The following is a 110454-nucleotide window of genomic DNA, read 5'->3' as shown; positions in this document are numbered from 1 at the left end:
CGGCAGTGGTTGAAGCCTTGGCGACCGATCGCCTCGACATGGCCTGGCTCGGCGGCTTCACGTTTGTGCAGGCGCGTTTGAAGACTGATGCAACGACACCGGTGATTCCGCTGGTACAACGCGAACAGGATGCGCAGTTCACCAGCAAATTCATCACCGCCGACCCGAACGTGAAGAGCCTCGCCGACCTGAAGGGCAAGACCTTCGCTTTCGGCTCGGTGTCGTCGACCTCCGGCAGCCTGATGCCGCGTTACTTCATGCTGAAAAACGACAACATCAAGCCTGAAGCGTATTTCAGCCGTGTCGCCTACTCCGGCGCCCACGATGCCACCGTAGCCTGGGTGCAGGCCGGCAAGGTCGACGCCGGTGTACTGAATGCCAGCGTCTGGCAGAAACTGGTGGATGCCGGCAAGGTCGACACCAACAAGGTCAAGGTCTTCGCCACCACCCCGACCTACTTCGATTACAACTGGACCGTGCGCGGCACCCTCGACCCGGCGCTGGCAGCGAAGATCAAGAAAGCCTTCCTTGATCTGGACCCGGCCAACCCTGAACAGAAGAAGATCCTTGATCTGCAGGCCGCCAGTCGCTTCATCAACACCAAGCCTGAAAATTACAAGGGCATCGAGGAAGCCGCCCGCGCTGCCGAACTGCTGAAATGACCCTGAGCCTCAACCAGGGCAGCCTGCGCCACGCCAATGGAGTCGACGCCCTGCGCGCTGTCGATTTGCAGATTGGCGTCGGCGAACAGGTCGCCATCATTGGCCCGTCCGGGGCCGGCAAATCGAGTTTGCTCAACCTGCTGGCGACCGCGTTGCGGCCCAGCAGCGGTGAGATCGAAGTGCTCGGCGAACGCGCCTGGCACTTGTCGGCCCGCCAGCGTCAGCGCCTGCGCGCACGGATTGGTCTGGTGCATCAGGCACCGCCGTTGCCGCCACGTCAGCGCGTGATCACAGCTGTGCTGGCGGGTAAGCTCGGCCAATGGAGTCTGGGCAAAAGTCTTCTGAACCTGTTGCATCCACTGGATGTGGCGGGTGCGCGTGCGGCGTTGGCGCGGCTGGATCTGGGTGACAAGTTGTTCGCGCATTGCCAGCAACTGTCTGGCGGCCAGTTGCAACGCGTCGGGATTGCCCGGGTTTTGTATCAGGCGCCGGAGATTCTGCTGGCTGATGAACCGGTGTCAGCAATGGACCCTGTGATGGCCGGGCACACGCTATCGATCCTTTCGCGCCACGCTCGCGAACACAACGTCACCCTGGTGGCCAGCCTGCATGCGGTGGATCTGGCGTTGTCGCACTTCCCTAGAATCATCGGTCTGCGCGACGGGCAGATTCTGTTCGACAGCCCTTCCGCTCAAGTCAGCCCCGAGATGCTCGACGCGCTGTACGCCAACGAAAAACTGCAATCGCCGACCGCTGCGGTGGCGCCTTTGACTGTGCAGATTCCACGATGCTGAAAGCCGATTCACGCGATCCCGCGGCGTGGCCACGGCTGCTGCTGACGTTGCTGGCGATTGCCTTGCTGTGGCCGGGCGTCCAGCTCAGCGAACTGAATCTGGGTGTACTGCTGCCCGACAGCCAGAATGAGATGGGCCGTTTTGTTGCGCAGTTCTGGCCGCCTGCGCACGACGCAGCGTTTCTTCAGTTACTGCTCAAAGCCACCCTGCAAACACTGGCCATTGCCACCGCCGGCATGGCCTTGGCGCTGTTGTTGGCGATACCGGCCGGCCTGATTGCCAGTCGTGCGCTGTCGCTGTCTGCCGCCTCGCGCGGTGGCGTGCCCAGCCGACTGGGGCGTCTGCTGCGCTGGCCGGTGCGCGGCCTGCTGATCTTCTTGCGCAGCGTGCCCGAGATCGTCTGGGCGCTATTGTTCGTGCGCGCCGTCGGGCTGGGTCCGGCGGCAGGGGTGCTGGCCATCGCCATTACTTACAGCGGCATGCTCGGCAAGGTCTACGCGGAGATTTTCGAATCGACCGACCAGCGCCCGGCGCATGCACTGATCCAGGCTGGCAGCGGCCGTCTTGCGGCGTTTGCTTACGGCACATTGCCCAATGTCGCGGCGGAGTTATTGTCGTACACGGTTTATCGCTGGGAATGTGCGATTCGCGCATCGGTGGTGATGGGTTTCGTTGGCGCCGGCGGCCTGGGTCAGCAGATCGATCTGTCGATCCGCATGTTCGCCGGCGGTGAAGTCGCCAGTATTCTGCTGTGCTTCCTGATGCTGGTCCTGGCCGCCGATCAACTCAGCCGCTTGCTGCGCTGGAGGCTGACATGAGTCGCCTGCTCAACCTGCTGCTGATTGCCGGCATCGCGCTGGCAGTGGTTGCCTCGTTCGCTTATCTGGGGCTGGATCTCGGTGAACTGGGCAGCGCCACCAGTCTCAAGCAGATGGGCGCGTATGTGCAGCGCTTTCTGAGCCCGGATCTGAGCGCGGATTACCTCAAGGCCATCTTCCACGGTTCGTTGGAAACATTGGCGATGTCGGCCCTCGGCACGCTACTCGCGGCGGTGTTCGGCATCGTCCTTGCGTTGCCGGCCGCCGGGCGTTTCGGCTGGCCGCTGCAAAGTGCCTCGCGCCTGCTGCTCAATGCCTTGAGGGCGATTCCGGAACTGGTCTGGGCCGCGCTGATGGTACTTGCCGCCGGCCTCGGCCCGAACGCCGGCACCCTCGCCCTCGCCCTGCACACCACCGGAGTGCTTGGCCGGTTATTTGCCGAAGCTCTGGAAAATACGCCGCCGCAACCGGCCGAAGCCATTCGTTTGCAGGGCGGTAATCCGATTCTTGCGTTCTGCTACGGCACACTGCCGAACCTGGCGCCGCAGTTGCTCGCCTACATTCTGTATCGCTGGGAAAACAACATCCGCATGGCCAGCGTACTGGGTTTTGTCGGCGCCGGCGGGCTTGGGCAGATGCTCTATGTCAGCCTCAGCCTGTTTCAGGAAGCGCAAGCGAGCACGGTGATTCTGGCGATGCTGGTGCTGGTGTTTGTGGTCGACTGGCTGAGTGCGTGGAGTCGTCAGCGTTGGGTCAAGGCGTGAGTATGAATGATAACCGGCGCCTTATTCGGCGCCGGCCTGACAAGACTTCAGTCAGATCTCGATGGTTTTCACCTCGGGGTTATACATTGCCCCGATAATTTCCCGTGCGCCTGCCAGTGGAGACTCTTTGGTAATACTGACGATCGCGCCAATCGACGAACTGATCAACTCACTATTGCCGCTGGCAATACCTTTATCCAACGCCTCAAAGAATCCGCTTATGGTCGTGGCTCTCTCCTTGAACATCCCCGAGAGATACTGCTCCAGCACTTTGCGTTGACCCTCGATTCTGGCCAACTGCGTTTCTTTATAGGCATTGATTTCCGTTCGTTTGGTTTCTTCGACCTCGGAAATTTTCTTGTACTCGGACCAGGCCGACACGAGCATTTTAAAAGACTCGCCGGCGGTATCAGCCGGATTGACGGGGAGCTTTCCTACCAGGCCTGCAATTTCATTTTTCATGGTCTTAGTCCAGGGTCAGAATGCCGGAGAGTGTGCGCTTGATGTCTTTAGTGGCGCCGCCGTCATCGGCAATGATCGCTACATCCAGGACCTTCTTGAGCCCTACTCCCAAGGCCAGCATTTGTTCGAATGCGATGGGGTCATTATCGTTATCGACTTTGACCTGCTCGAAACGTACGACTAACTCATTGATGGTGTTGGTGATTTCCTTGGCATTGGAGCGAACGCCTTTGAGTGTGGTCTTGACCACCTCCATATTGGCAATCGCCGTGGCAACCTCCGCGTCATACTGGTGTGCCTTGGTCAGTGCTTCTTCCGCCTTGCTGGCCATCATGAAACCGCCAATGGCCAGCGCCGGACCCAGCACAATCCCCCCCAACGCCAACATACCGCCTGCCATGCCAAAACCGCCTGCACTGAGAGCCCCACCGCCAAGCCAGGCCAGCGTGGCATTGGTGGCCGCAACGCCTGAAAGTCCGGAAATCGCGGCCCCGGTGGAGGCGCTCGCCAGAGCACCCACCGAACCGTAGGCACCGATCGCGGCCAATGCGCCACCGCCGATACCGGAAGCAAGACCCTTTTCAATTTCCAAAGAGTTGAGTACGAGCTTTTCGTAATCCTTGAGTTCTTCGATCGTCAGGTCTTCGTTAAACCCTTTCAGCGTGCTTTTGGCGTTCTTTTGTTTCTTGATCGCTTCGACCAGGTATTTGATCTGGTGGGTAAACGTGTGAACCTTCAACTCACCCAGCGCTTCCAACTCGCCTTGAGTCTCTTTGCGAGACTTGTCGAGGCTTTTGGAAGCCTTGTTGTATTGGGCCTCGGCCTCTTCGCCAATCTCCTTGGCTTTATCGAAGTTGCCCGATGCCTGAACCCCCTTCACGACGCCTGTAGCCGCCAGTGCAGCCGCTGCACCCCACAAAATAAACGGTAATGGCATTTCAGATCCCTCTCGATTAATTAGCGACAACAATCAAATTCTGCTGCTGCATTTCCTTACAGGCGTGAGCGTTTGCAGCATGGTAGTCCTCAAGGCGCATCGTCCCCGCCAGATGCTGATCGTAGAAATCATCAATCCGGCAGATCAGCGGCCTCGTATCGTAAATACGGCACAGGTGGGTGCTTTCTTCGAAATTGACGCACACACCATCTCCCCTGTCCAAAGAGGCATAGAGGGGTGATTTATCAAGGTTTCTGCAGCACAGACCGCACTTAGTGCAAGGAAACATGATGACTTTTGAGTAGCGATCCTTTGCTCATCCTTCACTTCCTGTGTTCGTCATTGGCACATGGCCGGGGAGAAGTGAGGTGAAAGATAGCTCAGTGCCATCATTGCGTCTATCTTCACCGCAAACTTCTCAGCCGCCTCAGACGTAAAGGTCTGCGGGTGGATATCTGGCAAAAGCTGATTATGCTTCAGGAAACCTTGCAGCCATGCGAGGCGGTCAGACTGTGCAAGTTTCACGCGAAAGCAATGGCGGTATTTGCCACAAGGCCAGAGTGCGATAAGCAGTAACGGGGGACTCCGGCCTTCAACAATAAGCACGACGGAGAACACCCATGGCCACAATCGACACAGCATCGACCGGCAGTCCACCGCGCAGCGGCGGCATCACCAAAGAGGAGCGCAAGGTCATCTTCGCTTCATCCTTGGGCACGGTTTTCGAGTGGTACGACTTTTATCTCTACGGCTCACTGGCGGCGATCATCGCCAAGCACTTCTTCGCCGGCGTCAACGAAACCACCGCGTTCATCTTTGCCTTGCTGGCGTTTGCCGCGGGGTTTGCGGTGCGGCCGTTCGGGGCGATTGTGTTCGGCCGGCTCGGCGACATGATCGGGCGCAAACACACCTTCCTCATCACCATTGTCATCATGGGTGTGTCGACAGCGATCGTCGGTATTTTGCCCGGCTACGCGACCATCGGTGTCGCTGCCCCAGTCATCCTGATTACCCTGCGCCTGCTGCAGGGTCTGGCGCTGGGTGGCGAGTATGGCGGCGCCGCGACTTACGTGGCCGAGCACGCGCCGCGCAACAAACGCGGGTTCTTCACCTCGTGGATTCAAACCACTGCAACGCTTGGCCTGTTTCTGTCGTTGCTGGTGATCCTCGCCTGCCGCACCGCACTGGGCACTGAAGCCTTCGAGGCGTGGGGCTGGCGGATTCCGTTCCTGCTGTCGATCCTGCTGTTGATCGTCTCGGTGTACATCCGCCTGCAACTGAGCGAGTCGCCGGTGTTCCAGAAAATGAAGGCTGAAGGCAAGGCGTCGAAGGCGCCGCTGACCGAGTCCTTCGCGCGCTGGGACAATCTCAAAGTAGTGATCATGTCGCTGCTCGGCGGTACTGCCGGGCAAGCGGTGGTCTGGTACACCGGGCAGTTCTATGCGTTGTTCTTTCTGTTGCAGACGCTGAAGATCGACCCGCAAACCGCCAACCTGTTGATCGCCGGCTCACTGCTGATTGGCACGCCGTTCTTCGTGATTTTCGGCAGCCTCTCCGACCGCATCGGGCGCAAGCCGATCATCATGGTCGGCTGCATGCTGGCGGCGCTGACCTACTTCCCGATCTTCCACGCGCTGACCCAGTACGGTAACCCGGACGTGTTCATCGCTCAGGAGAAGAACCCGGTCAAAGTGATCGCCAACCCCGATCAATGCTCGTTCCAGTTCGACCCGGTGGGCAAGGCCAAATTCACCAGTTCCTGCGACCTGGCCAAAACCCTGCTGGCAAAACGCGCGATACCGTATGAGAACGTGATCGCCGAACCCGGCACCGTCGCGCAAGTGCGCATCGGTGACAAAGTCGTCGAGAGTTTCGAAGGCAGTGCGCTACCGGCTGCCGACTTCAAGACCCGCAACGACGCGTTCACCGCGACCCTCGGCACTGCACTCAAGGAGGCCGGTTATCCGGAGAAAGCCGATCCGGCGAAAACCAATTACCCGATGGTGTTGCTCCTGCTCACCGTTCTGGTGATCTACGTGACCATGGTCTACGGCCCGATTGCGGCGTGGCTGGTCGAGCTGTTCCCGACCCGCATTCGCTACACCTCGATGTCGCTGCCCTATCACATCGGCAACGGCTGGTTCGGTGGCTTCCTGCCGACCGTGGCGTTTGCCATGGTCGCCGCGACCGGGGACATCTATTACGGCTTGTGGTACCCGATCGTGATTGCGGTGATGACGGCGATACTCGGTACGTTCTTCCTGCCGGAAACCAAGGATCGCGACATTCTCAAGGACTGAACACCGTCAGCGCGCCCTCTCCAACGCGGGAGGGCGCCATTCGGCACTACCCGGCAAAAATATCGAACGCCTGCCGCACTGCCTGCCTCCAATGTTTACACCCCTGGAGGTCAGCAACATGAACAGTGACGATAAAACCCCCAACGCCCCGCCAACCGACACGTCTGGCAAACCGGTGAATGTGGTCGAGCGCGATCTTGAAGACCGGGACGATGACACCGAAGCCGTGGATAAGGTCATCACGCCCTCGTCCACGAGAGTGAAGGAGCAGGACGCCGAGACGCTGCAGCGCAAGATCGATGAGATAGAGCGCAAAGTGGCCGATGGTAATTAGTGGTTTTGCAGGCGATCGCGACAGTCTGTTCGATCTACCCCCTCACCCCAGCCCTCTCCCCCAAGGGGCGAGGGGGAAAGGGAGCCGATTTGTGCGCTTTTCAAATCTTGCGTTCAACTCGGTATTTCAAGTCGGCGTCATTTGCATGAACACCTCGGTAAGTCCCCTCTCCCCCAAGGGCGAGGGGGAAAGGGAGTCGATTTGTGCGCTTTTCAAATCTTGCGTTCAACTCGGTATTTCAAGTCGGCGTTACTTGCACAAACACCTCGGTCAGTCCCCTCTCCCTCTGGGAGAGGGCTAGGGTGAGGGCTTCTTCGCCAGGTTGAGTTTCACGGCCGCACATTCCTGCTCCCAATCGGCCGTCAGTGTGGCCAGCGTCAAGGCGTTGCCCAGCGCTGCGCCGCTGGCGGTGTTGTCGAATATGCACCAGGTCGCAGCACCTGCTGCGGCCGCTGATTGCAGAGCTTGTGCGAGGTCTAGCAGATAAGTTGAATCGTAGGCGCTGTGGTAAATGCGCGGTGAGCCGTGCAGGCGCCAATACCGGGCTCCGGCCCAGCCACTGGGCGCAGCATCATTGCTGATGCGCGAGGGATCGACGGTTGTTTGGGCGATCTGCCAAGTCATCAACATCGGCTCAGCGATGACCCACGATTCATGCCGTGGCTCGAGCACCACAGGGCCGCAGAAGCGCTGACGCAGTATCTTAAAAAAGGCTTCGGCGATGGTGGCGTCGAACGCCAGTGATGGCGGCAATTGCACAAGCAAGCAACCGAGACGCTCGCCTAACCCGCCGCACTCAGCCAGAAACTTGTCCAGCGCTGCCTCACATCCCGCCAGACGTAATTCATGGGTGATGTGTTTGGGCATTTTCACCGAAAAGCGAAAGTCCTCCGGTACGCCATCAGCCCATCGCTCATAGGTTTGCCGACGATGCGGGCGGTAGAACGAGCTGTTGATTTCCACGCAGTTGAGGCGCGAAGCGTAGCGCTGCAACTGCGAGCCTTCCACCGAAAACGCCGGCCAATGCTCGCGCCCCAGACTCCAACCTGCACAGCCCACGAAAATCATCAACTTACCTCTTGTCGTGCCCACTCGATCGGTGATCGTTCCCACACTCCGCGTGGGAAAGTTGCCCGTGAAGCTCCGCGTCACTGGACGCAGAGCGTCCCTAGAGGCGTTCCCACGCAGAGCGTGGGAACGATCAACAGTTGCCTGTCGATTAACCGGTTACTTTTTTCCGGGCAACACTGCGCCGAGCACCTGCTTGGCGGTTTGCAGGATCACCCCGGCCTCATCCGGATCGCCCTTGAGCAGCGTCGTGGCGAATTTCTTCGCCTGCTCAAGTTTGATGTGCGGTGGCAGCGGCGGCACATTCGGATCAGTCTTGAACTCGATCAACACCGGCACCTCCGAGGCCAGTGCCTGCTCCCAGGCAGCGGCGACATCTTCTTCGCGATCAACGAAAATGCCTTTCAGGCCAATGGAAATGGCGAACAAGTGGTAAGGCACATCGGGGATGCTTTGCGAAGCTTCGAATTTCGGATCGCCCTCCATCACCCGCTGTTCCCACGTGACCTGATTAAGGTCCTCGTTGTTGAACACCGCGCAGATCCATTTCGGGCTCGCCCACTGTCGCCAGTATTTGGCGACGGTAATCAGCTCGGCCATGTTGTTCATCTGCATCGCGCCATCGCCCACCAGCGCGATGACTGCACGTTCGGGATAGGCGAACTTGGCGGCAATCGCGTAAGGCACAGCGGCGCCCATGGACGCCAGCCCACCGGACAATGAACACTGCATGCCACGGCGAATCTTCAGATCACGGGCAAACCAGTTGGCGCACGAGCCGGAGTCGCTGGTGATGATTGCCTGATCGGGCAGGCGCGGTGACAGCTCATACACCACCCTTTGCGGGTTGACCGGGTCAGCCTTGGCCATCGCACGTCTTTCCAGGGTTTTCTCCCAGCTGCCGCGCCAGCCTTCGACTTTCTTGCGCCACTTGCCAGAGGTTTTCTGCTCAAGCAGCGGCAACAACGCCGCGAGTGTTTCCGCCGAGTCGCCAACCAGATTGACCTCCATCGGGTAGCGCAGGCTGAGCATGTCGGGCTGCAAATCGATTTGTACGCCCCGCGCCTGGCCTTCCTTGGGCAGAAACTCCGCATAGGGAAAACCCGAACCGATCATCAGCAAAGTGTCGCATTCGCTCATCAGTTTGTAGCTTGGCTCGGTGCCGAGCAGGCCGATGCTGCCGGTGACCCAAGGCAGATCGTCGGGTAACGCGGCCTTGCCTAAAAGAGCCTTGGCGACGCCCGCGCCGAGTTTTTCGGCCACCGCGATGACTTGATCGGTCGCCTGCAAAGCCCCCGCGCCAACCAGAATCGCGACCTTCTCGCCCGCGTTCAAAACGTCAGCGGCACGCTGCAGATCCACGTCATAAGGCAACACTTTGGGTTTCGTGTAACCCACCCCGGAATGCGCGGTGCCATGCGCGCGTGCCGGTGCTTCGTATTTCAGCTCTTGCAAATCGTTAGGCAGAATCAGCGCGGTTACCCGGCGTTCGCCCACGGCCGTGCGCACGGCCCGGTCGAGCAGATGCCGCACCTGTGAAGGCGCCGACGCCTGCTGCACAAATGCCCCGGCGACATCCTTGAACATCGACACCAGATCCAGCTCTTGCTGGTAGTGACTGCCCAGCGCCGTGCGTGCCTGCTGACCGACAATGGCCAGCACTGGCATGTGGTCCATGCGCGCATCGTAAAGGCCGGTGATCAGGTGCGAGGCGCCTGGGCCGGAAGTGGCAATGCACACGCCCAGCTCACCGGTGAACTTGGCGTGTGCCGAGGCCATGAACGCAGCCATCTCTTCATGGCGCGCCTGGACGAATTCGATTTTTCCCTTGGCCCGACTGAGCGCGCCGAAAACGCCGTTGATGCCGTCACCCGGGTAACCAAAAATCCGCGTAACGCCCCATTGGCTGAGCCGCTCGACCAGAAAATCTCCCACTGTCATCGTCATCTCGATCCTCGTCTTTCTCCGCTGCATGGAGCTGTCCCGGCAGCACATCCGCCGGGAGGTGTAAGGGTCTGGACACTCGGGGCGTTGGCGAAGTTTCGATGGATTTCTGCGCGCCGATCCTTGTTTGCGAACAAAACCGCCAGAGCGGCACAATGCGCACATCGATAATGACAAGGACAAAAGACATGGATTTCCCAGCAGCATGGCGCAGCCAATTTGCCGGTGCGGCCATTGAACAGCAGACCATTGGCGAATCGCGCGCTGATGTATGGCGGATCACGCCTGCCGGGGCTGCGCCGCAGTTCGTCAAAACCGAACAGGTGATGACCTGGGGCGAGTTGCCCAGTGAAGTGCAGCGGTTACGCTGGATGGCGACTCAGGATTTGCCGGCGCCGCGAGTGCTCGACACCACCACGCAAGCGCAACACAACTGGCTGTTGATGACCGCCGTGGCCGGTCGCGATCTGGCCAGCAGCGAGCACCTCTCGCCGCAGCAGATCGTCACGCTCGCAGCCCAGGCGTTGCGCGCACTGCATGCGGTCGCGATCGACAGTTGCCCGTTCGATCATTGCCTGGAGCAGAAGATCACACGGGCCCGCGAACACCTGCTCGCCGGGCTGATCGATGAAGAAGACTTCGACGACTCGCGCCTCGGACAATCCGCCGAGGAAGTGTTCGAGCAGTTGCTCGCCACACGCCCGGCGCACGAGGATCTGGTGGTGACTCATGGCGATGCGTGCCTGCCCAACCTGCTCGCAGCCAATGGTCGTTTCAGCGGGTTTGTCGACTGCGGACGCCTGGGCGTTGCCGATCGTTATCAGGATTTGGCGTTGGCTGCGCACAGCATCACGGACAACCTCGGCGAGCAGTGGCTACCGCTATTTTTCGAGGTGTATGGCGTCGAGCCGGATCAGCAGCGGATCGCCTTTTATCAGTTGCTCGATGAATTTTTCTGAGACCCCAGGCCATTCGCGAGCAGGCTCGCTCCCACCGGGAATTGAGTTCCAATGAGGGGCGAGCCTGCTCGCGAAGACGTCAGAACAATCACTGCTGACGTGGCGGTTTTCAACAATGCGGATGCACTGTCCACGCGACCAGTTTGATCACGATCGGCCGCACGATGAGGATGCACAGGAACGCCGCAGGCATCGCCAGCTTGTAGGCGTGCAAGGCATTACCCAGGTAATCATTATCAATGCCGGAGTTGGCAGCGGTGATCACCAGCGACATCAGAAACGCCATGATCGTCGCCATGTACAACGCAAACACATAAGGCGTGGCGCGCGGCGACAGCTTTCGACGGCCAAGGATCATGGCTTCGGAGTTTGTTGGTTGATTCATAAGGCGTTTCCATCCATTGACAGGGAGACCGCACGTTAGCAAAGCCCTCCGGCTGCAACTAGACGCTCAACCGCAGGTACTTTATAAAGCAGAACTTACGAATCAACCCTCAACGGGGCATGGATGAATCTGTTAGCGGCGATTGCCAGCTTTATCAAAGTGGTTGAAGCCGGCTCGATTGTCGGCGCCGCCAAGACCTTGGGCGTGAGCGCGGCGGCGGTGAGCCAGACGATCAATCGGCTGGAGGCGCATCTCGGCGTGCGCCTGTTGCAGCGCACCACGCGCAGCATGGCGCTGACCGAAAACGGCGCGGTTTACTACGAGAAAGTTCGCCGTATTGCGGCGGACCTGGAAGCCGCGCAAAGCTCGATCAGCAGCGATGAAACCGAGTTGCAAGGCCGCTTGAGTATCGCGTCGACGTCTGCGTTCGGCCGCCATGTGCTGGCCTCGCTGATCGCCGGTTTCGCAGCTCGGCATCCGCGTCTGCTCATCGAACTCTCGACCACCAATGGCAAGATCAACCACATCCAGGACGGCATCGATCTGAGCCTGCGGATCAAACCGCAACTGGAGGACGGCATCGTCGCGCGCAAGATCGTTTCACTGCCCTTCGTCATGTGCGCCGCGCCGGCCTATCTACAACGCGCCGGTCGCCCGCAATCACCAGACGACCTGCAAAACCACGCTTGCCTGGCCTTTCGTTATCCCTTGGACGGGCGTTTTCTGCGCTGGAGTTTTACTCGCGACGGCCGGCGTTTCGATGCCCCGATCAATGCCACCGCCGTCAGTGATGACATCGATGCATTGGCGCAAATGGCGGTCCACGGCGCTGGGGTCACCCGGCTGGCGGAGTTTGTCGCGGCACCTTATCTGGCGAGCGGGCAATTGGTGCCGCTGTTTGAACACAGCGACGCCACCCACTCCGTTGTCGAGCCGATGGACATCTACGCCTGCGTACAGGAACGCGCGGCGATGACGCCGAAGGTCAAAGCCTTTCTGGACTATCTGACAGCGCATCTGGCTACACGCTGGCCGATGGAAAATGCCTAAGACGCAGGGATCAAAGAGGCTCGCTGAAGCGCGCGAAATCGGGCAAAGTTCACCTCGCCCATTCGGCCCATCACGGAAGATAACAACAATGAAAAAGTCTCTCGGCGCCTTGCTACTGATCTGCTTGAGCAGCCACGTATTCGCTGATACCCGACCCGTCGGTTTCCAGTACGCCACGCTGGCCGACCCGCGCAACGAGCGCCCGCTGGAAATGGTCGTCTGGTACCCGAGTGCGACCACGGATGCGACGCCCCAATTGTTCGGTGACAACCCGGTCTTCGTCGGCGCCCCTGCCGTGCTCGACGCCCCAGCCGCCAAGGGTGAGCATCCATTGGTGGTGATTTCCCACGGCAACGGCGGCAGCTGGATCAACCAGACGTGGCTGGCCAGTGCGCTGGCCCATCAGGGTTACATCGTCGCCGCGGTCAACCATCCCGGCACTACCAGCCGCGATCGCAGCCCGCAAGCAGCAGCGCAACTGTGGCAACGCCCCGTTGACCTCAGCCGTGCCATTGATGCGGTAACGGCGCAACCGGGTAAATTCGGTACGGTGGCCAAGGATCGAATTGCCGTTATCGGTCATTCTCTCGGTGGCTGGACGGTGCTGGAAAGCGGCGGCGCGCGCTTCGACCCCAAGCGCTTTGCCGACGACTGCAAAGTCCAAACGCAATTGATCAGTTGCACGGCGTATCAACAGATGAACACTGAAAGCACGGCGCAATCGAAAGCTCAGCTCGCCGCCGATTGGCGTGACAAGCGCATCACTGCCGTGGTGTCACTGGACCTAGGCCTGTCGCGCGGGATGACCGATGCAAGCCTGGCGACCTACCCCGTACCGATCCTGGTGATCGCCGCCGGCGTACCGTCGAAAGAACTGCCCGCGCAACTGGAATCCGTCGACCTCGCCAAACGCCTGCCGAAAACCTCATCGCGCTTCGTCGAGATCAGCGACGCCAGCCATTTCACCTTTATGGCGATCTGCAAACCTGACGCCGTGGCCATACTCGACAAAGACGTACCGGGCGACAGCATCATCTGCACCGATGGCGAGGGTGGCCGTCCACGCGCGGTGATTCAGCAGCAAGTGATTTCCCTGATTACCGGGTTTCTGGCGCAGTCACCCGGCAGCCTGAAACACGCCATCACTTATAAGGACTCCCAATAATAATGCTCACGCCCTCCCCTCAAACCTTCCGGGGCAGTTGCCTGTGCGGCACGGTGAAATACCAGATTCGCTCACGGCCCAAAGCACTTTCGCACTGCCACTGCAGCCAGTGCCGCAAAAGCCATGGTGCGGCATTTGCAAGCTATGGCAGCGTGCTGCGCCAGAATCTGGAATTGCTGGCGGGGGCCGATCAAGTCAAGTCTTACCGTTCTTCTGAAGCGGTACAGCGCCAGTTCTGCTCGCACTGCGGCTCGTCACTGTTCTGGGCGCGTGATGAGGGTGAGCACAGGGAATGGATTTCGGTCGCGCTGGGCACGCTGGACACAACGTTCACCAGCGAAAAACAGCAACACGTCGAAGTGACGTCGAAGGCGCCGTGGTTTGAAATCAAGGATCAATGGCCGCAGCGCTGAGTTGGGCTGATTGTGCGCCAGGCGTTAACAGGTTCGTTGCAGCAGCTCTGTTCAGGAGGTCAGCGATGAGAACGGCACACACTCATCGCTTCAGTCAGCCACACTCGGAAGGCGGTGCTGTTGGCGCAGTTTTCGAACGGCCGTGGCGATAGCAGGCAGTAAGTCGATCCGTCCTGCGTAAAACCGAACGGTGCGATCAATTGCCCGGACTCCAGCTCACTTTGCACCATCAGAAAAGACGCCATGCCGATGCCCTGGCCGGCCAATGCCGCCTGGATGCACAGATAGAAATGTTCGTAGTCGACGCGACTGCCGTCCGGTACGCCTTGGCCGACAAGCCGCAGCCAGTTGTCCCATGCCAGCGGACGCGTTTTGCTGCGTAACAGGCAGGCGCCGCGCAAATCAGCGGACTCGGGCTTTTTCGAGGGCAGGCAAACCGGGCCTATCCACTCCTGGCAAATCGTCACGGCATGAACCGATTCGTCCCAGTGAAAATCGTCTCGGCGGATCGCCAGGTCAGCACCTGAACGGGCGAAGTCGATCGGCCCTCCGGCAGTCAGCAGTTGCACCTGAATGTGCGGGTGGCTGCGGTGAAAGTCGGGCAGACGCGGGATCAGCCATTTCATGGCGATGGTCGGCTCGCAAGACACCACCAGCACATCGTCATGGCGCTCTTGCTGCAAACGATAAACCACCCCTTCCAACTGCTCGAACATCGGTCGAGTGACCTCGAACAACAGGCGACCGGCCTGATTGAGAAAGATTGCCCGATTGCGTCGTTCGAACAACTCGACCCCGATCGCCTCCTCCAGCAAGCGCACCTGACGGCTCACCGCGCCATGAGTGACGTGCAACTGTTGCGCGGCTTTGACGAAACTCTGGGTCTGCGCGGCGGTGTTGAAAAAACGAAAGGCAGCCAATGGAGGCAAGTTCATATAGACGACGATTTCTCACAGATTTACGCGACTATAAATCGTTTTTTCTGCAGACGACAATTCTTCATCATTCGCGCCAAACGCTGTACTGATCACGATCCTGTTCGCGTCATGCAGCGCGACATCTGTGAGTTAACGTAGCGCAAATAATGACTGGAGAATGTTGATGAATGAGTTGTTTCTGATGATCGCCATCACGATGTTGGCGGTGATCAGTCCTGGGCCGGACTTTGCCATGGTCACCCGCAACAGTTACGCGTTCGGGCGACGCAGTGGCTTGATGGCGGCGCTGGGCATCGCCTGTGGCGTGCAGGTTCATGTGCTCTACACGGTGTTTGGCGTGGCCGTGATCATCACGCAGTCGCCCTTGTTGTTTATGGCGATGAAACTGCTGGGCGGCGGATACCTGGTTTATCTGGGCATCAAATCTTTTACCAATACCTCGGTGATGACGTTTGCGGACGCTGGCTGCTCGGCCCCCTCAGCCTGGGCGGTGTTTCGCAGCGGTTTTCTGACCAATGCACTGAATCCGAAAACCATGTTGTTTGTCGTCGCGGCATACAGCCAGTTTGTTCAGGCCGGTAGCTCGCTCGCCATTAACTTCGCTTACGGATTGTTTATGTCGCTGGCCCACTGGGTGTGGTTCAGTCTGGTCGCGTTGTTCTTCTCCACAGAGGGATTGCGCCGCCGCATGCTGGAAAAACAGCGAGTCATTGACCGGGTGATTGGCACCGCCCTGATTGGCCTTGCCGCGTGTTTATTGATTCCGGGGATTGGCCAGTCTTGAATGCAGGGGACATTTGGCCTGGCGACCTCTGGATTACACAGCGAGTTCTGTGGTGTCCTGTCTCTTATCAGCGAGGTATTTTTTCCACTTGCCAACGAAGAGGCCCCTTAGATGAGCAAAGCGCCGTATGTTCCGCCCCAGGTCTGGAAAAACGAAGCCCCGTCAGGAGGACAGTTCGCCAGTATCAATCGACCGATTGCCGGCCCCACCCATGACAAGACGCTGCCAGTCGGCAAACATCCGCTGCAGCTCTACTCGCTCGCCACGCCCAACGGCGTCAAAGTCACGATTCTGCTGGAAGAGCTGCTAGCGCTGGGACACACCGCTGCCGAATACGATGCCTGGCTGATTCGCATTGGCGAAGGTGATCAGTTCTCCAGCGGTTTTGTCGAGATCAACCCCAACTCGAAAATCCCGGCGCTGCTGGACCGGAGCGTTGAGCCGCCGATTCGTGTGTTCGAATCCGGTTCGATCCTGCTGTATCTGGCCGAAAAGTTCGGCGCCTTCCTGCCGAAAGACCCGGCTGGCCGCACCGAAACCTTGAATTGGCTGTTCTGGCAAATGGGCGCCGCGCCGTACCTGGGCGGTGGTTTCGGGCATTTCTATGCCTATGCGCCGGAAAAGATGGAGTATCCGATCAACCGCTTCACCATGGAAGCCAAGCGCCAACTGGATGTGCTCGATCGGCGCCTGGCCGAAAGCGCCTACCTGGCCGGCGACAGCTACACCATCGCCGACATCGCGGTCTGGCCGTGGTACGGGCAACTGGTGCGCAACAACGTTTATTCCGCCGCCGAGTTTCTCGCGGCGCACGAATACACGCATGTGCAGCGCTGGGCCGAAGACATCGCCAAACGGCCGGCAGTCATTCGTGGGCAACGCGTCAATCGCACGTGGGGCGATGAAGCGACTCAAGTGCCCGAGCGGCACGACGCCAGCGATCTGAACTGACAACCCTGTTCGTCATATTCACCCACTGAGCACGCCCCTCAGCAGCGCCGGTCACCGACCTTTGTGACCGGTCTGCTACATCTCATTTGCCCCCCAAAAAACCACGACTCTGCGCCAACCCACGCCGCAGAGCGGTCAGCCAATTGTGAAAAATTCGTTAACTAACTGAGCCGTACGCCTTTCTTCACCCGGAATGATCTGACACACTAATGCGAATAATTCCTACACGCACTCGCACTGGATTCGTTTTCGTATCATTTGGGGAAGCAGATTGATGTCGTTTCGCACCATTCACCGCCGTTCAAACCGTTCACCTAACCTGTTGGCGCTCGCCATCTGCATGGCCAGCATCGCACCGGCACTGGCCGACGAGACAACGCCCGCCACGCCTGAAAAAACCGCGCCGACCACGCTGGAACTGGATGCGACGGAAATCGGCGCCACGCAGATGAGCAGCACCACCGAGGACACCCAGTCTTACACTACTGGCCCGATGCGGACGGCGACCAAGCTGTCGCTGACCATGCGCGAAACGCCTCAGGCGGTGACGGTGATTACCCGTCAGCGCATGGACGACCAGAACATGACCAGCATCAACGATGTGGTGCAAGGCACGCCGGGACTGTTCCTCAGTCAGGCCAGCGGTCCGGGTCGACAGACCTACAGCTCGCGCGGCTTCGACATCGACACCATCATGTACGATGGTCTGCCGAGTTCGTACTCGCCCTTTTCGATGGCGGTGCAACCGAACCTGGCGATGTTCGACCGCGTCGAAATCGTCCGCGGTGCGACTGGCCTGGTCACCGGCGCCGGCAACCCTTCGGCGGCGATCAACCTGGTGCGCAAACGTCCGACCGCCGATCAACGCGTCACCCTCACTGGCGCCGCCGGCAGTTGGGATGACTACCGTGGCGAGATCGACGCCTCCAGCCCGTTGAACGAAAGCGGCACCCTGCGTGGCCGCGTGGTCAGTTCCTACCAGGGCGCCGACAGCTTCCGCGACAAGGAAGAAAACGATCATGGTTTGTTCTACGCCATCGGTGAAGCCGACCTGAGCGACAGCACCACCGCGACCCTCGGCTTCTCGCGGCAGAATGAGCAAACCAACTATTTCTGGGGCGGCCTGCCGATTGGCACCAACGGCCATCACCTCGATCTGCCCCGCTCCACCTACCCGGGTACCGACTGGGAAAACCGCAAGCTGCAAATCGACACCGTGTTCGGTGAAGTCGAGCATCGCTTCGACAATGACTGGAAACTGCACGTCGCCGGCTCGTCCTCGACCCTCGACGGCGAGTTCTCCGGGACTTACCTGTCGCGCTACGCCGGGCCGCTGGAAACCACCGCTTATCAATCCCATCACACCGACAAGCAACACTCGCTCGACGTGTTTGCCAGCGGCCCGTTCGAAGCGTTCGGCCGCAGCCACGAACTGGTGGTCGGCGCCAGCAACCGCGTATATGACGCGACCACCAAGGAATACGATCCGTACACCACGGCCTGGCCGATCGGCGCACCCAAGCCTGATTTCGTGCGTGACGGCAAAACCCGCAACGTCACCACCCAGGACGCGGTGTACCTGACCACCCGCCTGAGCCTGGCCGATCCGCTGACGCTGATCCTCGGCGGCCGTCTCGACTGGTACGACTACGATGACCGCTCCGGCGATGGCGATTACAAGGTCACTCGTAACGTCACTCGCTATGCCGGTCTGATCTACAAACTCGACGACCATCACTCGGTGTACGCCAGCTATACCGACATCTTCACCCCGCAAACCCAGAAGGACCTCGGCGGCAAGGTGCTCGAGCCGATCGTCGGCGAAAACTACGAGGTGGGCATCAAGGGCGAGTACTTCAACGGCGCCCTCAACGCCAGTCTGGCGGTGTTCCAGATGGACCAGACCGGCCGCGCCACCCTGGCCGACAATCAGTTCGGTTGCCCGGTCCTGACCTGCTACGGGTCATCGGGCAAGATCCGCAGCCAAGGCGTGGACATGGAACTGCAAGGCGCGCTGACCGACAACTGGCAGGTCGGCGCTGGTTACACCTATACCCGCGCGCACTACATCAAAGACGAGAACCCGACGAACAACAATCAGCGTTTCGATACCGACACGCCTGAGCATCTGTTCAAGGTCTCCACCGTGTACCGCTTCCAGGGCCCGCTGCAAAATCTGCGCGTGGGCGGCAACGTCTACTGGCAGAGCCGCATGTACAACGATGTCGCCCTGGCCAATAACGGCAGCTACCGCCTCGAACAGGGTGGCTACGCCGTCACTGATCTGATGGCCGGGTACGAGGTCAACAAACACCTGGATCTTCAGGTTAACGCGAACAATATCTTTGACCGCGTCTACTACTCCGCCATCGGCTCCAATGTCACGTGGGGTTCCAACGACAACTATGGCAACCCGCGCAGCTACATGCTGACCGCCAAATACAAGTTCTGAGTCACTGACGTTCTGATCAGCAGCAATAAACAAGGGCGCCGGGGACATCCACGGCGCCCTTGTACTTTCTGGCCTCTTCATTAGTCATAAGCAGTAATAACCGTTAGTCTCTGAGCGAACTCTTCACGAAGCATCGCGCTATGACCAATCCGGCCTTTACCCCCGACATCGACGCGATCCGCAGCATTGAAGCTGTTCCGGTCATCCTGAGCATGGTCAAGCACCTCACGGGCATGCGTTTCGCTGCGGTAGCGCGGGTCACCGAAAGCAACTGGGTGGCGTGCGCCGTCGATGATTCTATTGATTTCGGGCTCAAACCCGGTGGCGAGCTGGTACTTGAATCGACTATCTGCCACGAGATCCGCCAGCATCAACAACCGGTGATTTTCGGGCACGCCAGTGCGCACCCGGTCTTTTCGCTGCACCACACGCCGAAAACCTATGGCCTGGAAAGCTACATCTCCATTCCCATCGTCAAAGCCAATGGCGACTTCTTCGGCACTCTGTGCGCTATCGACTCGGTCCCGGCCAATATCGACGAACCGGCCATTACCAAAACACTGACCTTGTTCGCTCAATTGATCGCCATGAACCTGGACACGCAACGCCATCTGGAAGCGACCCAAATCGAGCTGGACAACGCCAATGAACTCGGGCGCCTGCGCGAGCAATTCATCGCCGTACTCGGCCACGACTTGCGCACACCACTGAGCGCCGTGCGCATGAGCGCCGACCTGCTGCAAAGCAAAACCGAAGACAAGCGCTCGCTCAACCTGATTGCGGCGATCCGCAATAGCTCGGTGCGCATGGGCGTGCTGATCGAAAACATCCTTGACTTTGCCCGAGGACGCCTGGGCGGCGGGATTCCGGTGCAGCGCAAGCTGGTGGACGACTTGCAGCACACCCTGCAATTGACCCTTGCCGAGGTTCAGGGGTCCCATCCGCAGGCGAAATTCGTTCATGAACTGGATGTGCCGGCAGGCGTCTATTGCGATGCGCTACGGATCAGCCAATTGCTTTCCAATCTGCTGGGCAATGCGGTTACCCACGGCTCGAACAGCACACCGATCGTCCTCACTGCTTGTGCAGAAAACGACGAGATCGTGATTTCCCTGACCAATCAGGGCACGCCGATTTCAGCGCAGCTGATGCCACTGCTGTTCGAACCGTTTTCCCGCGCCGAAGCCGGGCAACGTTGCGAAGGTCTGGGGCTGGGTCTGTACATCGCCTCGCAGATAGCGACGGCGCACAACGGCACCTTGAGCGTGACCTCAAGCGCCGAGTTGGGAACCTGCTTCGTGGCGAGATTCCCGGCCCGGTTCAAATGGGTTTAAGCCGCCTGCCGCCGCATCGCCAGAATCGCCGCGCCAAACCCGATAAAGGTCGAACCGACCACACGACTGACCCAACGGGACAACGCCGGCCGGGTCAGCACGCCCTTGGCGCGGGAAGCCAACGCGGCGTACAAGCTCAGTGAAGACACCGACAACGCCATGAAGATCGAAGTCAGGACCAGAAACTGCGGCAACAGCGCGGCGCCCTGATCAATGAACTGCGGAAACAATGCGGTAAAAAACATCGTCGCCTTGGGATTGGTCACCGCCGTCAGGAACGCCGACTTGTACAACTTGCCGCGAGTCGGCCGCACCATGCTCGCCTCCGCCTCGACACCCTCCGGCAGCATCGGGCCCTTTTTGAACAGCTGCTTGACCCCGAGGTAGAACAAATACCCGGCCCCGATGATCTTCACTGCGTTAAACAGAATTTCCGAACTGGCCAACAACGCCCCCAGCCCCAACATCGCCGCTGCCGACAGACAGAACAGACCGCTGGCATTACCCAGCGACGACCAGATCGTGCTGCGCTGCCCATGCGCGAGACTGTTATTGATCGCCATCAGCGTCGCCGGCCCGGGGCTGGCGATAGCGATGGCAGCGACCAGAGTGAAGGTCAATATCGAGTGAGAATCCATTTTCGCTGCTCGCCTAAGTGAAGTCGCCGCATGTTACAGCAACCTGCTGCATAGCCCAGATCAAAAGCCCCTCACCCTAGCCCTCTCCCAAAGGGAGAGGGGACTGACGATGGTGTTTGGGAGAGTTACGCCGACGTGCGATACCGCGTTGAACTCAGGCTGTGAAAAGCCCACAGATCGGCCCCCTCTCCCTCGGGAGAGGGCTGGGCGGGCGGCGTTCCGATGAGCGGAAGCACCACCACAAATCCAAAGCCGTCCACGCCCCCCACTCTTCACCACTCAATAGGCCGAGTGTCAGCTCGCCTGCTCTTGATCTTGATCCACAGGCGACGTCGGAAGGCTGAGCGGAGGGATTGATCCGGGCGTGGGAGCGCAGCGACCGTTTGGCGCAGCCAAACACAGCGGGAGTAGGTGCAGCGAAGCAAACCGGAGACGCTGCGCCCGGATCGATCCCGCAGCGAAGGAACCCCGAGCCCCAGCGAGCGGGCCGCACGCAGAAGCAAGCGTTTTTTGCTTACTTTTTTTGGCGTTTGAAAAAAAGTGAGTCGCCGTAAGGGCGAAACCGTAATAAGCCATCACCGCAGCAACGGATATTCACAAAGAACACCCCGAGCATGGTCGGCCCAAAGGCCGCCAAGCCCAAACAAAAAAAAGCCCCGCAGCCACATAAAGGCGCGAGGCAAAAAATTGGTTGGTTGCGGCCAACCAAAGGAGCTCAGTCAAATCCGTACAAAAGCGAAAATCAGATGCAATCCTGCGCAGCCCGCTCAAAACTCGAAGGCAAAAGATTCGAAGCCAACAAATGCCGCTCGTAAATAAACACCTTGCCGCCATTACCCGCCTTGTACGCCTCAAGCACGTTGTCAGCAGAAATCTTGCTCGGCACCACAATCCGGTAACTACGCTGAGTCTGCGAAACCGTCGGGTTCAACGCACTGCCCTGCAACTTCGGCACAACACAATCGGCGTACTGCGCAGGCGTCTTGCTGGTCTGCAAAGTAAGGCTCGGGTTATTCGGCGCCGAAGCACAACCGGCGAGCAACAAAGAAGCAAAGGCCAAAGCAGGCACAAATAAAAGACGCATCGGTGTCATCCTGAAAATAAAGGTTCGGTTCAACCGGCAACGGTTCAGCCTCACGGAGCCGCCGTCGCCATTTATGTTTTAAGTGATCAGCTCGACGCCACCAGCGCCTTGAGCGACACATCGAATTGCTTCAAGGCGTTGAGTTGCAAGTCACGCTGCTTGTCGATTTGTGCAGCAATGACCGGTGCCGCCTGGTTATGCACCCACACCGAGGGCAGCTGTTTCTCAACGGCGCCTTCAGCCTTGCCGATGTATTGCAGGTCGGTGTCGTAGAAGCGTGCGGTGAAACGCGCTTCGACCAGGCTGTTTTGCTGCGTCAGCAAACGATTGAAGGTGTCGAGTTTCACCACGATGTCCGGATGCGCCTGTACCAACGCATCAAGGTTGTCGTAAACGGTCACGGACAAGAACTGCTGTTGCAGCGAACTTACCAGCCAGTCGATGGCCAATTCCGGATCGGAACTGCTGACAAAGGCTTCACGAATCCGCGAATCCAGCGCACCTTTCGCACCGTTGACCGCCATGTCGTGGTAACGCCCAAGGTATTGCAGGTTGTCCAGCGTGTTCTCACTGAGCAACACGCCCACGGTCTGCGAATGCTGCAACGTCGCGCTGCTGCCGGTGATGGTCTGGAAGTGACACGACCCGGTGTCGGCTGCGTAAGTCGGTGCTGTGAACAGTGCGCCGCCTGCCAGCAGGGCGACCAAAGCCAGTCGGGTCATAGTCTTCATCGCGCAGATTCCTTGAGCGGCGTGTTCGATGGAGGCGATTTTCCGCCGATTGCCGCCAAAGCAGAACTTGCGTTTCTTGATGGTCACTATTACTTCTAGCAATAGTTGCGCGACGTGCAGACTGATACACACTCAATCACAACGAGAAAAACATGAAATGAGGAGTTCGCCTTGAGAACGTTTGACCTGATCCGTGACGCCGTTCTGCCCGATTTCCGCGAGCGCGTGGCCGAGTATCTGGTTCAGTACGAAAGCGTATTGCTGAACAAAGACGCGACCGACCGGCAGCTCATCAAAGACACCGCTAACCAGTTGCGCGGCTACCTGCGCGGGCTCAACACCACGCGGGTGCTGGGTATGGCGTATTGGGAAGAACTGGATCGTCGAGTCGTCGACACTTGGCTCACGCCCGAGCAATGACCGATCGGCACGGTGATCAGGGCGGCGGTCAGCAACCGCGCCCTCCCCGCTGCCAATGGTCTGCGCGGCAACACGACCGCTGCGAAAAAGCCGCCCGAACGCTTACAATCGCCGGTCTCACCGCCAATCAGACAGGCTCATCCAGAAATGCCGCTCGACCCACCTACGATGCTGACCATTTCCATCGCCCTCGCAGCCGCCGCCGCGCTGTATCTGGCGATCGAGTGGCGCAGCATTCGTGAGCCTTCGCTACTGTTCTGGAGCGCCGGTTTCGCCACCATCACCGTCGGTTCCACCCTGGCTTTGCTGCGCAGCAGCGGCTTTTTGCTGATCGGCATCTGGTTCGCCAACGGCCTGCTGGTGACCGCACATTTCCTGTTCCTGCTTGGCGTGGCACGCTTTACCCAGATACGCCTTTCGCCGGCCTGGTATCTGATCTTCGCCACTTGGCTGGTCATGCTGTTGTTGCCGGACGGGCCGCTGTGGTCGAAGGTCATGCTGGCGGCCAATTCGCTGCTGGTGGCGCTGTCGACCCTCAAGGCCAGTTCACTGCTGCGCCCCCACGGCAAGTCGCTGAGCGTCGGTGCGGTGCAGTTGCGTTACGTCCTGCTCGGTCACGGGATCTTCTACGTGGCCAAAGCCCTGACCGTGGTGATCCCCGGCACGTTGATCGATCTGGCGGCGTTTCGGGGCGAGATCATTCAGATTTCCCTGGTCGAGGGTGCGATGGCAATCATGTTGATCGCCCTGTCGATGACCGGCACCGAACGTTACCGTCGGGAAAAACAGATCGCCCGCCTCGCCGAGCGCGACCCGCTGACGGCCCTGTACAACCGCCGCGCCCTGGAAAAACGCGCACCGCGCTTGCTCGAACACGTATCGCCGGAGCATCCCGGCGCCCTGCTGCTGATCGACATCGACAATTTCAAACTGGTCAACGACCAGTACGGCCATACCGCCGGGGATCGTTTGCTGATCGCACTGAGCGAAATGATCCGCTCGGTGCTGCCGCGCAATGCGCTGACAGCGCGCCTGGGCGGTGACGAGTTTGTCATCCTGCTCAACAGCGCTTCGGGCGAGCGCGTCATGGAACTGGGCAACACACTGCGCGAGCAGTTTCTGAGCACCACTTCACAGACATTCCCCACTACTGCCGCCGTGACCCTGAGCATCGGCGCCAGCCTGTTCGACAAACCGCCAGCCAACCTCACCGCGCTGATCGAGCAAGGCGACGCCGCCCTCTACGAATCGAAACGCGGCGGGCGCAATCGCTTGCGCCTGACCGGACTCACCACGCCAGGATAATAAAAACCATGTCCAGCCTCGATACTCCTCTGCAAGACCTCGCCGCGCCCGAAGGCGTCTGCTACGGCTGCGGCGGCCGCAACCCGCACGGCCTCCACGTCAAAAGCCATTGGCATGAAGACGGCGTGCACGTCATTGCCGAACACCTGCCGGAGGCCAAATACTGCGGCTGGCCGGATCTGGTCTACGGCGGGCTGATCGCGATGCTGGTCGACTGCCATTCCAACTGGACGGCGATGGCGTATCACTACCGCGCGGAAAACCGCGAGCCTGGCAGCCTGCCGCGTATCGACTGCGTCACCGGCAACCTTGGGATCAAATTCATCAAACCGACACCGATGGGCGTGCCGCTGACTCTGCGCGCGAAAGTCGAGGGTGACGTCGGGCGCAAGACCCGGGTGATCTGTGAGGTGTTTGCCGGGGACGTGTTGACGGCGGTGGGTGACTCGGTGTTTGTGCGAGTGGATACCGAGCTGCTGGCGAATGCGGCGCATGGTCGTTAAGCGTTAGAAGACCGTTTGAGCACCGCAGTCGAGACCCGTGGCACGATCATCCTTTCGATCAGCGCCACGACCTCTTTAGCGCCATAGCAGCGGAATTTGACGCTACCAGCGTCGGTGTCCAGACGGATGATCTTGGTGAAGAATCCACCTTCGTTGGCGACAGCGCGGATCATACCGATCGGAATCTCGATGTCTAACGTACCGTCCTGAACCATGCGATTCAAGGCGTTGGCATTGAGGTGAACCGCCGTTTTGGTCAGCACCATCTTCCCACCGACCCACAGACCGCCATAGGCTTGCTTGAACGACTCCATGACCCCGGCCACCACGTCGACATTGCCGGCGCCAACAGCATCGTAAAACTCACCCACCTCCTCGTAATTCACCTCGACATCAGCTACCAGAAAGTTGACCAGTTTGGACTTTACAATCTTTTCCGACATTTACACTTCTCCCTGATTTTAAATCATCGTCCGTGACTTCAGACGCTCGTGGCAAATTCTAGCACTTGGCCACTACTCATCTATAAGACATTCACACGATTCAAGACTTGCAGGTAAAAAAAGCACCCGAGGGTGCTTTTGTTCTAGCGCAGATATCAGCGCGACAAAGCCGTCACATTCGCCCGCGCTGTGTGCAACTTCTTATAGCTTTCGATCAAGCGCAAATGCCGATCCAGCCCTTCCAGCTTCATGCTGGTCGGCGTCAGGCCATAGAAGCGCACGCTGCCATTGACCGAGCCAATCGCCGCGTCCATGCGCTCGTCACCGAACATCCGGCGGAAGTTGGCTTCGTAGTCTTCCAGCTCGAGGTCTTCGTCGAGTTCCATCTCCAGCACCACGTTGACCGCTTGATAGAACAAGCCGCGCTCAATGGTGTTGTCGTTGTACTGCAGGAACGCTTCGACCAGATCCTTGGCCTGTTCGTACTTCTGCAGGGCGAGGCAGATCAGCAGGCGCAGTTCCAGAATGGTCAGCTTGCCCCACGGCGTGTTGTCGTCGAACTCGACGCCGATCAGCGTGGTGATCTCGGTGTAATCGTCCTGCTCGCTGTTTTCCAGGCCTTGGGCGAGGTTGCGCAGGCCGACCTTGCTGAGGTTGTGCAGGTTGAGGATGTCGGCGCGAAATTGCAGGGCTTTGTTGGTGTTGTCCCAGATCAGGTCTTCGACCGGGTAGATCTCCGAGTAGTCCGGCACGAGGATGCGGCAAGCCTTGGCGCCGATGTGCTCATAGACCGCCATGTAGACTTCTTTGCCCATGTCTTCGAGGATGCCGAACAGCGTTGCGGCTTCTTCGGCGTTGGAGTTTTCACCCTGGCCTGAGAAGTCCCACTCGACGAATTCGAAATCTGGTTTGGCACTGAAGAAGCGCCACGAAACCACTCCGCTGGAATCGATAAAGTGCTCGACGAAGTTGTTCGGTTCAGTGACGGCCTGACCGGAGAACGTCGGCTGCGGCAGATCGTTGAGGCCTTCGAAACTGCGGCCCTGCAGCAGTTCGGTGAGGCTGCGTTCCAGCGCCACTTCCAGGCTCGGGTGGGCGCCGAACGAAGCAAATACGCCGCCGGTGCGCGGGTTCATCAGGGTCACGCACATCACCGGGAACTCACCGCCCAGCGACGCGTCCTTGACCAGCACCGGGAAGCCCTGCTCTTCCAGGCCTTTGATGCCGGCGAGGATGCTCGGGTATTTCTCCAGTACTTCTTGCGGCACGTCCGGCAGGGCCATTTCGCCTTCGAGGATTTCGCGCTTGACCGCGCGCTCGAAGATCTCCGACAGGCACTGTACCTGCGCTTCGGCGAGGGTGTTGCCGGCGCTCATGCCGTTGCTGAGGTAGAGGTTTTCGATCAGGTTGGACGGGAAGTACACCACTTCATTGTCCGACTGGCGCACAAACGGCAGCGAGCAGATGCCGCGCTGGGTGTTGCCGGAGTTGGTGTCGAACAGGTTCGAGCCACGCAATTCGCCGTCACGGTCGTAAATCTTCCGGGTGTATTCGTCGAGGATCTCGCTCGGCAACTCGTCTTTCGGCCCCGGCTTGAACCATTGCTCGTCCGGGTAATGGACGAATTCGGCGTTGGCGATCTCTTCGCCCCAGAACTGGTCGTTGTAGAAGAAGTTGCAGTTCAGGCGCTCGATGAACTCGCCCAGCGCCGAGGCCAGTGCGCCTTCTTTGGTCGCGCCCTTGCCGTTGGTGAAGCACATCGGCGAATGCGCATCGCGGATATGCAGCGACCAGACGTTGGGCACGATGTTGCGCCACGAAGCGATCTCGATCTTCATCCCGAGGTCGGCGAGAATGCCCGACATGTTGGCGATGGTCTGCTCCAGCGGCAGGTCCTTGCCGGCGATGAAAGTACCTGCGTCCGAACCAGCCACCGGCATCAACAGCGCTTGGGCATCGGCATCGAGGTTCTCGACTTCTTCGATGATGAATTCCGGCCCGGTCTGCACGACCTTCTTCACCGTGCAGCGGTCGATGGAACGCAGGATGCCCAAACGATCTTTCTCGGAGATATCCGCGGGCAACTCGACCTGGATCTTGAAGATCTGGTTGTAGCGGTTTTCCGGGTCGACGATGTTGTTCTGCGACAGACGAATGTTTTCCGTGGGGATGTTGCGCGTGTCGCAGTACAACTTCACAAAGTACGCCGCACACAACGCCGACGACGCCAGAAAGTAATCGAACGGCCCCGGTGCCGAACCATCGCCCTTGTAGCGAATGGGCTGATCGGCGATCACCGTGAAGTCGTCGAACTTGGCTTCAAGTCGAAGGTTGTCGAGAAAGTTGACCTTGATTTCCATGCAGGATTACCAGAATACGGCTAAACGAATGGGCGCCATTATCCGGTTTTTGCGCGGGAAGTCTTGCCCTTTCGGGAATCGCCGCTGATCGGCGCGCTGCACTCGGGGAGGCAAATCACGCGGGCTTCACTACGCTTTCAATGCAGTCGCCGAGAAGAATCTGAACATTGCGCCCGCGCCGTGGTTCTAGATTCAGAAGACAGCGGATCAAGGACGAGCACATGGACCTTTCCAGCTATGCAGCCCCGCTTCCACCGCGCCAGAGCGCCGTCACCCGCCGCCTGGCCTTCGCGGTCGGTGCGCTGTTTGTCAGCGGCGTGATTGCGGCGGCGGTCGCTTTGCTGGGTATCGCCGAGCGCCTGGACAGCGAAGAGGTCAACAAAACCCGCTTTTACTCGGCTCGCGCGCTGGAAAACCGCATCACTGCCTCGAAAAACTACATCACCAGCTACGCCTACTGGACCACCGCCTACGAGCATTTGAGCGGTCAGGTCGACACCGACTGGGCCTACACCGAGCAGAACCTCGGCAAGACCCTGTTCACCAGTGACGGCTATGACGGCGTGTTCGTCCTCAACCGCGAAGGCACCCGTTACGCGGTGGTGCGCGGGCAAATGGTCGATGCCGAGCTGTCCGCGTTCGTTCAGGTGAGCGCCACGGAATTACTGGATCAAGTGTTGGGCCAAGGTGACCTGACCAAGCCAGTCAGTCGCTATTCACTGTTCGAAGGCTGGCCGGCGCTGGTGTCGACGGCAGCGATCATTCCCAACGATGAGCGACCACTCGGCGATCCGCAGACTTCTTCGGTGCTGGTGTTCGTCGACAAACTCACGCCGACCAAATTGCGCCTGATCGGCAGCGGTTACGGCTTGAATAACCTGACCCTGGCACTGGACGATACGCTCGACCCGAACCGCCCTCGCGTGCCGCTGGACAGCACCGGTTACAGCCTGATCGCTGATCTGGAACGGCCCGGACAACATTTACTGTGGTCATTGCTGCCGCCACTCGGCGCGACGATTGTGGTGCTGATGCTGCTGACCGCGTACTTCTTCCGCCATGCCTTGCGTTCATCGCAGTACGTCGACCAAAGTTTTGCCGTCATGCAAACCTCCAATCAAGCACTGGAAAACGCCAACCGGGAGCTGGAAGCCAGTGAAGAACGCTTTCGCGCCGTGGCTGAAGCCGCGTCCGACTGGATCTGGGAAGTCGACCGCAACCTGGCGCTGACGTACCTGTCGGCGCGCTTCAGCGAAGTGACCGGCTACCCGCAAACCCTGTGGCTGGGGCAGGACATCGGCCACCTGTTGAGTTGCGACACCACGCCGCTGGAACTGTGGCTGAGAAAACTGACCGAGGAGAACAGCGCGAGTGACTTGCGTTGCACCTACCGTGACCACTCCGGCCAGACGCGCCACTGTCGGTTGTCCGCCCGGCCAATCTTCGACAAACACGCGGTCATCGGCTATCGCGGCACTGCCAGCGACATCACCGACGAGGTCGCCGCCCATGCGCAGATCCAGCATCTATCGATGCACGATGCCCTCACCGGACTGCCCAACCGCAACAAACTCGCACGTTATCTGGATGAGGCGCTGCTGCTCAAGGAGCACGCGCCGCCGCTGTCGCTGCTGATGATCGACCTCGACAACTTCAAACCGATCAACGATTCGCTTGGCCACCCGGCCGGTGATGCCGTGCTGCAGGAAGTCGCCGTGCGCCTGCGTGAATGCACCCGCGAACACGACATCGTCGCGCGACTGGGCGGCGACGAATTCATCGTCGTGCTCAATGGCATGGACAGTCAGCATGAGATCGACAAATTCTGCACCCGCCTGATCGGCAGCCTGCATCAACCGATAGTCTTCGAACATCACCCGCTGCACATCGGCGCCAGCATCGGCATTTCGCTCAGTCGCCGCCACGGCTATGTGCCCAGCGACCTGATCCGTTATGCCGACATCGCTCTCTATCAAGCCAAATCCGAGGGCAAAAACACCTGGTGCTATTTCGAAGCGCACATGAGCGATCAGATCCAGACGCGCCGGCAACTGGAGGATGACCTGCGCCACGCGCTCAAGCACAACGAATTCATCCTGCACTATCAGCCGCGCTATAAGGTCGATGGCAAACACATCGTTTCGGTCGAAGCGCTGGTGCGCTGGCAACACCCCAGCAAAGGCCTGCTTGGTCCGGACCTGTTCATCCCGCTGGCGGAACAGACCGATCTGATTGTCCCGCTCGGTCGCTGGGTGCTGCGCGAAGCTTGCGAAACCGCATTGGGTTGGCCGGAAGACATTATGCTGTCGGTCAATCTGTCACCCGCGCAGTTTGCCGTCAGCGATGTGGTCGAGGATGTTCGCGAGGTGTTGGTGCAAACCCGTTTTCCAGCGAGTCGCCTGGAACTGGAAATCACCGAGAACGTGATGCTCAACGACACCGACGGCGCCCTGACCACTATGAATGCCCTGAAGGAATTGGGTGTACGCCTGAACATGGACGACTTCGGCACCGGTTACTCATCGCTCGGTTACCTGCGTGCCTATCCGTTTGACGGGATCAAGATCGACAAGCGCTTCATCGCCTCGATCAGCAGCGGCACCAACGATCGCGCGGTGGTGCAGGCGATCATCGGGCTGGGTAAAGCCATGGGCCTGACCGTGACCGCCGAAGGCGTCGAGACTGAAGAGCAGCTGGATATTCTCGGGGTCGACCAATGCAATGAAGTGCAGGGTTACTTCATGAGTCGGCCGATCGACAAAATCGCGTTTGCGCGGCTACTGCACGATTCCAGGGGCGCACAGTTGAAGTCGAAGAAAGGTCGCGTGACCTGAAGGACTTAACCGTTTGTTCGCCCCAAATCAGCGGTAAACACATTACCTGCATCGCGAACTAACTGCCGCCACTCGGCGCTGGTGATCAACCCCTGCTCCTCCATCTCATCGGCTGCCTTGAGCAGTTCGTCGTACTGTTCTTCCGGATCCAGTCGCATCTGCGATTGCGTCGCCAATTTTCGCCATGCCGCCAGTTTTTCTTGTTTGCGCTGATTGAACATCAGGGAATGATCTCGTGAAGGGCTTCCTTGATAGAAAGAAACGGGATCAAAGGGGTTCAGCGCAGTCGACGGATGGACTGTTTGCTTCTAAAGGGCTTTGCCGATCAACAATGATGGATACACCACCGAATACTGTGGGATTGAGCCTGCTCGCGAAAGCGGTGTGTCAGGCAACACATCCGCCACAGACAATCCGCTATCGCGAGCAGGCTCACTCCTACAGGGATTTGTGCTGGTCAGTTCCCCTGTGTCTGACGCAATTCGTCAGAACTTTTCCGCTACGCGTTTATACGGATAATCCGGATCGCGGTACTTGCCCGGCTTCTGCCGCTTGGGCAACTCGACCTTCTCGCGCTTCACATCCTCATACGGAATGCGGCTGAGCACATCGGTGATGATGTTCAGCCGGGCACGGCGCTTGTCGTTGGAGTCGGCCACCAGCCATGGCGCGTGTTCGGTGTCGGAGTGCTTGAACATTTCGTCCCGCGCCCGTGAGTAGTCGTACCAGCGGCTGTAGGATTTCAGGTCCATCGGTGTCAGTTTCCAGGTCTTTCGCCCGTCGTTGATCCGCGCCTCAAGCCGGCGGGTCTGCTCTTCGGGGCTGACTTCCAGCCAATACTTGAGCAGGATCACCCCGGACTGGACGATAGCGTGCTCGACCCAGGGAATCGATTTGAGGAACTTGTCGGCCTGCTCATCGGTGCAAAAGCCCATCACCCGCTCGACGCCGGCGCGGTTGTACCAACTGCGATCGAAAATCACCACTTCGCCTGCCGCCGGTAGATACGGCAGATAACGCTGCACATGCATCTGGCTTTTCTCGCGATCGGTCGGCGCCGGCAGCGCCACCACGCGAAAGACTCGCGGGCTGACACGTTCGGTCAATGCCTTGATGGTCCCGCCCTTGCCAGCGCCATCGCGGCCTTCGAAAACGATGCAGACCTTGACGCCTTTGGCGATCACCCATTCCTGCAACTTGACCAGTTCGACGTGCAGTTTGCGCAACTGCTCAAGGTAATCCTTGTTCTTCAGCTTCGGACTTTCAGGCGCCGTGGCGGCCTTCTTTTTACCTTTTGCCATGACCTTGGCCTCTCTCCAATAAATGCAGAAACAGAGTGTTGATTGACGGGACAAACCAGACACGTGAGGTTAGTTCATGCCGTGCTGATTGCCATTGCCGGACAAAAAGCCAAATTGCCATGTGTTTCCTTCGTTCTTTATTGCGTCGCACTGTTCATTGCCCTGCCCTTGTCTGCCTGGAGTTTTCTCGATGTCCGCGTCCAAATCCCTGCCCACCGCCCTGCTCGGCCTGGCGCTCGCCTGCCCGGCGATGGCCGAGACTCAAGGTCTGGAATTGGGGCAAGTGCTGATTTCGGCCGACGAGCAAAGCGCTTCAGACGCGAGCGTCGAAGAAGCCAAAACCCGTCTGGAACAAGTGCCCGGCGGCACCAACGTGGTCGACATGCGTCAGCCATTGCAGGGCCGTGTGGCGAGCAATCAGGATGTGCTTGCGTATCAGCCCGGGGTTTATGCGCAGTCGGCGGGCAACGAAGGCGTGAAGATTTCCGTACGCGGTTCGGGCATCAATCGCGCGCCGGGCGCCCATGCGTCGGGGCTGTACACCCTGCTCGACGGCCTGCCGCTGACCGGACCGGGTGGCACGCCGTATGAATTGCTCGAGCCGCTGTGGGTCGAGCACGTTGAAGTACTGCGCGGCGCCAACGGTTTTGATCGCGGTTCGCTGGCACTGGGCGGCGCCATCGATTACGTCAGCCACACCGGTTACAACGCGCCAAAACTGCAAGTGCGCTACGCCACCGGCAGCCACGGCTATCAGCAGCGTCAGGTCAGTTCCGGGCAAGTGCTCGGCGATTTCGATTACTACGTGTCGCTGACCGATTCCAACGCCGATGGCTATCAGGATCACACCGCGAGCGAGAGCAAAGGCGTGATCGCCAACTTCGGCTATCGCTTCAACCCGAACCTGGAAACGCGCTTCTATTTCCGCTACCGCGAGACCGACAACGACCTCGCCGGCCGCGTGACCAAGCACTCCATCGAACACTCGCCTCGCGCGGCCAACCCGTCCTATGTGGCGCGCGACGACAGCCGCAAACAGCCGGGCAGCACCTTCATCGGCAACAAGACCACCTATTACATCGATGACGATTCGAGCATCCAGACCGGCCTCGTCTACCACGATTATCCGATGGACCTGCGCGAAGGCCCGAACCGCTTGAAAGTCGCTTACACCGACGTCAGCGGCACCTTCGACTACAAACGCCGTGACACTATTTTCGGCATGGAAAGCCGCAGCAACGTCGGCCTGCGCGTAACCAAGCACCTGCCCAACGACGGCGCCAGCGAGTTCGTACGCATCCCTTCCGGCAACACCGCCAGCTACCTGCCCGGCACTCGCATGCGTAACTTCACCTATCAGGGTTCGGACACCGTTCTGCATTTCGGCAACGACCTGGAAATTGCCGACGACCTCTGGCTGACTACGGGCCTCGCCGCCATCTACACCCGCCGCGAAAGCGCCGTGACCTACCCGCAAAGCGGCGGCAAAACCAGCATGAACGACTGGGACTACGCGCCGCGTCTCGGCCTGCGCTACCAGATCAGCCCGGACCTGCAAGTGTTCGGCAACCTCAGCCGCTCGGTCGAGGCGCCGCATCCGTGGTCGCTGATCTACAGCTCCAACGTACGCTTCCCGGCTGGTAATGGCGCCGCAACCGGCACGCAGAAAGACCCGATCAAACTGCAGAACCAGACCGCGACCACGCTGGAGCTGGGCGGTCGTGGCGACAGCGCCGTCGGCGAGTGGAGTCTGGCGTGGTACTACGCGCAGGTACGGCATGAACTGCTGTCGGTGCTGCCCGATGCCACCGCCGTCACCCCGTACGAACTCAACGCCAGCCCGACCGTGCACCAAGGCGTTGAAGCGAGCCTGAACAGCAAACTCTGGTCGGCGGCCGATGGCCGTCAGTTGAGTTTGCGTCAGGCGTATACCTTCAGTGATTTCCACTATCGCGATGATGATCGTTTCGGCGACAACCGCCTCCCCGGCCTGCCGATGCATTACTACCAGGGTGAGTTGCGTTACGACTGGCCGCAGGGGTTCTTTGCGGCGGTGAATACGCAATTGGTGTCGAAGGTGGCAGTGGATTACGCCAACAGCTATTACGCCGATCCTTACGCACTGTTCGGTGCGACGCTGGGTTACAACGCGCCGAAGGGAGACTGGCAGACGTGGGTGGATATGCGCAATTTGACCAACAAACACTACGCGGCAACGGTCACGCCGGGGTATGACGACAAAGGACTGGATGCTGCGCGGTCTACGCCGGGTGAAGGGATGGGGGTTTATGTCGGGGTGTCGTGGAGTTTGCTCTAAGTCTACGAAGGACGGGCCTGTTTATGATCGCGGTGTGTCAGGTGACTATGATGCAATGCATTCCGGCCTCTTCGCGGGCAAGCCACATTCTCACAGGTTATTGTGGGATGCCGTTATTGTGAACATGCCGAATAACCTTATGGGAGCGGGATCACCCGCGAAGACGGATGTTCATTCAGCATAAAACGATTATGCGAAGCATTGATTGCGAAGCTTAGAGGAATCAGCTGCTGACGAGAGCCAGGTACCGGCACAGATTTTTAGTACCTGGCTTCTGAGTTAGCGGCGCCTAACTCCCTTTTGGCAGCTCTTCGTCAGTACGAAGCTGCTCTCCTTCAAGCGGCGGTGTTTCAGTACGCTGTTCCTCCAGCGTTCCTGCCGTGTCATCTTTTGCACTATCAATCTTAGGTTCGCTGCTTGATGTGTTCATCGACGCGCTTAGTACATCCGGCGTCTTAGCAAGATTTTTTTGAACGTTCAATGAAGTAACGTTCGTGTTAATCGTAAGTGCCATGATGTATCTCCCTTTTCATGAATAAAACATTGGTGAAACACCATGCTCTAGCAGTTTATTCGCTTCGGATACTGTAAGAAGTAACAGGTTTTCAGACCTTTATGCGCTATACCGTATTTAGAAATGTTCTGTCCCGATAAGTGATAGCGATTCGCTGATTAGCGTTGATTGATGGCAGTCGCGGTCGAGATTACCCATCGAGAAAGTCAGACAGGGAAGTTTTCTCAAATCCAGGATTTCCACCCGTGTTTTTACTGGTTTCCCGCCCGTCCAAATTGGAGCCACCTATCAACCAGTGGCTCCCTGAAGAAACGGGCTCAACCCAGCCGCATCGACAGCTCAATATCATCCGCAAACGGCACAGACAAATAGCCGTTCTGCGGCGCCCGCACGTAGGCCAGGTACTCCGGGCAATAGTCAGTGTTGTCCGCCACCACCAGCGCCCCCGGTTTCAGGTGTTTTTCGACCAGACTCAACACGTCGCCATACAACGCCTTGGCTCCATCGAGCAGGAGCAGATCAACCGATTCCGGTAGATCCGTTGCCAGCGTCACCAGCGCATCACCTTGGCGAATCTCTACGAGATCACTGACGCCACCTTCAACAAAATGATGCCGAGCCAGTTCAATCTTCGAAGGTTCGAACTCACTGCCGATCAGCACACCGCCGCCGTTATCGCGCAGTGCCGCCGCCAAATGCAGGGTGGAGAGACCGAACGAGGTGCCGAACTCGACAATCGCCTTGGCCTTGATGTTGCGCGCCAGCATGTACAGCAGTTTGCCTGTGTCGCGGGAGACCGGCAGCCACAGGTCTTTGAGCATTTCATAGAGTTTCAGGTATTCGGTTTTGCTGTGCATCAGGCGTTCGCGTTCTTCGCCTGACACCGTTTCCAGCACCGGGCTGGTGGCGGCGCCGGCTTGGGCGTAGAGGCGTTCGATCAGGCTTGCGAGAGGTTCAGTGGTCAAGGTTGTCATGATTGCTTTCCGTCAGTCGGGAACTAGAATGCGAGCAATTCGTCGCATTTAAATGATGCGAGCGATTCGCTTCTTGCGCTATTCGCATTCCCCTCTGACGTCCGAGCTGCCGATGACCCACCGCCAGACTGCCCGTATTTCCTCACGCAAACAGCCGCAGCAGGCACGCTCCAGCGAACTGGTGGCGGCTATTCTGCAAGCGGCTATTCAGGTTTTGAGCGAGCACGGCGCCACTCGCTTTACCACCGCACGGGTCGCGGAAAAGGCTGGCGTGAGCATCGGTTCGCTGTATCAGTACTTCCCCAACAAAGCCGCAATCCTGTTCCGCTTGCAGAGCGATGAGTGGCTGCACACCACCCAGATGCTGCAGCGAATTCTGCAGGAGTTTGAACAGCCGCCACTCCAACGCCTGGGTACGCTGGTGCAGGCATTCATTCGTTCAGAGTGCGACGAAGCGCAGATGCGCGGCGCGCTGAACGACGCCGCTCCGCTCTACCGCAACGCCCCCGAGGCCCACGCAGTGCGCGCGGCCGGGCGGCAGATTTTCGCGACATTCATGGAAGAGTTACTGCCCGAGGTCGGTGAGCAGATCCGTACCGCAGCGTGCGATTTGATCCTGACCACGCTCAGTTCGGTCGGCAAGGATTTTTCCGGCAGCCCGCGTACCGAGGAGGAAATCTCGGTATGCGCCGACGGGCTGGCGGATATGTTCAGCGCCTATGTACTGGCGCTGAATGAGCGGCGTGCACCGCTCACGCGCGCTTCGGCAACTTCCAGTTCGGCCGAATGAAATGGCAGGTGTAGCCATTCGGAATGCGCTCAAGGTAATCCTGATGCTCCGGCTCCGCTTCCCAGAACGGCCCCGCCGGTTCGATCTCGGTCACCACGCGGCCCGGCCACAGTTTTGAGGCGTCGACATCGGCAGCCGTGTCTTCAGCGATGTCGCGCTGTTCTTCGCTGAGGTAGTAAATCGCCGAGCGATAGCTTCGACCGAGGTCGTTGCCCTGACGGTTTGGCGTGCTCGGGTCGTGGATCTGAAAGAAAAACTCGAGGATCTGTCGATAGCTGATCACCGTCGGATCGAAGGTGATTTCAATGGCTTCGGCGTGGTCGCCATGGTTGCGATAGGTGGCGTTCGGCACATCACCGCCGGTGTAACCGACGCGGGTTTGCAACACACCGGGATAGCGCCGCAGCAAATCCTGCATGCCCCAGAAGCAGCCGCCGGCGAGGATGGCGGTTTCGGTTTGAGTGGTCATGGCGTGTCGTTCCTCTTCGGGGTGTTGGGTATAGCGATGGTTATGAGGGCGGGTTGGCGGATTCCAAGGGGCTGAGCCAATAGAACTACTGACGCGCTGAAACCTGATTGGCTTCCTCGAGCAAAGAACCCGTAATCCTTCGGCCGCTGTAATCACTGACAAAGTAATTGATTCGTGGTCGCCCTCGAGGCCCACGCAGTGCGCGCATCCGGGCATCAGTGCCCGGCAACCGCAACCGCTCCAGCAACACGCGGCCCCGATCTGAACCCATGCACCCGCGCGCCGAAGGCAATGGCAAACCCTACGCTCACCAGCACCAACATGGCCCAGGGAAACGAGGCGACGCCCCAGCGGTCGAGCAACACCCCGCCGACCACCCCGCTGCCAGCAATCGCGCTGTTCCACGCCACCACATTCAACGACAGCGCGACATCGGCGCCGTCACCGGCGGCATCGGCCAGCGCCGTTTGCAACAGCGTCGCCGCGCCGCCAAAACTCAAACCCCACACCGCCACGCCGATGTAAATCACCTGCGGCACATGCCCCATAAATCCCAGCACCACGCAAACACCAGCGAAGGTAGCGAGGCTCACCAACACCGTTTTGCGCAACAGCGGCTCAACCAGTTTCGCGGTCAGCCAGATCCCCGCCAACGCCGCGAGACCAAACACCAACAACACCAGGTCCACTCGATCCGCCAGCCCCGCCGGCGCCACAAACGGCGCGATGTAGGTGTAGAGAATGTTGTGCGCCAGCATCCAGCTGATCACCACCGCCAACACCGGCCGCACACCCGGCGTGGTCAACACGCGGCGCAACGACAGGCGCTGATGCGCAGGCTGTGGTGGATAGTCCGGCACCTTCACCAACACCCAGACGATCAGCATCAAAGTCAGGGCCGACATCAACCCGAACGTCGTGCGCCACCCGACCAGGCCACCCAGCCAAGTGCCGAGTGGCACGCCCAGTGACAAGGCAATCGGCGTACCGACCATGGCCAGTGCCAACGCCTTTCCCTGCTGATCAGGCTCGACCATCCGCCGCGCATAACCGGCCAACAGACTCCACGCCAGACCCGCCGCAACCCCGGCGAAAAACCGCGCCACCAGCGTCACACCATAGTGCGACGACAGCGCCGTAATCGAGTTGAACAGCAGAAAACCCACGATGGTCAGCAACAACACATTGCGCCGACGCCAGCCGCGCGTGGCAATGGTCATCGGGATCACCGCCAGCACCGAGCCCAGCGCATACGCGGTAACCATCTGCCCGGCCATGGAAGGCGAAATTGCCAGACCATCGCTGATCAGCGGCAACAGCCCGGCGGGTAAGGTTTCGGTGACGATGCAGATGAATCCGGTCATGGCCAGCGCCAGCAAGGCGCCAATGGGCAGGCGTTTGGGCGCAGCCGTTAGAGTCAATGAAGGTGTCACGGGAAACTCCTTGAGTTTGGAAAGTCAGACTTGCATACCGATCGATATAAAATACTGGCGGCAGCCGAGGCACGTTGTCAACGACTTATGTATCGACTAGTATCCAAATCACTTTCCGAGGAGTTTCCGCTATGGCCAGAACCGGCCGCCCCCGCGCATTCGATCGCGACGACGCCGTCGACCAGGCTATGCAATTGTTCTGGCAACACGGCTACGATTCGACGTCCCTTTCACTGTTGAAGGCTGAACTGGGCGGCGGCATTTCCGCGCCGAGCTTCTACGCCGCGTTCGGCTCCAAAGAAGCCCTGTTCGACGAATGCGTGCAGCGCTACCTGACGACCTTCGCCCAAGTCACCGAATGCCTGTGGGACGAAACCCTGCCGCCACGCCAAGCCATCGAAACCGCCCTGCGCCAATCGGCACGCATGCAATGCGACGACGGCCACCCGAAAGGCTGCATGGTCACCCTCGGCGTCATGAGCGCGCCGAGTCCGGAAAACGCCCACGTCGCTCAAGCCCTCACCCACTCCCGCGCCCGAACCCGCGCGGGGATTGTGGCGTGTGTCGAGCGTGGTGTGAGTGAAGGATTGTTAGCGGAGGACACGAACGCCGCCGCCATGGCGACGGTGTTCGACAGTTTCCTGCAGGGGATTTCCATCCTTGCTCGGGATAACACGCCGATTGAGAGCATTGATGCGGCGATTACGCAGGTGATGCGGACTTGGGATGTGATGGCGGTGAGTGAGGCATTGGTGGAATTGCAGTAATTGAAGGGCTCGCGTAGCCGAAAACCATTCGGCTACGCGTCAGCTCATCCAACCGAAATCCAACAGCCGTAAATCCCGCTCAACTATTCCCCAACAACCTCAACATAATTCGACTCCCCGCCCCCACTCGCTCCCGACAGCCAGCCCCACACAAAACTCAACGTCGTCCGCCCCGCCTCATCAACCCCGACCGTCCCCCGCGACCAACCGGAAAGCCTCTCGCCCTACTGCGCAGCTCTGATCGCCGCCAACAACTGCTTTCCGGCCTTTGCCGGATCAGCATCTTTGTCATTCATGAAGTGCGTCACCACATCAAACACCGCGCCCTGCACGGCCTGCGATGTCGACATATTAAACGCCATGCTCGGCGCCAGTGAGCCGGTCTTTTCGGCGTTGGCAAAATCCTTCGCCGAGGCCTGAGCGCAGCTGTCGAATCGGCTCATGTCCAGCCCTTTAATCACTGGAATGGAGCCTTTGTTCTGGTTGAAGACATACTGAAACTCCGGCTCCAGCGCGACCTTGGCCAGATCATCACGAGCAGCAATGTTGCCGGGGTTGTCGTTCTTTGTGGCCAATTTGAACATCGCGAGCGAATCAATCGTGTAGCTGTAAACGCCCTGCGAGCCGGGAAACGGTACGCACAGGTAATCGACATCGGCTTGCTTGCCGGCCGCCGTCCATTCGCTTTTCGCCCAGTCACCCATGATCTGCATACCGGCCTTGCCGTTGATGACTTTGGCGGTTTCCAGATTCCAGTCCTGACCATTGCCGTCGGGATCCAGATAACCCTGCAATTTGTGCAATGCAGCAAACACCTCGGTCATTTTTGGCCCGGTGAGAGTGGCCTCATCGACATCAATAAAGGCTTTCTTGAACCCGTCAGCACCCATGACGCTCAGCAGCAGATTCTCAAAAACGGTGGTGTCCTGCCAGGCCTGGCCGCCATGGGCGATGGCGATAAAACCCGCTGCCTTGAGCTTGTCGCCAGCGGCATACAGCTCTTCCAGAGTAGCCGGCGCCTTGCTCACGCCGGCCTTTTTCAGCACCACCGGGTTCAGCCATAACCAGTTGATGCGATGAATGTTCACCGGCACCGCGACGTAATGCCCTTCGTATTTCATGCTGTCGGCGATGGTCCTGGGCAGCAGGTTGTCCCAATGGTTGGCCTTGGCGACGTCATCCACGCTGGTCAACAAATCGAGCCGACCCCACTCCTGAATATCCGGCGCTTTGATCTGTGCGGCCGAGGGCGGATTGCCCGACACCGCGCGAGTTTTCAGCACGGTCATTGCCGCGCCACCTCCGCCGCCGGCGACGGCGCTGTCCTGCCAAGTGAAACCATCCCTCTGGATGATCTTCTTCAACACGTCCACCGACTTGGCTTCGCCGCCGGACGTCCAGTAATGAACGACCTCGACGGTGCCTTTGCTTTCAGCGGCGTGGACGACGAAGGGGAAAAGTGACGCCAAAGAAACCATTGCAGCAAGGCGATTGATGCGGTTCATTTTCGATACCTTTATTGTTGTTATTGAACGGATTCAGCGGTGCAGTTCGATGACTTACTCGAGCCCAAGACCCGCGCGCCCCAGTGCATTCAAGCCCTCGACACTGAAGCGTTCCTGCCAGTTTTTTTCGTAATGCTCAGGCGGAAAATCGTCAGGCGACGCGCCCCGTTCAAATGCCCTGAATACATCTTTGGCGTAACGCCGGTTTTTCGGACACATCGGCGCCGCAGGCACATACATCACGTTGCCCCAACCTTGTTGGTTGTCCACGGGCGCGACGCTGTGGATCACATCGCAATGCCACCAGACCGAGTCCCCCGCCTGCACATCCGGAATCGGGCTCAGCCCGTCGACCAACAGCGGATGCCATTGCCTTGAAACCGGCAGCACTTTGCCGGGCGCCACGCCGCACAACTCATCCTCAGGCACGTCATCGAGCAACGGGCGAAGCAGCATGTACGCCATCGCTTTCGGAATCGGCAAGGTATGCAGCACGCCCTGATCCGCCTTCATGTCAGACAACGCCGTCCACCCCTGAAACGTGCGAAACGCGGAACACTTGACCGTGTCCTTGTAGGCGTATTCATCAACCTCGGTACGAAACGCCGCGTCCCAGGGGTCGTAGGCGTTGAAATCGTTGCTGTAGATTTTGTCGAAGACCTTCAGGTACGCCGGATGCAACCAGCGCTCCAACGCACCCGAATCGGTGTGCGGCCCCAGCCCTTTGGAATACGTGCCAGGTGGGCGCCGCCGCACCCGGTCGGGATACAGCGCATTGACGTCAGGGTCGAACCATTCCTGACCGTGCGACTGAGTTTTCCAAAGACGATTGAGGAACGATTGCGCGGCGCCCATCCGCTCGTCCTGACGCAACTGCATTTGCGACGCAGACCAATAGATCGGGAAAATCTCCGGACGTGAACCCTCAAGGTTGCCGAAAAACTGGTCAACCGGGCCACGGTAAACAGTGTCGAAGTGGTTTTTATCGAGGTATTCCAGCAGGCCCTTGTCCCAATTCAACACCTGCGCTCGTGGAAAGTGGTTTCTGATCACCACGCAACCCCGGCGTTTGATCAACGCCAACTGCTGCGGCTTCACTTTCGCCGCGAGAATGTCAGCGAACTCCAGCTCCGGCCAAGCCGAACCTGTGAGCGCTTCCTGCTCTTTGATTGAGGCGATTTCGCCAGCAACAAACTCACTGACCTGGGCGAACAACGCATCCACATCGCCGATCTGCTCACGCAGCGCGCGCTTCATATTGACGATGCTGGCTCGGTAATCGTCGGGAAGCGTTGCGCTTTCGAATGCCTGGTATTTGCTCATTGAATGACCTGCTGTTCTTGTTATTCAGGCAGGTATGGAAGCACTTCCGAGGGCTATCGCGGCAGCCTCGATTGAAGCGTCAGGTAATACGATTGTGGCGTTTTGCCCGGATGGGCCGGGACGATCGACCTAGTGAAAATGATGCTCGTGCTGGCGGCGAAACTCCGAGGGGGTCAGCCCTTTCTGCGCCTTGAACTGACGATTGAACAGCGCCAACGACGAATAGCCAACCGCCTCAGCGATCAGCGAAACCGTAGTGTGCCCTTGCATCAACAGCGCACAAGCATGCCCGATCCGTAAGCGCACGATGTAGTCCAGCGCCGTGCAGCGCGTGTGACGACGAAACATTCGATGGAACGCCGACACGCTCACGCACGCCATCTCGGCCAAAGCAGGAATACTGACGGGTTGGGCGTAGTGCCCATGCAGGTACTCCAGGACTCGATGGATGCGCGGGTCTTCGACGATGGGGCTCCCGGCCTGCGTGCTCGGCGCTGGGAGAATCCGCGTGGCATCAACGTCTTTCGCCAGTTTGCCGAGCACCGCCAGCAGCGCAATCAATCGCTCCGCCGGCTCCTGATCGACCATCGCCTCAATCACCGGCCGCACCTCGCGAGACGCGTCCTCACTGAAACTCAACGCATGCCCCGCCGCCGCGAGCAACCGCCGAACCGACCCAAACTCAGGGAACAACGTCACCAACGACTCCGCCCACGCCGCCGAAAACCAGATGACCAACGCAACGTGCGGCTGCCGCGGATCAATCAACTCCGCCGAAGACCAGCTATGCGGCACATTCGGCCCCACCAGAATCAGATCCCCGTCATCGTAAGGCGCAACGTCATTGCTGATATAGCGATGGCCTCGGCTGTTCAACGTCAGCGTCAGCTCATACTCGGGATGGTGATGCCACTCGAACGGAATCGCCTCGGGTAAGCGCCGGTTCAGCAGCGTCCAAGAGGCATCGGCCTCGGTGGGGATTTTCTCGAAACTGGGCTTCATGGTGACGGATTCTGCTAGCTGGCGTGGTTGGCACGCCACGATCGTATCACTCACACCCAGCCGTTCAAGGCGTGAAATCGTCCTCCGCCCGATCATGGCGCTGCCTTGCCCTATCGCGTGAACACGCTAGTTTTAAGGTCAAGTAATGACGCTGCCAATCACCGGGCCTGCGCAAAACACCCTTTTAACCCATAACGCGTACCCCGGGAGGCCTGATGAACAACTTCCCAATCGTCGCCACCGTTCTCTCAATGATCCTCGGGCTCTCCGTCACCCGCCTGCTGCTTGGCGTATTAACGGTGTTCCGCATCCGCCGAGTAGCCAAGCCAGATTGGGTGGCGCTGGTCTGGGCGGTGATGCTGTTTACCATGCAGCTGCAATTCTGGTGGGCCGTCAACGCACTGTCGACGGTGAAACAGAGCTTCTCGTTTCTTGAATTTCTACTGCTGGTGATGCTGACGCTGTCGCTGTTTGTCACCGCTGCGTTGTTGCTGCCGAGCCGTAGTGAGGATGAGCAGAACGGGTTGCGCGTGTATTTCGAACAGGATGGGCGCTATGCATTGCTGTCGCTGTCCACGTATCTGTGCCTGGGGCTGATCGTCAATGTCACGCTGTTTGAGGCATCGCCTGTAGCGCTTTGGGGTTTGCTCGATGTGGTCATGATTGCGTTGCCGATTGGCGCATTTGTGGCTCGGTCGCGTAAAGCGTATGCGGCGATTACGTTGATTTATGTGCCGATCAATGTGATCGACACGCTGATTTCGCTGGCGAATTAACTCCCCCTCTAGCCACGGGACTTGCTGCGGTGGATCGCGAAACGGCTATCGCTCCTCCAGTCCACAAAGACATCGCAAAAACAGCTCGAACTGCCCTGTTGAAGCAATTCCTGGACTTTGTTTAAAGACACCCCAAGTTACGTCATCCCAACCTACAACGCCTTGCGCCGTTGCCTACGACTACGCCAGAATCCGCCGGCTTGTGCGCCTTGGATGCGGGTTCTATTGTGGGTCGGTCACTGAATAGCAGTGATCGGGTTTGGTAGCCCGTGTATACAAGGTGCGCAATTTCACTATTGGCGAAAGTCTTCGCCTGGCTTTTATGGTGGTCATGCGCAGGGCGCTTTCGAGCGCGCCGGTTTTCCTTGTGTCCCGGTCTACCAACCTGTGCATGGCCGCCACCCATCGTTTGGTAGCGAGAGGGTGATGGCTCCTTTTAAGCGACACAAGGGAGTTACATCATGTTCAAAATCACACCGAATCCACCAGAAACCGACCCGATCGCGGGCGACGAATCCCCAGACGCCAAGAAATTCAACGAAGCCGTCGACCGCGCCCTCTCCCATTACCTCGGCCCCGCCCCGGAAATCATGCTCACCCCGTACCAAACCAACACGATGTTTATCGCCAACCCGAACACCAAGACTGAGGAATTGCTGGTGAATGCCAGCGAATCACTCGGCTCGGCCTCGGTGATGCTTGGGGATGTGATCGGGCTGGTGCAGGGACCGGCACGCAAGACGCTGCAAGGCATTGCACAGGTGGTGATGCTTGGGGAGTTGGCAGTGAATCGGGCGTTGGATAACGTAGTGCCAACGGAGTAACCGGCCCCCGACTATGGCGGCGATTAGGCCGCCATACGGGAGAAAACAGAGAGAAAAATGAGCATAACGACCAATTTTCGGCCCATTGCGGCTGTTCGGAGTCGACTGATGTAATCGAACAAATATCACCGTGATCACATCTAACTTTCGATGTAACTAGCTAAGCGCATGACGTCGCTCATACTTTTAAGCCTGACAGTAAACTCTCCGTTCGCATTCTCTTTTACGTCGGGAATTCTTCCAAAAATTTCCTCACGCGAAAACTTTTGGAGACGCAGGCACGGCTTTCTGAAGTAGAACAACATCCACTTTTGGTTCGGAATGAATGCAAAATCGCAGTCATCCTCACGCAAGAAACGAAAATCCTTGATGTATCCGTGCGAGCTTGGAAAGCAGTCATAGCCCTTAAGCGTTGATGCCCATCCAATCATGTACAAGAGCGCGTGCTTGGCCTCTGGAGTAACCAGAATCTCGTAGTATTCCCGCAACATCTCACTGTTCTCAGCTCCGCGCAGCATCTCGAGATCTCCCACTCTTTCCGATGGAGGCTGCCTTTAGCGTGAAAAAGCAGCTGCGGTGGTCGCCAGTCTTCAAGGTTCACCAAGCTGAGGCCTTGAAGCATTCTGGATCACAATCTGCTGGCGATTTCCTTCCAAATATAGGCGTAGTTGTATTTCAGCCAGCGCACCAACACCTTATCGAACTGCCGACGAAACCAATTACGTTTTCTCGCAGCCAACCTTTCCTCTATCGACTCTCTGAGTATGTCAGGATCGAAACCAGTCCATACCGGGGGTACTGCGGCCACAAGATTGGTGAAGCACACCGGTGCGACCTCTGAATAGAGAATTTCGTAAAGAATGTCAGGGTCGACGCCTCGTACTTTCCTTGCTAGGTAGTCATATTCAACCGGAAAGTCGTTGAAGGGCTCGGAGAGTGCCGCTCTGACCTTGGTCAGTTCTGGCTCAGTCAGAAGATGTCCCAATGCGTGAACTCCTCAAGCTCTTCATCCAATGAACTCGCAACAGCTTCGCCCGCAACACCGCCTGCGATTGTTCCAACCAAGACCACTGCGATTGCACAAATGGGGGCACCAGGTCCGCAAAATGCGCTGACGCCCAACCCTGCAAGTACCCCACCAAATGCCCCAGCACCGACAATGATTCCTTGGCGCGCAGCTTCCTTGGGTTTGTTTTCAGCATTCAATATCTGATATGTCGCCAGAGCCGCAGTTACGAGAACACCAAGCTTGCCCATGATCAGCATCTTTTTTGTACCGGCCGAGAACTTGGCATTATCCCGGCCCGAAGATTCCAGAATGGTGTAATGGACTTTGTTCTTCTCTATTTCCGAAAGGCTGTCGTAACCTTTTTGGAATAGGTTTTCAGAGTACATATTTAAAAGTGTTTTGAGCTCCGTCCCACCCTTTTTCTTCCTCTGGGCGATTGCCAGCCCCTGCGCAGAGGTGAACTTGCGATGCTCAACCATGATTTTGTTGCGCATCTCGTGACTGAACTTCACTCCCTCTTGCGCCGTAATCTTTCCAGCTTTCACGTCATCGCGTGTTTGCTGAGACATACGCTGGATATTCTTGATATAGCTCGCTCGAGTTTTTTCATCAGATATCGCATCCAGTGAAAACCGCAGCGCAGAGCCCTCCATTAGCTCTAAAGCCCGATCAAGAGGAGAGTCTTGCAAGGCGTGCTCTCGCTGGACCACATAGCTGCCAGTGACGATGTACGGCTCTGTCATAGGATGGTCCTTATCCCAAAATCGAATTCAATAGACTTTCGGTGAGAGATGCCGCTTCTTCGGATGCTTGCTCTTCAAATTGGAGCATCACGCACGCCTTCCCCGATAGGTTCGAAAATTTAATGGCGTTGTCTTTATCAAATACACCGGGCAACGATGAGCCGTCATCAAAATGCGCGGTGCAGGATAGGCCTTCGTAGCTCTCGTCCGCAGGTATTCTGAAGCCGATCCAACGCGCATACCCCGCTAACGGCGCAGGAGCAACAAACTCACAAGGCGAATGGGTATCACCGATTATCACCGTCCCCGACCCGCCAACTACGACGCCGCCGTGAGTGCCACCCGTGTCAATGGTTGCGGCATTCTTACCGTTGATGAGCACAGTCGAAGATAGGCCAGATGAGAGCGCACTCCCGCATGTGCACGCGTCACCTTGCCGTGCTGCGGCCAGTCCGTCGAAAAAACACGTCGGGAGAGCCGACCGCAATAGGGTTGGTGCCGTGTCCTGGCAATGGGCAACTGTATGGATCACTTTTTCGCGCCGCTGGCTTGGCCATAATGACTTCCTGTCAAATCCTTGTGAGCGTCGTAAGCTACCAGAACAGGTCACTTGTTAAAAATCTATGTGTTGGAGGGCATTGTCTATCGCCCTCCAATAGCCGCACGCATTAGCTGATCAGCGTTTGAATCGAGACGTCACAACTCGGATGGGAAAGGCTGCCTCTGATTGCATTCACGGGCAGCAATCGGCCAAAAGCGGACGGTCAAGAGAGTGTCAGATTTTTTGTGTGCGAGCGGTGATGGCCTACCGTGACCCAGGCTTTCATTCGGCAGTCGCCACGTCCCCTTTTCCGGGACTGATGAGCAAACCTCATCAAGCTTTGCCGATTTACCCGTCTAGTCCTCAGTCGTTAGCGCGCTTACTGTTCTTCCCATGCCCAACGGGAGATCAACATGCACAAACGCACACTCGGCAACAGTTCACTCGAAGTATCCGCCCTCGGCCTCGGCTGCATGGGTCTGAGCCATGGTTATGGCCCGGCCACGGACACCGAACAAGCCATCGCACTGATCCGCTCAGCCGTTGAGCGAGGCGTCACGTTCTTTGATACCGCCGAATTCTACGGCCCCTATATCAATGAGCAAGTAGTCGGCGAGGCGCTGGCGCCAGTTCGCGACCAGGTCGTGATCGCCACAAAATTCGGCTTCGCCGTCGGCGCCGACAATACAAAGCAGACTCTGGACAGCCGCCCCGAACGTATTCGAATAGCCGTCGAGGGCTCGTTGCGTCGTTTGAAGACCGACTACATCGACTTGCTCTACCAGCACCGCGTCGATCCGAACGTGCCGATCGAAGACGTCGCCGGCGTAGTGAAGGACTTGATTGGCGAAGGCAAGGTCAAGCACTTCGGCCTGTCGGAGGCCGGTGCGCAGACCATTCGCCGTGCGCATGCGGTGCAGCCGATCACGGCGCTGCAAAGCGAGTACTCACTGTGGTGGCGCGATCCCGAGCAGGAAATCCTGCCGACGCTTTGGGAGCTGGGCATTGGCTTCGTGCCCTTCAGTCCGCTGGGGAAGGGGTTTCTCACTGGCACGGTGACGGCTGAGACCACTTACGGCAGCGACGATTTCCGCAGCATCGTCCCGCGTTTCAGCCAATCGGCGCTCCAGGCCAATCAGGCGCTGGTGGTGTTGGTCCGTCAGATAGCCGCGCAGAAACAAGCGACACCGGCGCAGATCGCGCTGGCCTGGCTGCTCGCGCAGGCACCGTGGATTGTGCCGATTCCGGGCACGACCAAACTGCATCGCCTGGAAGAAAACCTCGGCGGCGCGGAGATCACGCTCGATGCGGCCGAACTCAAAGCGATTGATACCGCGCTGGCGCAAGTCCGCATCGAAGGCGAGCGCTACCCCGAATCCCTCAAGGCGCGTGTCGGCCGATGAGTAACGATCACGATCCGCTGCGGCGCACGGTGATCGCCGCATTGGCCAGCGCGCCACTGCTGTCGCTTGCCGACACGCAGAGTGCCGGTGAAACACCGCGTTCTGGCTCGCGCATTCTGGTCGCGTATTTTTCGCGCTCGGGCAATACCCGTGTGGTTGCCGGGCTGATCCAGCGTGGACTGGGTGCCGATCTGTTCGAGATTTGTCCGGCCCACGCTTACCCCGAGGACTATCTGCAAACCGTGGAGCAGGCCCGCCAGGAGCGTGACAGTGGCTTCGAGCCCGAGCTGCAGAACAAGGTTCATGCCCTCAGCGACTACGACACGATCTATCTCGGTTTTCCGATCTGGGGTGAAACCGCGCCGCCGATCGTGCGCGCATTCCTCAGCGCCCACGACCTGACCGGCAAGACCCTCATCCCCTTCAACACCCACGGCGGTTACGGCTTGGGCAACAGCCGCAGTGTGCTGGTCAAGCACGCGCCGAAGGCCAAAGTGCTGGAAGGATTTGTGATGGAGGGTGAGCAGGAGCGCAAGACCATGGAACGCGTGAACGGCTGGCTGAACGATCACCCTCTCACGCATTAATCGAATTCTGTACGGAGTGACATAATGAAAAACCGCACGTTGGGCAATGGCCTGGAAGTGTCTGCATTGGGCCTTGGCTGCATGAGCATGACGTCGGCCTACGGGCCGGCAGCCGACCAAGCCAGCATGATCAAGCTGATTCGTTCGGCCCACGAGCAAGGCGTCACCTTGTTCGACACCGCCGAAGCGTATGGCCCGTTCGCCAATGAAGAGCTGCTGGGCGAGGCCTTGCAGCCGATCCGCGAGCAGGTCGTCATCGCCACCAAGTTCGGCTTCGATATCGACCCGATCACCGGCGCACGAGGCGGCGGCACCAATAGCCGGCCGGAGCGTATCCGCGCCGTCGCCGAGGCGTCGTTGAAGCGCTTGCGTACCGATCACATCGACCTGTTTTATCAGCACCGCGTTGATCCGCAGGTGCCCATTGAAGACGTCGCCGGCACCATCAAGGAATTGATCGCCGAGGGCAAGGTCAAGCATTTCGGCCTGTCTGAGGCAGGTGTGGAAACCATCCGCCGGGCCCACGCGGTACAACCGGTCACGGCGGTACAGAGCGAATACTCGCTGTTCTGGCGCGGCCCGGAACTGGAGCTGCTGGCGGTGCTGGAAGAACTGGGGATCGGCTTCGTACCGTTCAGCCCGCTGGGCGCCGGTTTTCTCACCGGTCAGATCGATGAGCACACGCAGTTCGACGCCAGCGACTTCCGCAACTTCGTCCCGCGTTTTTCCCCCGAAGCGCGCAAGGCCAACCTGGCGCTGGTCGATGTGGTGAAAGTCGTCGCTGAGCGTAAGCACGCGACACCTGCGCAAGTCGCGCTAGCCTGGTTGCTCGCACAAAAACCGTGGATTGTGCCGATCCCTGGCACGACCAAACCCCATCGACTGCAAGAGAATCTGGGCGCGGTCGAACTGCAATTGACCGGCGACGATCTGCGCGTGATCAACGAGCAGATCGCGCAGATTCAGGTGCACGGTGAACGCCTGCCGGAATCGGCACTGAAAATGACCGGACTCTGAGTCTGCCCAACGCGGCGCCACGGGCGGCGCCGCTTTTCTTGTCTGACCGGAGAACCAATCCGATGAACCGATTGATTGCGCCACTCGTTGCTTTGTCACTGATGGCGGCAGAGTCCCAGGCCGCCGGCGAAATCCGCATCACGCCAAACGGCGCGCAGCCCTCGGTCAAGGGCGCGGCGCAAAACTTTACCGGCACGGTGCGCGTTGATGGCCTGTTCAAAGGTGAACCGCCGGCGCGCATCGGCGGCGGCACAGTGACCTTCGAGCCGGGCGCACGCACGGCGTGGCACACCCATCCGCTGGGGCAAACGCTGATCGTCACTGCCGGCGTCGGCTATGTGCAGCAAGAGGGTGGCGCGCGTCAGGAGATCCGTCCGGGCGACAGTGTCTGGATTCCACCGAACACCCGTCACTGGCATGGCGCCACGGCCAGCAACGGCATGACCCACATCGCCATCGCTGAAGCCGAGGACGGCAAGACCGTCACTTGGGGGGAACAGGTCTCGGATGCGCAATACGCCGGTAAATGAAGTTACGGAATGTGTCGAAGTTGCGCTCCCGGCACGTTGGGGGCAATCGACTAGTCGACGTCTAAGCCCCGAATCTGCGGGGTTGCGTCTGGATTTCTGCGATGACTGCTCCGTCGATTCATGAGTTCTGCTCAGGAACCCATGCGCAATATCAGGGTTAATCGCCATAACCAACCTCCGTACGATTCAGCGACACCGCAGCGCCCCGCAATGGATGGAGCCCTTCACGATGATCACTGACACCCGCAACAGCACTGCACTCCCCACACTCATGGCGCTCTGCCTTGGCGTCGGGGCGATGTTCAGCGTCACCACTCAAGCAGCCGAGGCTTCGCCCACCATGACCAGCACACCCGCCAGCGCAGCCAGCTTGTCGAGCCAGCAACAAGCCATTCCACTGATCGCGGCGTTCATGGCGACCAGCGACATGCCCAACCTCAACACGGCGCTCAACCAAGGGCTTGATGCCGGCCTGACCATTAGCGAAACCCGTGAAGTTCTCGTGCAGCTCTACGCCTACGTCGGCTTCCCCCGCAGCCTCAACGCCTTGAATGAATTGATGACCGTGGTGCAGGCGCGCAAACAACGCGGCCTTGACGATGCGCCGGGACGTGAGCCGAGCCGGGCGACTCCGGTCGGGGATGAGCTATTGGCAGCGGGTACGGCGAATCAAACGAAAATCTCCGGCGCCCCGGTCAAAGGCCCGGTGTTCGAGTTCGCTCCGGTGATCAACCGGTTCCTGCAAACCCATCTGTTCGGCGACATTTTCGAGCGCGACAACCTCGACTGGCAAAGCCGCGAACTGGCGACAGTCGGGGCGCTGGCAGCGTCCCCGGGCGTGGAATCGCAACTGCGTTCGCACATGGCGGCGAGCCTGCGCGTCGGGCTAAGTGCGGCACAGTTGCGCCAGGTCACCGAGCTGCTTGAAAAGCATGGCGATACACAGACTGCCAAGCGGGCAAGCGCAGCGCTGACCCAAGCGCTCGCAACAGCGGGGAAATGACATGAAATCTGCAAAGCATTTACTGAGCGTCACGCTGCTGAGCCTGTTGGCGGCCTGCGCGAACCACTCCGAAGGCCCGCTGCTGATCCAGAAACAAGGCAGCTTCGCCGCCGGCGGAACGATGACCACGGCACCGGGCACCTTCAACCCGCGCCAACCGATGACACCCAACGGCCAGACCTACCACGGTGACCACGTCTACGCCTTCTATCAAATCCCGGCGGACGCGCGAAAACTGCCCATCGTCATGTGGCACGGCGCGGGTCAGTTTTCCAAGACCTGGGAAACCACCGCCGATGGTCGCGAGGGTTTTCAGAACATCTTTCTGCGCCGCCACTACGGCGTCTATCTGATCGATCAGCCCCGGCGTGGTGATGCCGGGCGCAGCATGGTCGAGACCACCATCAAGCCTGTGCCGGACGAACAACTGTGGTTCAACCAGTTCCGCATCGGCCTTTGGCCCCGCTACTTCAACGGCGTGCAAGTGGCACAGGACGCCCAGACCCGCGAGCAGTTTTTCAGGGCAATGACGCCGAACACCGGGCCGTTTGACATGGGCGTGGTCTCCGATGGTGTGTCGGCGCTGTTCGACAAAATCGGCCCCGGCATCCTGTTTACGCATTCTCAGGGTGGCGGGCCGGGCTGGTTGACGGCGATCAAGAACGACAAGGTCAAAGCCATCGTGGCGTTCGAACCGGGCAGCAGTTTCGTGTTTGCTGACGGTGAAGTGCCGGCGCCGATTCCCAGCGCGTTCGACACGGTGCAAGGCGCAGCGGTGCCGATGGAGCAATTCATGGCACTGACGCGCATTCCGATCCTGATCCTGTACGGAGACAACATTCCGGAACAGACAGTCGATCTGCCCGCTCAGGACAGTTGGCGCGCACGCCTGAAAATGGCCCGGCTCTGGCGTGACGCGGTCAATCGCCATGGCGGTGATGTGCGACTGATACACCTGCCGGAGATTGGCATTCACGGCAATACCCATTTCCCCATGTCGGATCTGAACAACGTGCAGATCGCTGATCTGGTCGCGCAGTTCCTCAAAGAAAAACAGCTGGACTGACCCAAATACTTTTGCTACTGCCGCCCTTTTTTTGCTCAGGAGCTTCACGTGAAAAACACTCTCAAAGCCACGCTCATGTCGGCATTGGTCGGTCTCTCGGCGGGCGAAGCGTTAGCCGCTGACTACAAGAAGAACCCGTTCACACTCGCCTATGACGGCGCGATCAGCAAGAACGAGCCGGGCAAGGTCAACATCCACCCGGTCAGCTATAAGCTCAACGGGCTGGACATCGCCGCCAATGTCTACACTCCTGCCAACTACGACGCGAAGAAGAACTACCCGACCGTGGTGGTTGCGCATCCCAATGGCGGCGTAAAAGAGCAAGTCGCCGGTCTCTATGCCCAGCGGCTCGCCGAACAGGGCTACATCACCATCACGGCCGATGCGGCCTATCAGGGCGCCAGCGGTGGCCAGCCGCGCAGCATCGATAAACCGGCGTATCGCATCGAAGACATTCACGGCATGGCCGATTTCATCAGCCAGTTCGCTGGCGTGGATGACAATCGTCTGGGCCTGCTCGGCATTTGTGGCGGCGGTGGTTATTCGTTGGCGGCGGCGCAAACCGACAAACGCTTCAAATCCCTGGCGACGGTGAGCATGTTCAACTCGGGTCGAGTACGCCGCAACGGCTACAACGACTCGCAAATGGACAGCATCCAGCAACGTTTGCAGCAGGCATCAGCTGCCCGCGCGCAAGAAGCAGCGGGGGGCGCGGTGCTGTATTCGGGGGATGCCAACCTCACCGACGAGCAGATTGCCAAACTGCCTTTCGAACTGTATCGCCAAGGCTATGAGTACTACTGGAAAACCCACGCGCACCCGAACTCGACCTTCAAATACACCACCAGCAGCCTTATTGACCTGATGCGTTTCGACGCCACCGACCATATCGAATTGATCAATCAACCGTTGCTGATGATCGCCGGCAGCAAGGCCGACAGCCTGTACATGACCCAGGATGCGTTCCCCAAAGCCACCGGCACCACCGACAAGGAAGTGTTCATCCTCGATGGCGCCACCCACATTGAAACCTACTGGGTGCCGCGTTATGTCGATGCCGCGATTGGCAAACTGACCACGTTCTACGCCCGTACCTTGTAATCAACTCTCTGGGGGTCGCGCATCTGTGTGCGACCTGCTTTCATGGAATAATCACGCGCCCCCTCATGAGAGGTTCTCATCAATGTCCCGCGCCAATCTCAACGACCTGCAAGCCTTCGTGGTCATCACCCGCGAAGGCAGCTTTACCCGTGCTGCCGCACAACTCGGCGTCTCGCAGTCGGCGCTGAGCCACACCATGCGCGCACTGGAAAGCCGCTTGGGTGTGCGCCTGCTGACGCGCACCACACGCAGCGTCTCGCCGACCGAGGCGGGTCAGCGGTTGTATCAATCGATGGCACCGAGGTTCGATGAGATCGAACTGGAACTGGCCGCCGTCAGCGAGTTTCGCGACACCCCCGCCGGCAATGTGCGGATTCAGGCGTCCGAGCATGCGGCGAACAATATTCTCTGGCCGAAGCTGCTGAAGGTGCTGCCCGACTACCCGGACATCAGGGTCGAAATCACCGTCGATTACGCCCTTTCCGACATCGTCGCGCAGCGGTATGACGCGGGGGTGCGCCTGGGCGAACAGGTAGCCAAGGACATGATTGCCGTACCGATTGGGCCATCGTTGCGCATCGCCGTTGTCGGCTCGCCGCAGTATTTCCAGCATCGGCCTTACCCGATGGAACCGGGAGATCTGGCGGCGCACAACTGCATTAACCTGCGCCTACCGACTCACGGCAGCCTGATGCAATGGGATTTCGAAAAGGATGGCCACGAGCTCAAGGCCCGCGTCGAGGGCCAATGGACATTCAACAGCAGCGTGCCAATTCTGCGTGCGGCCGTGGCGGGATGTGGCTTGGCTTTCCTGCCAGAGGACATGGTGGCGAAGGAACTTGCGGACGGTAGCCTTGTGCGGGTGTTGGAAGATTGGTGTCAACCCTTTGCCGGTTACCATCTCTACTACCCCAATCGTCGCGAACACTCATCAGCGTTTGGCGTTGTAGTTGAAGCGTTACTCTACAGGGACTGAGACATCGACCTTCAAGGCGTCTGGATTTTTTCCGCCCCCTCACAACCGTGAATGAGCAGATGATTTTGATCGACTGCGTCGGGCGCGACCGGCTGCAATGGGAGGTTTACTGCTCATTATGAATGGCAGCTATTGGCCGAGAGCAGCCTTTCGTGAATGGCAGCAATTGGCCGAAAGCTGAACCACCACCAGCTGCTACCACCCAGTCCAAAAAACGGCTGCTTCCCTGATTACGCAGCCTCCTCACGCTTTCGTTCTAAACAACTTATTCATGTAGTACCTCAAACTCCACCGATCCTTCGGCCGCGGCTTATAGTGCGTTTTATTCCTCTGCCCCGGCTCCCCGCCCACCCCACTCGCCGTGTAGTAATAAAGCGCAATCGACCGCCGAGTGATGTGTTCCGGCGTAGTCAACGGCTCCGGATGCCCATGGTTACTATCCTTGTCCGTATTAAAAATCACACACCGGTTATAAACCGGTAGCACTTTCTTCAGACATTTCTTCATCCCCACATCCCAAAGCTCCAGGTTGCCGCCGTACGCCTCCTGCCAGTCCTCGGTCAGGTAAATGATCACGTTCAGCCGTCGCTCGACGTTGAGCTTTTTGTTTAGTCGAAAATCCGAGTGCACGCCGAGGAAGCCGCCGGTTTTGGTTTCGTGCAGGCCGCCGCCGGTGAAGTAAGGATCGGGGATCAGCCCTTGTATGCCGGTGAGTTTTTCGAGGAATTCCAGCATGGGTGCGGAGTTGAAGGTGTTGAACACGTTCTTCAGGTACGGGCTGCAGGCGTTGGGGCTGATCTGGCGTTTGAGTTGGCCTTTGTAGCCGCGCTCGTAGATTTGCTCGTTGTTGGTCGGTTCGACCGGGAAGTGTTCGCGGATGCTGGCGATGACGTCTGCTTGCAGGAAGTTGTCGATGACGATGTGCGGGAATGGCGTGGCTTGGGTGTATTCGCGGGTCAGCGATTCGCCGAAAGCGCTGGCGGCGGTTTGGTCGAAGTCGAGTTCGGGGGTCAGGGTGATGGGGAGTGTTTGCGTGTTGGCTTGCATTGCCGCTCCGATGATTTTTGGCTTTCAGGGCTGGGCAAACAGGGGCTGGGGTTTGGCGCGGTGCCTGTGTTTGCTTGCTGAGTACAGTGGCGAGCAGGTTGCCATGTCGGCGATTGGCTGCCGAGTGTCCTTTGCTTAAACGTGGTGCGGCGGTGTTACGGCATGTTTCCGACTGTCACAAACCGGTCATATTTCCTCTGCTAACCTCCTCGGCGCCCTACCCTTCACCCCTGTCCTAGAGCCCCCAACCGAAGGTGCCGCCAAGGTGTTTCCGACTCCCGTTCGCCAGCAAATCATCCTGCGCTCCGACAACCTCCGTTCGGACGACTTCGGTGCACTGTTTTCCAGATTGTTTGGCAATCGTTATGCGGACAATCCGCCGCTGCCGTCGAACATCATTATCGGCGGCGTTTACGGGCGGCACGATGGTGTGAGTTTTCGGCGGATGCATTATCACGGTGATTTCACCGTCGCTTTCCCCGATCCACAGGACGAGATCACCTTCGTCATTCCCACTGCCGGAAAGATCGTTTTCAACCATGCCACCGAGTCTATCGGGGTGTCGCACGTTGGGCTGGCGATTGATAAGGCGGATATCCGTTCGATGCGCTTTCTGGATGATCACGCGCATCACGGGATGTCGATCAATCGTCACCAGCTCACCGAGCGACTGTCGGCGTTGTTGGATAAACCGATTCTGCAGAAGATCGTTTTTGAGCCGAGCGTGGATCTTGAGACGGCAGCGTTTCAGGGGATCAAGGCGTTGATTGATCTGGCGACGGGGACGGAGTTTGATCTGTTGCTCAACAGCGGGACGTTGATGCCGTCGCGGTTGCGCGAGATGTTGGTTGATGCGGTGCTAGAGGCTTGGCCGCATAACTTTTCCGAGGCGTTGCGGCGGCCGACGGCGATGGTTGCGCCGCGACATGTGAAGTTGGCGGTGGAGTTTATTCAGGCGCATCCTGAGCAGTTGGTCAGTGGTGTGGATCTGGCGCGGTTGAGTCATGTGAGTCAGCGGGCGTTGCAGGAGGGGTTTCGGCGGTTTGTCGGGATGTCGATTGTGGCGTATCAGCGGCAGGTTCGGCTGGAGCGGGCTTATGAGGTGTTGAAGCGGCGGGGTTCGGGGTCGGTGACGGAGGTGGCGTTGCGGTTCGGGTTTAGCAATGTGGGGCGGTTTTGTCGGTATTTTCAGGGGGCTTATGGGGTGAGTCCTGCGGATTTGCGCGGGCGGGATTGAGGGTGTGAGTCTGTTGTGGTGATGGTGGCTGGGAAGGCGCTATCGCTAGCAGGCTAGCTCCCACAGGGGGCTGTGTTGTGATTGAGATTGTTGGCAATCCACAAAACCTGTGGCTGGCTTGCCAGCGATTGCAGTGGGGTCAGGCAATGAAGAGGTTGGCTGGGCTGGCCAAATCGCTGGCAAGCCAGCTCCCACAGGGGTCAGCGGTGTGATTGAGATTGTTGGCATTCCACAATCTTTGGGAGCTGCTTGCCAGCGATGGCGGTGGGTCAGGCAATGAAGAGGTTGGCTGTGTTAGCCCAATCGCTGGCAAGCCAGCTCCCACAAGGATTTTTGGTGTGCCTGAGATTGTTGGCAATCCACAAAACCTGTGGGAGCTGGCTTGCCAGCGATGGCGGTGGGTCAGGCAATGAAGAGGTTGGCTGTGTTGGCCCAATCGCTGGCAAGCCAGTTCTCACAAGGATTTTTGGTGTGCCTGAGATTGTTGGCACTCCACAAAACCTGTGGGTGCTGGCTTGCCAGCGATGGCGGTGGGTCAGGCAATGAAGAGGTTGGCTGTGTTGGCCCAATCGCTGGCAAGCCAGCTCTCACAAGGATTTTTGGTGTGCCTGAGATTGTTGGCAATCCACAAAACCTGTGGGAGCTGGCTTGCCAGCGATGGCGGTGGGTCAGTCGATGGAGATGTTGGCTGGGCTGGCCCTATCGCTGGCAAGCCAGCTCCCACAGGGGTTTGTGGTGTGATTTAGATTGATAGCAACCCATAGAACCTGTGGTGTTGGTTGGAGTGGGGTCTTCCTTGATCCCGCTTCTGTTTAGAAGGCGTAGCTGGCTTTGAGGCCGCCGTTGAAGCCGTGGCTGTCGCCGCCGCCGTTGGCGCCGACTTCTGCGCCCAGGCTGAGGGCGCCGAGGCTGGCCATGACGTTTACGCCGCCGCTGAACTGATCGCGATTATCGAAAGCCGCGCGTTGTTCGATGTCGAGGCCGAGCAAGTGGCTTTGGCTGTCGACCTGGTTGTCGCCGAGTGTGCGTTCGTAACCCACTTGTACGCCCGGCACCAGTTGCCATGCGCCCATCGCCACCGGCGCAAAGGCGACGTTGAGATTGGCGACGGCACTGCGGCGGGTGGCGCTGTTGTCGTCGACGTCGAGGGCCAGTTCGCTGCCCTTCTCTTTGAAGCCGTTGAGGTCTAGGTGGCTGATGCGCAAACCTAGGCTTGGTTCGAAAGTCATGCCGTTGACCGGGGCGCGGTAACCGAGGGCGACAGTGGCGCCGGTGAGGTTGCCGTGGCTGTTGCCTTTCGCGGTGCCGAGGCCGCCGCCGAGGTCGCGTTTGCTGTCGTAGTCGACGTAGCCGGCGCTGGCGTTGGCGTCGACGAACAGGCCTTGTTCGAGGCTGGTGAAGCCGTAGCGAGCGCCGACGTTGACGAAGGTGAAGTCAGTGTCGGCTTCGCCACCCGCGCCGCCGACGCTGCCTTTGCTGTAGCCGAAGCCGCCGCGTACGCTGAGTTGTTCGCTGAAGCGTTGGGTGACGCCGACCATCAGGCCTTGGCTGTGTTCGTTGCTGCTCTCGGCGTGGGACGAGCCGTCGGTGCCGAGGTAGCCGGCGAGCGCGGTGGTCCAGAGGCGATATTGGCCGATCTTGAGATCAGTGCCGCTGGCGAACGGTGCGGCGGCTTGTTCGATCATCGCGTTTTGGCGCAGCAGGTAGCTGGCGGCGTCGGCGTGCACCTGGCCGCCGACCTGGGATTCAACACCGCCGAGGGTGCCGGCATCGATCGCCGATTGCAAATAGTAGTTGTAGGCGCTGTAGGTGCCGGACAGGCTGGTGTTTTGCAACTCGCGGAGCAATTCGGCGCCGGCAGCGGCGTTGCCGATCAGCCCGGCCTGGCCTGGGAGGCTGTTGTATTCGACCAGTTTGCCGCGCAGGACGTAAATGGTTTCTTGCGACAGGCCGAGGCCTTGTTTGAGGTAGTTGTCCATGCTGCCGTATTGCGCGGTGACTTCGTCGAGACCTGCCTGCAAGTAGCTGGCCTGGACGCCGAGCAACGGCTCGTAAATGGCGGCCATGCTCGGCGGCAGCGCTTTGAGCGTGGCGGCGACGCGGGCGGCGGTGTAGTCGTTGGTCGCCAGGTAGTTGGCCATGATGGTGGCGTTGTCGACGCCGGCAATGCTCTGCAACACGGCAGCGGTCCAGCCGGTGCGATCCTTGCCGGCGGTGCAGTGGAACAGTTGCGCGGCATCGACACTGGCCAGTTCATTGAACAGCACGCCGAACTGACCGCGCATGCCGGCATCGCTGACAAAGGCGCGGTTGGTCTGCTCCATCATGGCGATCGCGTCGGCGGCGCTGTTGAAGGAAATGTTGGTGATATTCGAGCCAGAGGTGGTGCTGCCGATGATGTCGATGTTCTGGTAGGTCGCACCACTGATCAGCGTGTCCGGGGTGGCGGCGATTTCGCTGGGGGTGCGCAGGTCGTAGATGGCTTTGATGCCGAGGCTGTTGAGGGTCGCCAGATCGCTGGCCGTTGGTGTCAGCGCGTTGGAGCGGTAGAACACGCCGCTGCGCATCGTGCCGTCGTGGGCCGTGGTGTACGCGGTGGTGATGCCGGCGATATCACGGAAGTTGTCGATGCCTTGCAGGCGCGGCGTGTCCAGCGGCACGGACTCGGCAGCATGGGCGGCGGCGATGGACAGGCTCAGTACGGACAGCGAACACAGAAGACGTTGAAACACAGTGCAGCCTCATTGTTTAAGCGTTGGGCTGGTCACTATGGGTAGGCAAGTGATACTGAATATGACAGTTTTGGTTTGAGGGAAAATGGCAGCGCGATCGGGCCGTGGGCTGCGTAATTGGTCCATCCACCGGCAGAGAAAGTCTCAGGGATTAACGAAAATGGAAGATCTGATTCGAATGGCAACGCGCGAAGATGCCGCGAACATCAGTGAGCTCATCGTGAATACTTTGCGTGTGTCCAATGGGCGCGACTATTCGCCAGACGTTATAGAGCAGGTGCAGCGCAGCTTTTCACCGCAGGCGGTTCTGGTCTTGCTGGGCAAACGTCAGGTTTATGTGGCCACTTTGAATCAACACATCGTGGCAACCGCCAGTCTTGATCAGGACGTGGTTCGCAGCGTGTTTGTCGAGCCGGGCTGTCAGGGCAAAGGACTGGGTAAGCGGCTGATGGAAAGACTCCAGTCTGTTGCCGTTAGCCAGGGTTTCACCAAGCTGCATGTGCCCTCTTCGATCACGGCTGAAGGTTTTTATCGATCGCTTGGGTTCGACAGGGTTCGGGATGAGTATCACGGCACCGAGCGAACGATCATCATGCAAAAGCAATGGTGATGGCAGTATTGAACCCACCGTAGAACCATTGCTGCAGTGAGCCTGCTCGCGATGGCGGCCGGCCAGCTGAGGTGCGTGTTGGCTGAAAAGCCTCCATCACGAGTAGAAAAAAACCTGAAGGCATCAGCGCGAACTCAATCGACGATGAACAGTTTCGCGCCAGTGGCGGTGAAGGATCGATGGCCTTCGGCGTCGTTGCCTACCTGGTAACTCATGCCGGGAGTCAATGTGAACTGGCGGCCATCCTCCAGTTCGGTCTGCAACTGCCCTTCCAGGCACAGGAGGATATGGCCGCGCCAGCACCAATGATCAGCGAGGTAGCCGGGGCTGTACTCGACCATCCGCACGCGCGTTGCGCCAAACTGGCACGTTCGCCACCAGGCCGTGCCGGTTACCCCGGCATGTGCCACCGGCTCAATGGTTGACCAGTCGGTGGTACCGAAAGGAATGGCGGTGAGATCCATGGCTACCTCGTTGATGTTCGCGAAGCGCGCAAGGTATCAACGAGGGGATTGTGCCGATAGATACAGACTGCGCGGATTTGCGGGATACAGACTCTGAACAAGTCCTTGTGGAAGCTGGCTTGCCAGTAAAGAGGCCCGGTCACGCAGTTCTCAGAACGCAGAGAAACCAAACAATCCGGGCAATCAGTTAAATTGATCTGGAGCAGTATTTACCCCACACGGCAGCCGTAATCTGCAATGGCTGAAAACAGCCGTGCTGTGCGCACGTCACAGGCCTTGAGGCCAAGGTGGCGCCATGAACAAAAAACGCATTGTCTGGGGGAGCATTCTCCTGGGCCTTCCGTGTGTCTTGCTTCCGGTCATTTTGATGGGTTACGTCGCCTGGATGTTGAATCTGGCCGCGGCTCAACAACGTCTGGAAGCCCTCGCTTCCGTCGCCTCCAGTCGTGCCCATGGCACCTTCAGTGAAGCGGCCGGCGCGCTGAAATCCATCGCCGGCTCGCGGCTCGGGCCGTGCACGCCGGAAAGCATCGACGAGATGCGTCTGCTGACCATCAACACCCTCTCGGTGAAGTCTATCGGCTATGTCGAAGAAGAGATTTACGCCTGCGGGTCATGGGGCCTGGTCGGGCAGCATGCGGCGCCGTGGCGTGAAGACTTCACCACCGCGGATGGCGTGCGTGTGTCGCTCGGTGTGCAGTCGCGCATCGTTGCGGCCAAGCCGATGATGGCGCTGCAGTACGCGGCGTTCAACGTGCTGGTCGATCCCGAGCAGTTTTTGCAGGTGATGCTTGACGAGGATCTGCACCTGGCGGTCGGCACCGCATCCGGGCAATTGGTCAGTGCCTCGCGTCCGGGCGCAGAACACTTTCTTGCTCGCGTGCATTCCGGCCCGCATTCGGGCCTTGCCGACGGCTATCTCTACACCCTCGTGCACAGCGGCGACTGGGTCGTCATCGCCGCGCTGTCGCGCCATGAGCTGATGCAAGGCTTGATCCGCCGGGAGTTACTGCTATTGCCCATCGGTGGTTTGCTCGCCGGGGTGCTGGTGTTGCTGATCGTGCGCCGCACCCGGCAACGTCTGTCGCCGCTGGCGGAACTGCAAATGGCGGTGCGCAATCGTGAGTTCGTTGTTCACTATCAACCGATCATCCGCCTCAGCGACGGTGCTTGCGTCGGTGCGGAGGCACTGGTGCGCTGGCAGCATCCGGATGGCTCGCGGGTGTGCCCCGATGCGTTTATTCCGCTGGCCGAGCACAGCGGTTTGATTCTGCCGATCACCGATCAGGTCATCGACAATGTGATGCGTGACCTCGGCCCGTTGCTGGTCAAGGAGCGCAGCTTGCACGTGGCGATCAATCTGGCGGCGAAGGACGTCAGCAGCGGGCGCTTTCTGGCGAAACTGGAGGCCGCGCTGGACCGGGCCAACGTGCAGCAGCATCAAATCTGGCTGGAGGCCACCGAGCGCGGATTCGTCGAGATCGACGCCGCGCGGGCCACGGTCAACCATGCCCGCGAGCTGGGTTATCTGGCGGCCATCGATGATTTCGGCACCGGGTTTTCCAGCCTCCAGCATTTGCAGCAACTGCCGCTGGACGTGCTGAAGATCGACAAATCGTTTGTCGATAATATCGATCAGGATGCCGCGACCGGCACCGTGACCGGCCACATCATCGAAATGGCCAAGAGCCTGCGCCTGCAGATAGTCGCCGAAGGCATCGAGACCGAAGCCCAGCGCGATTACCTGCGCGATCACGGCGTGCATTTTGGTCAGGGCTGGCTGTTTGGCAAAGCGATGCCGGCGGATGAGTTTTTGCGGTTCTATCAAGACCGGGCAAACGTGCTTGTCGACCATCCAGCGCTAGAAAGCGTGTAACTATCGACGACCTCCGGACAAGCCACCCGTCAGCTGACCAAGAATCTGCACGAGCTCAGGTCGCGTCCATTTTTCCCACGGTACGACCTCCTTGTTATCACCGGTGTGCCAATGCTCTCCAGAATCAAACGCGAGGTAGATGGAAAAAGCCGGCTCGGGCATTTCGGCATCCATGCCGAGGTTCACGATATCGCCGAACAACAGATTCATCACCTCGTCGCATGCGTGAAAGTCGCGTGCACCGCTAAGGAACTGATCGGCCATGGCAATCGCGACTTGATTCAACAGGTCGCGAGGATTCATCTGCACGGCCTGAGAAATAAGGCTCAAGTCGTGAATCGTGTCTTGCTCGAGGATTTGTAGAACGTAAGCAAGATCAGCGCGGCTCAGGGTCGGCAAGGCGTGTCCTCCGGGCGTACAGTGAAGTGTGCGCGCAGCATGCAATGGATCCCCACCGTTGCCAACGTTTGCCTCAACCTTCAGTTGGTCTGGCTGACGACCTTGATGTCCGTAATCGCTACCCGCTCGGCCTGTTCGAGGATCTGCTCGGGTGTTGAGTCTGCAGTGGGCATCATCAGGCCGTTTTCAGCGTCGCCCAAGTGCAGTTCCAGCAGATGCATCGCGGCTTCGTGCTCGGACAACTGCTGTTCCTTGAGTTCAAGCAGAAAAGTCCGCGGCTCGCCGTTGAACAGATATTCGATGTGATAGGTGTACATGATGTCATCCACGTCAGTTGGAAAAGGCACTGATTATCCTGACGCAGTGGTCAGTTTTTAGTTCAAATTGAATCGCCTCTCTGGCCAATCCGGATTTCATGGCAAACTTTTTCCTTGCCGAGGCGTCCCTTTCTTAAACCCCCAACCGGCTGATTTCAGCCAAGGACAGGCGATGACCTTCTTCATTTTTCTTCTGGCCTGCGCAGCAGCGGCAACCACCGGCGTGATGTTCAAACCGGGGCCGTGGTACGAAGGGCTGAACAAACCCGGTTTCACCCCGCCCAACTGGGCGTTCCCCGTGGCCTGGACGATTATCTATCTGCTGCTGGCCTGGGCCGGTTATCGCTTGAGCCTGATCCCCGGTAGCCAGACCGTGCTGGCGCTATGGGCGGCGCAGATTGCGTTGAACACGCTGTGGACGCCGGTGTTCTTCGGTGCGCATCAGGTGCTGGCGGCGATGGTGATTCTCACCGTGTTGTGGCTGGTGGTCGCGGCGATGGTGGTGCTGGCAATACAACTGGACCTGATCACTGGCTTGATCCTGTTTCCGTATCTGGCGTGGCTGTGTGTGGCGGCGGCGTTGAATTTTTCCATCCTGATCAAGAACCGCTGATGAACAATGCCAATTGGGGTACTGCAACACCGTGGCCGCAGGGCGAACGCGAGTTGGATGAGGTGCGCGCCTTCAACAGGAAGCTGGCCTGGCTGCCACGTTTCAAGATCCGCAATCGCCTGACGCCGCGTTTGATTCAGGCGCTGTTGCGCTGCAGCCAGATCGGCGGTTCCGGCGTGTTGCGCAAGTTTGGTCTGACGGCTGAGCGCAAGCTGATTGATAACGTGCCGGTGCGGATCATTCGCCCCAAAGGCCCGGCGAAAGGCGTGGTGCTGGACTTTCACGGTGGCGGCTGGGTGATCGGCAATGCGCAGATGGACGACAACTTCAACGCGGCCATCGTCGACAGCTGCCAGGTGACCGTGGTTTCGGTGGATTATCGACTGGCCGTGTCCACGCCCATCGAAGGACTGCTGGAGGATTGCCTCAACGCCACTCGTTGGCTGTTACAAGAGGCTGAGTTCGCCGGCCTGCCCGTCGTGGTAGTCGGTGAATCGGCGGGCGGTCATCTGGCCGCGGCAACCTTGCTGGCGCTGAAACAATGGCCCGATCTGCTGCAGAGAATCAGCGGCGCACTGCTGTATTACGGCGTCTACGACCTGACCGGCACGCCCAGCGTACGCACCGCCCCCGCAGACACGTTGGTGCTGGACGGCCCGGGCATGGTCGAGGCGCTACGTCTGCTTACGCCCGAGTTGACTGACGAGCAGCGCCGCCAGCCACCACTGTCTCCGCTGTACGGCGATTTCAGCGGCTTCCCGCCCGCGTTGCTGTTTGCCGGTGAACTCGATCCGCTGCGCGATGACACTCTCGAGATCGCCAAGCGCTGGGCGCAAGCGGCCCCGGTCGAAATGTACATGCTGCCCTCCTCGCCTCACGGGTTTATCCACTTTCCCACAGCCATCGCCGAGGGCGTGCTGGCGTACAGTCGAAAGTGGATTTTGGCGCGCGTTGAGGCTGGCGCGCTGCGAGATTGAAAACTGGCAGCCCGGCCAGATGCTGAAACGCTGTCCCACACTGTTCCGCGTTACCGGAAGATCAAAAGCAAAAGCCCCACGGCTATCGCAATCCAACCCACAACTCTCGCGGCGCCTGCCCACTGATAATACCGGCGCTTGTCTCTCTGCTCCCTTGTAAGCATCTGAGCGGACATCAGCCGAGACCGCTCTGCCTTAACGGACTTTGAATAGCCGAACATATCTGACACATACAAAATCAGCCCCAGGCCTATCACCAACAGTGCGCAAGCGAAACTCACCACATCGATCCCTCTATCGAAACCCGCCAGATTCAAGCGATGTAAAAGAAGTACAGCGCCAAACCAAGCAACTGCATGATCAGCATGATTGAAAGAACATGATTGCAAGCCCTCCACGCCTTGCTCACCGGTTTGCTCTTGGCCACCCGGTAACGAAGGTAACTGTCGAGTGACAGCGACGCCGTGGGAATGAGCACGAACAGAAACGTCAAAAAGAAATTAAACATTTCCTTTGCCCATCGACTCCCAACAGGAAACCCGGTGTATTCGCTGCATCTTGCGTTGCTCAAGGCGTCTGAGCTGTCAGCTTAGCTGACCGGCATGCCCCCGGAATCCCGGGCGATACTCGGGAATCCAGCGCCCAATGGGGACAAGCCGTTGACGTGCAAACCCTCAAAGCCGCCATTCAATGGCAGAATCCCCAGACCCTGATCATTTCGGAGACCACAATGCTGCGCGTGTTTGAACAACGGCTCGACCCATTTCCTCCCGACGAAGCACCGCCTCCGCCCGTCGGCCTGATGCGGTTCCTGTGGGCCTGCACGCGCGGCGCACGCGGTTATATCCTCGCGCTGGCGCTGCTCAGTGCCGGTGTGTCGATCTACGAAGCCTGGCTGTTTTCCTTTCTCGGCCAGGTCGTCGATCTGCTCTCGACGTGGCAGGCCGGTGGCGGTGTCAACGCACAAGAAAGTCGCGTGCTCTGGGGCATCGGCATCGTGTTGTTCATCAGCATTGGGCTGGTGGCGTTGCGCACGATGGTTCAGCACCAGATCCTGGCGATCAACTTACCGTTGCGGCTGCGCTGGGACTTTCATCGGCTGATGCTGCGGCAAAGCCTTTCGTTCTTCTCCGATGAATTTTCCGGGCGGGTCACGACCAAGGTCATGCAGACCGCATTGGCGGTGCGCGAAGTCTTGTTCACCCTGATCGAAATCGCACCGGGCATCGGCGTTTACTTCATTGCGATCATCGCCCTGGCTGGTGGTTTTGCCTTGAAACTGATGCTGCCGTTCATTGCCTGGCTCGCGTTATTCGGGCTGGCCATGGTTTATTTTGTGCCGCGCTTGGGGAAAGTCGGCCAGGAACAGGCCGATGCGCGATCATCGATGACCGGGCGCATTGCCGACGCCTACACCAACATCACCACGGTGAAACTGTTCTCACACTCCAAACGTGAAGCACACTTCGCCCGCGCGGCGATGGAGGATTTCAAGCTCACCGGTTTTCGCCAGATGCGTCTGGTCAGCCAGTTCGAAATCGTCAATCAGGCGCTGGTGGTCGGGCTGATTCTGGGTGCCGGCGGCTACGCGCTGTGGCTCTGGCATCTGGGTCAGGTCGGTACCGGTGCGGTGGCGGCGATTACCGCCATGGCGCTGCGCATCAACGGCATGTCGCACTGGATCATGTGGCAGATGACGTCGCTGTTCGAAAACATTGGCACCGTGCAGGACGGCATGGCCACCCTCACCCGCGGCCCCAAAGTGCAGGACGCGCCGAACGCCAGCGTGCTGGTGCCGGCGGGCGGTGCAGTGACGTTCGACAAGGTCAATTTCAACTACAACGGCGAACGTCAGGTCCTCGACAACTTGAGCCTGAACATCCGGCCCGGCGAAAAAATTGGCTTGGTCGGTCGCTCCGGTGCGGGCAAATCGACGCTGATCAATCTGCTGCTGCGTTTCTATGATGTCGACAGCGGCGAGATTCGCATCGACGGGCAAAACATCGCGCAGGTGACCCAAGACAGTCTGCGTAGCGCGATCGGCATGGTCACCCAGGACACGTCGCTGCTGCACCGCTCGATTCGCGACAACATCGCCTACGGCCGCCCCGACGCCAGCGACGAAGATATCCGCCGCGCCGCCGCCAACGCGCAGGCCGACGGTTTCATCAGCCAACTCAGCGACAAGCAAGGCCACAGCGGTTACGACACGCTGGTCGGTGAGCGCGGCATCAAGCTTTCGGGCGGCCAGCGCCAACGTATCGCCATCGCCCGGGTGATGCTGAAGAACGCGCCGATCCTGCTGCTCGACGAAGCCACCAGTGCGCTGGACTCGGAAGTCGAAGTCGCCATTCAGGAAAGCCTCGATGAAATGATGCAGGGTAAGACCGTCATCGCTATTGCCCATCGCTTGTCGACGATTGCGGCGATGGATCGACTGATTGTCATGGATGAGGGGCGGATTATCGAGCAGGGGACGCACACTGAGCTGCTGAGCAGAAACGGTATTTATGCGCGGCTCTGGCAGCATCAGAGTGGTGGGTTTCTGGGGGAGGATCAGGGCGTGGCGGCGGCGATGGATCAGGCTTGAGGGTTTCGGACTGAGGGGGGAGCAGTCGCTTGTGAGCGACTGCTTTAAGTTCTGGAGGGAGGCATTGCACTGGCAAAAATCACCTATGCCCCCGGCCTGACGGTTTAAGCCTCGGATACTGCCTCGCGCACGAACTCCTCATAGGTGCGCAGCGGGTGCCCAATCAGAGCCTGAAGCTGTTCTACCGTTTCTTCCGCGGAGCGCATGCCGAATTTCTGGATACCCGCCATCATCAGACGCATGTCATAAGCCAGCCAGGTGGGGCCATACGCAGCCAGTTGGCCTTCGAAAGCCGCGACGTCATCACCCCCATAGACGACTTCGTGGCCCAGAGCAGTACTCCAGATACTCGCCACGGACGCACCGGTGAGTGCTTGCGGCCCAACCAATTCGAGCGTTACACGATCCAGCGCAGCAGGTGCCTTGTCACGTCGCAGCAGCTCTGCGACCGCAACATCAGCGATATCGCGCGCGTCAATCATCGACACGCCGGCGGCGCCAATCGGCATTGGATACACCGAGTGGTTCTGGATAGTCTGTTGCACCATCCGGTCGTTCTGCATGAAATAAGCCGGACGCAGAACCGTGGCAGGCATGTCGAAACTCTCGATCATGCGCTCAACCGTATGTTTGCCGGTGAAGTGCGGGACATTGGTGAATTTGTCGGCATGGATCACCGACAGATAGACAATGCGTTCGATCCCCGCCTCGCGAGCCAGGTTTAGCGTAATCAACGCCTGAGTGACCTCATCGGGCGTCACAGCATTGAGCAGGAACAGCGTACGCACCGCGGCCAGTGCAACGCGCATCGGCGCTACGTCCGTGAGGTCGGCGACCACTTCAGTGACGCCCGCCGGAAATTCCCGCTTGCCCGTTTGACGCACAAGGGCTTTGACCTCGGCGCCCGCGCCAGCAAGGCCTTGAGTGATCAGTGAACCAATGGTGCCGGTGGCGCCAATAACCAAAATGCTCATGTTTAAAACTCCTGCATGGGATTCAAAGTGGATCAGCGAGTGAAATCCGCAACGACCTTGCCGGTCCGTGAGGTGCGATTGCGTTCGATCGCGTCGGGAATATCAGAGAAACCAACGACATTGCCGATCCTCGATTGAAGCGTGCCGCTGGCGACTTCCCTGGCCAGTTTCTCCAGCAATTGAGGATCAGGCTTATTCATGAACCAGAGGCCTCGGCGATTCGCCGGCGTTCTGGAAAGGATGTCTGGGGATGAAGTGCCGACAACCACACCGTCCTGCGACAACACCTGCCACGACCGGTCCAGGACCTCACCACCGACGTAGTCGAGCACCAGTTCGATAGGGTGGACGATGTTTTCGAAACGCTGAGATTGGTAGTCAATGACAGAGTCGGCGCCGAGGCTTCGTACGTAATCGAGGTCGGCAGTCCCCGCCGTTGCAAAGACCTCGGCGCCCGCCCGCTTGGCGTACTGCACGGCATAAGCGCCCAGCCCGCCTGCTGCGCCATGAATCAGGATTCGCTGTCCTGCGCGGATCGGCCCCGCGTGATGAAGACTGTTCCATGCCGCAACGGCTGCTACAGGCATGGCGGCCGCATGGATGTCGTCCAGAGCCTCAGGCGTGAGGGACAGACTCGCTTCGTTTACGGTCACGAACTCAGCGTAAGCGCCCAGTGCGCCCATCGCTGCCATGACGCGGTCGCCAACACTGAAACGAGAGGCTCCGGGGCCCACCGCTTCAATCACTCCGGCCATTTCGGCGCCCAGCACGATGGGCAGTGGCAGCGCGAATGCATTGCGCACCTGTCCTTCGCGAATCTTCCAGTCGATACCATTTACGCCCGCGGCTTTAACCCGAACCAGCACCTGGCCTTGCTCGGGTGTTGGTTGCTCGATCCTGGAAACTTGTGCGACTTGTGCACCACCGTAGGCTCGTATCAATACGGCGCGTTGAAGTGTATTCATGGAAATTCCTCATCTCGTGTTCCGATGAGAAGAAATTAATCCGTTGCACAGACAAAACGAAGACCACAAAATCCATACACCTCGTTTCAAATATGGAACACCATGAACATTAACGCGCTACTGGATTTCATCCTCGTCGGCACTCATTCAGGGCTGGGAAAGGCGAGCCGTGCGAGCGGCATTCCCAAAGCCACGTTGTCGCGACGGATCGCGGAACTTGAAGATCAACTCGGCGTGCGGCTGATAGAGCGCAGCGCGCGCGGTCTGAAGCTCACCGAAGCGGGTGAGGCGCTGATTTCCCGAACCGAAGGCCCGCTCAGTGAAGTGACCGACGCCATGACCGCAGCAGGTGAAGGCGTATCAACGCCTCGCGGACGTCTGCGGGTCGCTGCGCCGATTCTGTTCTCGCAGCTCGCAATGGGACGTATCGGCGCCGAGTTCTGTGCGGCTTATCCGGATGTATTCATCGAGGTCGTTTCGGAAGATCGCAGGGTGGATCTGGTGGAGGAACAATTTGACGTCGCCATTCGAATCAACCCGAGCCCGGACAGCAGCCTGGTCGGCCGGTGCTTCGCCAAAGACCGAATGGTCGTGGTGGCAGCGCCTGAAATACTCAGGCCGGCGCCCGGCGCGATCAGCGCCGTTCCCGCTATCGTGACGTCGACTTTCCAGCCAACACACTGGAGTCTTGATGGCGGGCAGTTGGTTTTGGAGCCAATCCCGAAGATGCAATTCTCTTCGCTACTGATGGTTCGCGATGCCGCGATCGCCGGCGGCGGTGCAGCGCTCATCCCGCAGTCCATCGCCTGGAACCAGCTCTCCCGTGGTGAGTTGATTCAGTGGGGGACGGTGGCAGATGCCGAACCAGCGCTTTGGGTTCTGCATACCTCCCGGCGACTCGCGGCGCCAAAGGTCCGCGCATTCGTCGACTTCATGTGTGACAGATATTCAGACATGTCTCTTGTGCTGAGGGGATAGAACTTGATCAGGTTCGGGCTCGTGTGCCCTTTGCCTTGATGCACGCCTTTTCAACTCACCGGCACCGCAAACACCGCACTGGCCCGCGCAACCGTTCGCTCCCCAACATGCAAACTAACGGCAGCAAACGCCAGTTGACGTCCCTTTTTCGAATGCTCCAAACGCACTTCCAGCCACTCATTCATTTTTACCGCGCCGAGATAATCCAGAGTCATGCTCGCGGTGATCAATGGCTGCGGAGGGTCGCTGGAAAACGCCATGGCATAACCCATCCCGACATCGGCCAATGTCGCCAATACACCACCATGCAAGGTGCCACGGCCATTGGCATGGCGTGAGTCAGTCAACAATCCCAGTTCCAATTGCAGCCCACTGCCTCGCGCGTAGATCGGGCCCAGCAAATCAAGCAACGGACTGCTGCGGGTAAACGGGGTGAAACCTTCGGGAATTGGCGTGGCGTTCATGATCCCTCCTGGTGCCGGTGACTCACCGGCTTCATTGACCTTAACAGGAGGGTTTATTGGCAACCGCGCAATGGAGCAAGAACTATACGTATGCGGAATCTGCAGTGATCAACTGTCAAAGCAGACCGACCGATCATCCCGTGGACGCCAGATCTGCACGCTCCATCATTCGGACACTGGCAAACGTCGATTCATTGCGCGCTTGGTCGAGCGTCGTCAGCGGTTTGGTCACTGACCGTGGCGATGCCGATTTACGGCTCATTTCAGAACCTGATCGCTCGTCGCTCGGCGGCACGCCAAAGTGCTCGCGATAGCATTTGGAGAAATGCGGCGTGGAGACGAAACCGCAGACATACGCCAGCTCAACGATCGACAAGGAGGTTTGCTTGAGCAGTTGTCGCGCGCGAATAAGCCGCAACCTCAAGTAGTAGCGCGACGGCGTGCATTGCAGGTACTTCTGAAACAACCGCTCCAACTGCCGCCGTGACAGATCCACGTATTCGGCCAGGTTGTCCAGGTCGATCGGCTCTTCAAGATTGGCTTCCATCAACGCAACGACTTCTTGCAGCTTGGGCTGGTGCGTGCCGACCACATGCTTGAGCGGCACGCGCTGATGATCCTGCTCGTTGCGGATGCGCTCGTAGACGAACATCTCGGAGATGGCGGTGGCCAGTTCACGACCATGATCGCGGGCAATCAGGTGCAGCATCATGTCCAGCGGCGCAGTGCCGCCGGAGCTGGTGAAGCGGTTGCGGTCGAGGGTAAACAGACCGGTGCTGACGTTGACGCGCGGAAAAGCTTCCTGCATGGCCGCCAGAAATTCCCAGTGCACGCTGCACTCGTAACCGTCGAGCAACCCGGCCTTGGCCAGCGCCCAACTGCCGGTGCAGACCCCGCCCAAGCGTTTCGATTGCCGCGCCAGGGCTTGCAGCCAGGTCGTGTGCTCGCGGGTAATTGCGCTCTGGATGCCGACACCACCGCAGACGATGACCGTGTCCGCCACGGAAGGATTACTCCACGAGCCATCCGGGGTGATTGGCACGCCATCACTGGCCCAGACCGCCGCGCCATTGGCGCTGAAGGTGTGCCAGCGATACAGCGTTCGCCCGGTCAGTTGATTGGCCATGCGCAATGGCTCGACGGCGGACGCCAGCGACATGAGGGTGAATTTGTCTAACAGCAGAAACCCGACGGATTGCGTCGCACCGTCGGCCACGGAGGAGATCGATGACATCATGTCCTCATAAGAATCGGTCTGAGACGCAGGCGTCTGTCATTCCCTTCGGCTTTCGCGAAGGGAGTATCAGGTTCGGCGCAACCGCCTACCCCACCGACGTAACCCTCGCCGCCGGCGCAGGATGCCGCGACGTCAACAGGCCAATAAAGGAAATCGCCAGCGCCAGGCCAATAGTTGTGGTGACTTCGGTGCGATGTTCAGGAGTGATCATCATCACCGCCAGCGCTGCGCAGATGAACACAATCACCAGCCACGTCAGCCACGGAAACAGCCACATGCGAAAAGTCAGCTCGACGTTGCGCTGGCGCAGTATCCGCCGCATGCGCAACTGCGACACCGCGATCGCGAGGTATACCAGCAAGGCAATCGCCCCGGAGCTGGCCAGCAGGAATTGAAACAGCCCGGCAGGCATGAAATAGCTCCACACGGTAATTGACGCACCGATCACGGTGCTGGCGATGACCGCTGCGCGCGGTACACCTTCCGAGGATGTCGCCTTGAGCATCTTCGGCGCATCGCCACGCCGGCCCAGCGAGTACAACATGCGCGAGGCAATGTAGATCGAGGAGTTCATGCAACTGGCCACGGCAATCAGCACGACGACGTCGACCATGAACTTGGCGTGAGGAATGTTCATGATTTCCAGGGCGCGCTGATAAGAGCCGACCGAAGCGAGCAACGGATCATTCCACGGCACCACGGAGATGACGACGAAGATCGACAGCAGGTAAAACACGCCAATACGCCAGATCACCGAGCGCGTGGCCTTGGCAATGTTGCGCGACGGATCATTCGATTCGGCTGCGGCGATGGTCACCGCTTCGGTTCCGATGAAGCTGAACATGATGGTGATGAACGCGCCGACCACCGCTGACAAGCCGTTGGGCGCAAACCCGCCGTGCTCGGCCATCAATCCGCTCAAGCCGCTGACTTCCCTGTCGGGAATCCAGCCCATCAACACGGCGAAACCAACGCCGATAAAACCGATGATCGCCACGACCTTGGCCATGGCGAACCAGAATTCGAATTCACCGTACTTGGACACGCTGAACAGGTTGGTCACCACCAGCGCAATGATCGAGCCCAGCGCGAACAGCCAGGCATCAACCTGCGGAAACCATTGGTTGAGTACATGCCCGGCCGCCAGCGCTTCGATAGGAATGACCAGAACCCAGAACCACCAGTACAGCCAGCCAATGGTGAAGCCCGCCCAGCGCCCGATGGCCTGGTCGGCATAGGTCGAGAACGACCCGGTGTCGGGATTGGCCACCGCCATCTCGCCGAGCATGCGCATGACCAGCACGACGAGCAAACCGGAGAACAGATAAGCCAACAGAACCGCCGGCCCCGCCGCCGCAATGGCATGTCCTGAACCTACGAACAATCCGGCGCCGATAATCCCGGCGATGGATAGCATGGTGACGTGACGAGGCTTGAAGCCCTGCGCCAATTGGCTACTCGAATCCGTTGAGTTCGGGCTGATCATTGGTTTTTTTATTCTCTGCTGATCGACATTTAAGCGAGTTGACTCGGGCAAACGAGCACGATCGTTGCCTGCTGAACTTCCCGAAAGAAGCCCGCTCAACCGCCGCAGTTCTTATTAACCCCATGATCTGGATGGGGTTATTTTGACGTGAAGACGCGTCACCTTACCGGGATTGTCCGACAATCCAGTAGCCTGAGTGCGCCATGGTTGTGTCTGATATCGACATGCGGAGACCGGATGGTCGATATAGATATCCATCCGTCAGCGAGCAGTCTCTGAATAGCTTTCGGGTTCGTTGAGCCTGCTGGTCTGATAGCATCCTTGCTAGCCGAACCCACTCTGCGAGTCAGTTACTACGACAATGGCCATTCTCTACCCTCCTCGATCCTTGCTTGCCAAAGAGCGGCTCGACTATTGGAGCGAGGTAGTGTGCGCCACCTACGGCCTGACCACCCAGCGCACGCTGTCCGACACGCCATTCGATGGTCGCCTCAGCGCTAACACGCTAGGCGATATTCTGCTGACGCACATCTCATCGGCGCCCATCGAATACGAAAGCAGACAGACAGATTCAGGCGTTGAGCAGTTTTTTCTTTGCCTCACCCTCAGCACAGAAGCCGAACTGGAGCAACGCGGGCGACGATCGGTACAGGCTCGCGGCGATATCGTGCTGTTCAACAGTGCCGAACCCTACCGGTGCCGTTTCCCCAAGGGAGACGATCAGATCGTCATTGCGATCCCCCGCGAACGATTGATCCAGCACTTGCCCAGACCAGAGGCCCTGGTCAGTCGCACGCTCGACAGCCATTCGGCACTGGCAAGACTGGCCGGCAACATGATGGTTGAAGTGCTCGATACCGGCCCTCAGCAAACCCGTGCCGGCGAACGCTTGAGTGGCGCGTTGCTGGAAGTGCTGGCCACAGCTTTCGAAGGCGCGTTCGACCTCGCGGATCTTGGCCACTCGAGCCGTCATGACGCGCAACTGATGAAAGCCAAAGACTTCTTGCTGGCCAACCTTGATGACACCGGGCTGGACCTCGCGGCCATCGCACAAGCCATTCATGTCTCCCCGCGCGCACTCAGCCGCCTGTTCGCCATGGAGGGCACAACGGCCACTCGCTGGCTGTGGCAGCAACGTCTTCAGGCTTGCCGGACGGCGCTGATGAAAGGCCCGTCTCGCAGCGTCAGCGAAGTCGCACTCTGCTTTGGTTTCACCAACATGGCGCACTTCAGCCGCGCCTTCAAAAGCGCTTTTGGCGTTTCACCCAGCGTCTTTTCGAAACAGCAATGACCGCTTGGCCAGTCAGGCGAAGTGTCTGGCCAGTTCAGCAAAGCGCACGATAGCGGTCATTGTCACCATGACACGGCTTAAGCGCGTCTCGAATCGCGCCAGGCCACCGGCACCGTACTTTTTCGCCTCTGAGCCGTCTGCTCGCCCCCATCAGGAATCTCGGCATGCCCCCTTCGAACGATAAAACCCTGCGCCTGCTTTTCCCCCAATGGCAGGGTGGCAACAACCCGCCTTATCATTTCGGCGCGCAACTGTTGGCCTGGCTGGCACCCGATCCGCACGGGCCGGTGGCTGAGGTGCCGGTCGCAATGCCAAGTGACGAGCCATTACCGATGGAGAGCGGGATCCGCGGGCGTAGCGCGTTGTTGCAACAACTGCACAGTGCGCGGGCGATTATCGATGAGCATGCACCGGATCGGATGGTCATTCTCGGCGGTGATTGTCTGGTGGATCTCGCACCGTTCGCCTACCTCAACGAGCGCTATGCCGGCGACCTTGCCGTGCTCTGGGTCGATGCACACCCCGACGTGTTAACGCCTGCGGACTTCGCCAATGCCCACGCCATGGTGCTGGGCAATCTGCTGGGCGAAGGTGATGCGGACTTTGCTGCTGCAGTCAAATGTCCGCTGAAACCGGCAAACGTGATGTATGCCGGTTTGATGGAAACAATGCCTGTGGAAACCGCTCTGATTGAACGCCTGGGACTGCAACATGCCAGCCCCGCGCAATTGGCCCACAGCAGCGAACCGGTGCTGAAATGGTTCCGTTCTACCGGTGCGAAACACCTGGCCATTCACTTGGATCTGGATGTACTGGATCCGAACGGTTTCCGCTCGCTGCTGTTCGCCAATCCAGAAGCGCCACCGGGAACGTTTGACGGCGTCGCCCAAGGCAAGATGTCCATCGCCCATGTGGTGCGGCTGCTGGCAGACATTGCCAGCATTGCTGACGTTGTAGGCATCGGCATCGCCGAACACCTGCCGTGGGATGCACTGGCGTTGAAAAACATGTTGGCGCGTCTTCCGCTGCTCGCTACTGTCTGAGCCACACACCGGTGATAGCGTTTGGTGCCGTTCCTCAAACGCCACCTCGGGCCTGACGGACATAGAAAAGCCCTGGCACCCGATGAACCTGTAGCGCTGCTACTTCGTCCGGTCTTCATCGGGGCAAGTTGTTTTCACCGTTTACCGGTTCATTTCGGGACAACGGCTACCTTTCCTCCTTTACATGGAACGACGGTCGCTCCGTGTTCTCTACCGCTGAACCTACTGCGGAGGGATTGACCATGATTGCCCCTGAAACCGGTATGAAAGCGGGTGAGCGTTACAGCATTGAAAGCGTCGAGCGCGCGCCGCAGTTTTCTGGCTTTTTCCTCGACGGCAAGTATTACCTGGGCCCCGAGTTGCAGACGGCCGTGGGCTGGCTCGAAGGGCAGAACTTCTTCTATGACCAACTCGATCCCAATGGCGAACCGGTTTATCCAGACAGAATCGTTGGCACGATCACCGCGCGGACACTGGAACTGTCAGATGGCCTGCGTCTGAGCATCGAGGAAATGCCGTTTCAGGCAGAAGCCGTTTCACCATTGCGTACGTTTGACGAAGCGACCGTTGAAACCCGACCACTGGCGATATCGCAGCGGCATACAGCATCAGGCTTGCGCCAGCCGATGCAACCTTCGGCACTGCTGGTTGCAGGCGCCGCACTGCTAGTCGGGCTGTGCCTGTTGGCGATCAATCGTTCTGGCCGTCGAGTCAAATAGGCTCTGCACGATCTGGGCGGTGACCGCTTTTCGTCACGGCCCACGATCAAAGGCTGATCACAGCGCTTGCCTCGCGCATGAAGATTTCCACGGTTTTCGGACCGATGCCGTCGAACTCTGCCAGCCGTTTCTCAAACGCCTGGCGATTAGCGCTGGCCTCGACCATATGGCTGACCTTGCCCGCGTATTCGTCGTTCAACCGGCGTGCCAAGGCGTGCAGCCGTACGGCGGTGGTCTCGTCGTAACGCACGTAGTGCGCCTCACCGAGCATCGCGACCAGTTCACGATGGCTACACGCCGCCAGTTTGCGCGGTGTATCGCGCCCGTGTTTATCAATGATCACCCGATAGGCTTCGGCGGCGATTTCGGCCTGTATCCGCTTGCCCATCAGGAAACTGGCGAGCAGCCATTTGAACAGTGCAGCGTCATCGTTGTGTTTGAGCTGAATGTTCAAATCCTCGGCACTGATCGTCTTGTTCACCGGGTACCTCCGGGGTTGAAATCGAGGGAATTTTTGCTGTTCTGTCTGCTTGGCAAAGGCTTGATCTTTAGGCCTCCGCCGGTTCCAACCGTTCAAAGCAAAACAATTGTCAGCAGCCTGAAACAAACCCCGAAAATCCTTTGAATTTTTTTCGACGGCAAAACTCATTTGCGTATGAGCGTAAGGAGGAACGCATGAGCAACGTCGACATCTTCGTCATCGAATACAAACTTCACGGCCAGCCAAAATCATTCGTCATCCGCGCAAAAACCATGCGCAATGTTGACGCATGGCATTGGGCGAGTTGCGACGCCGGCATTGCGCCGATTCCCAAACCCGGCAAGCCACCGTTGAAAGTCATCTCTAAACCCCAGGCCGAGCGGTATGGCATCACCGAGGTCAAATGGCGCGAAACGGCAACGGTGGACTGGATGGAGGCTTAGTCATGCTCAAACAGATCGGCAATACGTTGATCCGCCGTGACCATCGAGCCAGCTGCCATTGCGGCGCCGTCATTCTCGAAATCCACCTGCCCGACGGCCTGCCGGCGCCGCATCGCTGCGACTGCTCCTTCTGCAAACGCCGTGGCGCAGTCGTTGCGGCAGTGCCGGCGGCGGACCTGAAAGTGATCCGTGGCCAGTCTGCGCTGTTGAAGTACAGCTTTGGCCAGCAAGTGGCCGAGCACTTTTTCTGCGGTAACTGCGGCATCTACACCCATCATCGACGCAGTACCAATCCGCATGAATTCGGCTTCAATGTCGGCTGCCTTGAGGGGATCAATCCTTATGATCTGGGTGAAGTGCCGGTGGCGGATGGCGGGGCTTGGCAGTCGCCGTGAGGGCGAATGAGCACTGGCGAGCGCATCAAGGCTCGCCAGCGGCTCAATGAGCAAGATCAGCTTTTCCGAAAGAAACCTGCCTTACGGCACTTTCAGATCAAGCAACTCACCGCCCTCCTTGCTCAGACGCTCCAGATACGCACCGGCCTCGAGCAACTGATAAGGGAAGTAAAGACCTGCCGTAGTGGGCGCTCGACCATCGAGGCCGAGCAGTCGCTCCAGCAGCATCGCGATACTCAACCCCGTGAGCGCGGCGGCGCCCGCCGGATGCACGAGGGCATGCCGAGTGTGCAACGGTCGCCCCTGGCGATCCTCGCCAACCATTTCGATAAGGATCTCAGTCGACATCGGCCGCCCCGCGCGTCGCGAAGAACTGACCCCGCTGGCGAGATTGAACTGCACATTCGGCGCATCGATGGCGGCCGCCAGCCCAGTGACGTCGATGGACGAGAAACCGCTGGCTTGCATCGGCGTACCGTCCAGCGCGCGGAAGCTGACGTTCTTGTCCTCCCCTTCGCGCCAGATGTACTCCCCGTCGCGCCGAGTCAGGGCGGCCGGCAGCATCTTGTTCAGGTGTTCGAAATCCTTGGCCACGGTCGGCCCGCCACCGTCCTCTTCGTCGACCAGCGCATCAATACGGATATCGCGCACTCGGGCAAACGCTTCGGCAAGGTGCAATGTCGCCACGGTCGTCGCGCCCACCATCCATTCGTAACCCAGCACGATAGGCGCCGCGTCAGGGCGATGGATGAAACTGGCGATTTGCGGCGCAATCTCGAACACGCCGGAAGAAATGCTCAGGTGCGGCACCTTGCGCTGCTGCGCAAAACGTAGCCCGGCAAGAGAATGATCCATGTAGAAAACCGCCACGGCGCTGACCGGGCGATCGCCCAACCCCAAGTCTTCGGCAGCAGGATCAATGACCACGCCCTGCGCCCCGCCCATTTCCTCTGCCGCTTGTTGAGCCTTGGCCAGGTCACGGCCGCCGATCAGTAAAGGGACCTCGGGGTGAGCGGCGCGTATGGCTTTGGCAGAATGGTGGCCGATGGCGCCGGAACCGCCCAGAAACAAAATCGGATGAACTGACATGGGTATCCTTCCTCGTCTTTTTGGGTTGCAACCTAGTGTTGATGCGCTCCCCGACGTGAGGGTTCCAAGCCTTTGCGTGAACTGCAGGGTGGACCGACGAATGTCATTTTGAACGGCGTGTTGATGATGCGTGTTTAGGAGTTTTTCGTGGCTGTTTAAAAGACACGTCGCGTTACCTGCTTAAGGCTACAACGTCTTGCGCCGTTGCCTACGACTACGCCAGAATCCGCCGGCTTGTGCGTCTGGGGCGCGGGTTTTATCGTTCCTGGGTCACTGAAAAACAGTGATGGGGTTTGGTAGCCCGCTTCCATATGACGCATAACGTCACCGTGCGCAGATGCTTTTTCAGCATTTGTTTTATGGTGGCCATGCGCAGGGCGTCTTCGGGCGCGCCGGATTTTCCATATGGGCCGGTCTACCAACCTTCGTATGGCCACCACCTTTCGTTTGGTAGCGAGGGTGATGGCTCCTTAAGTCCCATATGGAGCTTCATCTATGTTCAAACCAACGCCGAATCCACCAGAAACCGATCCAGTCTCACCCTACAAATTCCCGGATTCCCGAACACTCAACGACGCAGCAGAACGAGCACTCGATTACTACCTCACCCCGACTCAACGCATCATGGGCAGCGACAAAAAACACGCGCCCATGTTTCTGGCCAATTCCGACTACGACAGCGAGTCCTTGCTGGTTAACGCCAGCGAATCCCTCGGCTCAGCCACCGAAATGCTCTGCAACTTCGCCGCCCTCCTTGACCCAGGCCACCGCAAAACTGCGCTGGGGATTGCGCAAGTGGTGATGCTGGGGGAATTGGCGGTGAATCGAGCGCTGGATAATGTTGTGCCGGTGGATTGATAGGTAATCCCTTTGTGGCTGTGGTGTGGCTGCTGTCACAAAGGGCTCAAGATTGCATCGGGTGTCTGCTTTCGGCCAGAAGCGCCCGGTCTGCCTGATAAATAAATCTGTCCCCATTCCACACGGCAATGAGTTCCCCTTCCTTGAACCATGAAGGCAATGTGATAGCATGGGTTCGCCCCCCGGAGAGGGGGAATTTTTCTACATCCCGCAAGGAATATGCCCCTGTGAAAGACTTCGTCATCAGCGTCAACAACACCGTCCTCTATCTGTCCCTGGCGTTCATCTGGCTGGTCGCTATCGTCGCGATTTTCACCAGCGGGTTCCTCCCGGCGCTGGGTATCTTCGTGGCCGGCACCCTGTGCTGGTGCATCATTTCCGGCTTCTGGTTCGTCCAGTCGGCGACCTACGAAGAACTGCGCAAGCTGAACGCAAACAAAGGCTGAAACGTCAGGGTGGAGCAGTAAGTGCCCCGCCCTACCCTGAGCGCTTGGTTCCGTGCCGAGCGCTCTCGCCCACTGCGAATGACTCGCATAAATCCCGCATTCTCCGAAATCCTGAAATTCCCCGCCATTCCCTAGCTCCGAGCGCAGAGAAAAACCTGTAATCCACCCACAAACCATCGTAATTTACCCGCCATAACTACAAGGTCGTTTGGGGATACACGTGGGAGCCTACCGTCTGCTATAGGCCGTGATGGTCGCCGTTTCGCATCTGGGCAAGATGTTCATGGGGTTCAACCCGGGTGTGGTTGCTGTGATTTCCTTCCTGCTCATCAGCGGTTTCGTCATGACTTCACTGATCGAGCGCAACTACAAGGCGCCCGGGAAAGTTGGCCTGTTCTACCTGGACCGGGCCTTGCGCCTTTATCCGCAGTTCCTGTTCTACTTCGTCGTTTCTTGTGCGGTGATCTACTTCCTGCTGCCCGGTACGCCGCAAGCGGCCGAATTAACCGTCAAAAACATCGCCGCGAGCCTGGCCATCGTGCCCCTCGGGTTCTATATGTTTGGTGCATCCGGAATCTGGATTTTGCCACCGGCGTGGTCGCTCGGCCTTGAGATGTGCTTCTACCTGGTGATCCCGTTCCTGCTCATCTACCGAGCACGCGGTGTGGCTTTCGCCTTGTCCGTTGCGGTCTTCATCCCCGCGTGTCTTGGACTCATCAACACCGACTTTTACGGCTACCGTTTGTTGCCGGGTGTCCTGTTCATCTTCCTGTGCGGCAGCTATCTCTACAAACCACAGGCGAAGGGTTTAGCGATTGCTGGTGGTACCGCTGTGGCGGCGGCGTTAATCTTTGTAGCGATCATGGCGGGATGGATCGAACGCCGACCGTTCAACGCTGAAGTGGCCGCAGGCATTGCCGTGGGCATCCCCGCAGTGTTCTTGCTGACGAAGCTCAAGTTTCACCGGATTGACGAGTTCCTGGGCAACATCAGCTACGGCGTATTCCTCAATCACTTCGTGGTGTTCTACTTCCTGCACGGTCTCTCGCCGATTACTTCATTCGACTGGCACAAGATTGCAACGGTGTTGGTGCTGTCGTTCTTGCTGAGTGGTGTTTCGTATTACTGCGTCGAACGGCCGGCGTTGAAGCTTCGGCATGCGCTGCGGGCCGGATCGAAAGATCGAGTGAGGGACGTTCGGGGCGGTGAAACAGCAGTGTGACGGCAACAGGAGACAGATCACGCCTCTAAACGTGGTCTGTCCCTTTTCCACAGGCACTCGCCCGGCTCTCGCCGAATACTGGCCATTCGCAGATCGTACTTTCTGAGGCTATGATCGCAGCACTCCAGCCTCTCCCGAACCCAGCCCATGCCCACTCCGAAAACCCGCCCTACCCCCGCCCCGCTGCTCAACCCCGGCGAATCCGTGGTTCTGTTCGACGGCGTGTGCAAACTCTGCAATGGCTGGGCGCGGTTCCTCATTCGCCACGATCACCAGCACCGCGTGCGCCTCGCCGCCGTGCAATCCCCCGAAGGCCAGGCACTTCTGGCGTGGGCCGGCCTGCCCATAGATCAGTTCGACACCATGGCCGTAATCCGCGACCGCCACTACTGGGAACGCTCCGACGCTTTTCTCGAAGTCATCAGCCAATTACCCGCCCGCTGGCAGCCATTGCGACTGCTGCGCGTCTTCCCGCGAGGCTTGCGCGACTGGGCCTACGACCGTATCGCGCTAAACCGCTATCGCCTGTTCGGCAAGTACGACACCTGCCTGCTGCCAACGCCAGATCATGAACAGCGCTTTCTCAAAGCAACTGTACCTACGCCAGAAAACTGAACAACTGCAGCGGTGTCATCTTCGTCACCATCATCAGCACGATGACAAACATCCCGGCAAAACCGAGCACGCCCATCCATAACCATTGGCGGTACACGCCTTGGTATTGCTCATCCAGGTCGGCCCCCGTCTCGCTCGCACTCGACGCCATTACGTACAAGCGCTTCTGCAGAAGCAACACCGGCAGCCACAGCGAGCCGACGCAGAAGAAAATAATCAGCGAGGTCAGCACCCAGTCGGTGCTCATCGACAACCCCGAAAGTCGCATCAACAGATACCCCGTGATGATCTGCACGAACCCGGCCGGTGTGGTGATCCACGTGTCGAAACGCACGACCATGCGCGCGACGTGCGCTATGACGTGCGGGTTGGCGGTGCGGCTGGCGGCGATCAGGTAGAGGTAGGAACCCATACCGAAACCGAACAGGAAAATTGCGGCGATGATGTGCAAGTACTTCAGGCACAGATAGAGCATGTCAGCGCTGCCCGTCGGAGAAATGCACGGCCAGGCTCAGGTTGGCCGGGTCGTTGATCGCGGCCATGTATTCGGCGACGCTGATTTCGCCCACGCAAGGCCGGGCACCGGAGGGCGGCACGTAGCCTCGCGCCATTTTCGTGGCCAGTGCCACGGCAGCGCAGCTGGGAATCTCGGGGCCTTTGTCATTCAGGGCGGTGAGTTGCGCGGTCATCGACAACGGTTTGCCGTCGACGCCAAGGCCCTGCACGTCGATGTACATTGCACTTTTGCCATCGCCGAAACGCTCGAACCGCGTGCCCAGGCGATGCAATCTTGCAGCCCACAAAGCATGGTCGCGCACCAGCCCGATTTTCAGCGCCTGAGCCAGCAGACCGTTGGCGATGCCGCCGAGTTTGAGACCGGCGCCCGCCTTGAAGCTCAAGGTCTGCGCACCATAACGATTGGCAAAAATATCCATGTCGGGGACATCAACGTTGGCCAGCAATCGGGTGCCCATCTGCGGCATTTTGCGCAAGGTCAGGTCCAGCCAGCCGGAGACTTCGTGGACCTTGCCGTTTTTCAGTTGTTTGATCGGTTTGCCGGCGTAAGCGAGCACGCCTTCGATGGTCGACAGCCCCGGCATTTTCGCCGACGAGGAAATGCCATGCTCGATCGAGTCAATGCGCGAAAAGCGCTGGCGCTGCTCATCGATGATGGCTGACGACAACGTCGGCACCGAGCTGCAACCACTGAGGATCGCCACACCCGCCTGCTTCGCCCGCGCATCAAGCACGTCGATGCCGTTGACGAACGTGCGGCAGTCCGCCAGGTCGCAATAGTTCACGCCGGCATCGATGCAACTCTGCGCAACGGCATAGGATTGCCCTTGAAACGGCCCGCCGGTGTGTACGACCAACTGAATGTTCAGCGCACGCAAAGCGGCTTCGAACTCCGCACCCATGGCATCGCCGCACCAGCCTTCGCAGACGTTGCCCGATTGACGGTCCAGCTCATCGAGTTTGCGCTGCAATTTGCGCGGATCACGGCCGGAGAGTACCAAGCCGATCTCCGGCATCAGCGCCAGGTGCCGGCAGACGATACTGCCGAAATTTCCGTAACCACCGACCACCATCACCCTGAACGGCATGCAATTCTTCCCTAAGTCATTCCATCAAACAGGCGTGAAGGATATAGGGCCGAGCGTCAGCAAGCCATTCAGATCAGTTGCTCGCCACCCATTTGCGGTACTGGCGCGTACGCAAGGCATTGCCGATTTGCTGCATGATCAGCGCGCGCAGCGGTGACACGCGCGGATCGGGCTTTCGCGCCTGACTGAGTTTGCGCAACTGGAACTTGACCACCGCCATGTTGGCCAGCGACGCCATGGCTTTGTTCTTCCAGGTGATCGATGGCAGCTCGGGGGCACTGTCCTTGCCCTGCAGCCAGTCACGTGGCAGGTTCGGATCGATGGCCAGCGCGGTGCCGATGCCGACCATGTCCACGCCACTGTTAACGACCATTTCGGCGATCGACCGGCGCCGCACGCCACCCGTGACCATCACGAGCATCCGTGCGACTTTCTGGATGTCTTGGGCGAACTCGACGAAGTATGCCTCCCGTGCCAGAGTACGGCCATCCCGTGCCTCGCCCTGCATGGCCGGGGCTTCGTAGCTGCCGCCGGACAGTTCGACCAGATCCACCCCAAGATCATTGAGCAGTTCCACCACCTGGCGGGCGTCATCAGCGCTGAATCCGCCGCGCTGGAAATCAGCTGAATTGAGCTTCACGGCCACGGTAAAACCCGGCGAAACCACCTGCCGTACAGCCTTGACAACGTCGAGCAACAGCCGCGCGCGATTCTCCAGCGAACCGCCCCACTCGTCCGCGCGCTGATTGGTCAGCGGTGACAGGAACTGACTTAACAGATAGCCGTGGGCGGCGTGGATTTCCACGCCAGTAAATCTGGCCTGCTCGCCGAGTTGCGCGGTGCGGGCAAAGCGCTGAATGACGTCTTCGATCACGCTGGCCGTCATCGCATGGGGCGTGGTGAAGTGTTTGGACAGACTGCCCATGCTCAGCGGAACCGCCGACGGGGCCCAGGTTTTCTGCCCGAGATTGGCCTGCATTTGTCGACCGGGATGGTTGATCTGCAACCAGAACTGCGCACCGCCAGACTGACCGACCTGCGCCCAACGCTTGAACTTGGCCAGTTGCCGGTCATCCTGCAACACCACGCCACCCGGCCCGGTCATCGCGCGGCCATCGACCATGACGTTGCCGGTGATCAGCAGACCGGCACCGCCGTCGGCCCACGCTTGATACAGGCGCATCAGTTGTTCAGAGGGCGCCTGATCGGCGTCGGCCATGTTTTCTTCCATGGCGGCTTTGGCGATGCGGTTTTTGATGGTTGAACCGTTGGGAAGCAACAGGCTGTCGAACACGTTCATGAGGAATCCTCGATTGGGCGTGTGACACACCTTAAGATTAAAGCCAACTTTAAGGTCAATCGTTTTTTCGAAAGCTTCCAGATAAGGTTCCAGATGCCGGAGGGTTTCTGAAAACGGGCAAAGGGATTGCGCTGGCCTTAATGAAAAGTGGACACTGCGCATGATGGCTCTAGGCCAGACTCCGCATTTAACGCTAGAGAAAATTTCTACTGCATTTTTTAATATCGTTCGAAATTCATAGGGAAATGACACATGACCAAATCAGTCAACGAAAATATCGAAACGAATTTACTTCACTACCTAAATAGCAAACACTCGAGCCAAGCCATTTTACTCACCGGAAATTGGGGTTGTGGTAAAACTCACTTCATCAATTTTTTTGTCACAAACAACAAAATTAAAAACCTTAAACTGGTTAAAATCAGCCTGTTTGGACTCCACAAAATATCCGAAGTGGAAGACCGCATACTAGGATTCTTTTATCCTATCATGAACTCCAAAGTAATGAAGCTCTTGGGGAGTTCGGTCAAAAAACTGGCGACCGCAATAAAACTGGAAGCGCCCGGAGACATGAAAACTGAAATCTCCATGAGCGCTAATGCAGGAGATATCAACTTATACAACCTGCTCATCGATGGAAAATCCGACTACGCGCTGATTCTTGACGATGTCGAACGTTCTAGAATCCCGCTCCAGGATTTACTAGGCTACATTAATCACATCGTAGAAACCTGCCAGATAAAAACCATATTGATTGCCAACGAAGCGGAACTCGAAAGAGGGCAGGAAGAGAACTATAGAAAATTCAAAGAAAAAGTTATCAGCAAGACTTTTCTGGTCAATCACAGTGCTGAAGACGTCATTGAGCGATTCATTCATGACGACGCAGACAACATCCAGCAATTCAAAAAAATAATTGTAGAAGCCTATGCCGCGTCAGACTGTCGCAACCTCCGATCGCTAAAACAGGCAATCGACGATTTCTCCCAAATGTGGGATACCCTTGAACGTAAATTTCAAGACAATGAAAAATACGCAAACTTGCTAGCCAAAACCTTTTTTGCACTCAGCATGGAAGTCAGGTCAGCCAAGATTCGTAAGGAAGACCTGTTATGCAATAATATTTTCCAATCGGGTACGGCTTTTACAAAAAAATACTTCCCTTCGGAACTACCAATCTTGAGAGATAACTTTTGGTTCGATGTTCTGTTTAACGGCGACCACTCAAAAATCAACTTGCTCTCCGAGTCATTGCCATTTTTTGCAAAACAGGAGACACACGAGCAGGACACGCTGGAAAAAATCAACCAATTTCATTCTCTGGAAGATGAAGAGTTCCTCGTCCTCAACAATACGCTGGAAAGTGAAATTCTAAGCCTTGATGATGAACACCCGCTAAAATTCCTTAGAAAGGCGGAGTTGATGGCGAGGTTAATTGAACATGACTTGAGTCACATGGAAGCCACTGACCTAGCTAACTGCATAAGCGCTTACCCGAGAAAACATCAAGGCTCCGACAGTTGGAAAAATTGCAATCTCAATGATTTTATTCAGTGGGAAGTGGCCCACCTGAAGAGCAACGAAAAACTGGCACACTCGTTCGAGTTTTTTATAAGTGCGCACGCGGACGCTTTCAAAAAAGCCCAGATTGAAAAATCCAAAACTCACGCTTCAGACAAACTTTCTAGCTTCTACACGGCCATTAAACAAGGCAATCGGACGACACTCGTTAAATTACTGATCACCGAGCACCGCCATACTGTGTTCTTCACGGATGTCGATGTGGATCTGTTCGTTACTGCGCTTGTCGAGGCTCCTAATACAGCAATTGCTGACTTCATTGAGATTGCCTCAGAGCGTTATCTCACGGACCGTTTAAGATCCAATCATGGCAGCAACGAACTCACACTCGAACTGGACTTCTGGGAAAAGGTACAAATCGCAATCGAAGCACGTCTTGACAACGTGGGGCCCTTGAAAAAATACAACCTGAAAAAACTCATTGACCCTACGATTGCCAACTTCCAGAGCATGTTGGCACCCGTAGTTCACTCTTACCAGTAACTATCTCATACCCGCTTGGCATCCTCTCATAACAGTGATGCCAAGCGTTTACTCTGAGTGAGCTCAAACTAGAGTCTCTAAATCTATCGGCCAGCACCGTCAAACGACGGCCTTTCAATACGCTTTTACTTCCCGGACACCATGCCACTCAGGCCGGAAATTACCGGCGCCTTCTCCTCACGCATCTGATTGATCAACAACTGCGCGTTGTCCGCACAGCCGACGTCCGCCGGTTTGCTCTCGATGCCATGGATGACGCGCAGCAGTTGCGCCTTGTTATGCGCCAGGCGTTGCTGGAGCACTTCGATTTCCTCGACCTTGCGCTTGAGCCCGACCAGCATCCCTTCGTGCTGCCAGTCCTGCGCATTCACCGGCAGCAACTGGCGAATTTCCTCCAGGGAAAACCCCGCCGACTGTGCACTGGTGATGATCTGCAGAATCCACTCGGTTTCCGGGGCGTAATCGCGATAGCCGTTAGCCTTGCGCCCGACCGAGTTGATCAGGCCGCTCGCCTCATAAAAGCGGATGCGCGAAGGCGCTAATCCGCTGATTTTTGCCAGTTCACCGATTTTCATTGTTCACCTGGGCCGTGATCGACTTTGAAGTGAACTTTAAACCTTCACCTATCAAACGACCAAATGCGACCTCGACCCGCTTTTAAAGCGGAGGAGATCCTGTGGGAGCGAGCTTGCTCGCGAAGAGGCCGGGTCAGTTACATCATTGTTGATCAACACTACGCCTTCGCGAGCAAACTCGCTCCCACAGTGGTTAGAGGAGTACGCACCCGGGAAAGTTGACGAACGGTCATTCGAATGTTCAGATGCCGCCCAGTTTCAGGTGTCCCATGCCGCCGTGCATGGGGTGAAACGGGAAACCGGTACGTTCTTTTCGAACAAGTCCGGTGCTGCCCCCGCAACGGTATGCGCGTGATGCTTTCGATACACCACTGTGGTTAGACGGCCATGGGAAGGTGAAAGCCTCGATACGCGCGAGCCCGGAGACCGGCCTGAATTGCTGTTTGGCAAAATCCTGCGGTGGGCGGGCATGGGCCGGTATTGGCTGTGCGCGATGCCTTCTCTTGCATGCTCTTCTGCGAAGATCCTTTTCGAGAAGACAATGATTCGACCTTTCTACACCTCGGCTCCAAGCCTCTTGTTCGGCTGCCTTTGCAGTCCTCTGTTGCTAGCGGATGACGCGCCACTGCAACTCAATCAGCAAATCGTTTCCGCACCGTCGGTGGAGTCGACCACGGTCGCCGACATGGCGAAGTTCGGCAGCAAGGTCGAGATCGTCAGCCGCGAACAGATCGAGCGCGCCGGCCCCAGTGCCGATGTCAGCCGCGTCATGCAGATGTTCATTCCCGGCCTGTACGTGGCGCCGAAAAACGGTCCCTTCGACTACGGCACTTATTCGCTGCTCGGTGGGCGCAACGACGATACGCTGATCCTGCTCGACGGCGTGCGCCTGAACAATCGCCTGTACGGCGGCCTCTATCTCGACACCCTGCCGGCCAACGCCATCGAACGCATCGAAGTACTCAAAGGGGGCCAGAGCCTGTTGTTCGGCACCCAAGCCGTATCCGGCGTGATCAACATCGTCACCCGCAGCCCGCAGTCGCGCAAAGCCGCCGGCGAAGTGAATCTGGGCGTGGACAGCTTTGGCGGTACCACCGAGGATGCGCGGGTCGAGAATATCTTCACTAACGGATTCGGCGACCTGGGTTTGCTGGCGTACGTCAGTCACAACGTCTCCGACGGCTATCAGCCGTATCGCAACCGCGACATGAAAAACGATTCTGGGAAGAACCGTGCCTACGAAGTCACCACCTTCGGCGGCAAGGCGATTCAGTCATTTGGCGATGATTCGCGGCTGGAACTGTTCTACCAATACGCCGACGCCAATCTCGACTTCGCCCGCCCTGTGGACAACCACAAAACCACCAACGACCGCGTGCAGCAAATCGCTACGGCGACCTTCGAGCAAACCCTCAACGAACGCCTGAGCTACTTCGTCAAAGGCCATATCAACGATTGGGACACGCGCTACACCCGGGTCAACAACGTCAATGGCGGCGGCACCAAGGTCATTAATCACAACGATTATTGGGGCTTCACCGACTGGGGTGTGCAGGCCGAAGGCAAGGCTGAATTGCCCGGCGGCCATGTGCTGGTGTTCGGCAGCGACAACCAGTGGTTCAAGGGCCAGGACGACGTGCTGATCATCGACAACGACAAGGCCGAAGCCCATGCGTTCTACACGCAACTGCGCCCGCAGATCGACGCCCTGCCCGACTGGCATCCGAGCATCGGCGTGCGTCACGAGGCCATGAGCGGTGGCGACAGCGCCACGGTCGGCATGCTCACTTCGCTGTATGACCTCAACGACAACTGGTCGGTGCGCGGTCAATACGGCAGCGCCTACAAACTGCCGAACGCCGAGCAACTGTTCGTCAACGAGCCGGGCGACGAGATCGGTAACCGCAACCTGAAACCGGAAAAAAGCCGCAATACGGAGCTGGGTGTCGACTACAAGGGCCTGCTGCTGGATCGCGAATTCAGCGCCAGCGTGACCCTGTTCAAACGCAAGATTGACGACCTGATCACCCTCGATGACATTCAGTGGGTCAACGGTGAAGGCACGATCCAGATGCGCGGTTTCGAGGCGGACGCGAAACTGGCGCTCAACGATCAGTGGAGTTTGCAAGCGGACATGACCCGCAACCTCACCGAGTCGCGCACCGGTGTAACCATCAACGACATCCCGAGCTTCTTCGTCCGTTCGCGGGTGGGTTATGAATCGGAAAATCGCCTGTGGGGTGTTGGCGGTGCGATCCGTTACATCCGCGATATCAAAAGCTCGAAGCAAGTCGAATACGGCAATTATTCGGTGGTCGACGCCGACGCTTATCGCTACCTCGACAACGCCCACCAACACCGGGTGAGTCTGCTGGTGGAAAACCTCTTCGACCGCGACTACGTCACCAGCCGTTCGAGCAACGTCGACAACCTCGGCCGGCCGTTCACCTCCGAAGTACGCTACACGTACCGCTTCTGATGAGTGAAATCAAAACCGTCGACGGCGTCGATACGCACCCGGACTGGTCGCATGTGCCCGAGCATGCGCGCCATGTGTTCCTCTGCACCGGCCCGCGCTGCACCCAGCGCGGCGCCTTGCAGTTATGGAAAACCCTGCGCCGGCATTTGCTGGCGCACGATCGCATCGAGACGCCGGGCGGCGTCCTCCTGACGCGCACGCACTGCCAGTTTCCGTGCAATCTGGGGCCGATTGTGACGGTGTACCCGGAACGTTGCTGGTATGGCGTGCACAGCCATGAAGAGGTGCAGCGGCTGGTCGAGGGGCATTTGGTGGGCGGTGAAGCGGTCGCGGATTTGCTGGTCAAGGCGCAGGGATGAAATCGATCCTGTTAGCGCTTGGCGCCCTGCTCTGTTCAATGCCGACACTCGCCGACAGCTTCAGTAATTGCGGCGAGGACTGGAACGCCGCTGCGCCTTCGCGCGTCGTCGCGCTCAATCAGCATGCGGCGGATCTCGTCCTGGCGCTGGGTGCCGGGCCAGCGCTGGTTGGCGTGGCGTATCTGGATGACACCGATGCCGGTCAGCGGCCAGCCGCGTATTTCGGTGTGCCGGTGATCGCGCGGCAATACCCGGCCAGCGAAGTGCTTTACGCACAGAAACCTGATCTGGTGATTGGCGGGTTCGCCACGGCATTCGGCGACGGTGTGACTTCACGCTCGGGTCTGGCGCGCAATGGCGTCGGTTCTTATCTATTGGAGTCGGCCTGCAACGGGCATTCGCTGGATTACTTCGCGCATGTGCGCAATGACTTGCTGACCTTGGGCAGGCTGCTGCACAAACAGCCACAGGCGCGGCAATTGAGTGCGGCCATGGACGCCGACCTCGCCAGTGCCCGAGCCCTGGCCGGTGCGGGTAAATCGCTGTCGGTGTTCTATCTCGACAGCGAAGTCAAAGGCCTCGACAGCGAAGGTCGGCGGGGGTTTGTCACCCCGCTGTTGGCCGCTGCCGGGGCACGCAATGTCTTTGCCGACATCAACCTCTATCGAGTGACCGTCAACAGCGAAACCCTGCTGGCCAGCGACCCGGACGTGATTCTGCTGGCCGACGCCGAATGGTCACCCGCCCGTCGCAAACGCTATCTGTTGACCCACGACCCGGTGTTGTCGCAACTGCGCGCGGTGCGCGAAAACCGGATCATCGAAATCCCTTTCACCCACCTGCTGCCGACTTTCAACAGCGGCCGCGTAGCCTTGCAACTGGCGCGGCAGCTCAACGCACTGAAGAAAAATAAATGAACCCGCCGCCCCCCACGCCACCTAACGAACAGACCATCAGGAGGTAGCCAATGCAAATCGAAACCGTGTGGATCGTACTGGCGGCAGTTCTTCTGCTGATTGAACTCTGGGCCATCAATCGGGTGCGCAAGAGCGAGGGGAAAGCGAGCAATAAAGGTGTGTGGATCGTGCTGATCGTGTTTGTGCCGTTGTTCGGGTTGATTGCCTGGGCGTTAGCGGGGCCAAAACATGTCAGTCAGCATTCGGCGTCGTAATCTGACCCTTGATCCATAGCGACTGAGCATCCGTCACGGACTGACATTCCAAATGCCCGCCGGAGATATGCCTGCTTAAGCCGTTGCCAGCGGACGAGCCCGGCTTTGGCCGGGCTTTTTTCTGGTTGCTCGCCGCGTCTCCCTGCTGCAGGATCAGCCGATCGACAACAGGGAATGTTGAAATGAAACAGACAACACATGGGCGAATTGTGGTGGTCGGTGCGGGCATCGTCGGCGCCTCCCTTGCGTATCACCTGTCTGGCAAAGGAGCGCACGTCACGCTGATCGAGGCTGACGAGATCGCGAGCGGCGTCACGGCAAACTCTTTCGCCTGGATCAATGCCTCGCACGCCGGCGCTGATCCGATTGCGCAGTTGCGCGGTATGGCCATAGAAGCATACCGACGACTCGAAACCGAGCTGCCGGATTTGCAGATTCGCTGGACCGGGGCTTTGTCGTACAACGAATCAGCAGAGTATCCGGCGTCGGCGACATTGTTATCGTCGGCCGAGGTGCTTGCTCGCGAGCCCAACCTGAAAAATCCCCCACCCTGCGCGTTGTATCGCGCGGAAGAAGGCGCACTCGACGCCGTGCAAACCACCCACGCCCTGATTGCCGGCGCCCGGGCGCTAGGGGCGCAATTGCTCACGCAAACCCGCGTGACTGGTTTCAAAACCTGCAACGCCGATGTCACCGGTGTTGAAACCACAACGGGCGCGATCGATGCCGACCTTGTCGTGCTTGCTGCGGGGACCGGCACCCAACAGTTAACGCAGATGCTCAACGTCTCCCTGCCCCTCGACGCCTCCCCCGCCATTTTCATCCGCTACAAGACCCAACCGGGCCTCGTCAAAGGCATCATCTCCAGCCCCGAAATGGAAATTCGACAAAGTGCCGACGGCACGTTGCTGGCCGCTGAAGATTATCTGGGCGAGGCGCCGGGCAACTCGCCGACAGACCTTGCCTGGCGAACCGCCGAAGGCATACAAAATGAACTTCAAGGAGTGGTTTCCATCGAGCCGCAAACCGCCGCCGTCGGGTTCCGGCCCATGCCCGCTGACGGCATCCCCGTTGTCGGTTACCTGCCCGGTGTCGGCGGAGTTTACGTTTGCGCGATGCATCCCGGAGTGACGCTGGCGGCAATCGTCGGGCGCCTCGCCAGTGAAGAGCTGCTGGATCGCCAGTCATCTGCGGCCCTTGCACCGTGCCGCCCAGAGCGTTTTTTTCAGAACTCCGGCAAAGTGACAAAAAACGCTGCGCTTACCCGCTGAAAACCCGCCGCACGATCAACAACAATTCGAGAGGCACAGACGCACATGGACGTCATCAACACGTTACAACCCGCCGACTGTGCGGACATGCAAGATATTCGAAGTGAAATCGACCGACTCGATCAAGCGGTGATCAAACTGCTGGGCAAGCGCTTTCAGTACGTACTCGCTGCCTCGAAGTTCAAGACCTCGGCGGCCTCAGTGCGGGCACAGGAGCGTTTTCAGGCGATGTTGGCAACCCGTCGCGACTGGGCCGAAAACGAAGGTTTGAATGCAGATGCCATTGAGAAAATGTACAGCGACCTGGTCAATCACTTCATTGCTGAAGAGATGAAGCACTGGGCGGCGGCGCCGACGGACAGTTGACTGCCTTGGCGCAGTCTTCCGTTTGCTCCCTAAGCTGACAATCAAGGAGAACAGCATTGACGCCCCCCAAGGACACCGCGTTCGCCTATCAGGAGGTCTACCACTACCTCGTCGGATTGATCGAGGCCGCCAGTGGCATGGGTGAGCAAAAATTGCCGTCACTGCGACAACTGGCATTGCGCCTCGGCGTTTCAGTATCGACGACCAAATACGCCTACGCACTGCTCGAGGACGAAGGCAGAATCCACGCCAAAGCCAGGTTCGGCTATTTCACCCGGTCAATATCGTCGGCACCTGTGACGGCCAACTCTGGCAATCTTCTGGATCACGTCTTCGCCAGCGCCCGTCAGCCCGGCATGCTGGCCCTGAGCAGCGATGCGCCGGCGATGCTGCTGTCGCTGCAAGGCCCATTGTTGACGATGGAGCGCGAACTGACCCGCCAATACCCGCGCTCGCACGCGCCGCTCTATCAGCCCCTCGGCGAGCCGGAATTGCGCGCGGCCCTGGCTGAACGCTACACCCGTTCCACTCACAACCACTGGCAGGCCGAGCAGGTATATATCGGCGCGGACCTGCGCAGTGTGCTGGAGTTGTCGCTCAGTGCCTTGAATCTCGGTGGCACTGTGGCGCTGGTGGAATCGCCCTGCTCGTGGGCGATTCTGCGCCAGTTGCAGGCGGCCAATATCCGCGTTGTCGAAATGCCCTTCGGCGATGACGGCCGCTTCAACCTGCCTGCATTGAAGGCGTTACTCACGCGCGAACCGATACGCTTGGCGGTGCTCTCCTCCACGGTGAATATTCCTCAGGGCCAGTTGATGCCCGCGCAGGATAAACAGCAGATCTGTCGCTGGCTGGCCGAGCGGGCAATCTGGCTGTTCGAAAACGACACGTGGGGCGAGTTGAGTTTCTCCAAGTCAGCTACGCGTTATCGGGACTTTGCCGATCCGGACAAGCTGCTGGTGTTCTCGACATTCGACAAGATTATTGGCGGCGAAGCGCCGTACGGCTACGTGCTGTGTCGCCAGCATGCAGCGCAGTTTCATCGACTGTTTATGCAACGTGGATTTCGCCTCTCGCCGATGCGGCAGAAAGCGATTGCCAGACTCTACAACTCCAGGCGCATTGACCAGCACCTGACTATGCTGCGCGCTCTGTTGGTCAAGCGCATGCAACAGCTGCAGACCTTGCTGGAAGTGCACGGTAGCGACCACTGGCAGGTGCTCGCCCCGCAAGGCGGTGCGAGTTTCTGGCTCAAGGCTGTGCGGCCGATCAACATGCAACGGGTGTTCGAGCGCCTGCTGGCCGAGCGGATCGTCATCGCCCCCGGCGAAATCTTCAGCCAGCAAGGCGCCTGGAACCAGCACCTGCGCCTGAGCTACAGCCTCGATTGGGACAAGAACATTGGCCACGCGGTGCAACGACTGGCGCTGGCGATCACTGAAGAAAACCGCGTCTACAGTCCATAGCAATGCTGCGCTTCAGGAAACCGGCCGTGGCGCACATCGTCAGCAAACTGCGCACAAGCCTCGCTGATCAACGCACCGACATCGGCGTAGCGTTTGACGAAGCGCGGCAGATGTTCACCGCCCAGGCCGAGTACATCTTCGGTGACCAGCACCTGCCCGTCGCAGGCCGGTGAAGCGCCGATGCCGATGGTGGGCATTTTCGACTCCAGCGTAATCTGCCGCGCCACGCCCTCCGCCACACCTTCGAGCAACAGGCTGAAGGCGCCCGCGTCGAGATTGGCGCGGGCGTCTTCGGCAATCACCGCAGCGGTTTCAGCCGTCAGGCCCTGGGCCTTGAAACCGCCCATGACATTGACGAACTGCGGCATCAACCCGACATGGGCCATGACCGGAATCCCGCGCGCCACCAGAAACTCGACCGTCGGCGCCAAGGCCTTGTTGGTTTCCAGCTTCACCGCATCACAACCGGTGCGCGCCAACACCTGAGCGCAATTGCGAAAGGCCTGTTCATGGGATTCCTGATAACTGCCGAACGGCATGTCGGCCACCACACAGGCCAGGCGCGTGCTATCGGCCACCGCCCGCGTGTGACCGATGATTTCTTCGAGCTGCATGCTCAGTGTCGAGGGGCGGCCGTAACCGACCATGGCTGTGGAATCACCGACCAGAATGAAGTCGACGATGGGGTCGATCAGTTTGGCAATCGCGCTGGAATAGGCCGTGAGCGAGACGATTTTCTGTTGGCCTTTCATGGCCACCAATTGCGGTACAGTCAGGCGTTTGGTGCGGGTATGCAGGCTCATGGGCGACGCTCCGAGGCTGCCGTCCATGAACGATAAATGTCGCCAGATTGAATGCGTAACGCTTCCATACAGTGCCCAACTCCAAAAGATTCGAGCACTCGATTATTCGTTTAATGCCGAAACATTCAATGCACAGATTGGCCTGAAAAAGCGACCCAGGTGCACCCTGCTTCGTTGAAATGCAGCAGGATCCCGGATGCTTTATTTCGCCGTTTACCGCAGGATGCGAACTTATAAACACACCCAAGGAGCAATTTTCATCATGGAAGAAATCATCACCTACCGCACAGCCACTGCCGCCGATGCGCTGGCAATGAGCGAGCTGGGCCAATTGCTCAACTCGGTACACCACGCCGCCCGCCCCGATATCTACGCCGCCGCGACCGAAGATTTTGCCCGCGACTTGCCGCACTGGGCCGGGGTATTCGAAAAGCCTGGCCAGATCGTCTATATCGCCAGCGCCGCTGAGCGCCCCGTGGCGTTCATTACGGCCACCGTGTCCGCCAGTTCCGGCCCGCTGATGCAGCCGCAGAACGTGGTTCGCATCGGGTCAGTCTGTGTGGCCGAGCCGTTTTGGGGCAAAGGCATTGGCCGCACGCTGATTCAACGGGTGAAAGACTGGGCTATCGAGCAAAATGCTCAAGACTTGCGCCTGACGGTCTGGCCGTTCAACGAGCGTGCGGTGCGCATGTATGCCGAGTTTGGCTTCGAGACCCGCGCCCTGGAGATGGGCGTGCGTTTGTGAGGAGCGAACACGTCCGATCATGAATAACCGTGAACAGCTTCATCAGCAGGGTTTTGCCCTGCTCCGTCGCGCCATACCCGCCGAGTGGCTGGACGACCTGCGCCAGGCGTTTGATGCGGGTGTACTGCCGTCGGATCGCTGGCCCGTGCCCCGGGGTCAGGACTGGCGCCATTCGCTGCCGTGTCCGGAGCACCGCCCGCTGACGTCCATGATGAGACGCGATCCGTCCAGCTCACGGGCCGTGCGGGCGACATTCTGGTGTTCGATGTCGACCTGCTGCATGCCGGCAGCCGGAATCTTTCGGGCGCGCGCCGCCGCTCGATGCTGATCAATTGTTGGGCCGAGCCGCTGTACGTATCTCACCGGCAAACCGTGGCCCTGCGAAATATCCACATGGACCCTATCGAATGGTTCGATCCTGCCGACAACATCCTGGTGGACACCGAGAGGTTTTAATGGCGCGAGTCCATCACGTATAAAGCCACTTTCAATGACGATTCAAGAGGCTGCACCCATGAGCAACGCCTGGAACGAAGGTTATTTCACGGACGAAGGCTACACCTACAGCTATAGCCGGGAAATCAATCCGGTATTCCAGCGTTACTGCCTGTTGTTGCGCGGCTTTGCCGGTCTGGACAACCCCGACGGTTATCACTGCGAACTCGGTTTTGGTCAGGGTGTGTCAATCAATATTCACGCCACGGCCAACCCGGCCGGCTTCGTCGGTACGGACTTCCACCCCGGTCAGGCGGCCCATGCGATTGAACTCGCGGCGCTTGGCAATAACGGTGCGCGGCTGTACGACGACAGCTTCGAGCAACTGCTGGCGCGCCATGATTTGCCGCAATTCGACAGCATCAGCCTGCATGGCATCTGGACCTGGGTCAGCCGTGACAACCAGAAGCTGATTGTAGAATTCGCCCGACGCCACCTCAAACCGGGTGGTCATCTCTACGTCAGCTACAACGCATTCCCGGGCTGGTCGCCTGCTGCGCCGTTGCGCCAATTGTTCAGCCTGCACGACCGCTTTGCCAGTCACTCGACGCGAGCGGATCAGCGCATCGATGCCGCGTTGCAGTTTTCCGAAGCGCTGCTGGCGGCCAACCCCAAATACGCCATTGCCGCGCCGCACTTGGGGGCCAGGCTGCAAACCATCAAAGGCCAGGACCGTCAGTACGTCGCCCATGAATATTTCAATCGCGACTGGAACTGCATGTATTTCGCTGACATGGTTGATGCACTGGCCCCGGCCAAGCTCGATTACGTCACGACGGCGGTGCCGATGGATTCGGTTGACGCACTCAACCTGAGCGCCGAAGGCTTGGCCTTTCTCGACGGTATCGAACACCCGGTGATGCGCGAGCAGGCGCGTGACTACTTCGTCAACCAGGCTTTCCGTCGCGACCTGTACGTGCGCGGTGCCAACCGACTCAGCGCGACCGAGCGCCGCTCGCGCATGCTCAATACGCGATTTGTGTTGATGCAGCCGACAGAAAACGTAGCCTCCAGCGTCACCGGCCCCGCTGGCGCAGCGACGCTGCAAGCGGAAATTTACCGTCCGCTCCTCAATGCCCTCGCGGACCAGATGTATGAAGCCAAAACGATGCAGCAGTTGCTCGATGCGGTGTCGCCAATGGCCTACGACGATCTGGAACAGGCCATCGCCATCCTGGTCAGCATGGGCGCGGTAGCCCCTTGCCAGAGCGAAGCCGCCGAGGCGCGGGTGTACGAACGCTGCGCTGCGTTCAACCTGCAACTGTGCAAGCGCGCGCTGTTCAACGCCGACATTCAAGTGCTGAGCAGCCCGGTCACCGGGGGTGGCGTCACGGTCAGCCGCTTCCAGCAACTGTTCCTGATTGCAATCCGCCAGGGCAAACAGCACCCGGCAGAGTGGGCACAACTGGCGTGGAGCGTCATTGCCGAACAAAACGAAGTGCTGGTCAAGGACGGCAAAACGCTGACCACCGCCGAAGCCAACATCGCCGCACTGACCGAACAGGCCCAGGCTTTTGCCGAGCAATCACTGATCGTGCTGAGTGCTTTGAAAATCGTTTGATCGAGGTGGATGGCGCGCAGTGTTGCAGGCAAATCTGCTGTCACTCGCGCCATCTGCAGACCACTGCCAGCCATCAAAAAGCCCACGGTGGCGCGGGCGCGAACATCGCTTCGAGCCATTGCTTGAACGCGACGACCACCGCCGTCGGAAACCGCGCCGAGGGTCTGACCAGATACACACCTCCCGCGCTATCCAGTTGCCAGTCAGGCAGGACATGAATCAGCTTTCCGGCGGCGATATCGCGACTCATCAACCAATCGCCCGCGCCCAAGATGCCGGCATCCGCCCGGGCAGCGGCCAGCAGCGACTCGCTGTCGCTGGCCGTCAGGTTGCCTTTGACGCTAACGGTTTGCAGCTCATGGCCACGATGAAGGCGCCACAGCGGAAAAGACGCCAACCCGCTGAAGCGCAGACAGTTGTGTTGAAGCAAATCCTCAGGTGTTGCAGGCACGCCATGCATCTGGAGATAGGCTGGCGAGGCGCACAGAATCCGCCGGTGGTTGCTGAGCTTCGTCGCGATCAGCCGATTATCCTCCAGCTCGCCGATACGAATGGCGGCGTCAAACCCCTGCTCGATGATGTCGACCAACCCCTCGCTGTAGTCGGCAATAATCGAAACTTGCGGATGAGCTTTGAGAAACTCCGGCAACATCGGCCCCAGCCAGAGTCGGCCCATGGCGGCCGGCAATGCGAGACGCAACGTGCCGCGAAGTTCGCCGGCCCCCTGCGCCGCTTGCTGCTGGGCGTCGTTCATCAGTTCGACGGCCGAACGCAGACGCTGCTCCAATTGGGCGCCGGCCTCGGTAATGCGGACCTGACGGGTCGAGCGCTCGACAAGGCGAACGCCCAGACGCTTCTCCATCGCGGCAAGGCGCTTGGAGATAATCGTCGGATGGCGTTGCAGCAGCCGACCCGCCGCGACAAAGGAACCTTGCGAGGCGACGGCCAGGAATGCAGCGATCTCATCGCCGTGTTGATTGCTCAAGACATCAAGATTCATGGTTTCAGAATAATCGCCCCAGAAGATCGGCCCGTTTCCAGGTCGGCATGCGCCAGTGCGGCATCGGCCAATGGATAGCTCGCCCAGATATGTGGCTGGATGATACCGGCTGCGACACCGGCCAGAACATCCTGCGCACGCGCCTGATACTCAGCAGCCGTCGCAGTGTGCGCAGCCAGTGAGGGACGGGTCAAAAACAGCGAACCCTTGCTGTTGAGTGTCGCCAGTTCCACGGCTGCCGGCGCACCGGATGAGGCGCCGAACGACACCATCAAACCACGCGGGCGCAAGCTGTCCAGTGACGCCTGAAAAGACACCCGCCCGATCGGGTCATACACCACATCGACCTTCTGCCCATCGGTGAGTCGTGCGACGTCCGCTGCCAGGGTCTCGGCGTCGAACACCAGCACCTCGTTACAACCCGACGCCCGGGCCTTTTCGACACTGGCCTGTTTCGAAACGACACCGATCACCGTCGCGCCCAGATGCCTTGCCCATGACGCCATGATCGCCCCCAAACCGCCCGCCACCCCGTAAAGCAACAGGGTGGTGCCCGGCCCTACGGGATAGGTGGATTTCAATAAATACTGCGCGGTGATGCCCTTGAACATCACCGCCGCTGCCTCATCGCAAGACAAGGCATCAGGAATTCTGACCAGCCGCTCTGCCGGGAAAAGCCGCGCCGAGGCATAAGCCCCCAATGGCCCGGTGGCGTAAGCCACGCGATCACCCACAACGATGTTACTGACACCTGTGCCCACTGCGGCCACCCGCCCCGCGCCTTCCAGTCCCAAGCCGGAAGGCAACGCAACCGCGACCGCGCCTTTGCGTTGGGTCACATCAAGAAAGTTGACCCCTACCGCTTCTTGCTCAAGCCAAACCTCACCGTGCCCCGGCGCTTGCTTGTCGGTTGCCTGTATTTGCAGTACGTCGTGATTGCCAAACTGCTCAAACCGGATCACAGAAACCATCGTCATCTCTCCTTATCTGGAAGCTGCTTCAACGTCAGTTGATTCCAGTCTGATAACCGATGAGCGGACGAACAAGACCCTCCATTTGCAGATCATTGCTGCGTGCCTTGCAGCAATGCAGCCACACTTCAACCTTGGCCATCTGCGACATCAGCGGCGCGATAACGCTTAATCAAATGCCCCGTTCAGCACCTCATAAATCAGGCCGGTTGCCAGCGCGACGAGGATCAGGTCCGTGCCCGCCTGCTGCCATTCGTAGCCATCGTAATGCGGCAAATGACCGAGCAGACGTCCATCGAGCTTTTTCGCGATACCGGGCGGCAATGGCTTGCCGCGTGCAAGATTCTTTTGAATGCCCGGTGGCAGCGAGGGGCCCGGGCTCCAGTAGTCGCGATAGCCTCCGACAATTCCGAGCACATTGCCGCGATTGATGCTTGGTCCATCATTCCAGTCACCGCCAGCGTTGTTGCCCTTGTTGCCGTTACCTTTCTGGTTGCCGTGGCCCTGCACATTCTGCGAATTGCCCTTGCCATTGCCCTGGCCCTTTCCATTACCGGGGTCAGCCAATGCCATCGCCGAACTGAAAACCAAGGCCAGCGAAGAAATCGTTGCAATCCACGTACGTGACTTGATCATGCGGCGCGCCTTCATGGGGGGATGCTCCTGTGTCATCTTGACGTTACACATCAGCTTAGTTTATTCCAGCTGGCCGGTCGTCGATTACAGCCAAGCCCATCAACACGGCCTGACAGGAGCTATTTCATGGACTTGAAGTTCAGCCACATCGACGTACTGGTCAAAGACCTTGAACAAGCTTGTGCCTACTACGCGCAGATACTGCAAGCGCGGATCTCCACAACGCAGATCTGGAATCGCGGGGGCCTGCACGTGCGCTATGCCGTCGCATTGATCGGTCAGGAACGCTTCATGCTGGTCCAGCCGCTGGCGGGGAATCTCAAGGAGCTGTTGGATACAGTGGGTGAAGGCATGATTTACCGCCATTGCTACACGACCCCGGATATCGAGTTGGCTTACGACGAACTGCTCGCCAGCGGTGTTCAGCCGGAAGACGAAAACGGCCAACCACTGACTCGCGAAAACCTGCAATCGCCGTCCGGAACGCGCATCATCTGGCTGCCGAAACGCTTCGGACATTTCTCTATCGAGATTCTTGAAGAGCAGGCGCTGGGGGCGTTTATCGAGGCGGCGTTCGCTTCTGGATGAAACTCCGCCGGCCCTGATCGATACGTCTACGCTGTCTCCATCGCCCCCACGCCTGGAGACTTCGCCATAACCGCCCGCTACTGGCCGCCCTCGCCCTTTTGACCCTGAGTGTCCAGGCTTTTGCCGAGGTCGTCCCCTTCCCGCCGACCTTCCACACTCAGGACATCAAAGTCGAAGGTGCCACCATGCACGTGCGTGGAACGAGTTCGCCGGCAACCCGGCCAAAGTCGATGAAGGCACCCGCCAGCATTACGCCAAGCTCTACGCCCGTCCCGGCGCCATGCACGCGGCGTTCGCGCAGTTCCGCAGCATTCGTCAGGACGCCCTCGACAACGCTCCGGTCCTGCAGAAACACTTGAGCATGCCGGTGCTGGCCGTGGGCGGTGAAAAGTCCTTCGGCAACAACGAAGCGATCGTCATGCGTAATACTGCGGACAACGTCACCGAGGTGGTGATTCCGGCGGCAGGACATTGGTTGATGGAAGAAGCCCCCGCGCCGACCATCAAGGCTGTACGTGACTTTATCGCCATGTGAGGAATTGGCATTGCCTTGGCCCGAGGCTTACGTCAGGATTCGCCCCTTTTCGAGGGCAACGTGCATATCTTGTGGCTCGTCCATTGATGCGCACGTTTACGCCCTTCGCTAACCGATATTCAAACTTGCAGACCGGGTAGAACACATGAATCGCCAAAAGAAACTCAAGCAGTTGTTCAAGGAAAAGGCCAAAAAGGCCAGCGCTAAACTGGCGCCGAAAAAGCCTAAATACATCAGCAAGGCTGATCGGGCGAAATTGGAAGCTGAAGCCGCAGAGCCGGTCGAAACCAGCGAAAGCTGAAACCAGTTCTCAGCATCAAGGAGCACACTCGTGCGGCGAAGTCTTTGTATCTCGCACGTGCGACAACCGGTCCAAGATGCGCAGCTACAACGGCAACAGCCGATCCTGCACCACCCGTTTCATGAACAGCGTCGATTACAAGTCGTGCTTCGCGCGCGCCCTGTTGCGGCGCGTTAGCTCAGTCGCGCTTCTGGGGGCATCATTATCATCATTGCGCTGGTGCCGCTGGTCGAGCAGTGGCGTACCTGATCGGGCTTGTCTACAGGGGAACAGATCACCTGCCATTGGCAGATTGCCGAGATTGATGGCCAATCCTCGCAAAGAAGCGGGCATTGACTCCAAGCTCAGCCCGTTTTTTGATCCGTCCATTCAGACCATTCAACGGGGACGATCGTAGCGTTGTTGACATTGCCCTCGGCGGCGGTGAATTTGTAAAAAAACTTATGCTTGGGGGCGACCCCGTTACCTCCTACCCAGCCTAGCGGTTTCGTCGACGCATTTTCCAAAAGCATTTTTCGCCCGCTTACTTTGAGCTTTTCAAGCGCCGTCAACTTGCCGTTATCGACTAACTGTTTACTCAGGTCCGCTGCCGTTAACGCTTGATCATAGCCGGCAACGATGATGTTCTTATTGAAATAGCGTCCGTAAATATTGAGGAACCTGAATACAGGATTAAAAAAGTTTTGGCGCAATTCGATTTCTTGTAGATGGGCACTTAAGGTCAACTCACCGGTTTCATCTACGCCATTTTGTTTAAAGCGCGCAACGTTTATCTCTTGCGCTTTTTTGCCATTGCCTATTTTTTTCTTATCGCTCGTCCAGAAATTGGTGTTTTGCTTCACTTCCGCTGCTTTCTCAAATATTTTTGCGGCATTGCATGCATTAAAAACAATCTTGTCAAACACGGGGAAAATCCCATTTACCTCATTCCCTGGTTTTTTTGTACAAACAATAAGATTCTGGGCGAACAATTCTGGCTCGATGTTACACAACGACATAGAGGACGCATGACACGCGATGATTGCGCCATTTTGGTGAGACAGCCTGTACTGCTTCGCGGAGGCTGCCTGGTTTTCATTCACGCCGGTTAGATTTTCTTTTGCGAACGTGGTGAACGGGTTGATGTACTCATCACTCTCGGCTTCTTCATCGTTGCTCTCTGGCGCAGGACTCGATATCAATACCCAGCCGCCTCCGTCTTCTTTTTTAGCCGAAGTTTGAAGCGTGGCGATGGCTGTCTCAGCGTTGAATTCGTAAACGAATATATTCTCCGCATTGTTGTTGAGCATGTACTTGTACAGAAACCCTCGAGCACTGCCTTTTATTTGTGCATCCGCTTCGACACTTATAATAAAGAGGTTTTTAACTTTCACTGAACGCCTCCTGGCCATCAACCCAAGTCCGAATTTTGTGTGAAAAAGCAGTACCCCTTAGCAAGGTCACTTGAGCGTAGCAGGCTGCCATCCCTGCTGCCGGCTGACGTTCCGAACCCTCTAGGTTTACAGGATCATTGCAGGGCCGACATTGGCCGACATCATCCATTCAGCCATGAACGCTATCGACCCACAGGCCAACGCTAAATGCGCGCACATCCTTCAAAACAGCAGATCCACAACCAACTCCGACACCACTTCAGGGGATGCACCCACTTACCCTGCGAAATCCGCAGACCGTTGGCTCCTTGAATACCCATCGAATTGGATCTTTCCATCACCTGTTCCCGCCCTAAACTGGCCGCACTTCCCAATTCGGCCAGGAACGCAAACCATGCCTGCAGGCGACTTCGACTGCCAACCCGCTCTTTATGGAAGCACGCTGAAGCTCAGGGCGTTGATCGCCAGTGATTTTGAAACACTGTTTCTGGCGGCCAGTGACCCGCTCATCTGGACCGGCCACCCCGCCAGCGATCGCTACGAACGGCAAGTGTTTGAAGCGTACTTCGCCGCGCGGTTGGCCACCCGCAAAGCACTCGCCGTCATTGATATCGAAACTGCGCAGATCGTCGGAATGTCCAGCTACTACACCCCGCCTGATCAACCTGAGAGTATCGCCATCGGCTACACCTTTCTGGTGCGGGAGAAATGGGGTGGCGATGCCAATCGTGAGTTGAAGCGATTGATGCTGGAACATGCCTTCAAGGTCTACGACACCGTCTATTTCCACATCGGCCCCGCCAACCTTCGTTCGCAAAAAGCGCTGTTGAAAATCGGCGCCGGGCACTTATATGACGCCGAATTGAACCTTTCCGGGGCACCTGCCCTGTGCAAGTGCTACGGGTTATCCAGGGCACAGTGGCTGGCGAACCCGAAGGCGCAGCAACATTGCGTGCACGTGCCCTGATCCCAAAGGGATTGCCAGTAACACCAGCGAGATCGAAAGCCAGTCAAAGAGGCTGGGATACTGACCGAAGATCGCCATCGAGCTGAAGATTCCAAACACAGGGATCAACAGCGACAACGGTGCCACTCGCGACATCGGGTATTCGCGCAACAGCAGGTTCCATCCCCAGTAACTGAAGTGCGTCGCGGCATAGACCTGAAACGCGAGCGAAAACAGCGTCATCGCATTGAGCTGCGACGCCAGTGCAGTGAACGGTGCGGTGCCATGCAGCAGCCATGTCAGCAGCATGAGCGGGATGGGGGGAAACAAACTCGCCCATACCACAAACGCGAAAATCTCACGCACCTTCGAGACCTTGATCACGACGTTGCCAATGCTCCACGCCAGGGCGCTGCCAATGACCAGTGCCAAACCTGCTGTCGATGCGTCGCCGGGGCGACTCAGTACGATGCCCATCAGGCCGGCAGCGGCCAACAACGTGCCAAGGCATTGCAACCGCCCCAGACGTTCGCCGAAAAAAACCACGCCCCAGCCCAAGGTGAAAAATGCACTGAACTGGATCAGCAACGATGCCGTTCCGGGAGGCACGCCCCAGGCGATACCGAGGTTGATCAACGCCCACATCGCCACGCCGAAGATCAAGCCGTAGGCGGCCAGCCAGCGGAACGCCACGCGTGGACGCTCGACGAAAAACACCCAGGGCAATGCGGCCAGCGTGAAACGCAGCGCGGTCAGCAATAACGGATCGATAGCGGCAAGGCCGAGTTTGGTCACGGGGAAGTTCAATCCCCAAACCGCCGTCACCAGAACGGCGAGTAGCAGATGTTTCTTTTGCATGGTCAATCTTTCCCGGTGCCGAGCGGAAGTACTCGGGCGCAGAGAAATATGCCGGCAATAGGCCTGGCCTGCTTTCAGTCACAGGCCAACTTTCATTAGAATCGGGCCATGCGAGAAATGAGCCGCCATCCTTACCAGAACACCCCACGCGATGCCGTCGTCACCGCCGTTGATTACGCGGACGGGACGCTGTTCCCGCTGCACGATCATCAGCGCGGCCAGTTCGCCTATGCCGCCAGCGGCGTCATCACCGTGTTCACCGACGACGGCAACTGGGTCGTACCGCCGCAGCGCGGCATCTGGGTTCCCGCACGACTGCGCCACGCCATGCAAATGCGTGGGCCTGTCACACTGCACAACACCTATATCCGCCAGCAAGCGGCGCAGCGCCTCGGACTATCGGAGCAATGCCAGGTGCTGGACGTGTCGCCGTTGCTGCGTCATCTGCTGTTGAAAGCTATCGATGTGCCCGCGCGCTATTCCACCCAAGGCCATGACGGCCATTTGATGGGCTTGCTGCTGCATGAAATCGCCAGCATGCCCGCGCTCTCGCTCAATGCGCCGTTGCCGGCGGAGCCACGGCTGGCGACGGTGTGTCGCGCGTTTCTGGAGCAACCTTCGCTGGAAATCGGAATCGACGAAATGGCGCAACGTGCGGGCATGAGCCGACGCACCTTTACCCGCCATTTTCGCCTGCACACCGGGGTCAGCTATATCGAATGGCGGCAACAAGCCTGTCTGCTGGCAGCGATTGTCATGCTGGGCAAAGGTCAGTCGGTCACACAAGTCGCGATGGACTTGGGATACAGCAGCTCCAGTGCGTTTGCGACGGTGTTCAAGCAAGTGTTGGGGGAAGTGCCGAGTCGCTACTTTTAGAGGCGTCCGTTTTACACGTCAGCCACGCGCCCCAGAACAAACTGCTGAAGAACCGCGTCGCTTCGCCAAATCCCGCCTCATGCAACAGCGCCTGAACCGCCGCCTCGGAATGCGGCGGATCGGCGCCTTGCAAAATCTTGCCCAGTTTGGCCTTGACCTCCTCCGCGCTCGCACCCTGCTGGCGCCAGCGCTGCCCCCACGCTTCCAGCAATAACGGCTGACTGGCATAGGCGTAATGGTTGCCCGCGACAATCAGCGGCGCACCCGGTTTGAGACGCGCCTGAATCGATTGCAGGATCTGGCGTTTGAGGTCATCACCGTTCAGATGATGGAGCACGCCGATCAACGTCGCCGCGTCGAATTGCGCATCGGCCGGCAAGTCCTCGACATGCCCGAGATGAACCTGCGTCCGATGCAGCAAGTCGTTGGCCTCCAAATGCTGCACGGCGGCTTCAAGCATCGGCGCGGAAGGATCGACCGCGATGAAGCGCCACTGCGGTTCCAGCGCCGCCATCGCAATGATTTCCTGTGCCGTACCGCCCGCGCCGACCACCAGTATGTTGGCCGGGCGCGAACCGAGACTGGCGGCCAACATGCAGGCCGCCAGATCGTGACAGGCGTCGTAGCCGGCCAGGGCGATGCGGCTTTGTCGGGCATATTCGCTGGCGCGGGAGGTGTCGAATTTTTCTGCTGATGTTGGGTGCACGACGAGACTCCTTTCTGTTTCAGAAGAAACTACGCCGAGAAATCACATAAGAAAAATTCATTAATTTTATGCCCCGCATTCCTCTCTGGAATGCGACATCAACGCTGATCATTAACCGCATCAATAACAACCATTGATTCAATGAAGTTCTCTTATCAGGTTCGCGGCGTAAGATCGGCTCCAGACCTCACCACTACCCCACGGAGCACACACTCATGAAACGCCAAGCCCTTCTCAGCATCGCTTTCTCGCTCTTTGCCCTGAATGCTTTTGCCGCTGAACCTGCCACCCAGACTGATCCACTGTTCAGCGACGCAGTAGCCGCCGCGACCCAGACTGATCCGCTGTTCAGCGATGCAGTGGCCGACGCTACTCAGACTGACCCGCTGTTCAGCGACGCGGTAGCCGCCGCCACCGAAACCGACCCGCTGTTCAGCGACGCAGTAGCCGAAGGCGGTTCAGACCGTTTGCTCGAACGCCGCGCCGTCTGAATGCAGCGTTTCAGCGCAGTCACCGAAGAAAGGCCCGACCTCACCCGTCGGGCTTTTTTCGTCTGGACGCGCTGCGCACCTGCCCTGCTCTGCCCGAAACTTTTCCTCCCCGATCGGCTTGATCACCTAACCTCATAGACTGTGTGATCAATTCGAGCCGCCGCACCCATGCGCAACACATTGAAGTCGTTGTTTTTTGTCGTATTCATGCTGCTGGTTGGCGGTAGTCCGACGCTATGGGCAGCCGACTTGCCGGCGCCGGTAACCACCGCGGCTGCGCCATTGCCGGTGATTTCGCAAAGCGATCTGCAGGCCTTGCAACAACGCCTCGATGGCCTCAAACAACAGATTTCCGCAGCGAACAATTACAACCAGCTCGAAGGACCGCAGGATCGGGTGCAGGCGTTTATTCTGGATGTCGATCGGTTATCGGCGGCGTTGTTGCCTCAGCAGGCGCAACTGGCGGTGCAGTTGGGGGTGCTGGGGGCGGCGCCGGATGCCGATCTGGCAGCTGAGCAAGCAGACATCGTCGCGCAACGAGCGTCGCTGGCCGAGCAGAAGAGCAAGGTCGACGGCACATTGAAGAGCCTGGCGGCGCTGAAACAGAGCGCGGCGGATCTGATTACGCAGATCGCCGGCATCCGTCGCACACTGCTTGAAAGTGAGCTGACGCTGGGCACTGACAGCGTGCTGAGCCCGAGTTTCTGGTCGCCGCTGGTGAGCCCGAGTGACGACGACCGTCAGCGTTTACGCTTTTTCGTCGCGCAGGTGCGCGACACCTGGGCCACCGTGTGGGCACCAGGGGAACGTTTCTACACCAGTCTGTTGATGGCGTTGGCGCTGATCATCTGGACATTCGGCCGCAGACTGGCCGAACGCGGTCTGACCTGGGTGTGCATTTACCGCATGCCCGAGGGTCGCCTGCGTCGCAGTGCGCTGGCATTCGCCTCGGCGCTGGCAACCATCGCCACCACCGCGATTGCTTTGCAATTGCTGTTCTATGCCTGCACCCGCCACCAACCTTTGCCGCCGGTGCTGGAAACCTTCTCCGAAGAGTTCGAAAAAGTCGTCTATGCCTGCGTGCTGCTCACCGGATTGAGCCGTGCGTTGCTATCGACCGAGCATCCCTCGTGGCGCCTGCCAGCGATTGCCGATCAAGTGGCATTGGCGCTCAAACCCTACCCACGCATTCTGTCCTGCACGTTACTGGTGCTGGTGACGCTGGTGCAGGTCAGCAATGCCACGGGCATGAGCAGCCAGATCGTGATCGCCGGGCGCGGGGTCATTTCGATCGTCGTGCTGGCGATCGTGACGGTCCTGCTGTTGCGCGTCGGCAAAGTGCGCAAGGCACTGGTCGCGGCCAATGATGCCTCGGCGGCCAACAGCACATTTGCCGGGGTGATTTACACCATCGCGAGCATCTCGATGTTTGTCTCGGCGATTGCCCTGCTCACCGGCTACGTATCACTGGCACGGTTCATCAGTTATGAGCTGGTGTGGGCGTACATTGTCCTGTCGGGTTTCTACCTGCTGATTCAACTGGTCAAGGACGTCTGTGAGCATGTGTTTTCACCCCGCCATGCGAGCGGTAAGGCGCTCAAACAGCTGCTCGGCATTGGTGATCGACGGCTTGATCAGATCGAGATTCTGCTGTCGGGTTTCAGTCGGGCAGCGCTGCTGTTGCTGGCGGTCATCGCCCTGTTTGTCGGCGGCATCGGCACCACGCTCGGGCAACTGGCGAGCAACATCATGGCGATCCTCGGCGGCGCCGGGCTGCGCAAGCTGAACATCGTTCCCGGCCACCTGCTCAATGCCGTCCTGGCGCTGATGATCGGCATCTGGCTGATCCGCGCCCTGCGCCGCTGGCTCGACAACGAGTTTCTGCCCAAGACCGACATGGACCCGGGCATGTGCGCCTCGCTGAGCACGCTGTTTTCCAACATCGGTTACGCGTTCGTGATTCTGCTGACGCTGTCGTCACTGGGCGTGCAGTGGACCAATCTGGCGTGGATCGTCAGTGCGCTGTCGGTGGGTATCGGCTTTGGTCTGCAGGAGATCGTCAAGAACTTCGTCTCGGGCCTGATTCTGTTGACTGAACGACCGGTGAAAGTCGGCGACTTGATCAGCATCAGTGGTGTGGAAGGCGACATCCGCCGCATCAACGTGCGCGCCACGGAAATCCAGCTCAGCGACCGCTCGATCGTCATCGTGCCCAACTCGCAATTGATCTCGCAGAACCTGCGCAACGTGACCCTGGGCGGCAGCGCGCAAGGCGTGGCATCGCTGGAGTTGGTGTTCCCGCTGGACATCGATCCTGAAGAGGTCAAGGACCTGTTGCTCAACACCTATCGAGAGAACGAAACCATCCTCGATAAACCGGCACCGTTCGTGCGCTTCAGCAAGTTGTCGCCGGACGGGATTACCTTGACGGTGACCGGTTATGTCGGCAGCCCGAGGATTGTCGGGGTGACCAAAAGTGATTTGCTGTTCGAGATTCTCAAGCGTTTGGGGGCGGCGGAAATTGCCTTGGCGAAACCGCCGGC

The 110454-nt window shown here is 58.7% G+C and carries 111 protein-coding genes, 3 pseudogenes and 1 riboswitch (2 of these 115 running past the window's edge); of the genes and pseudogenes, 65 read left to right on the top strand and 49 right to left on the bottom strand.

The genetic code is table 11. The annotated features are described in order from the left end of the window. The 4 genes in view from ACM6IN_RS11365 to phnE are tightly spaced (each overlapping or abutting the next) and all read left to right on the top strand, a layout consistent with a single transcriptional unit that may run on beyond the window. A protein-coding gene (locus ACM6IN_RS11365; protein WP_414916031.1) for a putative selenate ABC transporter substrate-binding protein crosses the window boundary here: on the top strand, positions 1–662 show its 3' portion. It extends 202 nt beyond the left edge of the window; only the last 662 of its 864 coding nucleotides appear in the window; the start codon falls outside the window, past its left edge; it ends in the stop codon at positions 660–662. Continuing rightward, positions 659–1456 (top strand): phosphonate ABC transporter ATP-binding protein, encoded by a 798-nt coding sequence (locus ACM6IN_RS11360; RefSeq protein ID WP_414916030.1) that lies wholly within the window; start codon positions 659–661, stop codon positions 1454–1456. Before ACM6IN_RS11365 ends, ACM6IN_RS11360 begins: the two co-directional genes overlap by 4 nt. Continuing rightward, positions 1450–2274, top strand: coding sequence for a PhnE/PtxC family ABC transporter permease (locus ACM6IN_RS11355; protein WP_414916029.1), 825 nt, complete (start codon positions 1450–1452; stop codon positions 2272–2274). The genes ACM6IN_RS11360 and ACM6IN_RS11355 overlap by 7 nt, the downstream gene beginning before the upstream one ends. Continuing rightward, a complete protein-coding gene (gene phnE / locus ACM6IN_RS11350; protein WP_414916028.1) occupies positions 2271–3038 on the top strand; it encodes a phosphonate ABC transporter, permease protein PhnE in 768 nt (255 codons plus the stop codon). Before ACM6IN_RS11355 ends, phnE begins: the two co-directional genes overlap by 4 nt. 51 nt (positions 3039–3089) lie before the next feature. Here the strand turns inward: phnE and ACM6IN_RS11345 are convergent, their stop codons facing one another. Genes ACM6IN_RS11345 through ACM6IN_RS11335 form a run of 3 tightly spaced genes read right to left on the bottom strand, consistent with a single transcriptional unit; the run spans position 3090 to position 4726 of the window. Then, entirely contained in the window at positions 3090–3500 is a 411-nt protein-coding gene (locus tag ACM6IN_RS11345) for a hypothetical protein (RefSeq protein ID WP_007919113.1), read from the bottom strand. Positions 3501–3504: 4 nt separating this feature from the next. Continuing rightward, positions 3505–4437 carry a hypothetical protein gene (locus tag ACM6IN_RS11340; protein WP_414916027.1) on the bottom strand — a complete coding sequence of 311 codons (933 nt, stop codon included), beginning with the start codon at positions 4435–4437 and terminating at the stop codon, positions 3505–3507. A gap of 16 nt (positions 4438–4453) precedes the next feature. Further along, entirely contained in the window at positions 4454–4726 is a 273-nt protein-coding gene (locus ACM6IN_RS11335) for a YkgJ family cysteine cluster protein (protein WP_338010061.1), read from the bottom strand. A 331-nt stretch (positions 4727–5057) separates the two neighbouring features. Between ACM6IN_RS11335 and ACM6IN_RS11330 the strand changes: the two genes are divergently transcribed. Together ACM6IN_RS11330 and ACM6IN_RS11325 are read left to right on the top strand one after the other, a co-directional pair. Continuing rightward, a complete protein-coding gene (locus ACM6IN_RS11330; protein ID WP_007919119.1) occupies positions 5058–6737 on the top strand; it encodes an MFS transporter in 1680 nt (559 codons plus the stop codon). Positions 6738–6855: 118 nt separating this feature from the next. Then, positions 6856–7071 (top strand): hypothetical protein, encoded by a 216-nt coding sequence (locus tag ACM6IN_RS11325; protein WP_150652879.1) that lies wholly within the window; start codon positions 6856–6858, stop codon positions 7069–7071. A 297-nt stretch (positions 7072–7368) separates the two neighbouring features. Here ACM6IN_RS11325 and ACM6IN_RS11320 read toward each other — a convergent pair whose 3' ends face one another. Both ACM6IN_RS11320 and ACM6IN_RS11315 read right to left on the bottom strand, forming a co-directional pair. After that, entirely contained in the window at positions 7369–8139 is a 771-nt protein-coding gene (locus ACM6IN_RS11320) for a DUF72 domain-containing protein (RefSeq protein WP_414916026.1), read from the bottom strand. Positions 8140–8298: 159 nt separating this feature from the next. Beyond that, complete coding sequence (locus tag ACM6IN_RS11315; RefSeq protein WP_414916025.1) at positions 8299–10086, bottom strand: thiamine pyrophosphate-requiring protein; 1788 nt, start codon at positions 10084–10086, stop codon at positions 8299–8301. Positions 10087–10271: 185 nt separating this feature from the next. Between ACM6IN_RS11315 and ACM6IN_RS11310 the strand changes: the two genes are divergently transcribed. Then, a complete protein-coding gene (locus ACM6IN_RS11310; RefSeq protein ID WP_414916024.1) occupies positions 10272–11042 on the top strand; it encodes an APH(3')-II family aminoglycoside O-phosphotransferase in 771 nt (256 codons plus the stop codon). Between the two features lie 109 nt (positions 11043–11151). Here the strand turns inward: ACM6IN_RS11310 and ACM6IN_RS11305 are convergent, their stop codons facing one another. Further along, the gene (locus tag ACM6IN_RS11305; protein ID WP_007913109.1) at positions 11152–11427 is read right to left on the bottom strand and encodes a DUF2798 domain-containing protein; all 276 of its coding nucleotides are present in this window, start codon (positions 11425–11427) and stop codon (positions 11152–11154) included. Between the two features lie 123 nt (positions 11428–11550). Here ACM6IN_RS11305 and ACM6IN_RS11300 point away from each other — a divergent pair, with 123 nt between their 5' ends. The 3 genes from ACM6IN_RS11300 to ACM6IN_RS11290 all read left to right on the top strand — a co-directional run bounded on the left by ACM6IN_RS11300 (position 11551) and on the right by ACM6IN_RS11290 (position 14055). After that, on the top strand, positions 11551–12477 hold the full coding sequence (locus ACM6IN_RS11300) for a LysR family transcriptional regulator (RefSeq protein WP_007913108.1): 927 nt from the start codon (positions 11551–11553) through the stop codon (positions 12475–12477). An 88-nt stretch (positions 12478–12565) separates the two neighbouring features. Further along, on the top strand, positions 12566–13642 hold the full coding sequence (locus ACM6IN_RS11295; RefSeq protein ID WP_414916023.1) for an alpha/beta hydrolase family protein: 1077 nt from the start codon (positions 12566–12568) through the stop codon (positions 13640–13642). Between the two features lie 2 nt (positions 13643–13644). Next, entirely contained in the window at positions 13645–14055 is a 411-nt protein-coding gene (locus ACM6IN_RS11290) for a GFA family protein (RefSeq protein WP_007913096.1), read from the top strand. Between the two features lie 59 nt (positions 14056–14114). Here ACM6IN_RS11290 and ACM6IN_RS11285 read toward each other — a convergent pair whose 3' ends face one another. After that, positions 14115–14990: a LysR substrate-binding domain-containing protein gene (locus tag ACM6IN_RS11285; RefSeq protein WP_095111985.1), complete on the bottom strand. Its 876-nt coding sequence runs from the start codon at positions 14988–14990 to the stop codon at positions 14115–14117. A gap of 166 nt (positions 14991–15156) precedes the next feature. Between ACM6IN_RS11285 and ACM6IN_RS11280 the strand changes: the two genes are divergently transcribed. The 4 genes from ACM6IN_RS11280 to ACM6IN_RS11265 all read left to right on the top strand — a co-directional run bounded on the left by ACM6IN_RS11280 (position 15157) and on the right by ACM6IN_RS11265 (position 20514). Further along, complete coding sequence (locus ACM6IN_RS11280; RefSeq protein ID WP_414916022.1) at positions 15157–15777, top strand: LysE family translocator; 621 nt, start codon at positions 15157–15159, stop codon at positions 15775–15777. A 111-nt stretch (positions 15778–15888) separates the two neighbouring features. Further along, positions 15889–16728, top strand: coding sequence for a glutathione-dependent disulfide-bond oxidoreductase (gene yghU, locus ACM6IN_RS11275; RefSeq protein ID WP_414916021.1), 840 nt, complete (start codon positions 15889–15891; stop codon positions 16726–16728). Between the two features lie 274 nt (positions 16729–17002). Further along, complete coding sequence (locus ACM6IN_RS11270) at positions 17003–19180, top strand: TonB-dependent siderophore receptor (protein WP_414916020.1); 2178 nt, start codon at positions 17003–17005, stop codon at positions 19178–19180. A 140-nt stretch (positions 19181–19320) separates the two neighbouring features. After that, positions 19321–20514, top strand: coding sequence for an ATP-binding protein (locus ACM6IN_RS11265; protein WP_414916019.1), 1194 nt, complete (start codon positions 19321–19323; stop codon positions 20512–20514). Here the strand turns inward: ACM6IN_RS11265 and ACM6IN_RS11260 are convergent. The 3 genes from ACM6IN_RS11260 to ACM6IN_RS11250 form a co-directional block, all read right to left on the bottom strand. Then, positions 20511–21152 carry a LysE family translocator gene (locus ACM6IN_RS11260; RefSeq protein ID WP_414916018.1) on the bottom strand — a complete coding sequence of 214 codons (642 nt, stop codon included), beginning with the start codon at positions 21150–21152 and terminating at the stop codon, positions 20511–20513. The two genes, ACM6IN_RS11265 and ACM6IN_RS11260, sit on opposite strands and share 4 nt — an antisense overlap. A 742-nt stretch (positions 21153–21894) precedes the next feature. Further along, entirely contained in the window at positions 21895–22236 is a 342-nt protein-coding gene (locus ACM6IN_RS11255) for a hypothetical protein (RefSeq protein WP_007913083.1), read from the bottom strand. An 86-nt stretch (positions 22237–22322) separates the two neighbouring features. Further along, positions 22323–22967, bottom strand: a complete 645-nt coding sequence (locus ACM6IN_RS11250) for an ATPase (RefSeq protein ID WP_414916017.1) — start codon at positions 22965–22967, stop codon at positions 22323–22325. Positions 22968–23138: 171 nt separating this feature from the next. Between ACM6IN_RS11250 and ACM6IN_RS11245 the strand changes: the two genes are divergently transcribed. The 3 genes from ACM6IN_RS11245 (at position 23139) to ACM6IN_RS11235 (ending at position 25195) form a co-directional block, all read left to right on the top strand. After that, complete coding sequence (locus ACM6IN_RS11245) at positions 23139–23387, top strand: hypothetical protein (RefSeq protein ID WP_123376844.1); 249 nt, start codon at positions 23139–23141, stop codon at positions 23385–23387. A gap of 147 nt (positions 23388–23534) precedes the next feature. Then, entirely contained in the window at positions 23535–24692 is a 1158-nt protein-coding gene (locus ACM6IN_RS11240; protein WP_414916016.1) for a GGDEF domain-containing protein, read from the top strand. An 8-nt stretch (positions 24693–24700) separates the two neighbouring features. Continuing rightward, positions 24701–25195, top strand: coding sequence for a PaaI family thioesterase (locus ACM6IN_RS11235; protein WP_123376842.1), 495 nt, complete (start codon positions 24701–24703; stop codon positions 25193–25195). Here the strand turns inward: ACM6IN_RS11235 and ACM6IN_RS11230 are convergent. Both ACM6IN_RS11230 and ACM6IN_RS11225 read right to left on the bottom strand, forming a co-directional pair. Next, positions 25192–25638, bottom strand: coding sequence for a hypothetical protein (locus tag ACM6IN_RS11230; protein WP_007913077.1), 447 nt, complete (start codon positions 25636–25638; stop codon positions 25192–25194). The two genes, ACM6IN_RS11235 and ACM6IN_RS11230, sit on opposite strands and share 4 nt — an antisense overlap. A gap of 155 nt (positions 25639–25793) precedes the next feature. Next, on the bottom strand, positions 25794–27998 hold the full coding sequence (locus ACM6IN_RS11225) for an OsmC domain/YcaO domain-containing protein (RefSeq protein WP_414916015.1): 2205 nt from the start codon (positions 27996–27998) through the stop codon (positions 25794–25796). Positions 27999–28219: 221 nt separating this feature from the next. Between ACM6IN_RS11225 and ACM6IN_RS11220 the strand changes: the two genes are divergently transcribed. Further along, positions 28220–30832 carry an EAL domain-containing protein gene (locus ACM6IN_RS11220; RefSeq protein ID WP_414916014.1) on the top strand — a complete coding sequence of 871 codons (2613 nt, stop codon included), beginning with the start codon at positions 28220–28222 and terminating at the stop codon, positions 30830–30832. A 5-nt stretch (positions 30833–30837) separates the two neighbouring features. Here ACM6IN_RS11220 and ACM6IN_RS11215 read toward each other — a convergent pair whose 3' ends face one another. Both ACM6IN_RS11215 and ppk2 read right to left on the bottom strand, forming a co-directional pair. After that, entirely contained in the window at positions 30838–31053 is a 216-nt protein-coding gene (locus ACM6IN_RS11215) for a hypothetical protein (protein ID WP_007913071.1), read from the bottom strand. A gap of 264 nt (positions 31054–31317) precedes the next feature. After that, complete coding sequence (gene ppk2 / locus ACM6IN_RS11210) at positions 31318–32133, bottom strand: polyphosphate kinase 2 (protein WP_007913069.1); 816 nt, start codon at positions 32131–32133, stop codon at positions 31318–31320. Positions 32134–32323: 190 nt separating this feature from the next. Here ppk2 and ACM6IN_RS11205 point away from each other — a divergent pair, with 190 nt between their 5' ends. Then, positions 32324–34450, top strand: coding sequence for a TonB-dependent receptor family protein (locus ACM6IN_RS11205; RefSeq protein WP_414916013.1), 2127 nt, complete (start codon positions 32324–32326; stop codon positions 34448–34450). Between the two features lie 289 nt (positions 34451–34739). Here the strand turns inward: ACM6IN_RS11205 and ACM6IN_RS11200 are convergent, their stop codons facing one another. Next, positions 34740–34964, bottom strand: a complete 225-nt coding sequence (locus ACM6IN_RS11200; protein WP_414916095.1) for a hypothetical protein — start codon at positions 34962–34964, stop codon at positions 34740–34742. 317 nt (positions 34965–35281) lie between these two features. Continuing rightward, entirely contained in the window at positions 35282–35938 is a 657-nt protein-coding gene (locus ACM6IN_RS11195; protein WP_414916012.1) for an O-methyltransferase, read from the bottom strand. Positions 35939–36050: 112 nt separating this feature from the next. Here ACM6IN_RS11195 and ACM6IN_RS11190 point away from each other — a divergent pair, with 112 nt between their 5' ends. Further along, positions 36051–36728, top strand: coding sequence for a TetR family transcriptional regulator (locus tag ACM6IN_RS11190; RefSeq protein WP_414916011.1), 678 nt, complete (start codon positions 36051–36053; stop codon positions 36726–36728). Here the strand turns inward: ACM6IN_RS11190 and msrA are convergent. Together msrA and ACM6IN_RS11180 are read right to left on the bottom strand one after the other, a co-directional pair. Continuing rightward, complete coding sequence (gene msrA, locus ACM6IN_RS11185; protein ID WP_414916010.1) at positions 36691–37197, bottom strand: peptide-methionine (S)-S-oxide reductase MsrA; 507 nt, start codon at positions 37195–37197, stop codon at positions 36691–36693. The two genes, ACM6IN_RS11190 and msrA, sit on opposite strands and share 38 nt — an antisense overlap. Positions 37198–37412: 215 nt before the next feature. After that, positions 37413–38630 carry an MFS transporter gene (locus ACM6IN_RS11180; protein WP_414916009.1) on the bottom strand — a complete coding sequence of 406 codons (1218 nt, stop codon included), beginning with the start codon at positions 38628–38630 and terminating at the stop codon, positions 37413–37415. Between the two features lie 131 nt (positions 38631–38761). Between ACM6IN_RS11180 and ACM6IN_RS11175 the strand changes: the two genes are divergently transcribed. After that, positions 38762–39397, top strand: coding sequence for a TetR/AcrR family transcriptional regulator (locus ACM6IN_RS11175; RefSeq protein ID WP_007913057.1), 636 nt, complete (start codon positions 38762–38764; stop codon positions 39395–39397). A gap of 224 nt (positions 39398–39621) precedes the next feature. Here ACM6IN_RS11175 and ACM6IN_RS11170 read toward each other — a convergent pair whose 3' ends face one another. The 3 genes from ACM6IN_RS11170 to ACM6IN_RS11160 form a co-directional block, all read right to left on the bottom strand. Further along, positions 39622–40902 (bottom strand): ABC transporter substrate-binding protein, encoded by a 1281-nt coding sequence (locus ACM6IN_RS11170; protein WP_414916008.1) that lies wholly within the window; start codon positions 40900–40902, stop codon positions 39622–39624. A gap of 54 nt (positions 40903–40956) precedes the next feature. Beyond that, positions 40957–42225: a DUF1479 domain-containing protein gene (locus ACM6IN_RS11165; RefSeq protein WP_007913055.1), complete on the bottom strand. Its 1269-nt coding sequence runs from the start codon at positions 42223–42225 to the stop codon at positions 40957–40959. 129 nt (positions 42226–42354) lie between these two features. Next, positions 42355–43227: a helix-turn-helix domain-containing protein gene (locus ACM6IN_RS11160; protein WP_414916007.1), complete on the bottom strand. Its 873-nt coding sequence runs from the start codon at positions 43225–43227 to the stop codon at positions 42355–42357. Between the two features lie 215 nt (positions 43228–43442). Between ACM6IN_RS11160 and ACM6IN_RS11155 the strand changes: the two genes are divergently transcribed. Continuing rightward, complete coding sequence (locus ACM6IN_RS11155; protein ID WP_007913051.1) at positions 43443–44003, top strand: hypothetical protein; 561 nt, start codon at positions 43443–43445, stop codon at positions 44001–44003. Positions 44004–44464: 461 nt separating this feature from the next. Beyond that, positions 44465–44827, top strand: coding sequence for a DUF6124 family protein (locus tag ACM6IN_RS11150; protein ID WP_007913049.1), 363 nt, complete (start codon positions 44465–44467; stop codon positions 44825–44827). Between the two features lie 140 nt (positions 44828–44967). On the opposite strand, the gene ACM6IN_RS11145 is transcribed toward ACM6IN_RS11150, so the two are convergent. The 4 genes and pseudogenes from ACM6IN_RS11145 to ACM6IN_RS11130 all read right to left on the bottom strand — a co-directional run bounded on the left by ACM6IN_RS11145 (position 44968) and on the right by ACM6IN_RS11130 (position 47139). Further along, a complete protein-coding gene (locus ACM6IN_RS11145) occupies positions 44968–45345 on the bottom strand; it encodes a hypothetical protein (RefSeq protein WP_095111967.1) in 378 nt (125 codons plus the stop codon). 110 nt (positions 45346–45455) lie between these two features. Beyond that, positions 45456–45812 (bottom strand): hypothetical protein, encoded by a 357-nt coding sequence (locus tag ACM6IN_RS11140; protein ID WP_007913045.1) that lies wholly within the window; start codon positions 45810–45812, stop codon positions 45456–45458. Further along, positions 45797–46579: a hypothetical protein gene (locus ACM6IN_RS11135; RefSeq protein WP_414916006.1), complete on the bottom strand. Its 783-nt coding sequence runs from the start codon at positions 46577–46579 to the stop codon at positions 45797–45799. The genes ACM6IN_RS11140 and ACM6IN_RS11135 overlap by 16 nt, the downstream gene beginning before the upstream one ends. Positions 46580–46589: 10 nt before the next feature. Continuing rightward, positions 46590–47139, bottom strand: a pseudogene (locus ACM6IN_RS11130) (PAAR domain-containing protein). Between the two features lie 394 nt (positions 47140–47533). Between ACM6IN_RS11130 and ACM6IN_RS11125 the strand changes: the two are divergent. From ACM6IN_RS11125 to ACM6IN_RS11090, 8 genes are all read left to right on the top strand, one after another. Beyond that, on the top strand, positions 47534–48523 hold the full coding sequence (locus ACM6IN_RS11125) for an aldo/keto reductase (protein ID WP_007913039.1): 990 nt from the start codon (positions 47534–47536) through the stop codon (positions 48521–48523). Next, positions 48520–49110, top strand: a complete 591-nt coding sequence (locus ACM6IN_RS11120) for a flavodoxin (RefSeq protein ID WP_007913038.1) — start codon at positions 48520–48522, stop codon at positions 49108–49110. Before ACM6IN_RS11125 ends, ACM6IN_RS11120 begins: the two co-directional genes overlap by 4 nt. 24 nt (positions 49111–49134) lie before the next feature. After that, entirely contained in the window at positions 49135–50127 is a 993-nt protein-coding gene (locus tag ACM6IN_RS11115) for an aldo/keto reductase (RefSeq protein WP_007913036.1), read from the top strand. 62 nt (positions 50128–50189) lie between these two features. Further along, the gene (locus ACM6IN_RS11110; protein WP_007913035.1) at positions 50190–50657 is read left to right on the top strand and encodes a cupin domain-containing protein; all 468 of its coding nucleotides are present in this window, start codon (positions 50190–50192) and stop codon (positions 50655–50657) included. A 229-nt stretch (positions 50658–50886) separates the two neighbouring features. Next, positions 50887–51660 (top strand): carboxymuconolactone decarboxylase family protein, encoded by a 774-nt coding sequence (locus ACM6IN_RS11105; protein ID WP_007913034.1) that lies wholly within the window; start codon positions 50887–50889, stop codon positions 51658–51660. A gap of 121 nt (positions 51661–51781) precedes the next feature. After that, a complete protein-coding gene (locus ACM6IN_RS11100; protein ID WP_177321049.1) occupies positions 51782–52726 on the top strand; it encodes an alpha/beta hydrolase in 945 nt (314 codons plus the stop codon). A gap of 48 nt (positions 52727–52774) precedes the next feature. Continuing rightward, complete coding sequence (locus ACM6IN_RS11095) at positions 52775–53827, top strand: alpha/beta hydrolase (protein ID WP_007913032.1); 1053 nt, start codon at positions 52775–52777, stop codon at positions 53825–53827. Between the two features lie 82 nt (positions 53828–53909). Next, positions 53910–54803 (top strand): LysR family transcriptional regulator, encoded by an 894-nt coding sequence (locus ACM6IN_RS11090; RefSeq protein ID WP_007913030.1) that lies wholly within the window; start codon positions 53910–53912, stop codon positions 54801–54803. 243 nt (positions 54804–55046) lie between these two features. Here ACM6IN_RS11090 and ACM6IN_RS11085 read toward each other — a convergent pair whose 3' ends face one another. Then, positions 55047–55850, bottom strand: coding sequence for a 2OG-Fe(II) oxygenase (locus ACM6IN_RS11085; protein ID WP_414916005.1), 804 nt, complete (start codon positions 55848–55850; stop codon positions 55047–55049). Positions 55851–56115: 265 nt separating this feature from the next. Between ACM6IN_RS11085 and ACM6IN_RS11080 the strand changes: the two genes are divergently transcribed. Then, on the top strand, positions 56116–57087 hold the full coding sequence (locus ACM6IN_RS11080) for an AraC family transcriptional regulator (RefSeq protein WP_414916004.1): 972 nt from the start codon (positions 56116–56118) through the stop codon (positions 57085–57087). Between the two features lie 812 nt (positions 57088–57899). Here ACM6IN_RS11080 and ACM6IN_RS11075 read toward each other — a convergent pair. After that, positions 57900–59819: a tyrosine-protein phosphatase gene (locus ACM6IN_RS11075; RefSeq protein ID WP_414916003.1), complete on the bottom strand. Its 1920-nt coding sequence runs from the start codon at positions 59817–59819 to the stop codon at positions 57900–57902. A 160-nt stretch (positions 59820–59979) separates the two neighbouring features. Here ACM6IN_RS11075 and ACM6IN_RS11070 point away from each other — a divergent pair, with 160 nt between their 5' ends. Beyond that, positions 59980–60429 carry a GNAT family N-acetyltransferase gene (locus ACM6IN_RS11070; RefSeq protein ID WP_123376827.1) on the top strand — a complete coding sequence of 150 codons (450 nt, stop codon included), beginning with the start codon at positions 59980–59982 and terminating at the stop codon, positions 60427–60429. A 134-nt stretch (positions 60430–60563) separates the two neighbouring features. On the opposite strand, the gene ACM6IN_RS11065 is transcribed toward ACM6IN_RS11070, so the two are convergent. Further along, positions 60564–60893, bottom strand: coding sequence for a DHCW motif cupin fold protein (locus ACM6IN_RS11065; RefSeq protein ID WP_038367105.1), 330 nt, complete (start codon positions 60891–60893; stop codon positions 60564–60566). A 367-nt stretch (positions 60894–61260) separates the two neighbouring features. Here ACM6IN_RS11065 and ACM6IN_RS11060 point away from each other — a divergent pair, with 367 nt between their 5' ends. Next, positions 61261–62769, top strand: coding sequence for an EAL domain-containing protein (locus tag ACM6IN_RS11060; RefSeq protein WP_414916002.1), 1509 nt, complete (start codon positions 61261–61263; stop codon positions 62767–62769). Here the strand turns inward: ACM6IN_RS11060 and ACM6IN_RS11055 are convergent, their stop codons facing one another. Both ACM6IN_RS11055 and ACM6IN_RS11050 read right to left on the bottom strand, forming a co-directional pair. Further along, complete coding sequence (locus tag ACM6IN_RS11055; RefSeq protein WP_095111958.1) at positions 62770–63168, bottom strand: hypothetical protein; 399 nt, start codon at positions 63166–63168, stop codon at positions 62770–62772. Between the two features lie 80 nt (positions 63169–63248). Beyond that, positions 63249–63515, bottom strand: a complete 267-nt coding sequence (locus tag ACM6IN_RS11050; RefSeq protein ID WP_414916001.1) for a hypothetical protein — start codon at positions 63513–63515, stop codon at positions 63249–63251. 142 nt (positions 63516–63657) lie between these two features. On the opposite strand from ACM6IN_RS11050, the gene tspO reads away from it, so the two are divergent. Next, entirely contained in the window at positions 63658–64098 is a 441-nt protein-coding gene (gene tspO, locus ACM6IN_RS11045; RefSeq protein ID WP_007916213.1) for a tryptophan-rich sensory protein TspO, read from the top strand. Continuing rightward, positions 64098–65075, top strand: a complete 978-nt coding sequence (locus ACM6IN_RS11040; RefSeq protein WP_414916000.1) for an alpha/beta hydrolase — start codon at positions 64098–64100, stop codon at positions 65073–65075. Before tspO ends, ACM6IN_RS11040 begins: the two co-directional genes overlap by 1 nt. Positions 65076–65388: 313 nt before the next feature. On the opposite strand, the gene ACM6IN_RS11035 is transcribed toward ACM6IN_RS11040, so the two are convergent. Further along, the gene (locus ACM6IN_RS11035; protein ID WP_007916204.1) at positions 65389–65583 is read right to left on the bottom strand and encodes a hypothetical protein; all 195 of its coding nucleotides are present in this window, start codon (positions 65581–65583) and stop codon (positions 65389–65391) included. A 222-nt stretch (positions 65584–65805) separates the two neighbouring features. Between ACM6IN_RS11035 and ACM6IN_RS11030 the strand changes: the two genes are divergently transcribed. Then, on the top strand, positions 65806–67665 hold the full coding sequence (locus tag ACM6IN_RS11030; RefSeq protein WP_414916091.1) for an ABC transporter ATP-binding protein: 1860 nt from the start codon (positions 65806–65808) through the stop codon (positions 67663–67665). Between the two features lie 104 nt (positions 67666–67769). On the opposite strand, the gene ACM6IN_RS11025 is transcribed toward ACM6IN_RS11030, so the two are convergent. Then, on the bottom strand, positions 67770–68639 hold the full coding sequence (locus tag ACM6IN_RS11025; RefSeq protein WP_414915999.1) for an NmrA family NAD(P)-binding protein: 870 nt from the start codon (positions 68637–68639) through the stop codon (positions 67770–67772). A gap of 32 nt (positions 68640–68671) precedes the next feature. Further along, the gene (locus tag ACM6IN_RS11020) at positions 68672–69604 is read right to left on the bottom strand and encodes an NADP-dependent oxidoreductase (protein WP_414915998.1); all 933 of its coding nucleotides are present in this window, start codon (positions 69602–69604) and stop codon (positions 68672–68674) included. Between the two features lie 102 nt (positions 69605–69706). Between ACM6IN_RS11020 and ACM6IN_RS11015 the strand changes: the two genes are divergently transcribed. After that, positions 69707–70582, top strand: coding sequence for a LysR substrate-binding domain-containing protein (locus ACM6IN_RS11015; protein ID WP_414915997.1), 876 nt, complete (start codon positions 69707–69709; stop codon positions 70580–70582). A 50-nt stretch (positions 70583–70632) separates the two neighbouring features. Here ACM6IN_RS11015 and ACM6IN_RS11010 read toward each other — a convergent pair whose 3' ends face one another. The 3 genes from ACM6IN_RS11010 to gabP all read right to left on the bottom strand — a co-directional run bounded on the left by ACM6IN_RS11010 (position 70633) and on the right by gabP (position 73769). Then, complete coding sequence (locus ACM6IN_RS11010; RefSeq protein WP_095111948.1) at positions 70633–71046, bottom strand: PaaI family thioesterase; 414 nt, start codon at positions 71044–71046, stop codon at positions 70633–70635. A 133-nt stretch (positions 71047–71179) separates the two neighbouring features. Next, positions 71180–72280, bottom strand: coding sequence for a GlxA family transcriptional regulator (locus ACM6IN_RS11005; RefSeq protein ID WP_414893612.1), 1101 nt, complete (start codon positions 72278–72280; stop codon positions 71180–71182). Positions 72281–72368: 88 nt separating this feature from the next. Then, on the bottom strand, positions 72369–73769 hold the full coding sequence (gene gabP / locus ACM6IN_RS11000; RefSeq protein ID WP_007916180.1) for a GABA permease: 1401 nt from the start codon (positions 73767–73769) through the stop codon (positions 72369–72371). 427 nt (positions 73770–74196) lie between these two features. Between gabP and ACM6IN_RS10995 the strand changes: the two genes are divergently transcribed. The 3 genes from ACM6IN_RS10995 to ACM6IN_RS10985 all read left to right on the top strand — a co-directional run bounded on the left by ACM6IN_RS10995 (position 74197) and on the right by ACM6IN_RS10985 (position 76822). Continuing rightward, positions 74197–75060: a helix-turn-helix domain-containing protein gene (locus ACM6IN_RS10995; RefSeq protein WP_414915996.1), complete on the top strand. Its 864-nt coding sequence runs from the start codon at positions 74197–74199 to the stop codon at positions 75058–75060. Positions 75061–75224: 164 nt separating this feature from the next. After that, the gene (locus ACM6IN_RS10990) at positions 75225–76103 is read left to right on the top strand and encodes an arginase family protein (RefSeq protein WP_414915995.1); all 879 of its coding nucleotides are present in this window, start codon (positions 75225–75227) and stop codon (positions 76101–76103) included. Positions 76104–76345: 242 nt separating this feature from the next. Beyond that, the gene (locus ACM6IN_RS10985; protein ID WP_007916159.1) at positions 76346–76822 is read left to right on the top strand and encodes a hypothetical protein; all 477 of its coding nucleotides are present in this window, start codon (positions 76346–76348) and stop codon (positions 76820–76822) included. A 46-nt stretch (positions 76823–76868) separates the two neighbouring features. Here ACM6IN_RS10985 and ACM6IN_RS10980 read toward each other — a convergent pair whose 3' ends face one another. Then, positions 76869–77303, bottom strand: coding sequence for a DNA methylase (locus ACM6IN_RS10980; RefSeq protein ID WP_414915994.1), 435 nt, complete (start codon positions 77301–77303; stop codon positions 76869–76871). Between the two features lie 194 nt (positions 77304–77497). Between ACM6IN_RS10980 and ACM6IN_RS10975 the strand changes: the two genes are divergently transcribed. Both ACM6IN_RS10975 and ACM6IN_RS10970 read left to right on the top strand, forming a co-directional pair. Continuing rightward, the gene (locus ACM6IN_RS10975; RefSeq protein WP_007916153.1) at positions 77498–77746 is read left to right on the top strand and encodes a DUF6555 family protein; all 249 of its coding nucleotides are present in this window, start codon (positions 77498–77500) and stop codon (positions 77744–77746) included. A gap of 2 nt (positions 77747–77748) precedes the next feature. Next, on the top strand, positions 77749–78141 hold the full coding sequence (locus tag ACM6IN_RS10970) for a GFA family protein (RefSeq protein WP_007916151.1): 393 nt from the start codon (positions 77749–77751) through the stop codon (positions 78139–78141). Positions 78142–78222: 81 nt separating this feature from the next. Here ACM6IN_RS10970 and ACM6IN_RS10965 read toward each other — a convergent pair whose 3' ends face one another. Next, entirely contained in the window at positions 78223–79230 is a 1008-nt protein-coding gene (locus tag ACM6IN_RS10965; protein ID WP_414915993.1) for an NAD(P)-dependent oxidoreductase, read from the bottom strand. A gap of 495 nt (positions 79231–79725) precedes the next feature. Between ACM6IN_RS10965 and ACM6IN_RS10960 the strand changes: the two genes are divergently transcribed. The 4 genes from ACM6IN_RS10960 to ACM6IN_RS10945 all read left to right on the top strand — a co-directional run bounded on the left by ACM6IN_RS10960 (position 79726) and on the right by ACM6IN_RS10945 (position 82371). Next, a complete protein-coding gene (locus ACM6IN_RS10960) occupies positions 79726–80088 on the top strand; it encodes a DUF6124 family protein (RefSeq protein ID WP_007916147.1) in 363 nt (120 codons plus the stop codon). Between the two features lie 227 nt (positions 80089–80315). Next, complete coding sequence (locus ACM6IN_RS10955) at positions 80316–80534, top strand: hypothetical protein (protein WP_007916145.1); 219 nt, start codon at positions 80316–80318, stop codon at positions 80532–80534. 250 nt (positions 80535–80784) lie between these two features. Next, a complete protein-coding gene (locus ACM6IN_RS10950; protein ID WP_414916090.1) occupies positions 80785–81756 on the top strand; it encodes an acyltransferase family protein in 972 nt (323 codons plus the stop codon). Between the two features lie 147 nt (positions 81757–81903). Next, complete coding sequence (locus ACM6IN_RS10945) at positions 81904–82371, top strand: thiol-disulfide oxidoreductase DCC family protein (protein ID WP_095111941.1); 468 nt, start codon at positions 81904–81906, stop codon at positions 82369–82371. Here ACM6IN_RS10945 and ACM6IN_RS10940 read toward each other — a convergent pair. The 3 genes from ACM6IN_RS10940 to ACM6IN_RS10930 form a co-directional block, all read right to left on the bottom strand. Then, entirely contained in the window at positions 82355–82846 is a 492-nt protein-coding gene (locus ACM6IN_RS10940) for a DUF2269 family protein (RefSeq protein ID WP_414915992.1), read from the bottom strand. The genes ACM6IN_RS10945 and ACM6IN_RS10940 overlap by 17 nt on opposite strands. 1 nt (position 82847) lies before the next feature. Further along, positions 82848–83975 carry a saccharopine dehydrogenase family protein gene (locus tag ACM6IN_RS10935; protein WP_414915991.1) on the bottom strand — a complete coding sequence of 376 codons (1128 nt, stop codon included), beginning with the start codon at positions 83973–83975 and terminating at the stop codon, positions 82848–82850. 73 nt (positions 83976–84048) lie between these two features. Further along, positions 84049–85275, bottom strand: coding sequence for an NADH:flavin oxidoreductase/NADH oxidase family protein (locus tag ACM6IN_RS10930; RefSeq protein WP_414915990.1), 1227 nt, complete (start codon positions 85273–85275; stop codon positions 84049–84051). 252 nt (positions 85276–85527) lie between these two features. Here ACM6IN_RS10930 and ACM6IN_RS10925 point away from each other — a divergent pair, with 252 nt between their 5' ends. Continuing rightward, positions 85528–87339, top strand: coding sequence for a P-loop NTPase fold protein (locus tag ACM6IN_RS10925; protein ID WP_414915989.1), 1812 nt, complete (start codon positions 85528–85530; stop codon positions 87337–87339). A 125-nt stretch (positions 87340–87464) separates the two neighbouring features. Here ACM6IN_RS10925 and ACM6IN_RS10920 read toward each other — a convergent pair whose 3' ends face one another. Further along, entirely contained in the window at positions 87465–87914 is a 450-nt protein-coding gene (locus ACM6IN_RS10920) for a MerR family transcriptional regulator (RefSeq protein ID WP_414915988.1), read from the bottom strand. A gap of 243 nt (positions 87915–88157) precedes the next feature. Beyond that, a riboswitch (cobalamin riboswitch) is annotated at positions 88158–88364 on the top strand. 91 nt (positions 88365–88455) lie between these two features. Between ACM6IN_RS10920 and ACM6IN_RS10915 the strand changes: the two genes are divergently transcribed. The 7 genes from ACM6IN_RS10915 (at position 88456) to ACM6IN_RS10885 (ending at position 95026) form a co-directional block, all read left to right on the top strand. After that, the gene (locus ACM6IN_RS10915) at positions 88456–90393 is read left to right on the top strand and encodes a TonB-dependent receptor plug domain-containing protein (protein ID WP_414915987.1); all 1938 of its coding nucleotides are present in this window, start codon (positions 88456–88458) and stop codon (positions 90391–90393) included. Beyond that, entirely contained in the window at positions 90393–90752 is a 360-nt protein-coding gene (locus ACM6IN_RS10910; RefSeq protein WP_414915986.1) for a (2Fe-2S) ferredoxin domain-containing protein, read from the top strand. The genes ACM6IN_RS10915 and ACM6IN_RS10910 overlap by 1 nt, the downstream gene beginning before the upstream one ends. Further along, on the top strand, positions 90749–91669 hold the full coding sequence (locus tag ACM6IN_RS10905; RefSeq protein ID WP_414915985.1) for an ABC transporter substrate-binding protein: 921 nt from the start codon (positions 90749–90751) through the stop codon (positions 91667–91669). The genes ACM6IN_RS10910 and ACM6IN_RS10905 overlap by 4 nt, the downstream gene beginning before the upstream one ends. Before the next feature lie 50 nt (positions 91670–91719). After that, a complete protein-coding gene (locus tag ACM6IN_RS10900; protein ID WP_007916127.1) occupies positions 91720–91923 on the top strand; it encodes a PLD nuclease N-terminal domain-containing protein in 204 nt (67 codons plus the stop codon). Between the two features lie 182 nt (positions 91924–92105). After that, entirely contained in the window at positions 92106–93194 is a 1089-nt protein-coding gene (locus ACM6IN_RS10895) for an NAD(P)/FAD-dependent oxidoreductase (RefSeq protein WP_414915984.1), read from the top strand. 45 nt (positions 93195–93239) lie between these two features. Then, a complete protein-coding gene (locus ACM6IN_RS10890; RefSeq protein WP_123376804.1) occupies positions 93240–93560 on the top strand; it encodes an isochorismate lyase in 321 nt (106 codons plus the stop codon). Positions 93561–93616: 56 nt separating this feature from the next. After that, positions 93617–95026: a PLP-dependent aminotransferase family protein gene (locus ACM6IN_RS10885; protein WP_414915983.1), complete on the top strand. Its 1410-nt coding sequence runs from the start codon at positions 93617–93619 to the stop codon at positions 95024–95026. Here ACM6IN_RS10885 and panB read toward each other — a convergent pair. Beyond that, positions 95014–95829 (bottom strand): 3-methyl-2-oxobutanoate hydroxymethyltransferase, encoded by an 816-nt coding sequence (gene panB, locus ACM6IN_RS10880; protein WP_414915982.1) that lies wholly within the window; start codon positions 95827–95829, stop codon positions 95014–95016. The genes ACM6IN_RS10885 and panB overlap by 13 nt on opposite strands. Positions 95830–96091: 262 nt before the next feature. On the opposite strand from panB, the gene ACM6IN_RS10875 reads away from it, so the two are divergent. The 3 genes and pseudogenes from ACM6IN_RS10875 to ACM6IN_RS10865 all read left to right on the top strand — a co-directional run bounded on the left by ACM6IN_RS10875 (position 96092) and on the right by ACM6IN_RS10865 (position 98630). Beyond that, on the top strand, positions 96092–96574 hold the full coding sequence (locus ACM6IN_RS10875) for a GNAT family N-acetyltransferase (protein ID WP_176472280.1): 483 nt from the start codon (positions 96092–96094) through the stop codon (positions 96572–96574). A 19-nt stretch (positions 96575–96593) separates the two neighbouring features. Continuing rightward, positions 96594–97030, top strand: a pseudogene (locus tag ACM6IN_RS10870) (phytanoyl-CoA dioxygenase family protein). A gap of 58 nt (positions 97031–97088) precedes the next feature. Further along, on the top strand, positions 97089–98630 hold the full coding sequence (locus ACM6IN_RS10865) for a class I SAM-dependent methyltransferase (RefSeq protein ID WP_007916114.1): 1542 nt from the start codon (positions 97089–97091) through the stop codon (positions 98628–98630). 73 nt (positions 98631–98703) lie between these two features. Here the strand turns inward: ACM6IN_RS10865 and ACM6IN_RS10860 are convergent, their stop codons facing one another. The 3 genes from ACM6IN_RS10860 to ACM6IN_RS10850 all read right to left on the bottom strand — a co-directional run bounded on the left by ACM6IN_RS10860 (position 98704) and on the right by ACM6IN_RS10850 (position 101237). After that, entirely contained in the window at positions 98704–99630 is a 927-nt protein-coding gene (locus ACM6IN_RS10860) for a LysR family transcriptional regulator (protein ID WP_007916112.1), read from the bottom strand. Next, entirely contained in the window at positions 99627–100601 is a 975-nt protein-coding gene (locus tag ACM6IN_RS10855; protein ID WP_414915981.1) for a quinone oxidoreductase family protein, read from the bottom strand. The genes ACM6IN_RS10860 and ACM6IN_RS10855 overlap by 4 nt, the downstream gene beginning before the upstream one ends. 168 nt (positions 100602–100769) lie before the next feature. After that, positions 100770–101237: an anti-virulence regulator CigR family protein gene (locus ACM6IN_RS10850; RefSeq protein ID WP_414916089.1), complete on the bottom strand. Its 468-nt coding sequence runs from the start codon at positions 101235–101237 to the stop codon at positions 100770–100772. 126 nt (positions 101238–101363) lie between these two features. Here ACM6IN_RS10850 and ACM6IN_RS10845 point away from each other — a divergent pair, with 126 nt between their 5' ends. The 3 genes and pseudogenes from ACM6IN_RS10845 to ACM6IN_RS10835 all read left to right on the top strand — a co-directional run bounded on the left by ACM6IN_RS10845 (position 101364) and on the right by ACM6IN_RS10835 (position 102661). Beyond that, positions 101364–101825: a VOC family protein gene (locus ACM6IN_RS10845; protein ID WP_007916108.1), complete on the top strand. Its 462-nt coding sequence runs from the start codon at positions 101364–101366 to the stop codon at positions 101823–101825. Between the two features lie 190 nt (positions 101826–102015). Continuing rightward, positions 102016–102360, top strand: a pseudogene (locus ACM6IN_RS10840) (alpha/beta fold hydrolase); the annotation flags it as partial. 145 nt (positions 102361–102505) lie between these two features. Then, the gene (locus tag ACM6IN_RS10835) at positions 102506–102661 is read left to right on the top strand and encodes a DUF2986 domain-containing protein (RefSeq protein ID WP_077572520.1); all 156 of its coding nucleotides are present in this window, start codon (positions 102506–102508) and stop codon (positions 102659–102661) included. A 344-nt stretch (positions 102662–103005) separates the two neighbouring features. On the opposite strand, the gene ACM6IN_RS10830 is transcribed toward ACM6IN_RS10835, so the two are convergent. After that, positions 103006–104034: a hypothetical protein gene (locus ACM6IN_RS10830; RefSeq protein WP_414915980.1), complete on the bottom strand. Its 1029-nt coding sequence runs from the start codon at positions 104032–104034 to the stop codon at positions 103006–103008. 394 nt (positions 104035–104428) lie between these two features. Here ACM6IN_RS10830 and ACM6IN_RS10825 point away from each other — a divergent pair, with 394 nt between their 5' ends. Continuing rightward, positions 104429–105001: a GNAT family N-acetyltransferase gene (locus ACM6IN_RS10825; protein WP_414915979.1), complete on the top strand. Its 573-nt coding sequence runs from the start codon at positions 104429–104431 to the stop codon at positions 104999–105001. Here the strand turns inward: ACM6IN_RS10825 and ACM6IN_RS10820 are convergent. Continuing rightward, a complete protein-coding gene (locus ACM6IN_RS10820) occupies positions 104939–105838 on the bottom strand; it encodes an EamA family transporter (protein ID WP_414893633.1) in 900 nt (299 codons plus the stop codon). The two genes, ACM6IN_RS10825 and ACM6IN_RS10820, sit on opposite strands and share 63 nt — an antisense overlap. 108 nt (positions 105839–105946) lie before the next feature. On the opposite strand from ACM6IN_RS10820, the gene ACM6IN_RS10815 reads away from it, so the two are divergent. Further along, complete coding sequence (locus ACM6IN_RS10815) at positions 105947–106714, top strand: AraC family transcriptional regulator (RefSeq protein ID WP_414915978.1); 768 nt, start codon at positions 105947–105949, stop codon at positions 106712–106714. Here ACM6IN_RS10815 and ACM6IN_RS10810 read toward each other — a convergent pair. Beyond that, complete coding sequence (locus ACM6IN_RS10810) at positions 106674–107420, bottom strand: class I SAM-dependent methyltransferase (RefSeq protein WP_414915977.1); 747 nt, start codon at positions 107418–107420, stop codon at positions 106674–106676. The genes ACM6IN_RS10815 and ACM6IN_RS10810 overlap by 41 nt on opposite strands. 215 nt (positions 107421–107635) lie before the next feature. Between ACM6IN_RS10810 and ACM6IN_RS10805 the strand changes: the two genes are divergently transcribed. Continuing rightward, a complete protein-coding gene (locus ACM6IN_RS10805) occupies positions 107636–107911 on the top strand; it encodes a hypothetical protein (protein WP_414915976.1) in 276 nt (91 codons plus the stop codon). Between the two features lie 168 nt (positions 107912–108079). Then, on the top strand, positions 108080–110454 hold the 5' portion of the coding sequence (locus tag ACM6IN_RS10800) for a DUF3772 domain-containing protein (protein WP_414915975.1). 10 nt of this gene lie beyond the right edge of the window; only the first 2375 of its 2385 coding nucleotides appear in the window; the start codon lies at positions 108080–108082; its stop codon lies beyond the right edge, outside the window.

The sequence above is a fragment of the Pseudomonas sp. IT-P395 genome (assembly GCF_949767675.1).
Classification (GTDB): domain Bacteria; phylum Pseudomonadota; class Gammaproteobacteria; order Pseudomonadales; family Pseudomonadaceae; genus Aquipseudomonas.
Note: the sequence above shows the minus strand (reverse complement) of the source record. Positions and strands in the feature narration are given on the sequence as shown.

What these genes read in the sequence shown, in the direction of transcription:
- ACM6IN_RS11360 (WP_414916030.1), top strand. Translation starts at nt 659, where the DNA reads ATGACCCTGAGCCTCAACCAGGGCAGCCTGCGCCACGCCAATGGAGTC.
- ACM6IN_RS11355 (WP_414916029.1), top strand. Translation starts at nt 1,450, where the DNA reads ATGCTGAAAGCCGATTCACGCGATCCCGCGGCGTGGCCACGGCTGCTG.
- phnE (WP_414916028.1), top strand. Translation starts at nt 2,271, where the DNA reads ATGAGTCGCCTGCTCAACCTGCTGCTGATTGCCGGCATCGCGCTGGCA.
- ACM6IN_RS11345 (WP_007919113.1), bottom strand. Translation starts at nt 3,500, where the DNA reads ATGAAAAATGAAATTGCAGGCCTGGTAGGAAAGCTCCCCGTCAATCCG.
- ACM6IN_RS11340 (WP_414916027.1), bottom strand. Translation starts at nt 4,437, where the DNA reads ATGCCATTACCGTTTATTTTGTGGGGTGCAGCGGCTGCACTGGCGGCT.
- ACM6IN_RS11335 (WP_338010061.1), bottom strand. Translation starts at nt 4,726, where the DNA reads ATGTTTCCTTGCACTAAGTGCGGTCTGTGCTGCAGAAACCTTGATAAA.
- ACM6IN_RS11330 (WP_007919119.1), top strand. Translation starts at nt 5,058, where the DNA reads ATGGCCACAATCGACACAGCATCGACCGGCAGTCCACCGCGCAGCGGC.
- ACM6IN_RS11325 (WP_150652879.1), top strand. Translation starts at nt 6,856, where the DNA reads ATGAACAGTGACGATAAAACCCCCAACGCCCCGCCAACCGACACGTCT.
- ACM6IN_RS11320 (WP_414916026.1), bottom strand. Translation starts at nt 8,139, where the DNA reads ATGATTTTCGTGGGCTGTGCAGGTTGGAGTCTGGGGCGCGAGCATTGG.
- ACM6IN_RS11315 (WP_414916025.1), bottom strand. Translation starts at nt 10,086, where the DNA reads ATGACGATGACAGTGGGAGATTTTCTGGTCGAGCGGCTCAGCCAATGG.
- ACM6IN_RS11310 (WP_414916024.1), top strand. Translation starts at nt 10,272, where the DNA reads ATGGATTTCCCAGCAGCATGGCGCAGCCAATTTGCCGGTGCGGCCATT.
- ACM6IN_RS11305 (WP_007913109.1), bottom strand. Translation starts at nt 11,427, where the DNA reads ATGAATCAACCAACAAACTCCGAAGCCATGATCCTTGGCCGTCGAAAG.
- ACM6IN_RS11300 (WP_007913108.1), top strand. Translation starts at nt 11,551, where the DNA reads ATGAATCTGTTAGCGGCGATTGCCAGCTTTATCAAAGTGGTTGAAGCC.
- ACM6IN_RS11295 (WP_414916023.1), top strand. Translation starts at nt 12,566, where the DNA reads ATGAAAAAGTCTCTCGGCGCCTTGCTACTGATCTGCTTGAGCAGCCAC.
- ACM6IN_RS11290 (WP_007913096.1), top strand. Translation starts at nt 13,645, where the DNA reads ATGCTCACGCCCTCCCCTCAAACCTTCCGGGGCAGTTGCCTGTGCGGC.
- ACM6IN_RS11285 (WP_095111985.1), bottom strand. Translation starts at nt 14,990, where the DNA reads ATGAACTTGCCTCCATTGGCTGCCTTTCGTTTTTTCAACACCGCCGCG.
- ACM6IN_RS11280 (WP_414916022.1), top strand. Translation starts at nt 15,157, where the DNA reads ATGAATGAGTTGTTTCTGATGATCGCCATCACGATGTTGGCGGTGATC.
- yghU (WP_414916021.1), top strand. Translation starts at nt 15,889, where the DNA reads ATGAGCAAAGCGCCGTATGTTCCGCCCCAGGTCTGGAAAAACGAAGCC.
- ACM6IN_RS11270 (WP_414916020.1), top strand. Translation starts at nt 17,003, where the DNA reads ATGTCGTTTCGCACCATTCACCGCCGTTCAAACCGTTCACCTAACCTG.
- ACM6IN_RS11265 (WP_414916019.1), top strand. Translation starts at nt 19,321, where the DNA reads ATGACCAATCCGGCCTTTACCCCCGACATCGACGCGATCCGCAGCATT.
- ACM6IN_RS11260 (WP_414916018.1), bottom strand. Translation starts at nt 21,152, where the DNA reads ATGGATTCTCACTCGATATTGACCTTCACTCTGGTCGCTGCCATCGCT.
- ACM6IN_RS11255 (WP_007913083.1), bottom strand. Translation starts at nt 22,236, where the DNA reads ATGCGTCTTTTATTTGTGCCTGCTTTGGCCTTTGCTTCTTTGTTGCTC.
- ACM6IN_RS11250 (WP_414916017.1), bottom strand. Translation starts at nt 22,967, where the DNA reads ATGAAGACTATGACCCGACTGGCTTTGGTCGCCCTGCTGGCAGGCGGC.
- ACM6IN_RS11240 (WP_414916016.1), top strand. Translation starts at nt 23,535, where the DNA reads ATGCCGCTCGACCCACCTACGATGCTGACCATTTCCATCGCCCTCGCA.
- ACM6IN_RS11235 (WP_123376842.1), top strand. Translation starts at nt 24,701, where the DNA reads ATGTCCAGCCTCGATACTCCTCTGCAAGACCTCGCCGCGCCCGAAGGC.
- ACM6IN_RS11230 (WP_007913077.1), bottom strand. Translation starts at nt 25,638, where the DNA reads ATGTCGGAAAAGATTGTAAAGTCCAAACTGGTCAACTTTCTGGTAGCT.
- ACM6IN_RS11225 (WP_414916015.1), bottom strand. Translation starts at nt 27,998, where the DNA reads ATGGAAATCAAGGTCAACTTTCTCGACAACCTTCGACTTGAAGCCAAG.
- ACM6IN_RS11220 (WP_414916014.1), top strand. Translation starts at nt 28,220, where the DNA reads ATGGACCTTTCCAGCTATGCAGCCCCGCTTCCACCGCGCCAGAGCGCC.
- ACM6IN_RS11215 (WP_007913071.1), bottom strand. Translation starts at nt 31,053, where the DNA reads ATGTTCAATCAGCGCAAACAAGAAAAACTGGCGGCATGGCGAAAATTG.
- ppk2 (WP_007913069.1), bottom strand. Translation starts at nt 32,133, where the DNA reads ATGGCAAAAGGTAAAAAGAAGGCCGCCACGGCGCCTGAAAGTCCGAAG.
- ACM6IN_RS11205 (WP_414916013.1), top strand. Translation starts at nt 32,324, where the DNA reads ATGTCCGCGTCCAAATCCCTGCCCACCGCCCTGCTCGGCCTGGCGCTC.
- ACM6IN_RS11200 (WP_414916095.1), bottom strand. Translation starts at nt 34,964, where the DNA reads ATGGCACTTACGATTAACACGAACGTTACTTCATTGAACGTTCAAAAA.
- ACM6IN_RS11195 (WP_414916012.1), bottom strand. Translation starts at nt 35,938, where the DNA reads ATGACAACCTTGACCACTGAACCTCTCGCAAGCCTGATCGAACGCCTC.
- ACM6IN_RS11190 (WP_414916011.1), top strand. Translation starts at nt 36,051, where the DNA reads ATGACCCACCGCCAGACTGCCCGTATTTCCTCACGCAAACAGCCGCAG.
- msrA (WP_414916010.1), bottom strand. Translation starts at nt 37,197, where the DNA reads ATGACCACTCAAACCGAAACCGCCATCCTCGCCGGCGGCTGCTTCTGG.
- ACM6IN_RS11175 (WP_007913057.1), top strand. Translation starts at nt 38,762, where the DNA reads ATGGCCAGAACCGGCCGCCCCCGCGCATTCGATCGCGACGACGCCGTC.
- ACM6IN_RS11170 (WP_414916008.1), bottom strand. Translation starts at nt 40,902, where the DNA reads ATGAACCGCATCAATCGCCTTGCTGCAATGGTTTCTTTGGCGTCACTT.
- ACM6IN_RS11165 (WP_007913055.1), bottom strand. Translation starts at nt 42,225, where the DNA reads ATGAGCAAATACCAGGCATTCGAAAGCGCAACGCTTCCCGACGATTAC.
- ACM6IN_RS11160 (WP_414916007.1), bottom strand. Translation starts at nt 43,227, where the DNA reads ATGAAGCCCAGTTTCGAGAAAATCCCCACCGAGGCCGATGCCTCTTGG.
- ACM6IN_RS11155 (WP_007913051.1), top strand. Translation starts at nt 43,443, where the DNA reads ATGAACAACTTCCCAATCGTCGCCACCGTTCTCTCAATGATCCTCGGG.
- ACM6IN_RS11150 (WP_007913049.1), top strand. Translation starts at nt 44,465, where the DNA reads ATGTTCAAAATCACACCGAATCCACCAGAAACCGACCCGATCGCGGGC.
- ACM6IN_RS11145 (WP_095111967.1), bottom strand. Translation starts at nt 45,345, where the DNA reads ATGCTGCGCGGAGCTGAGAACAGTGAGATGTTGCGGGAATACTACGAG.
- ACM6IN_RS11135 (WP_414916006.1), bottom strand. Translation starts at nt 46,579, where the DNA reads ATGACAGAGCCGTACATCGTCACTGGCAGCTATGTGGTCCAGCGAGAG.
- ACM6IN_RS11125 (WP_007913039.1), top strand. Translation starts at nt 47,534, where the DNA reads ATGCACAAACGCACACTCGGCAACAGTTCACTCGAAGTATCCGCCCTC.
- ACM6IN_RS11120 (WP_007913038.1), top strand. Translation starts at nt 48,520, where the DNA reads ATGAGTAACGATCACGATCCGCTGCGGCGCACGGTGATCGCCGCATTG.
- ACM6IN_RS11115 (WP_007913036.1), top strand. Translation starts at nt 49,135, where the DNA reads ATGAAAAACCGCACGTTGGGCAATGGCCTGGAAGTGTCTGCATTGGGC.
- ACM6IN_RS11110 (WP_007913035.1), top strand. Translation starts at nt 50,190, where the DNA reads ATGAACCGATTGATTGCGCCACTCGTTGCTTTGTCACTGATGGCGGCA.
- ACM6IN_RS11105 (WP_007913034.1), top strand. Translation starts at nt 50,887, where the DNA reads ATGATCACTGACACCCGCAACAGCACTGCACTCCCCACACTCATGGCG.
- ACM6IN_RS11100 (WP_177321049.1), top strand. Translation starts at nt 51,782, where the DNA reads ATGACCACGGCACCGGGCACCTTCAACCCGCGCCAACCGATGACACCC.
- ACM6IN_RS11090 (WP_007913030.1), top strand. Translation starts at nt 53,910, where the DNA reads ATGTCCCGCGCCAATCTCAACGACCTGCAAGCCTTCGTGGTCATCACC.
- ACM6IN_RS11085 (WP_414916005.1), bottom strand. Translation starts at nt 55,850, where the DNA reads ATGCAAGCCAACACGCAAACACTCCCCATCACCCTGACCCCCGAACTC.
- ACM6IN_RS11070 (WP_123376827.1), top strand. Translation starts at nt 59,980, where the DNA reads ATGGAAGATCTGATTCGAATGGCAACGCGCGAAGATGCCGCGAACATC.
- ACM6IN_RS11065 (WP_038367105.1), bottom strand. Translation starts at nt 60,893, where the DNA reads ATGGATCTCACCGCCATTCCTTTCGGTACCACCGACTGGTCAACCATT.
- ACM6IN_RS11060 (WP_414916002.1), top strand. Translation starts at nt 61,261, where the DNA reads ATGGGTTACGTCGCCTGGATGTTGAATCTGGCCGCGGCTCAACAACGT.
- tspO (WP_007916213.1), top strand. Translation starts at nt 63,658, where the DNA reads ATGACCTTCTTCATTTTTCTTCTGGCCTGCGCAGCAGCGGCAACCACC.
- ACM6IN_RS11040 (WP_414916000.1), top strand. Translation starts at nt 64,098, where the DNA reads ATGAACAATGCCAATTGGGGTACTGCAACACCGTGGCCGCAGGGCGAA.
- ACM6IN_RS11035 (WP_007916204.1), bottom strand. Translation starts at nt 65,583, where the DNA reads ATGTTTAATTTCTTTTTGACGTTTCTGTTCGTGCTCATTCCCACGGCG.
- ACM6IN_RS11030 (WP_414916091.1), top strand. Translation starts at nt 65,806, where the DNA reads ATGCTGCGCGTGTTTGAACAACGGCTCGACCCATTTCCTCCCGACGAA.
- ACM6IN_RS11025 (WP_414915999.1), bottom strand. Translation starts at nt 68,639, where the DNA reads ATGAGCATTTTGGTTATTGGCGCCACCGGCACCATTGGTTCACTGATC.
- ACM6IN_RS11020 (WP_414915998.1), bottom strand. Translation starts at nt 69,604, where the DNA reads ATGAATACACTTCAACGCGCCGTATTGATACGAGCCTACGGTGGTGCA.
- ACM6IN_RS11015 (WP_414915997.1), top strand. Translation starts at nt 69,707, where the DNA reads ATGAACATTAACGCGCTACTGGATTTCATCCTCGTCGGCACTCATTCA.
- ACM6IN_RS11010 (WP_095111948.1), bottom strand. Translation starts at nt 71,046, where the DNA reads ATGAACGCCACGCCAATTCCCGAAGGTTTCACCCCGTTTACCCGCAGC.
- ACM6IN_RS11005 (WP_414893612.1), bottom strand. Translation starts at nt 72,280, where the DNA reads ATGTCATCGATCTCCTCCGTGGCCGACGGTGCGACGCAATCCGTCGGG.
- gabP (WP_007916180.1), bottom strand. Translation starts at nt 73,769, where the DNA reads ATGATCAGCCCGAACTCAACGGATTCGAGTAGCCAATTGGCGCAGGGC.
- ACM6IN_RS10990 (WP_414915995.1), top strand. Translation starts at nt 75,225, where the DNA reads ATGCCCCCTTCGAACGATAAAACCCTGCGCCTGCTTTTCCCCCAATGG.
- ACM6IN_RS10985 (WP_007916159.1), top strand. Translation starts at nt 76,346, where the DNA reads ATGATTGCCCCTGAAACCGGTATGAAAGCGGGTGAGCGTTACAGCATT.
- ACM6IN_RS10975 (WP_007916153.1), top strand. Translation starts at nt 77,498, where the DNA reads ATGAGCAACGTCGACATCTTCGTCATCGAATACAAACTTCACGGCCAG.
- ACM6IN_RS10970 (WP_007916151.1), top strand. Translation starts at nt 77,749, where the DNA reads ATGCTCAAACAGATCGGCAATACGTTGATCCGCCGTGACCATCGAGCC.
- ACM6IN_RS10965 (WP_414915993.1), bottom strand. Translation starts at nt 79,230, where the DNA reads ATGTCAGTTCATCCGATTTTGTTTCTGGGCGGTTCCGGCGCCATCGGC.
- ACM6IN_RS10960 (WP_007916147.1), top strand. Translation starts at nt 79,726, where the DNA reads ATGTTCAAACCAACGCCGAATCCACCAGAAACCGATCCAGTCTCACCC.
- ACM6IN_RS10950 (WP_414916090.1), top strand. Translation starts at nt 80,785, where the DNA reads ATGGTCGCCGTTTCGCATCTGGGCAAGATGTTCATGGGGTTCAACCCG.
- ACM6IN_RS10945 (WP_095111941.1), top strand. Translation starts at nt 81,904, where the DNA reads ATGCCCACTCCGAAAACCCGCCCTACCCCCGCCCCGCTGCTCAACCCC.
- ACM6IN_RS10940 (WP_414915992.1), bottom strand. Translation starts at nt 82,846, where the DNA reads ATGCTCTATCTGTGCCTGAAGTACTTGCACATCATCGCCGCAATTTTC.
- ACM6IN_RS10935 (WP_414915991.1), bottom strand. Translation starts at nt 83,975, where the DNA reads ATGCCGTTCAGGGTGATGGTGGTCGGTGGTTACGGAAATTTCGGCAGT.
- ACM6IN_RS10930 (WP_414915990.1), bottom strand. Translation starts at nt 85,275, where the DNA reads ATGAACGTGTTCGACAGCCTGTTGCTTCCCAACGGTTCAACCATCAAA.
- ACM6IN_RS10925 (WP_414915989.1), top strand. Translation starts at nt 85,528, where the DNA reads ATGACCAAATCAGTCAACGAAAATATCGAAACGAATTTACTTCACTAC.
- ACM6IN_RS10920 (WP_414915988.1), bottom strand. Translation starts at nt 87,914, where the DNA reads ATGAAAATCGGTGAACTGGCAAAAATCAGCGGATTAGCGCCTTCGCGC.
- ACM6IN_RS10915 (WP_414915987.1), top strand. Translation starts at nt 88,456, where the DNA reads ATGATTCGACCTTTCTACACCTCGGCTCCAAGCCTCTTGTTCGGCTGC.
- ACM6IN_RS10910 (WP_414915986.1), top strand. Translation starts at nt 90,393, where the DNA reads ATGAGTGAAATCAAAACCGTCGACGGCGTCGATACGCACCCGGACTGG.
- ACM6IN_RS10905 (WP_414915985.1), top strand. Translation starts at nt 90,749, where the DNA reads ATGAAATCGATCCTGTTAGCGCTTGGCGCCCTGCTCTGTTCAATGCCG.
- ACM6IN_RS10900 (WP_007916127.1), top strand. Translation starts at nt 91,720, where the DNA reads ATGCAAATCGAAACCGTGTGGATCGTACTGGCGGCAGTTCTTCTGCTG.
- ACM6IN_RS10895 (WP_414915984.1), top strand. Translation starts at nt 92,106, where the DNA reads ATGAAACAGACAACACATGGGCGAATTGTGGTGGTCGGTGCGGGCATC.
- ACM6IN_RS10890 (WP_123376804.1), top strand. Translation starts at nt 93,240, where the DNA reads ATGGACGTCATCAACACGTTACAACCCGCCGACTGTGCGGACATGCAA.
- panB (WP_414915982.1), bottom strand. Translation starts at nt 95,829, where the DNA reads ATGAGCCTGCATACCCGCACCAAACGCCTGACTGTACCGCAATTGGTG.
- ACM6IN_RS10875 (WP_176472280.1), top strand. Translation starts at nt 96,092, where the DNA reads ATGGAAGAAATCATCACCTACCGCACAGCCACTGCCGCCGATGCGCTG.
- ACM6IN_RS10865 (WP_007916114.1), top strand. Translation starts at nt 97,089, where the DNA reads ATGAGCAACGCCTGGAACGAAGGTTATTTCACGGACGAAGGCTACACC.
- ACM6IN_RS10860 (WP_007916112.1), bottom strand. Translation starts at nt 99,630, where the DNA reads ATGAATCTTGATGTCTTGAGCAATCAACACGGCGATGAGATCGCTGCA.
- ACM6IN_RS10855 (WP_414915981.1), bottom strand. Translation starts at nt 100,601, where the DNA reads ATGGTTTCTGTGATCCGGTTTGAGCAGTTTGGCAATCACGACGTACTG.
- ACM6IN_RS10850 (WP_414916089.1), bottom strand. Translation starts at nt 101,237, where the DNA reads ATGATCAAGTCACGTACGTGGATTGCAACGATTTCTTCGCTGGCCTTG.
- ACM6IN_RS10845 (WP_007916108.1), top strand. Translation starts at nt 101,364, where the DNA reads ATGGACTTGAAGTTCAGCCACATCGACGTACTGGTCAAAGACCTTGAA.
- ACM6IN_RS10835 (WP_077572520.1), top strand. Translation starts at nt 102,506, where the DNA reads ATGAATCGCCAAAAGAAACTCAAGCAGTTGTTCAAGGAAAAGGCCAAA.
- ACM6IN_RS10825 (WP_414915979.1), top strand. Translation starts at nt 104,429, where the DNA reads ATGCCTGCAGGCGACTTCGACTGCCAACCCGCTCTTTATGGAAGCACG.
- ACM6IN_RS10820 (WP_414893633.1), bottom strand. Translation starts at nt 105,838, where the DNA reads ATGCAAAAGAAACATCTGCTACTCGCCGTTCTGGTGACGGCGGTTTGG.
- ACM6IN_RS10815 (WP_414915978.1), top strand. Translation starts at nt 105,947, where the DNA reads ATGCGAGAAATGAGCCGCCATCCTTACCAGAACACCCCACGCGATGCC.
- ACM6IN_RS10805 (WP_414915976.1), top strand. Translation starts at nt 107,636, where the DNA reads ATGAAACGCCAAGCCCTTCTCAGCATCGCTTTCTCGCTCTTTGCCCTG.